The sequence below is a fragment of the Gemmatimonadaceae bacterium genome (genome assembly GCA_040882285.1).
Classification (GTDB): Bacteria; Gemmatimonadota; Gemmatimonadetes; order Gemmatimonadales; family Gemmatimonadaceae; genus JACDCY01.
In genome coordinates, this window is record JBBEBQ010000019.1 from 1 (window position 1) to 87373 (window position 87373).

At 66.8% G+C, this 87373-nt stretch carries 79 protein-coding genes and 2 pseudogenes; 57 read left to right on the plus strand and 24 right to left on the minus strand.

Annotation, left to right across the window (positions count from 1 at the left end):
* Positions 1 to 100: 100 nt before the first annotated feature.
* Together WEA80_10705 and WEA80_10710 are read left to right on the plus strand one after the other, a co-directional pair.
* On the plus strand, positions 101 to 415 hold the full coding sequence (locus WEA80_10705) for a hypothetical protein (GenBank protein ID MEX1187048.1): 315 nt from the start codon (positions 101 to 103) through the stop codon (positions 413 to 415).
* Between the two features lie 183 nt (positions 416 to 598).
* Entirely contained in the window at positions 599 to 1213 is a 615-nt protein-coding gene (locus WEA80_10710) for a hypothetical protein (GenBank protein MEX1187049.1), read from the plus strand.
* Positions 1214 to 2053: 840 nt separating this feature from the next.
* On the opposite strand, the gene WEA80_10715 is transcribed toward WEA80_10710, so the two are convergent.
* Both WEA80_10715 and WEA80_10720 read right to left on the minus strand, forming a co-directional pair.
* Positions 2054 to 4660, minus strand: coding sequence for a DEAD/DEAH box helicase family protein (locus tag WEA80_10715; protein ID MEX1187050.1), 2607 nt, complete (start codon positions 4658 to 4660; stop codon positions 2054 to 2056).
* Positions 4657 to 6783 (minus strand): DNA methyltransferase, encoded by a 2127-nt coding sequence (locus tag WEA80_10720; GenBank protein MEX1187051.1) that lies wholly within the window; start codon positions 6781 to 6783, stop codon positions 4657 to 4659. Before WEA80_10720 ends, WEA80_10715 begins: the two co-directional genes overlap by 4 nt.
* A 461-nt stretch (positions 6784 to 7244) precedes the next feature.
* Between WEA80_10720 and WEA80_10725 the strand changes: the two genes are divergently transcribed.
* The 4 genes from WEA80_10725 (at position 7245) to WEA80_10740 (ending at position 9263) form a co-directional block, all read left to right on the plus strand.
* On the plus strand, positions 7245 to 7463 hold the full coding sequence (locus WEA80_10725; GenBank protein MEX1187052.1) for an addiction module protein: 219 nt from the start codon (positions 7245 to 7247) through the stop codon (positions 7461 to 7463).
* Complete coding sequence (locus WEA80_10730) at positions 7464 to 7763, plus strand: type II toxin-antitoxin system RelE/ParE family toxin (protein ID MEX1187053.1); 300 nt, start codon at positions 7464 to 7466, stop codon at positions 7761 to 7763.
* A gap of 175 nt (positions 7764 to 7938) precedes the next feature.
* The gene (locus WEA80_10735; GenBank protein MEX1187054.1) at positions 7939 to 8067 is read left to right on the plus strand and encodes a hypothetical protein; all 129 of its coding nucleotides are present in this window, start codon (positions 7939 to 7941) and stop codon (positions 8065 to 8067) included.
* 446 nt (positions 8068 to 8513) lie between these two features.
* A complete protein-coding gene (locus WEA80_10740) occupies positions 8514 to 9263 on the plus strand; it encodes a hypothetical protein (protein MEX1187055.1) in 750 nt (249 codons plus the stop codon).
* Here the strand turns inward: WEA80_10740 and WEA80_10745 are convergent.
* The gene (locus WEA80_10745; GenBank protein MEX1187056.1) at positions 9260 to 10072 is read right to left on the minus strand and encodes a helix-turn-helix transcriptional regulator; all 813 of its coding nucleotides are present in this window, start codon (positions 10070 to 10072) and stop codon (positions 9260 to 9262) included. The genes WEA80_10740 and WEA80_10745 overlap by 4 nt on opposite strands.
* Positions 10073 to 10113: 41 nt before the next feature.
* On the opposite strand from WEA80_10745, the gene WEA80_10750 reads away from it, so the two are divergent.
* Genes WEA80_10750 through WEA80_10765 form a run of 4 tightly spaced genes read left to right on the plus strand, consistent with a single transcriptional unit; the run spans position 10114 to position 12795 of the window.
* Complete coding sequence (locus tag WEA80_10750) at positions 10114 to 10404, plus strand: HigA family addiction module antitoxin (GenBank protein ID MEX1187057.1); 291 nt, start codon at positions 10114 to 10116, stop codon at positions 10402 to 10404.
* A gap of 30 nt (positions 10405 to 10434) precedes the next feature.
* Positions 10435 to 10701, plus strand: a complete 267-nt coding sequence (locus tag WEA80_10755; GenBank protein ID MEX1187058.1) for a Rid family hydrolase — start codon at positions 10435 to 10437, stop codon at positions 10699 to 10701.
* Positions 10698 to 11906: an acetyl-CoA C-acyltransferase gene (locus tag WEA80_10760; protein MEX1187059.1), complete on the plus strand. Its 1209-nt coding sequence runs from the start codon at positions 10698 to 10700 to the stop codon at positions 11904 to 11906. Before WEA80_10755 ends, WEA80_10760 begins: the two co-directional genes overlap by 4 nt.
* A 13-nt stretch (positions 11907 to 11919) precedes the next feature.
* On the plus strand, positions 11920 to 12795 hold the full coding sequence (locus WEA80_10765; GenBank protein ID MEX1187060.1) for an amidohydrolase family protein: 876 nt from the start codon (positions 11920 to 11922) through the stop codon (positions 12793 to 12795).
* Here the strand turns inward: WEA80_10765 and WEA80_10770 are convergent.
* From WEA80_10770 to WEA80_10810, 9 genes are all read right to left on the minus strand, one after another.
* Complete coding sequence (locus tag WEA80_10770) at positions 12792 to 13220, minus strand: hypothetical protein (protein ID MEX1187061.1); 429 nt, start codon at positions 13218 to 13220, stop codon at positions 12792 to 12794. The genes WEA80_10765 and WEA80_10770 overlap by 4 nt on opposite strands.
* Positions 13220 to 13435, minus strand: a complete 216-nt coding sequence (locus WEA80_10775; protein ID MEX1187062.1) for a DUF542 domain-containing protein — start codon at positions 13433 to 13435, stop codon at positions 13220 to 13222. The genes WEA80_10770 and WEA80_10775 overlap by 1 nt, the downstream gene beginning before the upstream one ends.
* A 55-nt stretch (positions 13436 to 13490) precedes the next feature.
* A complete protein-coding gene (locus WEA80_10780; GenBank protein MEX1187063.1) occupies positions 13491 to 14891 on the minus strand; it encodes a nitronate monooxygenase in 1401 nt (466 codons plus the stop codon).
* A gap of 177 nt (positions 14892 to 15068) precedes the next feature.
* Positions 15069 to 15719 (minus strand): CBS domain-containing protein, encoded by a 651-nt coding sequence (locus tag WEA80_10785; protein MEX1187064.1) that lies wholly within the window; start codon positions 15717 to 15719, stop codon positions 15069 to 15071.
* Between the two features lie 28 nt (positions 15720 to 15747).
* Positions 15748 to 16614, minus strand: a complete 867-nt coding sequence (locus tag WEA80_10790; GenBank protein ID MEX1187065.1) for a universal stress protein — start codon at positions 16612 to 16614, stop codon at positions 15748 to 15750.
* A gap of 98 nt (positions 16615 to 16712) precedes the next feature.
* Positions 16713 to 19442 (minus strand): HAD-IC family P-type ATPase, encoded by a 2730-nt coding sequence (locus WEA80_10795; protein MEX1187066.1) that lies wholly within the window; start codon positions 19440 to 19442, stop codon positions 16713 to 16715.
* Positions 19443 to 19501: 59 nt separating this feature from the next.
* Complete coding sequence (locus WEA80_10800) at positions 19502 to 19990, minus strand: CBS domain-containing protein (GenBank protein MEX1187067.1); 489 nt, start codon at positions 19988 to 19990, stop codon at positions 19502 to 19504.
* Between the two features lie 107 nt (positions 19991 to 20097).
* Entirely contained in the window at positions 20098 to 20538 is a 441-nt protein-coding gene (locus tag WEA80_10805) for a pyridoxamine 5'-phosphate oxidase family protein (protein MEX1187068.1), read from the minus strand.
* Positions 20538 to 22436, minus strand: a complete 1899-nt coding sequence (locus tag WEA80_10810) for a heavy metal translocating P-type ATPase (GenBank protein MEX1187069.1) — start codon at positions 22434 to 22436, stop codon at positions 20538 to 20540. The genes WEA80_10805 and WEA80_10810 overlap by 1 nt, the downstream gene beginning before the upstream one ends.
* Before the next feature lie 291 nt (positions 22437 to 22727).
* Between WEA80_10810 and WEA80_10815 the strand changes: the two genes are divergently transcribed.
* The 10 genes from WEA80_10815 to WEA80_10860 all read left to right on the plus strand — a co-directional run bounded on the left by WEA80_10815 (position 22728) and on the right by WEA80_10860 (position 34008).
* Entirely contained in the window at positions 22728 to 23585 is an 858-nt protein-coding gene (locus WEA80_10815) for a universal stress protein (GenBank protein MEX1187070.1), read from the plus strand.
* Positions 23582 to 25558 (plus strand): pyridoxal-dependent decarboxylase, encoded by a 1977-nt coding sequence (locus WEA80_10820; GenBank protein MEX1187071.1) that lies wholly within the window; start codon positions 23582 to 23584, stop codon positions 25556 to 25558. Before WEA80_10815 ends, WEA80_10820 begins: the two co-directional genes overlap by 4 nt.
* A gap of 252 nt (positions 25559 to 25810) precedes the next feature.
* Entirely contained in the window at positions 25811 to 26260 is a 450-nt protein-coding gene (locus tag WEA80_10825) for a plastocyanin/azurin family copper-binding protein (protein MEX1187072.1), read from the plus strand.
* A gap of 61 nt (positions 26261 to 26321) precedes the next feature.
* Positions 26322 to 28322 carry a Sec-dependent nitrous-oxide reductase gene (gene nosZ, locus WEA80_10830; GenBank protein MEX1187073.1) on the plus strand — a complete coding sequence of 667 codons (2001 nt, stop codon included), beginning with the start codon at positions 26322 to 26324 and terminating at the stop codon, positions 28320 to 28322.
* A 2-nt stretch (positions 28323 to 28324) separates the two neighbouring features.
* Positions 28325 to 28975 carry a hypothetical protein gene (locus tag WEA80_10835; protein ID MEX1187074.1) on the plus strand — a complete coding sequence of 217 codons (651 nt, stop codon included), beginning with the start codon at positions 28325 to 28327 and terminating at the stop codon, positions 28973 to 28975.
* A 1-nt stretch (position 28976) separates the two neighbouring features.
* Positions 28977 to 30344 carry a nitrous oxide reductase family maturation protein NosD gene (locus WEA80_10840; protein MEX1187075.1) on the plus strand — a complete coding sequence of 456 codons (1368 nt, stop codon included), beginning with the start codon at positions 28977 to 28979 and terminating at the stop codon, positions 30342 to 30344.
* Positions 30341 to 31072, plus strand: a complete 732-nt coding sequence (locus WEA80_10845) for an ABC transporter ATP-binding protein (protein MEX1187076.1) — start codon at positions 30341 to 30343, stop codon at positions 31070 to 31072. Before WEA80_10840 ends, WEA80_10845 begins: the two co-directional genes overlap by 4 nt.
* Positions 31069 to 31956, plus strand: a complete 888-nt coding sequence (locus WEA80_10850) for an ABC transporter permease subunit (protein MEX1187077.1) — start codon at positions 31069 to 31071, stop codon at positions 31954 to 31956. The genes WEA80_10845 and WEA80_10850 overlap by 4 nt, the downstream gene beginning before the upstream one ends.
* 310 nt (positions 31957 to 32266) lie before the next feature.
* Positions 32267 to 33337 (plus strand): sensor histidine kinase, encoded by a 1071-nt coding sequence (locus WEA80_10855; protein ID MEX1187078.1) that lies wholly within the window; start codon positions 32267 to 32269, stop codon positions 33335 to 33337.
* The gene (locus WEA80_10860; protein ID MEX1187079.1) at positions 33337 to 34008 is read left to right on the plus strand and encodes a response regulator transcription factor; all 672 of its coding nucleotides are present in this window, start codon (positions 33337 to 33339) and stop codon (positions 34006 to 34008) included. The genes WEA80_10855 and WEA80_10860 overlap by 1 nt, the downstream gene beginning before the upstream one ends.
* Here WEA80_10860 and WEA80_10865 read toward each other — a convergent pair.
* The 3 genes from WEA80_10865 to WEA80_10875 form a co-directional block, all read right to left on the minus strand.
* Positions 33987 to 35180 carry an ATP-binding protein gene (locus WEA80_10865; protein MEX1187080.1) on the minus strand — a complete coding sequence of 398 codons (1194 nt, stop codon included), beginning with the start codon at positions 35178 to 35180 and terminating at the stop codon, positions 33987 to 33989. The genes WEA80_10860 and WEA80_10865 overlap by 22 nt on opposite strands.
* Positions 35181 to 35255: 75 nt before the next feature.
* The gene (locus WEA80_10870) at positions 35256 to 36152 is read right to left on the minus strand and encodes a hypothetical protein (protein MEX1187081.1); all 897 of its coding nucleotides are present in this window, start codon (positions 36150 to 36152) and stop codon (positions 35256 to 35258) included.
* 2 nt (positions 36153 to 36154) lie between these two features.
* Positions 36155 to 36454 carry a hypothetical protein gene (locus WEA80_10875; protein MEX1187082.1) on the minus strand — a complete coding sequence of 100 codons (300 nt, stop codon included), beginning with the start codon at positions 36452 to 36454 and terminating at the stop codon, positions 36155 to 36157.
* Positions 36455 to 36543: 89 nt separating this feature from the next.
* Between WEA80_10875 and ftsZ the strand changes: the two genes are divergently transcribed.
* Entirely contained in the window at positions 36544 to 37770 is a 1227-nt protein-coding gene (gene ftsZ / locus WEA80_10880; protein ID MEX1187083.1) for a cell division protein FtsZ, read from the plus strand.
* Positions 37767 to 38840 (plus strand): M23 family metallopeptidase, encoded by a 1074-nt coding sequence (locus WEA80_10885; protein MEX1187084.1) that lies wholly within the window; start codon positions 37767 to 37769, stop codon positions 38838 to 38840. The genes ftsZ and WEA80_10885 overlap by 4 nt, the downstream gene beginning before the upstream one ends.
* A 164-nt stretch (positions 38841 to 39004) precedes the next feature.
* Here the strand turns inward: WEA80_10885 and WEA80_10890 are convergent, their stop codons facing one another.
* Positions 39005 to 39352 carry a hypothetical protein gene (locus WEA80_10890; GenBank protein MEX1187085.1) on the minus strand — a complete coding sequence of 116 codons (348 nt, stop codon included), beginning with the start codon at positions 39350 to 39352 and terminating at the stop codon, positions 39005 to 39007.
* A 179-nt stretch (positions 39353 to 39531) separates the two neighbouring features.
* Here WEA80_10890 and WEA80_10895 point away from each other — a divergent pair, with 179 nt between their 5' ends.
* The 5 genes from WEA80_10895 to recG all read left to right on the plus strand — a co-directional run bounded on the left by WEA80_10895 (position 39532) and on the right by recG (position 48707).
* Positions 39532 to 40938 (plus strand): TolC family protein, encoded by a 1407-nt coding sequence (locus WEA80_10895; GenBank protein MEX1187086.1) that lies wholly within the window; start codon positions 39532 to 39534, stop codon positions 40936 to 40938.
* On the plus strand, positions 40938 to 42224 hold the full coding sequence (locus tag WEA80_10900; GenBank protein ID MEX1187087.1) for an efflux RND transporter periplasmic adaptor subunit: 1287 nt from the start codon (positions 40938 to 40940) through the stop codon (positions 42222 to 42224). Before WEA80_10895 ends, WEA80_10900 begins: the two co-directional genes overlap by 1 nt.
* Positions 42225 to 42236: 12 nt before the next feature.
* Positions 42237 to 45518, plus strand: coding sequence for a CusA/CzcA family heavy metal efflux RND transporter (locus WEA80_10905; protein ID MEX1187088.1), 3282 nt, complete (start codon positions 42237 to 42239; stop codon positions 45516 to 45518).
* A gap of 175 nt (positions 45519 to 45693) precedes the next feature.
* Positions 45694 to 46629, plus strand: a complete 936-nt coding sequence (ftsY, locus tag WEA80_10910; protein ID MEX1187089.1) for a signal recognition particle-docking protein FtsY — start codon at positions 45694 to 45696, stop codon at positions 46627 to 46629.
* The gene (gene recG / locus WEA80_10915; GenBank protein ID MEX1187090.1) at positions 46629 to 48707 is read left to right on the plus strand and encodes an ATP-dependent DNA helicase RecG; all 2079 of its coding nucleotides are present in this window, start codon (positions 46629 to 46631) and stop codon (positions 48705 to 48707) included. Before ftsY ends, recG begins: the two co-directional genes overlap by 1 nt.
* Here recG and WEA80_10920 read toward each other — a convergent pair.
* Together WEA80_10920 and WEA80_10925 are read right to left on the minus strand one after the other, a co-directional pair.
* Positions 48704 to 49258, minus strand: coding sequence for a hypothetical protein (locus WEA80_10920; GenBank protein MEX1187091.1), 555 nt, complete (start codon positions 49256 to 49258; stop codon positions 48704 to 48706). The two genes, recG and WEA80_10920, sit on opposite strands and share 4 nt — an antisense overlap.
* Before the next feature lie 4 nt (positions 49259 to 49262).
* A complete protein-coding gene (locus WEA80_10925) occupies positions 49263 to 50753 on the minus strand; it encodes a HAMP domain-containing sensor histidine kinase (protein MEX1187092.1) in 1491 nt (496 codons plus the stop codon).
* 61 nt (positions 50754 to 50814) lie between these two features.
* On the opposite strand from WEA80_10925, the gene asnS reads away from it, so the two are divergent.
* Positions 50815 to 52122, plus strand: coding sequence for an asparagine--tRNA ligase (gene asnS / locus WEA80_10930; GenBank protein MEX1187093.1), 1308 nt, complete (start codon positions 50815 to 50817; stop codon positions 52120 to 52122).
* Between the two features lie 22 nt (positions 52123 to 52144).
* Here the strand turns inward: asnS and mazG are convergent, their stop codons facing one another.
* Entirely contained in the window at positions 52145 to 52924 is a 780-nt protein-coding gene (gene mazG, locus WEA80_10935) for a nucleoside triphosphate pyrophosphohydrolase (protein ID MEX1187094.1), read from the minus strand.
* Positions 52925 to 53119: 195 nt separating this feature from the next.
* On the opposite strand from mazG, the gene alr reads away from it, so the two are divergent.
* The 11 genes from alr to WEA80_10990 all read left to right on the plus strand — a co-directional run bounded on the left by alr (position 53120) and on the right by WEA80_10990 (position 65842).
* Positions 53120 to 54190: an alanine racemase gene (alr, locus tag WEA80_10940; protein ID MEX1187095.1), complete on the plus strand. Its 1071-nt coding sequence runs from the start codon at positions 53120 to 53122 to the stop codon at positions 54188 to 54190.
* Positions 54180 to 55367 carry a phosphopentomutase gene (locus WEA80_10945; protein MEX1187096.1) on the plus strand — a complete coding sequence of 396 codons (1188 nt, stop codon included), beginning with the start codon at positions 54180 to 54182 and terminating at the stop codon, positions 55365 to 55367. Before alr ends, WEA80_10945 begins: the two co-directional genes overlap by 11 nt.
* Positions 55364 to 55780, plus strand: coding sequence for a cytidine deaminase (locus WEA80_10950; protein ID MEX1187097.1), 417 nt, complete (start codon positions 55364 to 55366; stop codon positions 55778 to 55780). Before WEA80_10945 ends, WEA80_10950 begins: the two co-directional genes overlap by 4 nt.
* A complete protein-coding gene (locus WEA80_10955; GenBank protein MEX1187098.1) occupies positions 55777 to 57045 on the plus strand; it encodes a hypothetical protein in 1269 nt (422 codons plus the stop codon). The genes WEA80_10950 and WEA80_10955 overlap by 4 nt, the downstream gene beginning before the upstream one ends.
* Positions 57042 to 58214 carry a hypothetical protein gene (locus WEA80_10960; GenBank protein ID MEX1187099.1) on the plus strand — a complete coding sequence of 391 codons (1173 nt, stop codon included), beginning with the start codon at positions 57042 to 57044 and terminating at the stop codon, positions 58212 to 58214. The genes WEA80_10955 and WEA80_10960 overlap by 4 nt, the downstream gene beginning before the upstream one ends.
* Before the next feature lie 4 nt (positions 58215 to 58218).
* The gene (locus WEA80_10965; GenBank protein MEX1187100.1) at positions 58219 to 59397 is read left to right on the plus strand and encodes an ATP-binding protein; all 1179 of its coding nucleotides are present in this window, start codon (positions 58219 to 58221) and stop codon (positions 59395 to 59397) included.
* Positions 59394 to 60722, plus strand: coding sequence for a tRNA (N6-isopentenyl adenosine(37)-C2)-methylthiotransferase MiaB (gene miaB, locus WEA80_10970; protein ID MEX1187101.1), 1329 nt, complete (start codon positions 59394 to 59396; stop codon positions 60720 to 60722). The genes WEA80_10965 and miaB overlap by 4 nt, the downstream gene beginning before the upstream one ends.
* A gap of 109 nt (positions 60723 to 60831) precedes the next feature.
* Positions 60832 to 62847, plus strand: coding sequence for a DNA internalization-related competence protein ComEC/Rec2 (locus tag WEA80_10975; protein MEX1187102.1), 2016 nt, complete (start codon positions 60832 to 60834; stop codon positions 62845 to 62847).
* Positions 62847 to 63224 (plus strand): DUF4157 domain-containing protein, encoded by a 378-nt coding sequence (locus WEA80_10980; protein MEX1187103.1) that lies wholly within the window; start codon positions 62847 to 62849, stop codon positions 63222 to 63224. Before WEA80_10975 ends, WEA80_10980 begins: the two co-directional genes overlap by 1 nt.
* Positions 63225 to 64256 carry a class 1 fructose-bisphosphatase gene (gene fbp / locus WEA80_10985; GenBank protein ID MEX1187104.1) on the plus strand — a complete coding sequence of 344 codons (1032 nt, stop codon included), beginning with the start codon at positions 63225 to 63227 and terminating at the stop codon, positions 64254 to 64256.
* 26 nt (positions 64257 to 64282) lie between these two features.
* A complete protein-coding gene (locus tag WEA80_10990) occupies positions 64283 to 65842 on the plus strand; it encodes a methylmalonyl-CoA mutase family protein (GenBank protein ID MEX1187105.1) in 1560 nt (519 codons plus the stop codon).
* On the opposite strand, the gene WEA80_10995 is transcribed toward WEA80_10990, so the two are convergent.
* The gene (locus WEA80_10995) at positions 65839 to 67443 is read right to left on the minus strand and encodes a mechanosensitive ion channel domain-containing protein (protein MEX1187106.1); all 1605 of its coding nucleotides are present in this window, start codon (positions 67441 to 67443) and stop codon (positions 65839 to 65841) included. The genes WEA80_10990 and WEA80_10995 overlap by 4 nt on opposite strands.
* A gap of 241 nt (positions 67444 to 67684) precedes the next feature.
* Between WEA80_10995 and WEA80_11000 the strand changes: the two genes are divergently transcribed.
* The 5 genes from WEA80_11000 (at position 67685) to WEA80_11020 (ending at position 71437) form a co-directional block, all read left to right on the plus strand.
* Positions 67685 to 68515: a mechanosensitive ion channel domain-containing protein gene (locus WEA80_11000; protein ID MEX1187107.1), complete on the plus strand. Its 831-nt coding sequence runs from the start codon at positions 67685 to 67687 to the stop codon at positions 68513 to 68515.
* Complete coding sequence (locus WEA80_11005; protein ID MEX1187108.1) at positions 68512 to 69384, plus strand: CBS domain-containing protein; 873 nt, start codon at positions 68512 to 68514, stop codon at positions 69382 to 69384. The genes WEA80_11000 and WEA80_11005 overlap by 4 nt, the downstream gene beginning before the upstream one ends.
* On the plus strand, positions 69374 to 70678 hold the full coding sequence (locus tag WEA80_11010) for a magnesium transporter (protein ID MEX1187109.1): 1305 nt from the start codon (positions 69374 to 69376) through the stop codon (positions 70676 to 70678). The genes WEA80_11005 and WEA80_11010 overlap by 11 nt, the downstream gene beginning before the upstream one ends.
* A 70-nt stretch (positions 70679 to 70748) precedes the next feature.
* The gene (locus tag WEA80_11015; GenBank protein MEX1187110.1) at positions 70749 to 71027 is read left to right on the plus strand and encodes a hypothetical protein; all 279 of its coding nucleotides are present in this window, start codon (positions 70749 to 70751) and stop codon (positions 71025 to 71027) included.
* Positions 71015 to 71437 carry a type II toxin-antitoxin system VapC family toxin gene (locus WEA80_11020; protein ID MEX1187111.1) on the plus strand — a complete coding sequence of 141 codons (423 nt, stop codon included), beginning with the start codon at positions 71015 to 71017 and terminating at the stop codon, positions 71435 to 71437. Before WEA80_11015 ends, WEA80_11020 begins: the two co-directional genes overlap by 13 nt.
* An 11-nt stretch (positions 71438 to 71448) precedes the next feature.
* Here WEA80_11020 and WEA80_11025 read toward each other — a convergent pair whose 3' ends face one another.
* The gene (locus tag WEA80_11025) at positions 71449 to 71670 is read right to left on the minus strand and encodes a hypothetical protein (GenBank protein ID MEX1187112.1); all 222 of its coding nucleotides are present in this window, start codon (positions 71668 to 71670) and stop codon (positions 71449 to 71451) included.
* Between the two features lie 422 nt (positions 71671 to 72092).
* Positions 72093 to 72977 (minus strand): alpha/beta fold hydrolase, encoded by an 885-nt coding sequence (locus WEA80_11030; protein MEX1187113.1) that lies wholly within the window; start codon positions 72975 to 72977, stop codon positions 72093 to 72095.
* Between the two features lie 148 nt (positions 72978 to 73125).
* Between WEA80_11030 and WEA80_11035 the strand changes: the two genes are divergently transcribed.
* From WEA80_11035 to WEA80_11050, 4 genes are all read left to right on the plus strand, one after another.
* Positions 73126 to 74142, plus strand: coding sequence for an IS3 family transposase (locus tag WEA80_11035; protein MEX1187114.1), 1017 nt, complete (start codon positions 73126 to 73128; stop codon positions 74140 to 74142).
* A gap of 105 nt (positions 74143 to 74247) precedes the next feature.
* Positions 74248 to 75174: a hypothetical protein gene (locus tag WEA80_11040; protein MEX1187115.1), complete on the plus strand. Its 927-nt coding sequence runs from the start codon at positions 74248 to 74250 to the stop codon at positions 75172 to 75174.
* Positions 75175 to 75507: 333 nt separating this feature from the next.
* Entirely contained in the window at positions 75508 to 76137 is a 630-nt protein-coding gene (locus WEA80_11045) for a hypothetical protein (GenBank protein ID MEX1187116.1), read from the plus strand.
* 87 nt (positions 76138 to 76224) lie between these two features.
* Positions 76225 to 76449, plus strand: coding sequence for a hypothetical protein (locus tag WEA80_11050; protein MEX1187117.1), 225 nt, complete (start codon positions 76225 to 76227; stop codon positions 76447 to 76449).
* Positions 76450 to 76606: 157 nt separating this feature from the next.
* Here WEA80_11050 and WEA80_11055 read toward each other — a convergent pair.
* Positions 76607 to 76840: pseudogene (locus tag WEA80_11055) on the minus strand (inositol monophosphatase family protein).
* A gap of 1653 nt (positions 76841 to 78493) precedes the next feature.
* Positions 78494 to 78606 (minus strand): annotated as a pseudogene (locus tag WEA80_11060) (integrase core domain-containing protein).
* Between the two features lie 294 nt (positions 78607 to 78900).
* Here WEA80_11060 and WEA80_11065 point away from each other — a divergent pair.
* From WEA80_11065 to ribH, 9 genes are read left to right on the plus strand one after another with little or no spacing between them, the layout of a single operon-like run.
* Positions 78901 to 79332 carry a zinc ribbon domain-containing protein gene (locus tag WEA80_11065; GenBank protein ID MEX1187118.1) on the plus strand — a complete coding sequence of 144 codons (432 nt, stop codon included), beginning with the start codon at positions 78901 to 78903 and terminating at the stop codon, positions 79330 to 79332.
* The gene (gene argS, locus WEA80_11070) at positions 79329 to 80954 is read left to right on the plus strand and encodes an arginine--tRNA ligase (GenBank protein ID MEX1187119.1); all 1626 of its coding nucleotides are present in this window, start codon (positions 79329 to 79331) and stop codon (positions 80952 to 80954) included. The genes WEA80_11065 and argS overlap by 4 nt, the downstream gene beginning before the upstream one ends.
* A complete protein-coding gene (locus tag WEA80_11075; GenBank protein MEX1187120.1) occupies positions 80951 to 81865 on the plus strand; it encodes a PfkB family carbohydrate kinase in 915 nt (304 codons plus the stop codon). Before argS ends, WEA80_11075 begins: the two co-directional genes overlap by 4 nt.
* Positions 81866 to 81878: 13 nt before the next feature.
* Positions 81879 to 82904 (plus strand): phosphoribosylformylglycinamidine cyclo-ligase, encoded by a 1026-nt coding sequence (gene purM / locus WEA80_11080; GenBank protein MEX1187121.1) that lies wholly within the window; start codon positions 81879 to 81881, stop codon positions 82902 to 82904.
* Positions 82905 to 82938: 34 nt separating this feature from the next.
* Complete coding sequence (locus tag WEA80_11085) at positions 82939 to 83964, plus strand: hypothetical protein (GenBank protein MEX1187122.1); 1026 nt, start codon at positions 82939 to 82941, stop codon at positions 83962 to 83964.
* A 4-nt stretch (positions 83965 to 83968) separates the two neighbouring features.
* Positions 83969 to 85063: a bifunctional diaminohydroxyphosphoribosylaminopyrimidine deaminase/5-amino-6-(5-phosphoribosylamino)uracil reductase RibD gene (gene ribD / locus WEA80_11090; GenBank protein MEX1187123.1), complete on the plus strand. Its 1095-nt coding sequence runs from the start codon at positions 83969 to 83971 to the stop codon at positions 85061 to 85063.
* The gene (locus WEA80_11095; protein ID MEX1187124.1) at positions 85063 to 85671 is read left to right on the plus strand and encodes a riboflavin synthase; all 609 of its coding nucleotides are present in this window, start codon (positions 85063 to 85065) and stop codon (positions 85669 to 85671) included. The genes ribD and WEA80_11095 overlap by 1 nt, the downstream gene beginning before the upstream one ends.
* A gap of 10 nt (positions 85672 to 85681) precedes the next feature.
* Positions 85682 to 86887, plus strand: a complete 1206-nt coding sequence (locus tag WEA80_11100; GenBank protein ID MEX1187125.1) for a bifunctional 3,4-dihydroxy-2-butanone-4-phosphate synthase/GTP cyclohydrolase II — start codon at positions 85682 to 85684, stop codon at positions 86885 to 86887.
* On the plus strand, positions 86888 to 87367 hold the full coding sequence (gene ribH / locus WEA80_11105; GenBank protein MEX1187126.1) for a 6,7-dimethyl-8-ribityllumazine synthase: 480 nt from the start codon (positions 86888 to 86890) through the stop codon (positions 87365 to 87367).
* The last annotated feature ends 6 nt before the right edge of the window (positions 87368 to 87373 follow it).

The window sequence follows — 87373 nt, forward strand, 5'->3', positions numbered from 1 at the left end:
TTTCGAGCTGGCGGCAGTAGCTTAACTCACTGTCCACTAAACCCGGCGCAGCTCACTCACGCGGGTCACTTCGCGGATTGTAGCAAGTCGCGTAGAGAACGTGTTGCGGCGGTTCGAAGCAGCAGCGCAAGGAGAAGCACAATTGTGTGCCGCGCTTCAGGCCACTGTCCGAGACGCTGCAATTGCACCACTGTGGATGGCCGCTGAGGCTGAGGTAAAAGAAGTCATTGCAACCGCGGATTATGGACGAGCACTCCAGATCTTCAGCCACAAGGGTCTCGTCGAGCTAGTCGGCAACGTCTTTGGCCTCAAGACCAGCCAATTCGTCCGTCTCGTGAAGCAGCTCCTCCTCAGCGACCAACGCGCACCAACTCTAGTCGCGCTGCGGATTAACCTGCCGACGATAGCCTTTTGACGGACACCTCGTGTGCCGCTGTCTAACCGAGCGTTGGTGCCGATGGCGCTATCCGGGAAGCGACCGCGGGCGGCCGGAATGAGCGCACCGATCTGACTGGCGCGCCCGCCCGCGGACGCCTCTATTCGAAGCGCCGCAGCACAACGCCGTTCGTTAGGCACTTCAACAACTATGACTGCTCTGATGGAATTCAACGAACGGCTACAGCTCTTCAACTCCAAAGTCGAGTTGTTGTCACAGCGATCGTTCTTCGGCCATCTGACGTCTCAGCCGACGAATGTTCGCCTTAAGTGGGACCGGGATACAGGGTGGGAGTCGTCGTTTGCGGGCCCGGCGGACGAGTCAATTGAAGCTTCCGTTCTTACCATCCGGCAGTTCATGCAAGACAACGACCCGATCTCGATCAGGAACGTGGCGAACTCATACGTAACGAGTGGAGTTGACCAATCCACCATTGACGAGTACCAGAAAGTGAGGGGGTGGCTCAACGACTATCTGGATCGCGAATCGAACCTTGGCGTGGCCGAAGGGAAACAGCTGACGAACCGCGAGATCCTTTTCACCTTTGTCTACGGCGGCCTAGCTCATTCATCTGAGCCCTACCATTCGAGATATCGCGGCTTAATGGGAAGTCCATTCGCGAGTCTCTTGAAAGTCTTGTTCGTTGAGGTGCTGGGCAAGTTCATGTCTACCTTGAGGATGCTCGCCACGGTGAACCGTCGTGTGATCAATCCCGAGGGAACCGGTGCTCATTCACCACCGGCGGACGATGCGAGCGCTATCGCGCCGAGTGCCTGACACCGCGTTGCTGCTGCCGGCACGTGCCTTTGGAAGCAGCTGGCTCACTTCGCTCGCCTGCGGCATCTTTCGCGATGCGCCCCGGCAGAACGCGGATGGATAGGCGGGTGTACCGATGTGTAACCTGAGCCCACAATGGCGGTCGACCGGCAGTACGGACTCATAGAGCGGCTGGACAGGCACCTTGACGAGACGCTTACGCGCTTCGACGAAGCACGTACGCCCATCTGGGAAAGCCAAGCTGACGTTGGGAGGACTTTAGTAACCCTTGCTTCAGGGTCACTCGTAATAAGTATCACGTGGGTGCAGTTTTTGGTTACCAAGGTGCCACACCCCGAATGGCGACTGCTTCTGATCACATCATGGAGTCTGTTCGCATTAACAGTCATTCTCGCAGCAGCTCGCCAAGGTTGGTCTGGACGCGCGCGATCATATCGTCTTGGGTTTGAGCGCCGTCGCGGGGACCTGCGTGCAGTGATAGCGCGCATTGACGCAGCCGGTGGAGGCAGCGACGAAATAGATGCCGCTATCGCGACAGTCGTGGAGGAGGCCAATAGGTATCCGGCAAGCGCAGTGCGCGTTTACAACGGTATCTCGCACGTGATGTTTTGGTCCTTCGCGATTGGGTTGATCTCGCTGTTAGGGTTTGCCTTGAGGAATCTGCCTTTTTGACTGCGCTACGCACGCTCAAGTTCCAACCCACCGCTCGCATGTCATCCAGCCGCGTGAGCCGCAGGTGGCGAGAACCCACCGCCCTGATGGCGTGTAGAGTGGCACGCATGCCGCAATGCGCGGCGTCGGGCTTTACCGCGATGGTAGAGATGCAGTTCTGACGGTGAGCTACAGCGTTCCGGAAGGGGTCTCGTCCGGGTAGTTCTTGGCCAAGGCCCCTTCGTAGAGAGCGCGCGCTTCGAGCGCTTCCTCGATCGCCTTCCGAACATCCACACGCGTCAGGTCGAGCACCCGCAGTTTCCCCTTGACCTCGGCGACCGCCTCAACTCGCCTGAATGCATCGGGGTGCGTCGCGGCGTAACGGGCTAATCCCTGCAGCTTGGCCAATGCATCAGCCCAAGCGACGCTATGCGGATCCACGATGTCCACCACGATCCTGCCCTTCGAGTCCTCGGCGAAGAACAGGAAGTCGGGCCGAAGAGTCTTCGTGTCGTCACCATCCATGTAGGCCACGCCCAGTGAATCCTGCGTGGGCCGACCGGGATTCCGGTACCAGAACCGGAAGCCGTCGCGCTTCATCTCAGCACGGAGCACGGCCCGCTCCCACTCGTTCAGCTCGGCCGGATAGGCTCCCTGGCCGTCGCAGAGCACATGGTTCTCGTATGCCTGCAGCTTCGTTTCGCTACCATCCTTCTCGCGCGCGGCGGTCAACTCCCATCGCGACACGGGTCGCGCGAGATCAACGTCCTGCGGCTCGCGGCTGAGCGCTCTGATCTCGCGGTAAGCCTCCTGCCGGTCGTCGGGCAGCTCCTTGATTTGCTCCCGGTACTTCCTCAGCCATTCCTCCGCGAGCTTCGTGGCCTCGGCGTCGATGTACACGTCCAGGTTCTGCATCAGTCCCAGCGCGCCGATGTCCTCGCGCGCCTCGATCAACGCATCATCGAAGTCGTACTCTTTCTCGGGTTTCTGCCGCGCGCGGTGCTCCGTGTAGGTGCGGGCGATATCCGGGCTGATGATGCGCGCGGTGCGGCGGTACGCATCGTTGATGACGACTGCATCCGCCTCCGTCTGGAATGACCGGAACTCCGTTACCTGCGCCTTGACGTGGAGAACAATCGTTCGGCCCTCGACAGTCTTCACCGATTCTCGTTTGGACTTGAACTCGTAGGGATTCTTTGCGATGAATGCATCGAGCGCCTTGTGCATCGCCGCGTGCGCTTTCTGCCCCGCCTTCGGCAACAAGGCATCCATCGCCAGCTCGTGCGCGAGCGCGGTCAGGCGCTTCGGCGGCCTCGCGCCGTGCTGAGGGCGCGTCTGTGACGGTAGGGAAGTGAACACGTCCCAGATCACGGCGGTCACCGCCGGGTTGGGCTTCATTTCGACCGGATTGATAAGGATGCGGCCAAGCGGTGGTACGTCTCCGCCTCCCTGCATCAACGCATCCACGACGTCCTTGACTGCCTTCTCGTCGAAGAACGGAAGCAGGCAGTCCACGGAGTTGAGACGGTCGTTGCCGGGAATGCGGCGGGCGAGCGGCGTGCGTACCATGCGCCCAAGTAACTGGGTGATGTGTGTGGGGTCCTTTGCGGGCCGGAACGAGACCATCACCTCGGCGCGCGGGCAGTCCCAGCCCGTGCTGATGGCGTCCTTGGCGAGGAGCACGCGCACCCAGGTGGCGTCCTGCACGCGCTCGGGGGAGATGTAGGGGACGGTGTGCCTGCCGAAAGTCTGCGTGGTGTGCTCACCGAACACGTGCGCAATGCAATCCTCGGGAAGGTCGGACCACCGCTGAAAGATCGTGTCGAGCCACTGCCCGACCTCATTGGGGTTCGGCGTATTCGGCACCTGGAGGACCATTAGCGGCACGACACTCTCGCCGCTTTCCTGCTCTTTGCCGTACTTCGCCCACTCGGTGGCGGATTCCCGGAGCTTGTCCGTGGCGAGCCGCACCAGAACGGTATCGAACTGGCCTTCCTCGTCGGGGATGTCCACAACGATGGTGTCCTTCAGCAGCCCCGAGTCCTGGACCCGGGCGGCGTCCACCTGCACTCCCGGAAGCGTCGTGCGCCCCATTGCGCCTTCCATCGCGCGGTTGAACCGCTCGACCGTAGCGGAAATGCCGAGCACGACGGGGACCCCCGGCACGCCCTTCTCGCCGTTGATGAGCCGCTTCACGAGGGTGGATTTCTCGATTTCCGCGGCCCGACTGGGCTTGCCCATACCGCGGTGCGCCTCGTCCAGCACGAGGTAGAGCGTGAGCGACGGGTCCTCGATGGTGTTGCGGATGGTGTCCCAGATCGTGTGCGCGCGCATATCGGCGCGCATCTGGGGGAAGCCATGCTGGTCCTCCTCACTCTGATCGAAGCCGCGAACGAGCCGACTGTTCTTGCCGAGCTTCTGCGTGTTGAGGAAGTAGATCTTCCCGGGCTCGAATCGTTGGCGATGAAAGCTGTTGTCAACCACCACCATATCCGTGCTGCGGAGCCGGTCGGCGGACGCCATCAGGCGAAAGCGCGTCTGTTCGTTCAGGGATGGGTCGTCGCTGAACCAGATCACGACAGCACCGGGGTCGGCGTCGAAGTCATAGTCATCGTCGCCGTGGAACAGCGCCTCGAATACCGCCGCCGCCATGACCGTCTTGCCCGCGCCGGTGGGCGCGGTGAGCGAGAAGGCATGTCGTTCGCTTTCCTCGCGCCAGCGCTTCCGCGCCTTACGAACGCTGGCGAGGATCTCGCGGACCGCATCGTCCTGATAGTCCTTGAGGGTGACCTTCATCCTTCGCTCCCGTTAGCGAAGGCGAAATTCGTCAGGTAGGACTCGTACAGGCGAACCGATTCCACACCCTCTGGCAGTCGTCGCGCGAGCGCCTGGAAGCGGCGCTCGTCGTCAGTGACGATGTAGGCGATGCGCAGATCCTTGCTCTTGCGGACCGCCTTAAGAAACGGCGTCGCCTCGTCGAGCTCCGTAAGCAGCCCGTACGTGTCCACCACTTTCCAGCCGGCGGTAGGAATCTTCTCGATGCGCCGCCCTCGGCTGCCCGCGCGCATCCAGAGCAGTGGTGCGATGCGGGCGAAGGCCACGTGGTGGCTGACCGCAACCGGCGTCTCGTAGGTGAGTGTGAAGAACTCAGCGTTCTCCTCGAAGCCATCGGACATCGGGAATTCATCCATGAATTTGTAGGCGCCATCGAGGAGTTCGCCTTCTGGGGTCGTTCCACTAATGGCAGCGGCGATCCGCGGCTTCGTGATATGGTCGCAGATGCCCATCCGCTCCCAATCTGGATCGCCCGGGCGAAGCCCCTTGTTTCGCAAGCCGTCGTGCTCAACGGCGGCAACTTCGTTGTTCGTTACGGAGATGCACTGACGCCGACCACCATCCTGCTGGTTCAATCGCAGGATCGCATGAGCGGTGGTGCCGGACCCGGCAAAGAAGTCGAGTGCTACTGCGTTTTGCCTTTCGCCGACAAAGAAGCGAAGCGTGTCTTCGACTGCATAAAGAGACTTGGGGAATGGGAATGATCGCTTCGGGAGGAGGTCAGCAAGCACCAGAGTGCCGCCCGTCTCCGCGTTGTGTGACGGTCTGACCCAGGTGGAGGTTGGGGTCTTGAGCTTGTCCGCCACATATTCTGCGATCACGCTATTGTCGGGTGCTCGGCCGACGACTGCCGCTCGACCCGACTCAATGTCCTCAATCTTCCCGGAGGTCATGTACGAGATCTCCCACTCTTGTGGCTTGGTGGGCGTGTGACGACCAACGCGCACGAAGCCTTTCGCATGGATGACGCGCAATGCGGGCGCAGTCAGCCCCCAGTTCATCTCGACTCCATTCTCGCGAATAGGGAAAACCGCGGTGCAGCCTTTTCGAGTCGGAGCGTCTGATCGGGGAACATGGTGAGGCAACGCATCGCCGACGTGTACGATGTGGCCCTCTCGGCTGACATAAATCGGATAGAACTGCGCAGTCCCCCCCTTGGGCTTGCCCCGCGCTGACGCGGCATCGCTGCGTCGCAATGTTCTCCAAGGAACGCGAGTGCCGCCGCCAAAATCGGGGTCGACCTCCTTGCCCACGGTCGCAGTCCCGAGCATAACTATGAACAGGTACTCATCCGACCGAGCGAATCGTCCCGGTCGATGTCGCCCGCGTGGGTTTACAACGGTCGTTACCATCTCGATCACGCTTCCCAGGAACACCTGTTCGAGCAATAGGCCAAGTCTCAAGTACTCCTTTTCGTCGATTGTAACGATGAGTACTGAGTTTGACGGACTCAGTAATTCGCGAGCGAGAAGCAGTCGCCGTTCCATGAAGGCCAACCACTTACTGTGGCGATACAGATCGTCTTCCTCGACGTAATCATTGTTGTATTTCCAATCCCTAGCTCCACTGTTGTAAGGCGGATCGATGTAGATCGCGTCCACCGTGCCGCGGTGCGACCACGTCAGTGCCTTGAGCGCGTGATAGTTCTCCGCATTGATCACTGTGTGATACGGCTTGTCGCCGCCGCGCTCCACCTTTCCCGTGCTCACCAGACCGGGATAGATGGTGTCCTTGAACTCGGCGACGACGACGAGGTCTTCGACGGGCACTGACTGCGTTTCCGGCGTCGCCGCGTCGAGTAGCACCAGGTCGGCGATTTTTCGTTTGCTGGCGGTGGCGATCTTCACTACGTGCCACAGACGCTGGTCACCCTTCTTCGTTGACCCGCGCTCGGGCAACACTCTGACCTTGTCGCCCTTCCGGATAGGACGCAGCGGCAGCTCGACCGCCTCCGGCCGATGGCGCTCGAAATTCAACCCGAACGGCAGGCGCGACGACAGCGCCTTGAACTCCCGTTCGAGGTCCGCGCCCACCTGCGGGTCCTTGGCTTTTGCCTGGGCAATCAGGTCAGTCAGTCGAGACACGTTCGCTCATTTGCTCCGGGAAGACGGACGCCGGCGATGCCGAGCACTGCCCGTCGCCAAAGAAACTAGTCGTTCTCGAAGAGCGCCACCGTCTCCGGCGCGGCAGGGAGGTTGACCGCAGGCTGCCACGCGGCAACTTCACACCGCCTGTCGGGTATTGATGTTGCGATTCCGGAAGCGATCGTAAGGTTCCAGCAGGGAGGCGCAATGACGGAACACTGGACTCCGACCCTGTCAGAAGAGGGGTCAAAAGAAGTCTTTGCAGAGCAGCAGTCGCGTGAGGCGGAGACGCCGCAGCGGCGGGATATGCTCGAGCGCGTGCGAGCGGCATTTCGCGCGCTTGGTCGCCAGGATACTGAAAGGCGGGTCAGCACGGTCCGCTGATCCGATTTCCACTCAAGTGCGTTATGGCGACAGGGCCAGCGGTTGCATATTCCGAGAACCTCCTCCAGTATCCAGTCATGATTTCGCGCGCCATCGCCGTCGATGAACTGACTGCCGAAGAGCGACTCGAGCTCATCGGGCGGCTCTGGGATAGCCTGGACCCTGCTGCCGCCGCGCCCGTGACCGACGCGCTTGCCGCCGAGCTTGATCGCCGCGAGGCCGATGCCGACGCGACCCCCGACGAAGGGGATGAGTGGCCTGAGGTGAAGGCCGCACTGAGCAAGAAGCTCTGGTAAGTGCGGACGTTGCGCGTCCGTCGCGTCGCGCGGCGCGAAATCGAGGCGGCGTTCGAATGGTACCTTGCACGGTCTCCGACGGCCGCGCGGCGATTCCTGGACGAAGTTGACCACGCGATCACGACGCTCCACGCCAACCCTGAACGCCACGCCGTTGTTCGCGGCCGACTCCGCCGCGTGTTGCTGCGGCAATTTCCGTACGCCGTGTATTACAAGGTCTACCCCGCGACGATCAGCGTTGTCGGCGTGATTCACGGGCATCGCCACCCAGAGACCTGGCTGAAGCGTGCTGCGCCATAACCAGCAATTGCAGCAGACGGCGCTTTCTGTCGGTAGCGGCTGGCGGTCTTCGCCCGCCAGCCGCATCATATGTGATGCGCCGCAGCTGAATTGCGGTCGTTATGCCGAGCCAGCCTTCGACCAACATCTCAGACACGCGGAGAATCCGATAAAGACGCTTGCCTCTGTTATGGCAATGTTCGCGTGCCTCGTCCGCATAACCGAGCTCGACCAGCGGAGTCAGGTGCTCACGCTGGACGGCGGCTTCCGCGTGTATCGGCGAAACCGCAGGCAGTCGGTTCCAACGATCATGCCCGGCCGCTAGCTGCGATGCGACCGCTTCCCGTACCGCGTTGTCTAGTTGCTGTTCTCGGTGTGACCATGTTCGCGGCGTGCGAAAGGGCACCGGACGATCGCGCCGACAGCCCCTCTTCTCGGCTCTCCCTTGGCTTCGCGGTGGATACATCCGCTGCGGCCATTTCTCTTTGGGCGGTAGATCCAGCGCGTGCCGCGCTTCCAGCAGTGGTGCGAGCATGGGACGCGTATCTCACTGTCCGCGGGGACTCGACAAAGCGGCTCTCGTTCTGGTCCACCGCGGATCGCCAGCGTACACCCGACCCGGATCTCGTCCTGTACTCCGAGGGCTACGTATCACAAAGCAATGCGATACTCGTTGAAGCACTCCCTCTCGTAGCTGGGGATTCCTCGAAATGGGTATTGCGCACGGTCTACGTTGGCGGGGGCACAGCGGCGCGTCCGGGACTTCTGGCCATGGAACGCATCCATGTCGTGCAGGAGGAAGGACGGTGGGTGTTGGCGCATCCGAGCTCAGCGGAAACCGAGGGCTGGCGCCGTGAGCGAGTGGGGTTGATCGAGTATGTCGTCCACCCCGTGCTCCGCTTTGACGCGACACGGGCACTGGAAACCGCGCAATGGGTCGAAGATACGGCGCAGCGGTTCGGCGTCTCCGATGTCCGCCCGATCACGTATTATCTCGTGCCCGACCTGCCTGCCGCGTTTCGCGTCATGGGCCTGGACTGGGGCCTCACCAGCGATCGAGTGGGAGGGAAAGCCAACGCACGTGCTCGGGTGGTTTTCGCCGCGGATCCGCGATTTGGCGAAGCCTATCTACACGAACTGGCGCATGTGCTCTTGCACCCGATCACGGGAGGCGCGTCAGCGTTCGTACAAGAGGGAATTGCGCAATGGCTGGGTGGTGCGCGGGGCAAGGCATTGCCGGGCGTGTTGCACGATCTGGCCGGCTACCTCGATCGGCGGCCAACCATCGGGTTACGCGCGATCCTCACCGACGACGGCTCAAGCGCGGCAGCCAGTGCTCGTTTCCCGGCAGCGGCGGCCGTATTCGAGCTCGTCCACCGACGCGGAGGCGACACCGCAATACGAAACTTCCTCACAGCCATGGGTAAGGATGAGCCAACGCTCGACAGCCTTGCGCGCGCTCTCGGGATGGTGCCGGCGGAACTCGAATCGGAATGGCGGGCGCTCGTGCGCTCCTATTAGGCGGCAGCGCGACGCAAGGTGCGGCCGATGTCTCCGGGGCTGGCGCCGAGCGCGAACAACCCCTTCAGTAGCAGATCAACCGATACGGATCGGTCCGCGGCTTCCATCTTCGCCACTCGCGATCGGCTCGAGTTGAGGCGGCGCGCGAGCTGCTGTTGGGTAAGCCCTAACGCTGCGCGCTTCCGACGCAGCGCCTGGCTGAGTGCGACCTTGGTTTCTACGAGCGCGGCCTCTTCATGGCTGATGCCGAGGAATTCCGCCGCGGTGCCGGCCCGCCAGCCTGCCGCCTCCAGTCGAGTTCTTTTTGCTTGCTTCATTCGATCTTCCCGGTCGAGTCTAATATGCCGAAGCAGGGATTGCTCCTCGATGCGTGCTTCCTTCCAATTGAGTTCCCGCCCTTGCTTGGGCCATCGCCGGGGGCGTAGACTCCATCTGTCCTCCACTGTCCCTCTGCGGGAGTTCACATGGCCGCGCCTGCCAAACAACTGCTGCGAGAAGCCGTCGACCACGTGCCGGAAGATGCGTCCATCGAGGACGTGATGGAACGCCTGTACTTCCTGGCAAAGGTCGCGCGCGGCCTCGATGCAGCTGATCGGGGCGACACCATCTCGCATGAAGACGTAGCGCGCGAGTTTCTCGCGGACGAGTGAATCGCGTCGTTTGGACGCTAATGACGATTCGCCGACCGGTTGCACGCGCAAATGGGCGATCGTAAGGGTCAGTACTCGATAGCGATCAATGATCAGTGGCGTGTGTGCTTCAGGTTCGTTGATGGCGGCGCATATGACGTCCAGATCTGCGATTACCATTGATGCCGAGGCGAGATATGAGCATACCCAACACCCGACGGATGAGGCGCCGGCCGACCCACCCGGGTGAGATGCTGCAGGAGGACTTCATCCCGGACTACGGACTTACTGTTGCCGGTCTCGCCGAGGCCGCGGGCGTTTCGCGCCAGTCGATCAATGAACTGCTGCGCGGACGGCGCGCCCTCAGTCCGGAGATGGCGCTACGTCTCGCGCACCTTTTCGGCAACTCCCCGGAGTTCTGGCTGAACGCCCAGCGAGCGGTGGACCTATGGGACGCGGCACAGGCCATCAAGGATGACATGGCGCGTATCAAGCCTCTACGTGTCGCATGAGGCCTACTGCTCTCTAACGCAGATACTGCGGTGAAAGCCGTTGTCGTCGGTGGCGGGCCGGCCGGCCTGTACACGGCCCTGCTCCTCAAACAGGCCGACCCCCCGGACGGCTGGCCGCGCCCGTCCGGGTACAGCGGCGGCGTGACGGTCTCCGGCAGGCTCGTGGTTCTCGCCGGACAGGTCGGCTGGAACCCGCTCACTGCCGAGTTCGAGACGGACCAGCTCACCGCGCAGGTACGGCAGGCGCTGATGAACATCGTCACGCTGCTCGCGGAAGCCGCAGTAGTGCCGGAGTGACCGCGCGCGAAGCGGTCATCGTGGACGCGGTCCGCACGCCGGTTGGGCGGCACCGCGGGGCTCTCGCCCGCGTTCGGCCCGACGATCTCGCCGCGATCGCGATCGCGGGGCTGATCGCCCGCACCCGAATAGATCCTGCCGGCATCGACGATGTGATCCTGGGCTGCACGAACCAGGCGGGCGAAGACAGCCGCAACGTGGCGCGCATGGCGCTGCTGCTCGCCGGGCTGCCGGTCGAGGTGCCGGGGCAGACGGTGAACCGCCTGTGCGGCTCCGGACTGCAAGCGGTGGCGAGCGCGGCGCAGGCGATCCGCGCGGACGAGGGCGATTGCTTCATCGCGGGCGGCGTCGAGAGCATGACCCGCGCGCCGTGGGTGATGCTCAAGCCCGACGAGCCGTTCGCGCGCGGCGTGCCGAGGACCGCGGATTCGACGATCGGGTGGCGGTTCGTCAACCCGGCGATGCCGCGGGAGTGGACGATCTCGATGGGTGAGACCGCCGAGCGCGTGGCCGAGCGGTATGGAATCACGCGCGAGGAGCAGGACGCGTTCGCGCTGGAGAGCCAGCAGCGGACGGCGCTGGCGGTGAGCGGCAATCTTTTCGCGGACGAGATCGTGTCCGTAAAGACGCTGGATTCACAGGGCAATCCCGTTGTGGTCGCGCGCGACGAGCATCCGCGTCCCGAAACCACGGCGGCGGCGCTCGCCGCGCTGCGACCGGCGTTCATGCGGGACGGCGGTACGGTGACGGCCGGCTCCGCCAGCGGGATCAACGACGGCGCGAGCGCGGCGCTGGTGATGGAGCGCGGCGCCGCGGAGCGCGCGAAGCTGCGGCCGATCGCGCGCATCGTGGCCAGCGCGGTGGCCGGCGTTTCTCCGGAAGTAATGGGAGTCGGCCCGGTTCCCGCCACGCGCAAGGCACTGGAGCGCGCGGGACTGTCGGTGTCCGACCTCGACGTCGTGGAGCTCAACGAGGCGTTCGCGGCGCAGGCGATCGCGTGCATGCGCGATCTCGACCTCGATCCCGGGAAGGTGAACGTCAACGGCGGTGCGATCGCGCTCGGCCACCCGCTCGGCTCCAGCGGCGCGCGCATCCTGACCGCGCTCGTGCACGAGCTGCGGCGCCGCAAGGCGAGATACGGCCTCGCGACGATGTGCATCGGAGTGGGCCAGGGTATCGCGACTATCGTGGAGCGCGTCGAGTGAGGACGGAGAACTGATGGCGGTTGCCGGTATCCGCGTTACCGACTGTCACGTCCACGTGCACCCGTGGCGCGACATGCCCGACGACATCGTCGAAGTGCTCAAGCGCGGCCAGCAGGACATCGAGCTGCTTCTGGAAGCCATGTACGATCCCGCGCTGCTGCTCCGCATGATGGACGAGGACGGCATCGACCGCGTCGGGCTCGTTAACTATCCGTCGCCGGACGTGATGCGCACCGATTGGCGGATCAACGAGCACGCCGCGCGGTATTGCGCGGCCGATCCCGCGCGGCTGCTTCCGATCGGCGGCGTGCATCCGCGTGTCACGACCGATCCGGCTGGAGACGTGGACGCGCTGATCGAGATGGGCATGCACATGCTCAAGCTGCACCCGAATCACCAGCAAATGACGGCCAATGCGTACACCGACGGTCTCGAGGCGCTGGGCAAGATCTACAGCCGGTGTGAAGCGCGCGGCCTGCCCGTGCTGATCCATACCGGCACCAGCATCTTCCCGCGCGCGCGCAACAGGTTCGGCAACCCGCTGGAGGTGGACGACGTCGCGGTCGACTTTCCCGACCTGCAGATCGTGCTGGCGCACGGCGGCCGGCCGTTCTACATGGGCGAGGCCTTCTTCGTGCTGCGCAGGCACAAGAACGTGTGGTTCGATCTTTCCGGCATTCCGCCGAAAGCGCTGCTCGAGTATTTCCCCAAGCTCGCCGAGCTCGAGCACAAGCTGCTGTGGGGCAGCGACTGGCCGAGCCCCGGCGTGACGCGGATGCGGCGGAACGTGGATCAGTTCATGGAGCTGCCGCTATCGGACTCGCTCAAGCGCGCCGCGCTGGAGACGAATCCCGAGCGCTTGCTGCCGCGCGGTGGACGGACGGTCTAGCCGGCGGTCGGAAGAGTGCGGCGGACCGGCGGCGAGCCTTCGAGCGTCCGCCAGATGTTGTAGATGAAGCAATAGGCGGCGACCGCCCCCATCACCCCGCCGAGCGCCAGGAGATAGATGGACGCACGCTCGCCATGCGCCCGCGCGGCGAATCCGGCGGCGAGCAGAGCCAGGCCGACGTTCGCCAGCCAGAGCTGCGCGACCGCGATCTTCACGTTGTGGATCGCGTTGCCGGTGAAGCGCGGCATCACGTGATAGGCCACGCCGTAGATCATCATGCTCACGAAGCCAAGCAGGTTCATGTGCAGGTGAGCGGTCCGGTACACCGCCGTCTCCGGATGCACGGCCATGATGACGCCGAGCGTCACGCCGAGGCCGAGCCACACAAGCCCCGCCTTGACGAAGGCCTTCGTGAACCAGTCCATCAGGATGTGCTGGCGAGGCTCACTTGCTCGAGTGCATGCACCAGCGCCGCGGCGTCGAGTCCGGCGACCTTCGCGGCCTCGGTGAGCGTGCGCGTGCCGCCGCAGCAGGTGTCGATGCCGTACGACCGGAGAGCCGCGGCGGTCTCAGGGCGAAAGTGGACCAGCTCGTGCACGGTCCAGGCAGGATCGATTTTAACGCTGTCGTCGATTTGCATCGGTAACTCCGAAAAAATGAATTGAGGCGGTTCGAGGCGCGCGGCGCGCCCGGGATCAGCCGACCGGCGCCAGCTGTCGAGGCGCGGAGATCCAGCTGAGCAGGTAGTCGATGACGTCACCGGCCGAGTAGCTGCTCCGCCCGTCGAGGAACGCGGCGATCGTCTTGAGGTCGTCGCCGCTGGTGACGAGCGGCGGCTCCTCCTCGCCCGAGACGCGGATCTGCGCCTGGCCGACGTTGGCGGTGAGCGCGTTGCACAGACATTGGCGGCCGACCGTGTCCTCGATCGCTCCGCCTTTGCGCACGTAATCCTCCACGGGCTCCGCCGCGCAGCGGAATCCGATCCGGCCGTCGTCGCGCTTGTACGCCACGCGCAGATAGCCTAGGTCGCACAGCCGCTGCCGCTCGGGCTTGCCGCTGTCCTTGCCCCAGCGGGCGACCTTGAACGGGTAGCCCGTGGGCGACGCGCGCGGATCCGTGAAGACGTCCACGTCGCCCCGCGCGGCGTGGTCGAGGATCTCCTGCTTGAGGCCTGGCTCGAGCCCGGACTCCTCGCAGAAGGCGAACAGCGTCCCCACCTGCACGCCCGCCGCGCCGACCTTGAGCGCGTCGACGAGGTGCTTGGGCGAGCCGGCGCCGCCGGCGAGCCAGAAGGGAAGCCCGAGCTCCCGCATCTTCTCCATGTTGACGTCGTCGCGCTCGCCGTACAGCGGCTCGCCGCGCTCGTTGAACCGCGGCTCCCCGCGGGGCGGCGCGTTGTGCCCGCCGGCGGTCGGCCCTTCCACGACGAATCCCTCGACGGTTCCGTTCGCCTTGCGGGCGAGAGTCGTCGCCAGCGAGTTGGCCGACACGATCGGCAGGAATGCCGGCCGTTCGACGGACACGCCCGGGTCGACACCGCATTCCCGCGGATCGAGGGTCATCGACATCGATTCGCCGGCGGCAAGACCCTCAACCTCGAGCTTCATCGCGGCGGGCCGATGCTCCGCCAGCGCGTCGAGCACGCCGGGAACCTCGCGCGGAATGCCGGCCCCCATGAGCACGTAATCCACCTTCGCGAGCATCGCGCCGTACAGCGAGGCGAGATTGGGGAGCTGCACTTTCGTGAGAAGATTGATGCCGACCTTGCCGGAGTGGCCTTCCTTGGCGAGGTACACTTCGACGAAGTTTGCCAGCATGGTGAGCTGCTGCCGCGCGATGCTCACCGGCAGCCTGTACATCTGGAGCAGCTTGTACCGCTCCCCCGCCGCTCGTCCAGCGGGGCGGAAATAGCGGTGCAGCGCGGCGTCGGCCACTCCCGGTATCGGAAAGCTCTTCATTGCGCGCCGCAGGTGACCCCCGATATCGCCGTCCTGCAGCCGCCGGACGAACACCGTGTCGAGCACGGTCCCGGACACGACGCCGAGCTGTCCGCGGATCGAAACGGCACGAGCGAGCTTCCAATTGGAAATGGCCACGCCCATCCCGCCCTGGATTATTTGTGGAAGTGCTGACGCTTCGGGCATTTATGAGAGACGAGGGTTGGAAACACCAAGGCGCAAGTTATTCCCACCCTTGAATACCCCGCTGTCGGGCAATGCGCGAGCCCTTTGTGGTGGATACCCCGACGACCGGAGCCGCGCGGCTCGGTCAGCTCATTCGGCGTCGTCGTAGGGCACGAGCGGCTCGTGCGTCCAGCCGGCGTCGAAGTTCACGCTGCCGTCGGCTGGCGGGGCGATCTCCGGCAGCCGCCGCTCCGCGACCGCCCGGTTGAGGTCCGTGGTCGAGACGATGCCCGCGAGGCGGTCGTGGTCCATCACCAGCAGCCGGTGCACTTTGGCCTCCTGCATCATCCGCGCGGCCGCGATCGCGGGCTCGTCGGCTCCGATCGTCTTCACCTTCGTCGTCATCGCGTCCGCGACGGTGTATTCGTCGAGCACGTCCATGTTGGAATCCGACATCCCGGCGAACCTCATGTCCACCTCGGTGTCGGCATCGTTCAGGAAATCCGTGAAGAACGCGCCGTCGCTGAGCGCGTCGCCGGCCAGCTCGATGCCGGCCTCGTCGTCCATGTCCGGCAGATCGTCGAACTCCGCCTCGGCGTCCGGTCCGCGCGCGGCTTCGGGCGACGCGGCGGCGAACGCCAGCAAGTCGCTCGCCGAGATCACTCCCACGAGCTTGCCGCCGCTGGAGACGGGCGCTCCGCTGATGTGCTCGCGCGTGAAGAGCTCCATGGCGTCGCGTAACGAGGTTCCGGGCGTGACGGTGATGGGCTCGCGGGTCATTATGTCGCGTACCTTCAACATGGTCGTGTCCTCCACAGCTGATTGATGCTCACCCGGGAGCGCTCGCCGGCGTCACGAGCACCGGCCCCGAGCCCTGGCGCAGGACGAATTCCGCGGTGCTTCCGAGGAAGCGTCCCCGCCGCGGATCATGCGAGCCGAGGATGATGAGATCGGCGGCGTGCCGGCTCGCCGCGCGCAGCAGCTCGAAGCACACGTCGCCAACGGCGACGTCGAGGTCCGCGCGAATGCCCGCCTCCTCGATCCGTCCCCGGAGCCACGCTTCGGCGTGCTGCCGCAGCTGGCGCTCCGCGGTCGTGATCTCCGACTCGCTGGCGGCGACTTTCACGAACCCCGCCAGCATGGGAGAGCAAACGTGAACTACCACAACGCACGCGCCGTCGTGTCGCGTCAGAAGCGGGATCCACTCGAGCATCGCCGGACTGAATCCGGAATCGTCCACCGCCACCAGCACGATACGCACGCCGTTCTCCGGCAGATTCCGCGCGAGCAGCAACGGTTGTCGCGCATGCCTGGCGATCCGCTCGGCCGTGCTCCCGAGCAGCTTCCACACGCCGGACCTCCGGCCGTGCGATCCGACGACCAGCAGGCGCGCGTCCATTTCCTCGGCCATTGCCGGCAGCCGGTCCTCGGGCCGCCCCACGGTGACAGCGGCTTCCGCCGGGCGCTCCAGCGTCGCGGAAAGCTCCTGCAGGCGCTCCTCCGCGCCGCGGGTCGCGTCCTCGATCAGCGTAGCGGTCGAAGGATAGAATCCGCTCAGAAAACGCGGTGGCTCCGGCAGCCAGACCGAGTGCGCGAGCACGAGCTTGCCGCCGAGCAGATGCCGCGCCGTCCACCGGGCCGCCGCCAGCGACGGCTCCGCAAAATCAACCCCTACGACTATCGGCTGGATGTCCATCGCTGCGGCTCCACGGGTTCAACGAGGAAGATGCATCCGGCGCCGCAGCGCGGCAGTCGGGGAAGTCTGGACCGCGTGTAAGGGACTGCCGCAGCGGGTCAGTACAACGGCTGCCGGCGGATGCGGTTGAAGGCCTTGTCGAGCTCGCCGCCGAAGACCACGGCGGTACCGACGACCAGGATGACGAGCCACTGCTCGCCGGTCGGAGGCACGGTGTGAAAGATCTTCTGGAGAGGGGAGAGATACAGCGCGGCGGCGTGGGCGAACGCGGCGGCCACCAGGCTGAGGAACAGCGGCTTGTTGGAGAGCGGCGGAAGCATGAAGACCGAGCGCTCGAGCGAGCGGCAGTTGAAGACGTGAAAGAACTGGAACACCACCATCTGCGTCATGGCCACCGAGCGGGCGGCAGCGAGGTCGTTGGTGGACGTCAGGACCCACCAGAATACCGCGAGCGTTCCCGCGGCCAGCACCGCTCCGATCAGGGCGAGCCGGCCGAGCAGACGACGGTCGAGGACACCTTCCGCCGGCGAGCGGGGTGGCCTGCGGAGCAGTCCGGGCTCGCCGGGCTCGAACGCGAGCGCGACGTCCTGGAGGCCGTTGGTGACGAGATTGATCCAGAGGATCTGCGCCGCCGCGAAGGGCAGCGGCCAGCCCGCGATGAGCGCGAACAGCAGCGTGAGGACCTCTCCGGCCGCGGTGGACAGCAGGAAGAACGTGACCTTGCGGATGTTCGAGAAGACGACGCGTCCTTCCTCCATCGCCGCGGTTATCGACGCGAAGTTGTCGTCGGCGAGGATCATCGACGCCGCTTCGCGCGCGACGTCCGTACCGCTCGAGCCCATGGCTATGCCGAGATGCGCCGCGCGCAGCGCCGGCGCGTCGTTGACGCCGTCGCCGGTAACGGCGACGATCTCGCCGGACCGTTTCAGGCTCTCGACGATCCGCAGCTTCTGCTCGGGAGCGACGCGGGCGAAGACGTTGCGCGTCTGCAGCGCCGCGTCCAGCTCGGACGCGGACATCGCCGCCAGCTCGCGGCCGCTTACGGCTCGCTCGTCGCCCATCAGCGCGAGCTGCCGGCCGATCGATTCGGCGGTGTTGACGTGGTCGCCGGTGATCATCAGCACGCGGATTCCCGCCGCGTGCGCGACGTTCACGGCGCCGGCCGATTCCTCACGCAGCGGATCCTCGAGCGCGACGAGGCCGGCGAACGTGAGATCGCGGATCGACCTGTCGTGCACCGCGTCATCGGTGAAATCACGCGAGGCGAGCGCCAGGACCCGGAGCCCGCGCGACGCGAGCGCCGCGGCTTTGTCCGCGATGGCGTCCGCGGCGAGATCCACGCGGGCGGTGATCCCTTCCGCGCCGATCAGCATGTGGGCGCACCGCGCGAGCACGGCCTCCGGCGCCCCTTTTACCATGAGCGTCCTGGTTCCTGCGTGGCGATTGACCGTCGCCATCAGCTGCCGCTCCGGCTCGAACGGAAGGATGTCCGACTGCGGATACTGCGTCCGCGTCGCGATCGGATTCAGGCCGCCCTTGGCGGCCACGACGTGCAGCGCCAGGTCCGTCGGGTCGCCGACGCGCTCCAGAACGCCGTCCAACACCGGCGGCTCGGCCTCGTTCGCGAGCGTCGCGATCAGCAGAGCCTGACGGAGCAGGGCATCGCCCTCGCGCGCGATCCTGCCCGCGAACAGTATGCGCCCGCGCGGCGAGTAGCCGATTCCCTCCACCTCGTACTCGCCGCTCGCCGTCCATATGGCCCGCACGGTCATCTCGTTCTTCGTCAGCGTGCCGGTCTTGTCGGCCCCGATGACGGTGGTGCTGCCGAGTGTCTCCACGGCCGGCAGAGACCGGATGATCGCGTGCCTGTTCGCCATCCTCCGGACTCCGATCGCGAGCGTGACCGTGAGCACGACGGGAAGTCCCTCGGGCACCGAGCCGATCACCATCGCCACGGCCACCACGAAGATCTCCGACACGGACAGCCCTCGCATGACGCCGAGAACGGCCACCACGATCGCCAGAACGATAGTGAGCACGCCGACCTGCTTCCCGAACCGCTGGATCTTCCGCTGGAGCGGAGTGACGGTCTTGCCGGTCTCGCGCATGGACTGGGCGATTTTCCCGAGCTGCGTGGCGACGCCCGTTTGCACCACGATTCCGCGGCCGCGCCCGCGCGTGACGGTCGTGCCGGCGAATGCCATGTTGGCCTGGTCGCCGACGATGGTCGCTTCGTCGGCAATCGGCGTCGTAGTCTTGCCGACCGACGCGGACTCGCCGGTGAGCGTGGATTCGTCGAGCTCGAGGTCGTGCACCCAGGCGAGGCGGAGGTCGGCGGGAATGCGCGCGCCCGAGGAGAGCAGCACCACGTCACCGGGCACCAGCTCCCAGCTGTCGATGGTCCTGCGCTCTCCGTCGCGCACGACTTCGGCCTTCGACGTGCTCATCCGCGCCAGCGCGCGCATGGCCGTGCGCGCGCGGAACTCCTGCGTGAACCCGATCATCGCGTTGATGATCACCACCGCGGTGATCACCGCGGTGTCGGTCACTTCGCCGACCGCCAGCGTCACCACCGCGGCCACCAGCAGGATGTAGATGAGCGGGTCGCGGAACTGGCGGAGCAGCAGCGACCACCACGGTGTCTCCCGCTCCGCGCCGATATCGTTCGGGCCGTGTCTTGCCAGGCGGTTTCTGGCGTCCGCCCAGTTCAGGCCCCTGTCGGTGACGTGGAGCTCGCGCTCCACCTCGGCCACGGACAGCGAATGCCACGGCGAACGAAATGCCTCCGCGGCGGTCGAAATCCCGGTCGGCCGGAGCGCCGTGCCCATGGGAGTAGGCGAAGAGCCGTCCGGCGGCCCGCGGCCGCCCGACAGCTCAGTCGAGTCGGCTACAGCCAGGGAATCGCGTGGTTGCCGGTCGCAGTCGCGTCGTCGGGCACCGGGATCATCGCCGCTCGCGATATCCGCTCCACCAGGTGCTCTACGCCGGCCGGGTCGCCGGGGCCGAGCTTGGTCGCGATGTCCGCCTGCGCGATGATTCCCACCAGGCGTTTACCCTCCACGACGGGGACCCGGCGGATCTTCGCGTGCTCCATCCGCTCCATTAAGTCCGCCGGGTCTTCGTCCGGTTGAGCGGTCACGAGGTCGGACCACGACATGTGGTCGCTGATCGTGCAGCTGCCGTCGTGCCTGCGGGCGACGCACCGCACCGCGAGATCGCGATCGGTGATCACGCCGACCAGCCGCATCGACGAACGGTCGTCCACTACGGGGATGATCCCCACATCCTTGTCACGCATGAGCGCCGCGGCCACGGATACAGGGTCGTCCCGCGTCGCGACGTACAGCTGCGTGCTCATCAGGTCACGTGCTTTCACTGTTCCTCCGTGCTGTGGTCGTAACTGTTGAGATTAGGGAGCCCGGACGCGATCCGGCGTCGGCAGAGACCGGAATTGCTGTACGGGTTTGCCGGAAGTGTGGCGGGTCAGGTGGACTCCGCGGCCCTTCCGGTGACATCGTCGGCGAACACCCGGAAGAACACGTCGCGAGAGCCAACCGGATCGTCGGGGGACATGGTCTCCGGTACGATGCGCCGCAGCAGCCGGACCGCGCGGCGTCTCGCGCCCGGGTCGGGCGGCGGACGGTCGGGGTCGAGCAGGTACAGGCCGCCGTGCACCACGACGCTGCGCCAGTCGAACACGCCGTCTATCTCGTCCACCTCGAACGCCACCCACTGGTTGTGCCTGAGCGCCAGCAGCTTGGGCCCCACCGATGTCCGCCCGTACAGCCAGCCGCCCGAATACACGTAGTGGAGCGGCACGACGTCCACGCGGTTCCGATACGCGAAAGCCATGCGGCCGACGTTGTTTCTCCGCAGCAGCGCGAGGGATTCCCTGTCGGAGAGCTTGCGAAAATGAACCGGCATCAGCGACTCACCCGCAGGGCGTTCACGATCACGGCCACGTCGATGAATTCCTGCAGCACCGCCCCGATCACCGGCGGTATGTAGCCGAAGGCCGCGAAGCCCATGGCCACTCCGCTCAGGCCGAGCCCGGTCCAGATGCTCTGCTTGGCGATGCGGATCGTGCGATGGCTGATTTGCACGGCTTCGCTCACGCGGCCCAGATCGTCGACGAGAATCACCACGTCGGCCGCTTCGGCGGAGATGCCGCCGCCGTGCGCGGCCATGGCTATCCCCACCGTCGCGGTGGAGAGGGCCGGAGCGTCGTTGGTTCCGTCGCCGACCATCAGCACTTGGTCGCCGTCGCCGATCATCTGCTCGATCGCCCGGACCTTGCCTTCGGGCTTCAGCTCACCCACGGCGTTGGCGATGCCGGCGGAATCGGCGATGCGACGCGTGTGGCGCTCGTCGTCGCCGGAGAGGAGCAGCGTGCGGCGGATTCCCTGGGCGGCAAGGTCCGCGAGAACCTGCCGCACGCCGGGGCGCACGCGGTCGTCGTACTCGACCCGGCCGACTCCGAGGCCGTCCACCGCGACGTAGGCCCGCAGGGCCGAGCTCTGCTCGTCGAGATCAGCGTAGCCGTCGCTGGCGCCGGGATGGAGCTCGAGGACGTAGGACCGCGAGCCGACCGTGACGACGCGTCCGTCCACGGTGCCGGTCACTCCCCGACCGGCGGTCTCCGTGACGTGCGAGGCCGGCGGAAGCAGCACGCCCTTGGCGAGCGCCGCTTTCACCAGCGAGCGGGCGAGCAGGTGACCCGACCGCTCCTCGAGAGCGCCGGCGAGCCGCAGCAGGTCGCCCTCGTCCCATCCGCACGACGTCACGACCGCCGAGACCTCGGGCACTCCGGGCGTCAGCGTGCCGGTCTTGTCGAATACCGCGACGTTCACGCGTGCCAGCCGCTCGAGGGCGCCGCCGTCGCGGACCACGATCTGGCGCTTTGCCGCGGTGTTGATCCCGCCGATGATCGCCACCGGCGTCGCGAGAATGAGCGGGCAGGGCGTAGCCACGACGAGTATGGCGAGGACGATGACGGGGTCGCGGGTCGCGACGTACGCCGCCAGGCAGACCGCCAGCGTCAGGGGCGTGAACCAGATCGCGTACCGGTCCGCGAGCCGCTGCAGCGGCGCCTTGGTCGCCTGCGCGTGCCGCACCAGCTCGACGATCCGGCCGTACTGGCTCTCGCCCACCGGCGCGATCACTCGCGCGGTGAGCGCGCCTTCGTGGTTCACGCTGCCGCTGGCGAGAGTGGTGCCTGTAACCGCGCTGACCGGCATCGGTTCCCCGGTCAGCCGCGAGGCGTCCACGTGCGAGCGGCCGCTGACGACGATGGCGTCGAGCGGCACCAGCTCTCCCGGGCGGATCACCACGACGTCGCCGACGCGAGCCTCGCCCACAGGCACGTCGCTCAGGCCGCCGGCGTGCAGCAGGTGCGCGATTCTCGGCGCGTCTTCCTCGAGCTTCCGCAGCGCGTCCGAAGCGCGCCCCCGCGCGATTTTCTCCAGCGCTTCGCCGCCGGTCTGCATCAGCACGACGATCAGGCCCGGAAGCGGCTGTCCGATCGCGACCGCCGCGACGATCGCGAGCGTCGCGGTGATGTCGGTGGAGAACTGCCGTCGCAGCGCGCTGCGCAGTGTGCGCCAGACGACCGGCGCGCCGGTGATGACCAGGCCGGCTGTCCAGACGTCGTTCGCGAGCAGGCGCGCTGGGAGCCACACCCACGCCGCGATTCCCCCGACCAGAAAAACCACGGACGCGACCGGGAGAAAGTGTCCGCGGAAAACTCCTTCCGGACCCCACACGCGGGCCGGCGTCTGCTCCGCGATCGGAGGCGGCAGCGGGACGGTGTGAGGAAGGGACATGAGGAAAAAAGCTAGGCCGCGCGGGACCGTCGTATGTCGGGCGGTCGGTGCCAAAACGGTCGGGGATTCACCTACTCAAGGTGCGATTGAGGATTCCGAAGTCGCAAGTCGTGCGAGTATGCCCTACAAGGAATCCTCTCCCTCCTGACAGAGTTTTTCCCGCTTTTGGGTGACCTTCGATGCACGTCCGGCAAACCCAAACTCGGAGTAGCCATGCAAACCCAGACCCCCCACGCGCCTGCGGCTACCGCGCCCGCCGCGAAACTCAGCGCGGTCGCCCGAGAGTGGAGCGTGAAGCATCCATTCGTCGTCGGAGTGGACGACACGAAGGAAGCCTATCCCGCGCTGAAGTACGCCGCCGAGCTCTCGCTCGTCACGGGCTCGCGCGTGCATCTCGTGAGCGCCCTCAAGCCGTTCCACGGCATCGGAGCGGGCTCGGCGAGCGAGGAGCGCACGGCCGAGCTGAGACTCGAGCTCCGCGAGGTGTTTCTGGAAGATCTTCTTCCGACCGTCGTGACGCCGCCCGTGTGGACGCGGATCGCCAAGATCGGCGATGCCGCCGAGATACTGGCGAACGAGGCGGTCGACATCCGCGCCGGAATGATCCTGATCGGTGCCGGGCGGCACGGAACGGTCGAGCGGATTCTGAGCCGGCCGACCGCGCTGCGCGTGATTCAGAAGACGGACCTGCCGATCGTGGTCGTGCCGCGCGGCGCCAAGCCGCCCAGCACGGTGGTCGTCGGCGTCGACTTCAGTCCTGCCAGCATGTTCGCGTGCCGCGTGGCGACCGACATGCTCGGCGGAACGGGGACGCTGCACCTGGTGCACGTCCAGCCGCTGCTGCCGCTTCCGGGCGAGGTGTGGTCGGTGGACCTCGGCAAGTGGGAGATCGAAGGCACGATGGACCGGCTCGAAGAGTACGTGCCCGATCACACGCTGTATCCCGACATTCGCGTGGAGCGCATGTCGCTTTCGGGCGACATCGCGTCGACGCTCGAGAAGTACGCCATGTCCGTCGGTGCGGACCTCGTAGCGGTCGGATCGCACGGCTACAACCTCGCCCAGCGGGCGATGCTCGGAAGCGTGTCGGCCGCGCTCCTCGCGCGACCGATGCAGGCGGTGGTCGTAGTGAGGGCCACGGAGACGTGAGCTCGCGGGACGCGCAAGGATCGCCGCTCTCGGCGTGGTTTCTCGGCCCGCACGCCGAGAACGGCGAGGTGCTGGAGAGACTCGCGCTGGGCGTGCTGCGGGATTACACGGCTTGGAGAGCCGATTTCCACCCCGCCGACCCGCAGGCGATCACCTGGGACGACAAGCAGACCCGCGAGTACGCCGACGGCATCGCGCGTCTCGAGGCGGGGCTCGCAACGCTCATGGCCGAGCTGAAGGACGCCGTCCCGGCGTTCAGCCAGCGCTACAAGGGCCACATGCTCGGCGAGCAGACGCTTGCCGGGCAGCTCGGGTACTTCGCGGGGATGCTGCATAACCCGAACAACATCTCGAGCGAGGTCTCGCAGTCCACGACCAAGCTCGAGCAGCAGGTCATGCACGATCTGGCGCGGATGATCGGATACGGGACCGATTCGTCGTGGGGGCATCTGACATCCGGCGGGACGATCGCGAACTTCGAGGCGCTTTGGATGGCGCGCGCGACCATGGACTTCCCGGTCGCCGTCGCGTGCGCGGCCAACGAGCTTGGCGTCGCGCTGCACGTCCAGCTGCCCGACCGGAGCCACGCTCCGCTCGCCAATCTCGCGCTGTACGACCTGCTCAACATCCGCACGGGCGCGGCGCTCGATCTCATGCACGCGCTGCACGAGAGCGCGGCGGGGCCGGATCTCGCCGAGGCGCTGGAGAAGCATTCGCTCGCGTCCGCCGGATATCAGGTCCAAGCGGAGCAGGTTGGGCGGCACTTCGGTCACCGCGCGCAGCCGGCGGTGCTGCTGGTTCCGGCGACAGCCCATTACTCGTGGGAGAAGATCATCCGCGCACTCGGCGTCGGCGCGCGCCAGCTGGTGTTCGTGCCCGTGGACCAACATTGTCGAATGGATCCCGACGGGCTGTGGAAGACGGTGCGGGATCTGGCGGCGAAGCGGGTTCCGATCATCGCGTGCGTCAGCGTCTGCGGCTCGACGGAGGAAAGCGCCATAGACCGGCTCGATCTGTTGTGCGAGGTGCGGGCGCGCGCGGAGCGGGAGCTCGGCGTCACGTTCCACATGCATTCCGACGCGTGCTACGGCGGGTACGCCGCCGCGATAACCTGGGACGCAAACGGCCGCCGAAAGACCGCGGAGCAGATCCGCGCATCCGCGGGCATCGACTGGCCCACCGACGAATGGCAGAAGTCGATGGTCGCGCTGTCGCGGGCGGATTCGGTGAGCATCGACCCGCACAAGCTCGGGTACGTGCCGTACCCGGCCGGCGCCCTGATGATCAGGGACCGCAGAGCCCGGGATCTCGTGGCGACCGATCCGCCGTATCTCCTCCCGACGACGCTGTCGCGAACCAAGGAAGACCTGATTGCGGGCCGGTTCTCATTCGAGGGCACGCGGCCGGGCGCAGCCGCCGCCGGGGTGTGGCTGAGCCATCGCGTGCTGCCGCTGGACGAGCGCGGCTACGGCCACCTGATCGAGCGAACCGTCGTCGGCGCCCGCCGGCTGTACGCGGCGCTGCGGCAGGCCGACGTCGCGCCGCACGTGGTCGTGACGCTGCCGGAGCCCGATCTCAACATCGTCTGCTTCTTCCTGTACCACCCGCGAATGAAGTCGCTGGCGGAAATCAACGAGCTGAACGAGCTGCTGTATCGCGAGATGAGCCTGCACGGTCCCGCGGACGCCCCGCCGTACATCGTCAGCCGGACGAGGCTGCGCTCGCCCATGTATCATGGCGCGGCGACCCCGCTGCTGGAGACCATCAGCGATGATCTCACGGAGCAGTGGCAGGCCGGAGAGGCCGGCGGTCTCGTCGTGCTTCGCTCGACCGTGATGGATCCGTTCCTCGCGAAGAAGGAGCTGGCCGACGTGCACATCACGGGCTTGATCGACGCGCTCGCGGCCGCGACCAAGCGCGTCGCGAGAGCGGGGGACGTCGTCCGGGAACGGCGGAGCAAGGTAGCGGGCTGAGCCCGCAGCAGCATCATTCATATGGAAGTAGAAGCAGCCGCTGGAACCAGCAGCGTCCGGACGCGGACGGACGTCGACGCGTGCAAGGTTAACTGCGTCGTGGGGCGGTTAATGCCGCCGCAAGATACGGGAATCCCCTACGTCCTTTCCACCATCTCCCCGCTGAGGCCGGTACCCGACTCCCCTAACCTGTCTCCATCACGTTGACCGCCGCGTTTCTGGCGGGCGCGCAACAACACGTATGGGAGACATATGCTGAGCACGAAGATCTTATGGGGACTTTCGCTTGCCCTCGTCGCCGCTGCCTGCAGCACGGAGAAGCGGGACGCTCCGGAAGCGGAAGGGGACGACGACGCGCGCGCGCCGACCGCGGCAACGGGGAAGATCATCGAAGTGAAGATGATCACCGACGACAAGGGGAATTACTACGAGCCGGCCGCCATCCACGCGGAAACCGGCGACGTGCTCCGGTTCACGGTCGTGACGGGAGTTCACAACGTGAATTTCCTGCCCGACTCCAACGCCGGAAAGCAGGGACTGCCGCCGGCGAGCGACCTGCTGCAGCTGCCCGGACAGACGCTCGACATCCCCGTCACGTTCGCCGAGGGCAGCTACTACTTCCAGTGCGATCCGCACGCTCTGCTCGGCATGATCGGACGGCTGCACGTGGAAGACGACGATGATGACGACGACAATGACTGACAAGCTTGTTGGCCCGATCAACCCACGCCGCCCTCAGCGGCCCAATACAGGAGACCGTTCGATGAATTCGTTTTCTCTTCGCTGGAGTGTCGCCGCGCTGGCGGCGGTCTCGCTGCTCGCCGCGTGCGGCGAGCGCACTCCCGACGTCCCCGGCCAGCGCACCATGGCCACCGGCGACGTGCAGAAGGCAGCGTTGGCCACCTACGTCAAGCCCGGTGATCTGGACGAGTATTATCTGTTCTATTCCGGCGGGCACTCCGGCCAGGTGTCGGTGGCGGGCGTGCCGTCGATGCGCCACATCGTCACAATTCCGGTCTTCGCTCCGTATCCCGGCACTGGCTACGGGTTTGATGAGGAGAGCCGCCGCATGCTGGGCGCCTTCACCTGGGGCGACGTACACCATCCGGCCGCCTCCAAGACCGACGGCGACTACGACGGGAGATGGCTGTTCGTCAACGACAACGCCAACAACCGCATCGCGCGCATCGACCTGCGCGACATGAAGACCAGGCAGATCCTCGGCCCGATCCCCAACACGATGGGGAATCACGGTTCGTCGATGGTCACGAACAACACCGAGTACATCCTGGTCGCGACCCGGTTCTCCACTCCGCTGGCCGGACGGTACGAGCCGCTCGAGCAGTACGCCACGCTGTACAAGGGCGCGGTGAGCGGCATCAAGGTTGACTCCGCGACGGGCACCATGTCGGTCGGCTGGCAGATCATGACGCCGCCGTTCAACTGGGACCTCGGCGCCACCGGCAAGGGCCCGTCCAACGACTGGGCGTTCTGGACGTCGTACAACAGCGAGCGCGCCACCGGCAAGCTCGAGGTGACCAGCGCGCAGAGAGATCGCGATTACATCGCGGTCGTCAACTGGAAGAACGCGGAGCGTGCCGCGACGGGGAACGCCACCACTGTGTCCGCCGGCGTGCGCGTGATCGACCCGGCGCGAGCGCCCGGCGTGATGTATCTGCTACCCTGCGGCAAGAGCCCGCACGGCGTGGACGTGGATCCGAGCGGAGAGTACGTGGTCTGCTCCGGCAAGCTCCAGCCGACGGCCACCGTGTACTCGTTCGCGAAGATCAAGGAAGCGATCGACAAGCGCGACTTCGAGCCGGAGATGGAAGACGGAATCCCGGTCATCAAGTACAACTCGGCGGTCGTGATGGAAGTGCCGGTCGGACTCGGGCCGCTGCACACGCAGTTCGACGGCAAGGGCTTCGCGTACACCTCGCTGTACGTCGAGAGCGCGATTGCCAAGTGGAAGCTTCCGCCGTACGCGGCGAACGTGGATCCGAAATCGCTGGTGGTGGACAAGATTGCGGTCCAGTTCAACATCGGCCACCTGGTGACGAGTCATGGCGACACCAGGCGCCCGCGCGGCGACTACATGATCGCGATGAACAAGATGTCGAAGGGACGCCACCTGAACGTCGGGCCGTCGCAGCCGGAGAGCTCGCAGCTCATCACGATCGGCGGTGCCAAGATGGAGATGATCTACGAGGCCTTCACGGATCCGGAGCCGCACTTCGCACAGCTCATCCACCGGGACATCATCAAGCCGATCGAGTTCTATCCAAGGTCCGAGAGCAGGGACAGGAACGCGATCTGGGCGCCCGACGGAGCCCGCGTCACGCGGAACGCCGCGCGCAGGACCGTGGAAGGAAACGTGTACGCCATCCGGAGCTACTTCGAGCCCGGTCGCATCCAGGTGCAGCAGGGTGACACCGTGATACTGCACATCACCAACGCCGAGCAGCAGCGGGACGAGATTCACGGCTTCGGCGTGGTGGGCTACAACAAGAACATCGTCATGGATCCGGGCGAGACCAAGACGCTGCGCTTCGTGGCGGACCGCGCCGGAGTCTTCCCGTACTACTGCACCAATTTCTGCTCGGCGCTGCACCAGGAGATGCAGGGTTATCTCGAGGTGATGCCCACGGGCAGGCGGTTGACGATGTACGACGCGAGCGGGGTGATGCGAATCGACGGACGGGCGGCAGCCCGTGGTGTCGCCGCCGCGAACGCGCGCCGGACTCCCGCCGGGAGCCTGGACTGACGATGAAGCTGCTTCCGGCCCCTCCGATGCTGCGGCGGCCCGTGGTCCAGCGAGCGCTGCTGCTCGCCGCCGCGGGCCTGCTCGTGGCCGCCGTTTTCCTGCCCCTGTGGGGAATGACGCTCGTGAGCGTGCAGTATCCGGAGGGGCTCCGGATGATCGTGTACCCGACGTTCATCACGGGCGACATCACCGAGATCAACCTGCTCAACAAGGCTATCGGGATGAAGCCTATCTTCAATGATTTCTTCCTGGAGCTCAAGGTGCTTCCGGTCGCGTTCGCCGCGCTAGCGCTGCTGTGTGTGGTGGGCGCGTTCATCCGGCGGGCGTGGTGGTCGCTGCTGTCGTTGCTCGCTATGGCGGGGGTCGGCGGCTACGGCCTCTGGAGCATGCGGCATCGGCTCTGGCAGTTCGGCAACGAGCTGAGCCCGACTGCGGCCATGACGATCGATCCGTTCACCCCGCCGATGATCGGATCCAATCAGATAGCGCAGTTCGCGACGTATTCGTATTTCAGCTGGGGCACGACGCTGCCGCTCATCGCCGGCGGGCTTGTGCTGGCGGTGCTGTGGGCCCAGCTCGGCACCGGCCGCCGGCCGAACAGGCAGCGAGCGCGCGCCAAGTCCGTGTCGGAGCTGCAGCCCGCGCGGTCGTAGGATGCTCACTACGCTGGGCTTCTCGCTGCTGCAGGCGCTCGCTCCCGCGGGCGGAGCGCGGACGCTCATGGTGGCGCCCGGCGGCCCGTACACGCATCCCGTGGAAGCGATCGCCGCCGCGCGTCCCGGTGATACGGTACGCGTGGCGGCCGGCACGTACGCCGGACCGGTCGTGATCGATCGCCGGCTGGCGCTGGTGGGCGCTCCGGGCGCGGTGCTCGACGGCCGCGGCCGCGGCACCGTCGTCACCGTGGATGCGGACTCGGTCGCGATCAGCGGATTCACCATCGTACGCAGCGGGCTGTCGCTCAACAAGGACGAAGCCGCCGTCAAGCTGCTGCGCTGCTACGGCTGCGTCGTCTCCGGCAACACGATCGGCTCCTCGCTGCACGGCGTCTACCTGCTCTCGTCGCACGACGTGCTGATCGAGAACAACCGGATCACCGGTGACGCGAAGCTGCAGGAGGCCTGGCGGGGAAACGGGATCCATCTGTACAACTCGACGTACGTGGAGATGCGGCGCAACACCGTGCGGACCACGCGCGACGGCCTGTACTTCTCCTTCGCCAGCCATTCCACCGCGGTGGGCAACGACGTGTCGAACGTGCGGTACGGGCTGCACTACATGTACTCCGACGACAACACTTTCACGGACAATCGCTTCACGCGGAACGCCGCCGGCGCCGCGATCATGTTCTCCAAGCGCATCACCTTCCGGCGAAACACGTTCTCCAGGCACGTAGGCTACCGCGCATACGGCATCCTGCTGCAGACGGCGGAAAACGTGACTGCCGAGCGGAATGTCATCGAGGGCAACCTCACGGGAATGTTTCTGGACGGATCCGTCCGGAACATCTTCCGCGCGAACACCATCAGCGGCAACGGCGTCGGCATCGACATGATGGCGAGCTCGGAAGGGAACACGTTCGTGGACAACGTCATCACCGGCAACCGGACGTCGGCCCGCACGATACTCGGCGTGGGCGACAACGCGTGGTCCGCTGAAGGCCGCGGAAATTTCTGGGGCGGCCGCGCCACGTTCGATCTCGACGGAGATGGAGTGGGCGACCGCCCGCATCGCGCTGGCGATCCGTTCGCGTCGCTGGCCGGAATGAGGCCGGTGCTCGAGCTGTGGGCGGGAACGCCCGCCGCGCGCGCGCTCGCCTGGGCGGAATCCGCGTTTCCCGTCTTCGACTTCGCGGCGATCACCGACGAGCGGCCGCTCGCCGTCCGTCCGGAGCACGCGCCGGTCGGCGCGACCGCGACGTTCGACCGGTCGCGATCGATGCTCGCCTTCGCCGGCATCAGCCTGCTCGGGCTCGCCATGTATCAGACCCGCCGTTCGACCTTTCCCCGGGCACGCCGATGATCGCTTACCACGGATTCACCAAACGCTATGCCGACGTGCTCGCGATCGAGCCGCTGTCGCTGACGGTGGAGGAAGGCGAGACGCTCGCGCTCGTCGGCCCGAACGGCTCCGGCAAGACGACGCTGCTGAAAGGTGCCGCCGGACTGGTGCGCGCGACCGCGGGCCGGATCGCTGTCGCCGGGCACGACGTCGCGCGGCATGGGCGCGAGGCACGCCGCGCCGTCGGCTACATGCCGCAGCGGCTCGGCTTTCCCGAAGGAGCGACGCCGCGCGAGGTGCTGCGGCTGATCGCGCGCCTGCGGGACACGGATCTTCCGCGGCCCGAGGCGCTGCTCGAGCGCGTGGGACTCGAGAACGTGCTCGACCGGCAGATCGAGACGCTGTCGGGTGGAATGCGCCAGCGCTTCGGTCTCGCGATCGCGCTGCTCGGGGATCCCCGCGTTCTGCTGCTGGACGAGCCGAGCGCGGCGCTGGACCCGACCGGAGCGCTGCTGATGCGGGACCTGCTGTGCGAGCTCGGCAACGAAGGGAAGACCATCCTCATCTCGTCCCACGATCTCATGGAAGTCGAAGCGGTCGCCGACCGGCTGGCGGTTTTCGTCGCCGGAAGACTCGTGGCCGCGGGCGAGCCAGCCGCGCTCGCGTCGTCGCTGGATCTGAAGCACGGCGCCGGAGTCGAGGAGATCTATCGGCGCCTCACGGGACTCGAGCTCCGGGTGGCCGCATGACGCACATCCAGCTCGCGAGCCCGCCTTTGGCGGGCGGGGCTCGACCGCTGACGGCGGCGGCGCTGCCGCGCGTCCTCGCGCTCGCGGCCTTCGAGCTGCGCTCCACCATGCGCGGCAAGATGGTTCCGACCTTCGCGGCGGTCTTCGCCGTCGTGGCCGCGGGTCTCGCGCTCGCCGGTCTCGGCGGCAGCGGCCAGCTGCTGGTTCAGGGCTTCACGCGCACGGCCGTGTCGCTGATGACGCTCGGCTACTACATCATGCCGCTGCTCGGATTGTTGCTCGGGGCCATGGCCTTCGCCGCCAACTCCGCCGCGATGGAAGCGATCGCCGCGCAGCCGGTCGGAGTCGCGGAGCTGGTGCTGGGCCGCGCGCTCGGACTGCTCGCCGCGATCGTGTTGGTCGTGGTCGCGGGATTTGGCGGCGCGATGGTGTTCATCGCCGCCAGCGCCGGTACCGCGGGGATCGGCGGGTTTCTTCTCGTAGCGCTCGGCTCCGTCCTGGCCGGGGCAGCCGGGCTGGCGGTGGGAATACTGCTGGGGGTCGTGTCGCGCAGCCGCCTCGGGGCGATGGGTGGAGCTATCGCCGCGTGGCTCTTCGCCGCGGTGGTGTTCGACCTAATCGCTATCGGAGTGCTCCAGCTCGTGGGCGACGGACAGCCGGGCCGGTGGCTGCTCGCGCTACTCGGCTTGAATCCCATCGACGGGCTGCGCGCCGTGTCGCTGGTGGAGCTGGGAGCCGACGTGCTGCTCGGCCCCGCCGGAGCCGCCCTGGAGCGCATGCTCGGCGGCGCGGCAGGGCTGTCGTTCGTCGCGGTGTCGCTCACGCTGTGGATCGCCGTCCCGCTCGCGGCAGCGGTCACGCTCAGCTCGCGCCGCGACCGGTAGCGCCGTGCGGCGCCGGGGAGTCGGTCGGGGAAACCCTGTCAGCGGGTGGGGAACAACCGCAGGGAAGTTCCGCGAAGACGATTACAGAGGATTGGGCCCGCGCCGTCTAGGTTGCGGGACCGTCACGACACCGAACTGGAGCCGCATGAGATGACCGGTAAGTCCGCCGCCGAGATGTCCGAAACGATTCCCACCTGCCACATTCTTCCCCATGCCGAATCCTAGCACGGGATGTTCGGCATGGTGACGGCGCTGGTCGTTGGCTAGCATGGCCAGAGGACTCCGTCCCATGGCCAGAGGACTCCGTCCCATGGCCAGAGGACTCCGTCCCATGGATGCGGTCGCGCTCGGCACGGCGGGACCGGGACCGGTGTCTGTCTCCCAGATGCTCCTGCTGTGGCGCGCGCGGATTCTCGGCGTGCCGCTGCTGTGGAAGCTGTTCGGGGCCAACGCGATCATCGTCCTGGGGACCGCGGCCACCGCGATAGCCACGCACGTGGGACAGCCCGGGATGTGGATCGCGCTGAGCGCCGCGCTGCTGGTGACGTTCGTCGTGAACGGCGCGTTGGTGTATCTGGCGCTGCGCCCGCTGGCCGCGCTGGAGGAAGCGGCGGGCAGGGTGTCGCGCGGCGAGCGGAACGTGCGCGTGGCGCGGTCGCCGCTGGCCGACCGGGACATGACGCGCGTCGGCGAGACGATCAACCGGCTGGTCGACCGGCTCACGGCCGACCGCTACCACATGCGCAAGCTGGCGTCCCAGGTGATAACCGCGGGCGAAGAGGAGCGCGCGCGCATCGCGCGGCGGTTGCAGGACTCCGCGGCGCAGACGCTGGCCGCGCTGTCGCTCCAGGCCTCGTCGGCGCTGCGCGATTGCACCGACGCGGACCTGAGGAAGCGCCTCGAGCTGATACACGACCTTACGGTCGACGCGCTCGAGGAGATCAGAGCGCTGGCACAGGCCGTGTATCCCAGAGTGCTGGACGACCTCGGGCTGCCCGCCGCCCTCCAGTGGCTGGCGCGTCGCGCGCGGACGGACCAGGTGGAGGTTTCCGCACAGCTGGGCGATCCAATCAAACTTTCCCGGGAGGTTGAAGCCGTGCTTTACCAGGTTGCTAGCGAAGGGCTGTCGAACGCGCTTCGCCACGGCAAGCCGACGCGCGTCACACTCTCTCTGACTCCCAATGGTGACCGGGTTACGTTACGGGTCATGGACAACGGTGACGGATTCGATACGGGCGGCATCGCGCACGGGGTGGACGGCTTCGGCCTGTTCACCATGGAGGAGCGCGTATCGCTGGTGGATGGGAGCTTCACCGTGGAGAGCGCGCCCGGCAAGGGCACGCGCCTGACGGTGACCGTGCCAATGGCCGGGGACGCATGATGGACGTCATTCGCGTAGTTCTCGCCGACGATCACATGGTCGTCCGGGCCGGTCTCAAAGCGGTGCTGTCCGGCGCGCGGGACATCGACGTGGTGGGTGAAGCGTCGAACGGCAAGGAGGCCCTCGCGCTCGCCGACCGGCTGCACCCGCACGTCGTGGTGATGGACCTCTCGATGGCCGAGATGGACGGACTGACGGCGACGCGCGAGCTGGTGACGCGGTCCGACCCGCCGAAAGTGCTCGTTCTCACGATGCACGGCGAAGAGGAGTATCTGGTCCAGGTGCTCGAGGCCGGAGCCTCGGGCTATCTCGTGAAGAACGCGGCGGACCGCGAGCTGGTGGACGCGATTCGCGCCGTTGCGCGCGGCGACATGTACGTGCAGCCGTCCGCGGGGCGTATTCTCGCGCGCGGGATCAAGAAGGACGAGAAGACGCTCGACGATCGCGCGCGCTTCGAGAAGCTCACCGAGCGCGAGCGGGACGTGCTACAGCTCGTGGCGCACGGGTACACCGCGCCGGAGATCGGGGAGAAGCTGTTCATCAGCCCGAAGACCGTGGACACGTACAAGCAGCGCATTGGCGAGAAACTCGGGCTGACGCACCGGTCGGACTACGTGCAGTTCGCGCTCAAGCTCGGGCTGCTGAAGTTTCAGGCCGGCGCGACCTCGTAGATCGGCAGACTGAAGCGAAACACGCTGCCGCCCTCCGGGCCCGACGCCGCCCACAGCCGTCCGCCGTGAGCCTCCACGATGCCTTTCGCGATGACGAGCCCGAGCCCGGAGCCGCCGCTGGTCTGACGCTTCGCCTGCCAGCGCCTGTCGGCGAGGCTGTCCATCTGCTCGCGCGGTAGCCCCGGCCCCGTGTCGCTCACGGCCACCACGAGCTCCGCGGGCTCCCGCTCGACCGAGATCGTGACGGTGCCGCCCGGCGGCGTGAACTTGATCGCGTTGCCGGCGATGTTCGAGATCACCTGATGAATCCGGCTCGCGTCCACGCTCACAAGCGGCAGCTCGGGGCTGGGCTCGCGGCGTAGCGCTACGGACTTCTCTTCGGCGATCGGCGACAGGACCTCGGTGGCCGCGTCGATGATCTCTTCCAGGTCCTCCGGGGCCGCGTGAATGCGGAGCGACCCGGCTTCGATGTGCGACACGTCCAGCAGATCCTGAATCAGCCGGTCGGCCTGCTCGGCCGCGCGCCGGATTATCTCCGCCGAATCGTACACCTGGTCGCCACCGTCTCGCTCCGCATCGTTGCGCGCAGATCGCACGAGCGCGGCGGCGAGCATCTTGATCGCGTTCACCGGATTTCTGAGATCGTGCGACACGACGGCGATCGTCTGGTCGCGCGCGAGGACGGCCTGCTTCGCCTCGTCGTACAGCGCCTGCAGCAGGTCCGCGGCGCGCCGCTGCTCCGATACGTCCCGCAGCACGACGTTGTACACGACGGAGCCGGCGATGGTGTGCTTGGAGATCGACGCTTCAGCGGGGAACTCCTCGCCATTCTTTCGCAGTCCCGAGATGGAGCGCCGATGCGCCATACGCCGCGCGCGATCGTGTCCGGCGCCGAAATCCCGCACTTGGCCGCGATGGTCGGCGCGATACCGCTCCGGCAGCAGCACGTCCAGTGGCCGGCCGATAGCTTCCGCGGCGGCGTAGCCGAAGATCTGCTCGGCCCCTTCGTTGAACAGGATGATCGTCTGCGTTTCGTCGACGGAGATGATCGCGTCGGCCGCGATGCCGACGATCCCCTCGAAGCGCGCCTCCGCGGCGCGGAGCTCCTGCTCGAGCCTCTCGACCGATGGCGCGGCGCGCCCGCGGGCGGCGCTCCTGTACGTGTCTGTCACTTCAGAAAGCTGGACACGGGGCGGCGCCGGCGCGAGGTGTCGGCGCCGATTCGCGCTCGGCCCGGATCCTTCAGCCTATTTCCAATCGGCAACGAGGTCCGCCGCCGGATGGTTCGTGATGTTCACGCGGCCTCCTCCGTCGCTCGCGCGCATGGTGAAGATGTCGCCGTTGCCGCCCTCGCTCATCGTGAGCGCGATGCGCTGGCCATCCGGAGACCAGACGGGCTTGGAAGGAAAGCGTTCATAACCCACCAAAAAAACGGGATTGGCGCCCGGCGTCGGCACGCTGACCGATCGGTAAATGCCGCCGTACGGCCACTCACCGTACTCGTATACGAGGTTCTTGCTGTCCGGCGCCCACGAGTAGCTGTGAATGCCGCCGACGGACTGGGTGGGAACGCGGATGCGATCGCTGCCGTCGGGTGCCACGGTGAAGATCCACGACCAGCCGAGCGGGCTGCCGAGGAAGGCGATTCGCTGGCCGTCCGGGGACCAGCGCGGGAGCGAGTCGGCCCACTCGTTGTCGGTGAGCTGCACGACGTTCGACCCGTCGGCGTTCATCACGAAGATCTTGCTGCGCGTGCCCGTGGTGGCGTACGCGATTCTGCTTCCGTCGGGCGACCAGCTCGGCGAGCTCTCCAGGACGTCGTTCGTCGTCAGGCGCTTCACGCCCGACCCGTCGGAGTTCATCATGAAGATCTCGTACGTCGGCGACCCGTTCACACCCGGGGATCGGTTGCTGATGAACATGATCCTCCGCCCGTCCGGCGACCATTGCGGCGCGAAGTCGACCGCGCCGTTGCGCGTGAGCCGGATCGGATCACCGCCGTTGGCGTGCATCGTGTAGATCTCGACGTTGCCGTCCCGATCGCTGGTGAACAGCACGGCCTGACCGCGCTGGACCGGCGCGGTGGGCTCGCTGACACATGCCGCGACGACGGCAAGTGTGAAGACTGCCGCGAGAATGCGCACGCTCAGCTCGCCGGCGTCTGACTACCGATCGCGATCAGGTGCCCGCTGTGAAGCAGGGAATCACGAACACGGTGTGGGGTCATGGCGCGCGGGCTGAAGAGTGAGCGGAGCACGATCGTCGCATTGCATACACTATCTGCCCCCGGCGGGAAGGTGACAATGAGAAATGTCGCCGGGTGGCGGCGGCCTTTTTGGGGGCTAAAGGCGCCGTCCATCAATAACGTGACGCGGCGGGGGAAAATGTGGAAAACTCCGCCCTTTAGTAAAAGGTGAACAAAACGGCCGATCCCTTGAAATTTCATATGGTTGAATCGCGTCGAGCAGCATATATTCGGCTCCAGTTTTCCCCAAACCTCTGGCGTTATACACCAGCGGAGAGAGAGTCTTGACCATGGTATTCGAGTTCGACGAGAGCGAGTCGCAGGCCGCGCGCATGAAAGTGGTCGGCGTCGGGGGTGGCGGAGGGAACGCCGTCAACCGGATGATCGACGAGCATCTCCAGGGCGTGGAATTCATATCGGTGAACACCGACGCGCAGGCGCTCCTGAACTCGAAGTCCGACGTCAAGATCCAGATCGGGAAGAAGCTGACGCGCGGACTCGGCGCCGGCGCCCGTCCCGAGATCGGACGCCAGGCAGTCGAGGAGAGCAGGGACGACGTCTCCCGCTCGCTGCAGAACGCCGATCTCGTGTTCGTCACCTGCGGCATGGGCGGCGGCACCGGGACCGGTGCCGCGCCGATCGTGTGCGAGCTCGCCCGCGAGGCGGGATCGCTCACGGTGGGAATCGTGACGCGCCCGTTCCTCTTCGAGGGACGCAAGCGCATGCGGCAGGCCGAGCTCGGCATCGCCGAGATGCGAAAGTACGTGGACACGATGGTCGTCGTCCCGAACGAGCGGCTGCTCGCGGTGGTCGGCAAGGGGATCCCGTTCCAGGACGCGCTCAAGAAGGCCGACGAGGTCCTGCTGCACGCCACGCAGGGCATCTCCTCGCTCATCAGCGTCACCGGTCTGGTGAACGTCGACTTCGCCGACGTGCGCACGGTCATGCAGGAGGGCGGCTCCGCTCTGATGGGCACCGGGATCGGTCGGGGGGACAACCGCGCGACCGAGGCCGCCCAGCAGGCCATCGCCAGTCCGCTGCTCGACAACGTCTCCATCGCCGGCGCCACGGGAGTTCTGCTCAACATCACCGGCGGTCCGGACATGACGCTGGGCGAGGTCTATCAGATCAGCGAGATCATCCACGACGCGGCCGGGTCGGACGCCGAGATCATCTTCGGAGCGGTCCACGAGCCGGCCATGGGCGGGGAAATTCGCGTAACGGTCATTGCGACCGGCTTCGACAGCGCTAATAATAGTGCCGTCCCGGGACGGGTCATTTCCCACGGACAGGGGAAGGGCTCGCCCGTCATTCCGTTCCCCGCGCAGCGTCAGGCCGGCATTGCGCGCGTCACCCGGGGCATTCAACAGGTTGGTACGGGGACAGACGGGTTGCGCCGAGTGACCCAGGCGCCCTCAGCGTCGTCCTTGACGGACAAGCAGCACAAGCAGGAAGTGCAGGATCAGGATCTCGCCGACATGGAGATCCCGACCTTCATTCGGAGACAAATGGATTGAGGTTGTCATGGGCGCGCTCCATCGCCTACACGGTGGTCGGAGCGCTGGCGATCGGAGCTTTGAGACTTACACCGCCGGTACCTGCTGCAAGGGCCGGCGAACTGCTCTCTGCGCGCGAGATCGACCCGATTCGCGTGCTGGACAAGAAGCGCACGACGGTTCCGGTCGCGCCATACGTGTACGACCCCATCGTGAGTCCGGTCCTTGTCGTGGCGTCGAGCGCGGTGATAGTCGACACGATAGCCGTGACCGGCACCATCAGGTCCAGCCTGTACTCCGCGCTGGACCAGTTCTCCGACGCTCTTCTCCCGAAGGGCCAGCGGCTGCGGCTGGCGTGGCTCCTCGCCGACATCTACGAGTACCGCGTGGACATGAGCCGGGACCTGCAGGTGGGCGACAAGTTCGGCGTCGTGGTGGAACGCGTGCAGGAGCCGACCGGTGGCGTGCACGTGAACAAGATCCTCGGCGCGACGATGCAGCTCTCCGGCAAGGAGATCCAGGCGATCCACTTCCGCAGCAACGTCGCCGGCGGCGAGTGGTTCGACGCCGAAGGCAAGTCGCTGCGCGCCGCGTTCCTCCGCGCGCCGCTCAATTTCCGGCGGATCTCGAGCGTGTTCGGCATGCGCAAGCATCCGGTGCTCGGCCGGTGGCGCGCGCACAAAGGCACCGATTACGCCGCGGCGTCGGGTACGCCGGTCCGCGCGATCGGCGACGGCGTCGTGATCTTTGCCGGCCGCAAGGGCGGGTACGGCAACGTGATCGACATCCGCCATCGCAACGGTTACGTGAGCCGCTATGCCCATCTCCGCGGATTTGCAAACGGCGTGGGCCGCGGGAAGCGCGTCGGGATCGGGAACACGATCGGCTACGTTGGGATGACCGGCCTCGCGAGCGGGCCGCACCTGCACTTCGAGGTGCTCGTGAGCGGCGTGCAAAAGAACCCCCGCGTCGCGCTGCAGATGCGCGGCGGGGATCCGATCGGGTCGTCGGAGCGCGGGACGTTTCTGCAGCAGCGGAACAGGGCGCTGGCGTTCCTGAGAGACTTTTCCTCCGCCAGCACAGGAGAGTAGATCCCGGATTGAACGGCGGGGCGCGGTGTGCGTTTCCCGTTCTTCCGTCTTGGGTAAGGCCGTGAACGGCGGCTGGAACACCGGTTCGATCCCACCGCAGTCTACCTCCTAACGGACGCACGCATTAACGGTTCACGCACTACGCGCTCCGTTTTTTCCTTCCGTCAGCGTTTCCCCGACAACAGCCCGCCCCAATCTCTGACAGCGGACATCCCGCCGTGGGGGTACTTTTCGCCCATGGATTCCATCCGCCGGTTGGGTGCGCTTGTCATGAGTGTGCTGGTGCTCCAGCTCTCGCTGGCGGCCGGGCTATCCGCGTGTGACGAGCCCACCGCCATCGCTGAGACGGCGCACGCCGGGATGTCGATGCCGGCGGAATCGGAATCCTGCTCCGGCGAGGCCCCCGGAACCGACTGCGCTCCATCCGACCACGGCGCCTGCCAGGCGGTGATGTCGTGCATGGTCGCCGTGTTCCAGCCGGCGATGCAGTCGCAGCTGACGGTCGCAGTCACACGCGACGTCGCTCCCACTGATCCGGCTGCGCTGTTTCAGACCCGCAGCACCGTCCCGGAACTTCCCCCTCCTCGCGCCTAGGCTCACTCGCATCTAGCAGTGAGCGGCGCCGCGGAATTTCCGCGCGCAGCTGACCCGACATCACGCTGGTCAACACAGGATCCGGAAGGGAGAGGGTTTGTCCATCACATTCAGCAGGAAAGAACGCGTACGCCGCCCGTGCGCCGCACGGCCGTCGATCGGACGGTGGCTGCTGGCCGCCGGCATGCTCGCGCTCATTGCCATGCCCGCGCGCGCGGCCGCCCAGGAGCACATGCGCCTCGGCGAGCTGTACGAAGCAGCCAGGCGGTCCAACCCGGGCGTGGCCGCGGCGCGCGCGCGCGCGGACGCGGCCCGATCGCGCGTGTCGAGCGCACGGCTCCCCGCGGATCCGGAGCTGGAGCTGGCGTTCATGAACCGTGAGCTGCCGGGGCTCGCGCCGATGCCGGGCGTCGGCATGACCCAGCTCAGCGTCATGCAAATGCTCCCGGTCGCGGGCCAGCTCGGCCTCAAGGGGCGTATCGCACGGTCCCAGGCGACCGCAGCCGCGGAGCTCGCGGGCGAAGCGGAGTGGGAGGTGCGAGCCGCGGTCGCGATGGCGTTCTACGACCTGTACGCGGCCGACCGGCAGATCGCGGTGACCCGCGAGTCGCTCCGGCTCCTGGAAGACATTAGGAAGACCGCCGAATCGATGTACCGCGTTGGCGAGGGCAGGCAGGCCGACGTGCTGCGCGCGCAGGTTCAGATCGCGCGCGAGGCGGAAGACACGCTTCGCATGGTCGCGATGCGCGATGCCATGGCCGCGAGGATCGAAGCGCTGCTGGGCGAGCCCGGCGCGGAAGGCGCGGACGGCGGGGACGATCGCGGTCCGCTCCGCATCCGCTCGCCGATCTTGCCGCTGTTCCCGCGGTCCATTCCGCCGCTCGACTCGCTGCAGCAGCGCGCGCTCGCGGGCCGCAGGATGCTAAAGGCGGGAGAGGCCGAGGTTGCCGCGGGCGCGGCGTCGCTGCGGCTCGCGAAGCGCGAGATCTGGCCCGACCTGCGGATCGGCGTGGCGTACGCGCAAGGCCCGGCACTCGCCGCGATGGACGAGCCCTCGCGCAGCCAACGCATGGGGAGCCTGATGCTCGGCGCGAGCGTGCCGATCTTCGCCCGCGGCCGCCAGCTCGCGATGCGTGAGGAGGCCGCGGCGATGGAGCGGATGGCGCTGCTCGACCTGGCCGACATGCGCGCGGACACGCGCGCGCGCGTCGCCGCGGCGCACGCGGATCTCCAGCGCGCCCGCAGTCTCCAGCGACTGTACCGCGGGACCATTCTCCCCCAGGCGAGCGCAACCGTGCAATCCTCGCTCGCCGCGTACCGCGTGGGCAGCGTGGATTTCATGACGCTGCTCGACGCCCAGATGCTGGTCACCAACTACCGCCGCGATCTCGTCATGCTCGAAGCCGAAGAAGGGAAGGCATGGGCCGAGCTGGAGATGCTGCTGAGCGGCGAGCTTCTCGATCCTGATTCGACTGCTCCTACGCAGTCACGCGGAGGCGTGTGATGTCCGTCAAGTCCAATTCACCCGAGTCGCCGTTCGGGCCGTCGCTCGACCGCCGTCGCCGGATCGTCCGGGGCTCGGTGATCGCCGGGCTCATCATCGTCGCTCTCGGCGCTACCGTGCTCATCACGCGCGGCGACGAGAAGCAGCCGGTGCAAGCCGACGAGCACGCGGGGCACGGCGGCGTGCCCGCGGGCAGCGACAGCGGTAGGGCGGTGCTGCTGAGCGCGAGCGAGGCTGAGCGCATCGGCGTGACGTACGCGACCGTCGAAGCCGGCTTCGTCGCGAGCACGATACGAACGGTGGGCCAGGTCACCTTCGACGAAGCGCGCGTCAAGACCATCTCGCCGAAGATCGACGGCTGGATCGAGCAGCTGTACGTCAACTCCACGGGACAGTACGTGGGTCGCGGGCAGGCGCTGTTCACGATTTACTCGCCGATGCTCGTCGCCACGCAGGACGAGCTACTGCTGGCGAGGCGCCTCGCCGCCGACGTGAGTGCCGGCTCGGACGAGGCGAAGCGCTACGCGGACGGGCTGGTGGCCGCCGCGCGCCGGCGGCTGCTGTACTGGGACGTGAGCCCGGCGGAGATCGCCCAGATCGAGCGAACCGGAGTCGCGAAGCGGAGCCTGACCCTGCGCTCGCCCGTGAGCGGCTACGTGATCGAGAAGGCGGTGTTCGGTGGACAGCGCGTCATGGCGGGCGACGCGATGTACAAGGTCGCCGACTTGAGCGTCGTGTGGGTCGAGGGTGAGGTGTTCGAGCGCGACCTGCACGCGATCAGCCTCGGGCAGCAGGCGAGCGCGCAATTCGAGGCGCTGCCGGGAGAGGAGCGCAGCGGCCGGATCACGTACATCTATCCCACGCTGAATCCGGAGACGCGCACGGTGCGCGTGCGCGTGGCGCTGTCGAACGCGAACGGACACCTCAAGCCCGGCATGTACGCCACGCTCTCGGTCCCCGCGTCGGGCAGGGCGCGGCCATCGCTCTCGGTGCCGCGGGGCGCCGTGCTGTCCACGGGAGAGCGGAACATCGTGTTCGTCAAGCGTCCGGACGGGAAGCTCGAGCCCCGGTTCGTCACGCTCGGCGCCGCCGGTGAAGACAAGATCGAGATACTCAGCGGGCTCGCGGTCGGCGAGCAGGTGGTCGCCTCCGCGACGTTCCTCGTGGACGCGGAGTCGAACCTCGGCACTTTGATGGGCGGCATGGGGAACATGCCGGGAATGGAGATGACCGCTCCGTCCGCCGGTCCCGCGCCGGCGCCCGCTCCCCCAACCCGTCCGGAATAGGAGGAGCGAGCGATGCTTGCGCGCGTGATTCAGTGGTCGATCGCCAACCGGCTCATCGTCCTACTCGCGACGGCGGCGGCTGTCGCCGGCGGCCTCTGGGCCATCCGGGAGACGCCGCTCGAGGCGCTGCCGGACCTGTCGGACGTGCAGGTCATCGTGCAGACCGATTACGGCGAGCAGGCGCCGCGCATAGTCGAGGACCAGGTCACCTACCCGATCGCGGCGGAGATGCTGAAGGTCCCGGGCGCGCGTACCGTGCGCGGCTACTCGTTCTTCGGCGTGTCGTTCGTGTACATCATCTTCGACGACGACACCGATCTGTACTGGGCGCGCACCCGGGTGGTGGAGTACCTGGACGGACTCAAGGGCCGGCTGCCCGCGACCGTCGCGCCCCAGCTCGGTCCGGACGCGACCGGCCTCGGCTGGGTGTACCAGTACGCGATCGAGGACACGACGGGCCGGCTGAACCTGTCGGAGCTGCGCGGGCTGCAGGACTGGTATCTGCGCTACGCGCTGACGTCGGTGCCCGGCGTCGCCGAGGTCGCGTCGGTCGGCGGCTTCGAGAAGCAATACCAGGTCGATCTCGATCCGGCCAAGTTGCTGGCGTACCGCATCCCGGTGACCACGGTGATGGCCGCACTGCAGAACGCCAACGCCGACGTCGGGGCGATGGTCATGGAGCTGTCCGAGCGCGAGTACATGGTGCGCGGGCTCGGCTATCTCCGCTCGATGAGCGACATCGAGAACGTCGTCGTGGCCGCGACCGCGGACGGCACGCCCGTGCGCGTAGCCGAGCTGGGCCGCGTGTCCACGGGGCCCGCCGTGCGGCGCGGAATCGCCGATCTCGACGGGCGCGGAGACGCGGTGGGCGGAATCGTGATTATGCGGTTCGGCGAGAACGCGCTCACCACGATCGAGCGGGTGAAGGCGAAGCTCGCGGAAGCGCAGAAAGGACTGCCTCCGGGCGTGAAGATCATTCCGGTGTACGACCGGAGCGAACTGATCCTGGAATCCATCTCGACGCTGCGGCACAAGCTGCTCGAGGAATCGTTGATCGTCGCGCTCGTGTGCATCGTGTTCCTGCTGCATCTGCGCAGCGCGCTGGTCGCGATCGTGACGATCCCCGTCGGCATCCTGCTCGCGTTCGTGGGCATGCGATTCGTCGGCGTGGGCGCCGACATCATGTCGCTCGGCGGAATCGCGATCGCGATCGGGGCGATGATAGACGCGGCGATCGTGATGATCGAGAACATGCACAAGCATCTCGAGCGCGCCGTCGAGGTGAAGATCGGCCCGGACGCGGCGCAGCTCGCCAGGCTCGACACGGGGGTATTGTCGCTGCGCGAGCGGTGGACGGTGGCGAACGTCGCGGCGCGCGAGGTGGGGCCGGCCCTCTTCTTCTCGCTGCTGGTCGTGACCGTGTCGTTCCTGCCGGTGTTCACGCTCGAGGGGCAGGAGGGCCGGCTGTTCACGCCGCTCGCCTTCACCAAGACATTCGCGATGGCGGCCGCAAGCCTGCTCTCAGTGACGCTCGTGCCCGTGGCCATGGGGCTGTTCGTGCGCGGCAAGATCTGGCGCGAGCGGGCCAATCCCGTGAACCGCGCGCTGATCCGCGCGTACGACCCGGTGATCCGCTTCGTATTGCGGAACCGGTGGGAGGTGATCGCCGGCGCGGTGATCGTGGTGATCGTCTCGGCGATTCCATGGTCGCGCGTCGGCTCCGAGTTCATGCCGCCGATGGAAGAGGGGACGATCCTGTACATGCCGACGACGATGCCGGGGATCAGCATCGCGCGGGCGAAGGAGGCGCTGCGAATCCAGGACTCGATCCTGGCGACGTTCCCCGAAGTCGAGCGCGTGTTCGGCAAGGCCGGGCGCGCGGAGACCGCCACCGATCCCGCGGGGCTCGACATGTTCGAGACCACGATCACGCTGAAGAGCCGCGACAAGTGGCGTCCGGGAATGACGTACGACGGGCTGATCGCGCAGATGGATTCCGCGGTGCGGATGGCGGGAATCACCAATTCCTGGACGATGCCGATCCGCGGCCGGATCGACATGCTCGCCACGGGCATCCGCACGCCCGTCGGGATCAAGGTGTTCGGGCCGGACCTCGCGACGCTGGAGACAATCGGCAAGGAGATCGAGCAGGCCGTGCAAATGGTGCCGGGCACGCGGAGCGCGTTCGCCGAGCGCGCAATGTCGGGCTATTACCTGGACATCGACATCGACCGGGCGGCCGCCGCGCGGCACGGCCTGAACGTGGGGGACGTCCAGTCAGTGATCGCGAGCGCGATCGGCGGGATGGTGGTGACGCAGACGGTCGAGGGACGGGAGCGGTACGGCGTGCGCGTGCGGTACATGCAGGATTTCCGCGACACGCCCGAGCAGCTTGCAACGGTGCTGGTGCCGGTGAGCCACACCGGCGGCGCCGCGGCGTCCGGGATGGCCGGGATGGGCGGGGCGATGCCCGCGGCCCCGGCCCAGGCGGGCGTGGCGCAGGTCCCGCTCGGCGAGCTGGCGACCATCCGGAAAGTCGCGGGGCCGATGGTGGTCCGCACCGAGGACGCGCAGCCCACGGCCTGGGTGTTCGTGGACGTGACCGGCCGGGACATCGGCGGGTACGTGGCCGACGCGCAGAAGATGGTGGAGGACATGGTCGCGCTGCCCACGGGCTACACCATCGCGTGGAGCGGGCAGTACGAGTACATGCTGCGGGTGCGGGAGAAGATGAAGATCGTGGTGCCGGCTACGCTGGCGGTGATCTTCCTGCTGCTGTACTTCAATTTCCGGAGCGTGGGCGAGTCGCTCATCGTGATGCTGTCGCTGCCGTTCGCGCTCGTCGGCGGCGTCTGGTTCATGTGGCTGCTCGGCTACAACTGGTCGGTGGCGGTGGCGATCGGGTTCATCGCGCTCGCGGGAGTGGCCGCCGAGACTGGGGTGGTGATGCTCATCTACCTGGACCACGCCTGGCGCGCGCGCCAGGAGACCGTGCGGCGGCCGACGACGCGGGACCTGTACGACGCGGTGCTCGAGGGCGCGGTGGAGCGGGTGCGGCCGAAGATGATGACGGTGACGGCGATCACGGCCGGACTGTTGCCGATCATGTGGGGCGGAGGGGCGGGGGCGAGCGTGATGCAGCGGATCGCGGCTCCCATGGTCGGCGGAATGGTCTCGAGCACGGTGCTCACGTTGGTCGTGATTCCTGCCGTGTATGCTCTTTGGAAGGAATGGGAGATGGCGAGGGCGGAAGAGCGGGGGATCGCGGCAGTTCCGGAGACGGTGCCGGCGTAGGAAGAGCGGAGAGCGTTGTGCGTTGACCGTTGAACCGTGGACCGTTAGGACGTTTACGGCGGTGGGCACAACCATTCGGTTCCCACCGCAGTCACGTCCCAACGCGAAACAGAACAACGGTCAACGCACAACGCTCTCCGCTCTTCCCCCGGTCGGTCTTTACCTTTTACTCCCTATGCCGCGTCTCATCCGCCGCCCCGGCGACGTTCCCGCGCGTTCCCTATGGCAGCGCGTGCGCGACGTCGCGCTCATGGACGTCGCCGTGCTGGCGAAAGGCGGCGTCAGTGCGGGCTCGCTCGAGCGCGTCGAGGGGATCCTGCTCGAGGCCGACCTCGGCGTCGCGACCACCATGCAGCTCGTGGCGGAGCTCGAGCGGCTCGCCAAGCTCGGGAAGATCCGTACCGAGCCCGAGTTCCGCGAAGCGCTCCGCTCGGGGATCGAAGCCTCGCTGCGAGCGGGGAACAGCGATCCCGCGCTGCGGCTTGCGCCGTCGGCGCCCACGGTCATTCTGGTGATCGGCGTGAACGGAGCCGGGAAGACGACATTTGTCGGCAAGCTCGCGTCGCGTCTGCGTCAGCAGGGCATGAACAAGATCGTCATCGGCGCGGCCGACACGTTCCGCGCGGGCGCGGTGGATCAGCTCCGGCAGTGGTCCGATCGCGCCGGCGCGGAGTTCGTCGGCGCGCGCGCCGGAACCGACCCCGCGTCCGTCGCGTTCGAGAGCGTGGACGCGGCCGTCGTCCGCGGAGCCGACGTCGCGATCATCGACACCGCCGGCCGGCTGCACACGAGCGACGCGCTGCTCGAGGAGATGCGGAAGATCCACCGCGTCGTGGGGAAGCGGCTGCCCGGCGCGCCGCACGAGACGTTGCTCGTGCTCGACGGAACGATCGGCCAGAATGCCATCGCCCAGGCCACCACTTTCTCCTCCGCCGTTCCCATCACCGGTATCGTGATGAACAAGTTGGACGGCTCCGCGCGCGGCGGGATAGTCGTCGCGGTGCACCAGGCGCTCGACGTTCCGGTCAAGTTTCTCGGCGTGGGTGAGAAGCTGGATGATCTCGTCCCGTTCGATCCCGCCGAGTTTGCCCGCGAAGTGATCGGCGACTGATGTCGCCGGCGGGGCGGGTCGCACTGGACACGCCGGTCGGGTATCTCAAGGGCGTCGGCCCAATCCGCGCCGAGGCATTTCGCAAGCTCGGGATCACGAAGGCGGGCGATCTGCTCTTTCACATCCCGCACCGGTACGAGGACGCGAGCACCATCTCCACGATCGCGTCCGTCGACGTCGGCATGGACGCGACGATCGTCGGCAAGGTGATCTCCAAGGGGGTTCTGCCGACTCGCAAAGGGCTGCGGATCTTTCAGGCCGTGATCCAGGATCGGAGCGGCATGCTCGAGGCCGCCTGGCCGGGGCAGCCGTTCCTCGACCGCTCGATCGACAAGGGCGACCTGCTGCTGCTGAGCGGACCGGTCCGGTTCTATCACGGGCGGCAGCTCGCGCCTCGCGAGTACGTGAACTTCGGGCCCGACGACCCGGGCGCGGCTCCGGGCCGCGTGTTCGCGGTGTATCCGGCGACGGAAGGGCTGACGTTCCGGACGATCCGCTCGATCATCGACGCGCATCTCGACCAGCTCCTGGCGCGCACCACTGACCATGTCCCGCGCGCGGTGCTGAAGGAGCTCTCCCTGCCCGCGCTGCCGGACGCGCTCCGCATGGTGCACCGGCCCACGTCGATCCGCGAAGCGGAGCAGGGGCGCGACCGGCTCGCGTTCGACGAGCTGATGTTTCTGCAGCTGCTCCACCGCCGGGCGCACGCGCTCGCGCGCACCGCGCGCCGTGGCATCCGGTTCGTGAACAAGAGGGAATTGACGACGAAGCTCAAGTCGGAGCTGCCGTTCGAGCTGACCGGCGCGCAGGTGCGCGTGCTGCGCGAGATCTTCGCGGACATGTGCGGCGACCGACGCATGCACCGGCTGCTCCAGGGGGACGTCGGCAGCGGGAAGACGATCGTCGCGCTGTTCGCCGCGCTGCTCGCGTACGAGAACGGCTATCAGGCGGCGATCATGGCGCCCACGGAGCTGCTCGCCGAGCAGCATCACCGGACGCTGCACCGGCTGCTCGCGCCGCTCGCGATCGAGCCGCTGCTGCTGACCGGGAGCGTGAAGACCAGGACGCGCGCGCCGCTGGAGGCACGGCTGAAGACCGAGGAGCCGGTGATCGCGGTCGGGACTCACGCCCTCGTGCAGACGACCACTGCCTTCGGCAAGCTGGGCTTCGTCGCGATAGACGAGCAGCATCGGTTCGGCGTGGAGCAGCGCGCGGCGCTGGCGAAGAAAGGACAGGCGCCCGACGTGCTGCTGCTGAGCGCCACGCCGATTCCGCGGTCGCTCGCGCTCACCGTGTATGGCGATCTCGACGTGAGCACTCTTGACGAGCGGCCACCCGGGCGCCGTCCGGTGACCACGGTCCTGCGGCGGGAGAGCGGGCGCGAAAAGGTGCTCGCATTCGTCCGCTCGCAGGTGGAGGAAGGGCGGCAGGCGTACGTGGTGTACCCCGTGATCGAGGAATCGGAGAAGACCGACCTGAAAGCGGCGACGACGATGTTCGAGCAGCTCTCGGCGGGCGCGTTCGCCGGGCTGCGCGTCGCGCTGCTGCACGGGCGGATTCCTTCCGATCAGCGCGAGAGCATCATGCGGCAGTTCCGCGACGGCGAAATCGACATCCTCGTCGCGACCACGGTAATCGAAGTCGGAATTGATGTCGCCAACGCCACGGTCATGCTGATCGAGCACCCGGAGCGGTTCGGCCTGTCGCAGCTCCACCAGCTCCGCGGCAGGGTCGGCCGCGGGGCGGAAAGCTCCTACTGCATTCTGCTCGGCGAGGCCGGCCAGGAATCGATGGAGCGGCTCGAGTTGTTCGCGTCCACCGACGACGGCTTCGAGATCGCGCGCGCGGATCTCCGGATTCGCGGGATGGGCGACCTGTTCGGCCAGCAGCAGAGCGGGGAAGCGATGCTCCGGATCGCGGACCTCGTGCGCGACGAGAAGCTGAACGTGCTCGCGCGCGAGGCCGCCGAGAAAACGCTGGCGGACGACCCCGGGCTGGAGAAGCCGCAGAACTCCGGATTGAAGCGCGCGCTCAGCGCGCGATTCCCCCGGGCGCTGGAGCTGTTCCGGGTAGGCTAGGGCGTCGGCGTCGCGAGCCGGCGCTTGATGCGCTCCAGCTCGGCATTGAGCCGCGCGATCTCGGCGTGCTGCGTCCGGATCACGCGGTCCCGCGCGGCGATCCCGGCCGGCGACGTGTCGCTGATGACGATCGTAGTGTCGCCCGAAACCTGGGCGGCTGCCTGCTCGGCGAGGACGATCTCGCGCGCGAGATGTCGCAAAACGTTCGCCTGACCGCGGTACCACGCCGTCTTCTCCGACGTGAGGTACGAATCCAGCAACGCCCGTCCCTCCGCCCTGGCCGCCGCCGGGCTCCTGGGATCGAGCTTGTAAAGCGCGCGCCAGAACAGCACCTCTTCCGCCGCGCGGGTGCCCGGGTGGCGGCTCGCGAACGCGAGCAGCGTGCTGTCCGCGGCGCCGTGGCGGCCGGCGTTGGCGAGATCGTCGGTCGTGTTGAGCAGCGCCCCCCAGGCCTCAGGGCTCGGAGAGTCCGGGCCGGAGCGGGAGAAAGTCGCGCACGCGCTCAGCGTCGATACGGCCAGGAAGGCCGTGATGATTCTTGCGGTTCTCATGTCTTCAGGCCGGGTCGGAAGCACGGTGGCGGCCAGAGATCCGGGAGACAACCGCGTGGGCCGGCAACGTCAGATGGAACGTCGTGCCGGATCCCTGCTTGCTGTCCACCGTGATCGTACCATGGTGCGCCTCCACTATCTGCTTTGCAATAGCAAGTCCCAAGCCCGTCCCCTTGAGGGCCGCGGACGCCTGGTTGTCCGCCTGGTAGAACTTCTCGAAGATGTGCCGCAGCTGGTCGGCGGGGATCCCCGCCCCCGTATCGCTGATGGTGATCCGGACCTCGGACTCATCACCGTCCAGACCGAGTGTCACCTGCCCGTCACGCGGCGTGAACTTGAACGCGTTCGAGAGCAGGTTGCCGAGCACCTCGTTCATCCGGTCCTCGTCCCACGTCACCTCCGTGGGCAGCGTCGGCGAGTGCTGCACGCTGAACGCGATCGTTCGCTGCACGGCCAATCCCTGGAACGCCGCTTCCAGGTGCTGGAGAAACCGCGCCAGATCGACCTTGCGGGGCTCGACCCTGCCGCCGCCCGCCTCGAACCGGCTGACGTCGAGCAGCTGCCGGGCCAGGCGCGTGAGGGTCTGGGCCTGCTTCTCCATGGTCGCCGCGACTTCGGTCTGCTTGGGCGACAACGGCCCGTAGATCCCCTCCTGCAGAAGCTCCAGATAACCGATGATGACGTTGATCGGCGTCTTGAGCTCGTGCGAGGCGATGGAGATGAACTCCGCCTTGAGCTTGTCCAGCTCCGCGAGCTGCCGGGTCATGGACTGGTAGCTACCCGCGAGCCTGCCGAACTCGTCGCGGCGGGTCCCGGTGTACGGTAGCCGGTAAGAGAAGTCGCCGTCGGCTACCGCCTTCATGCCCTTTTCGAGCAGGCGCACCGGGGTGCTGATGGAGCGCAGCAGCCAGAGGGCTATGAGCAGCGCCAGGAGCAGGGCGATTGCGAGCGCAGCGGCGGCGGTGCGCTGCGCCTCGATGGTCACCGTGGCGGCCTCGTCCACGCGCTCGGCGGTGCGTCCGCGCAGGTCGGACTCGGTCTGCCGCACCGTGGTGTTGATCCGGGCGATCTCCGGGAGGAGCCTGCCGGCGGAGATTCTCTCGGCCTCGGGCGCGCGGCCGGCGCTCGCGGCCTCGTACTCCGCTGCCGCCGCCTCGGATATGCTGGCAAGCGCCGAGCGGACCTGCGCGCTCTCCCGCTCGAGGTAATATGCGCGGAGCGCGCCCGCCAGGCTGTCCGCGTGCGCGATGCCCGCGGTCATGCGCCGTCTGCTGCTGTCGTCGTGCACGAACAGCAGAGCGTTCTCGGCGGCCCGGATGTCGTCGGTCGCCGTGCGCAGCCTGCCGATGGCGATCGACGCCGCGAAATCGGTGTCGCGCAGCACGCGATTGGTGTCCTCCAGCCGCTCCAGCGAGTTCAACGCCAGGAGCAGCGGAATGAGCAGCACCAACGCCATGCCGATGAGACCGAGGCTCAGCCGCGCGCGCAGCGTCATATTTCGTTGACACTCACCAAATGGCGGCCTAGCTTGCCGCGTTTTCTCTGCCGCTCAGCGAATGTCAAAGAATCCCCCATCGATACGGATCGCCGACCTCGGCGCGCATGCCGGGCAATCCGTGGAAGTGCAAGGGTGGGTAACGCACGTCAGGTCGTCCGGGAAAATTGCGTTTGTTGTCATACGTGACGGTAGTGGCACGGCCCAGGCGGTGCTCGTCAAGAAAGAGGTGGAGCCCGACGTCTGGGACCGATTTGGTAGTCTGACCCAGGAAAGTTGCATCCGGTTGACAGCCGTCGTGCGCGAAGACCGCCGGTCGCCGGGTGGATTCGAGCTCGGAGCCAGCGATCTCGAGATCCTCGGACCGAGCCCGCAGGACTACCCCATCCAGCCCAAGGAGCACGGGGTGGACTTCCTGCTCGATCACCGCCACCTCTGGCTCCGGAGCTCCCGGCAGCGCGCGATCGCGCGGGTGCGGCACGAGATCGAGCAGGCGATCCGCGACTTTTTCTATGAGCGCGACTTCACGCTCGTCGACACACCGATCCTGACGGCTGCCATCGGTGAGCGCAGCGGTCTGTTCGCGACTGAGTACTTCGACGAAGGGACCGCCTACCTCGCGCAGACCGGCCAGCTGTACGGCGAGGCCGCGGCGGCGGCGCTCGGCCGCATCTACTGCTTCGGCCCCACGTTTCGCGCGGAGAAGTCGAAGACGCGCCGGCACCTGAGCGAGTTCTGGATGATCGAGCCCGAAGTCGCGTTCAACGACTCCGAGGACAACATGCGGCTGCAGGAGGACTTCGTCTCGTACATCGTCGCGCGGGCCGTCGATCGCCGCCGGGCGGAGCTGGAGGAGCTGGAGCGGGACGTCACCAGGTTGGAGCGGGTGAAAGCGCCGTTTCCGCGAATCGACTACGGCGAGGCAGTCAAGACTCTTCAGGCCAAGGGCAGCAACATCACCTGGGGCGACGACCTCGGCGCCGAGGACGAGACGCTGCTGGTCGCGGACTACGACACGCCGATCTTCGTGTGCAACTACCCGAAGGAAGCGAAGGCGTTCTACATGAAGGAGAACCCGGCCGATCCACGCACCGTATTGTGCAACGACTGCCTGGCGCCGGAAGGCTACGGCGAGATCATCGGCGGGTCACAGCGCGAGGACGACTACGACAAGCTGCTGGGCAGGATCCAGGAGGAGAAGCTTCCGGTCGAGGCGTACGGCTGGTACCTGGATCTCAGAAAGTACGGGACGTTCGTGCACTCCGGGTTCGGGCTCGGGCTGGAGCGGACAGTCGCGTGGATCTGCGGGCTGCCGCATGTGCGCGAGACGATCGCGTTTCCGAGGATGATGAATCGGTTGAGACCCTGAACTGCGCAGCACGCAGCGCAGTTCATCGCCGTTTGACTTCGTCCCAGATCCGGTCGAGCGCCTCCAAACCAGCGGAACCGACGTCCAACCCCCGCTCGGCCGCAGTCTTCTCTACCTCCTCGAACCGCCGTTGGAATTTTGCGTTCGCCTTGTCCAGCGCGAGCGACGAATGCACCCCCAGCTTCCGACACAGGTTAACGCACGCGAACAGCAGGTCCCCCAGCTCCCCCTCCAGCTCCGCGTGCGCCTCGTCGTGCACGGGCGCGCCGTGCTCACTGAAGCGGACTTTCTTCTCCTGCATCAGGTCGCGCACCTCGGCCAGCTCTTCGGCGACCTTGTCCGCCGGCCCCTCGGCGTCGGGCCAGTCGAAGCCGACTCCCGCGGCGCGGTCCTGGAGCCGGTGGGCGCGATGCAGCGAAGGCAGCATGGACGGGAGCCCGTCGGCGAGCGATGCGCGCTTCTTCGACTTCATCCGCTCCCACGACTCGCGCTCGCCGTCGGCGTAGAGATGCGGATGGCGCGCTTTCATCTTGGCGATCAGCGCGCCCGCGACGTCGTGCAAATCGAACGCGCCCCGCTCCTCGGCCACCACAGAGTGGAACAGGACCTGGAGCAACACGTCGCCCAGTTCCTCCCGCACGAGCGCGTCGTCGCCCAGGCGCAGCGCGTCGTCCAGCTCGAGCGATTCTTCGATGAGGTAAGGCCGCAGCGAGTCGTGCGTCTGCGCCGCGTCCCAGTCGCAGCGCTGCCGCAGGTCGCGCATGAGGGCGAGGGTGTCGTCGAGGGAGGGGGGATGTGGCATGATGGTGACTAGTGACTTGTGACTATGGAGGTGACTAGGGACTGGTGACTATGAAGGTGACTAGTGACTAGTGACTGGTGACTAGTGACTAGTAACAGCGGCACTGCCGGAACAGAAGGAAACGGAGGCGGTTGACTAGTCACCAGTCACTAGTCACTAGTCACGTCCTCCATGGCCCAACGATAACTTCCCGCCATGCCAGCCCGCATCGAAATAGACCTCGCCGCCGTCGTGCGCAACGCGCGCGCGCTGGCCCACAGGGCCGGGACGCGGCTGATTCCCATGGTGAAGGCCGATGCGTATGGGACGGGCGTGCGCGCGGTGGTGAAGGCGCTCGAGAAGGTCGATCCGTGGGGATTCGGCGTGGCTACGGTCACCGAGGGCGAGGAGTTGCGGGCGCTCGGCGTCGAGCTTCCGGTGCTCATTTTCACGCCGCTTCTGCAGAGCGAGCTCGCGGCGGCCGGCGCGGCGCGCCTCACGCCGGCACTGGGATCGGCGGCGACGATCAAAGCATGGCAATCGCGCGGGGGTCCGTGGCACCTCGCCATCGATACCGGAATGGCCCGGGCCGGAGCTTCGTGGCGCGACGTCGCCGCGCTTCGGGAAGTCGTCTCGGCGTTTCCTCCGGAAGGCGCGTTCACGCATTTTCATTCGGCGGAGCTCGACGACGGCAGCATGCGGGAGCAGGATCGCCGGTTCGAGGACGCGCTGACCGCGCTGGGTCTCACCGCCGTCTTCACCCACACCGACAACAGCGCCGCGGTGCTGCGTCGCGGGCGCTCCAGCCGCGACGCGGTCCGGCCCGGGATCTTTCTCTACGGCGGCGCGACCGTTCCCGGTGCCGCGATCGAGCCCGATCCGGTCGCGCATCTGCGCGCCCCGATAGTCGATCTGCGCGGGTGCGCGCCCGGCGACACGATCAGCTACGGCGCGACGTTCAAGGCGACGCATCGCAGGCGGATCGCGACGCTCGCCTGCGGCTACGCCGACGGCTATCCGCGAAACGTCGGGGAGCAAGGTCGCCCGGGCGCCACGGTCGTTCTCCGCGGGCGCCGCGTTCCGATCGTCGGCAGGGTGACGATGGACATGATCATGATCGACGTCACCGGGGTCGACTGCGCAGCGGGCGATACAGTGACGCTCATCGGCCGCGAGGGTGACGAGCTCGTCACCGTAGCCGAAGTGGGGGCGTCGGCGGGGATCACTCCATACGAAGTGCTCGTGGGAATGAACAGCCGCTCGCCGCGGTCGCACAGTGAAGACTGAGCGCAGAGCGGCGATCATCGTGCTCGACGGCGTCGGGTGCGGTGGTGCGCGCGACGTCGACTCGTACGGCGATGCGGGCAGCGACACGCTGGGCAATCTGTCCCGCGCGGTCGCGGGCTTCGCGCTGCCGAACCTACGCGAGTACGGACTCGGCAACCTGGCGAGCCTCGCCGGTGTCCCACCTGCTGAAGAACCTCTCGGCGCATGGGGTGTGATGGAGCCGCGGTCCGCGGGGAAAGACAGCACTACAGGCCACTGGGAGATAGCCGGCGTGCACCTCGCGCGTGCGTTCAGGACGTACCCTCACGGATTTCCCGCGGAGGTGCTCGCGGAATTCGAGCGCCGCACCGGCCGGGCGGTGATCGGGAACGTCGTCGCGAGCGGCACGGTCGTGATCGAGCGCTTCGCCGAGGAGCACCGGCGCACGGGCGCGTGGATCGTGTACACGTCCGCCGATTCCGTCTTTCAGGTAGCCGCGCACGAGGACGTGGTTCCGCTGGACGAGCTGTACGCCGCGTGCGCCGCCGCGCTGGAGATCAAGCCGCGGGATCCCGATGGCGCGAGCCCGCTCGTCTCGCGCGTGATCGCCCGGCCGTTCGAGGGCGGGCCCGGCACCTACAGGCGCACGGCCAACCGCCGGGATTTCTCCGTCGAGCCGCCCTCCGAGACGCTGCTCGATGCTGTTCGTGCCGCCGGCATCGGTACGGCCGGAGTCGGAAAAGTCGACGATCTCTTCGCCGGCCGGTCGATAAGCGCGCGGCACACCTCCTCCAACGCGGAGGGATTGGACGAGATCCGCCGGTGGATAGCCGGCGATCGGAGTGGGTTACTGCTGGCCAATCTTGTAGATTTCGACCAACTGTACGGGCACCGGAACGATGTTGCGGGGTTTTACCAAGCGCTGCTCGAATTCGACGAAGCGCTGCCCGGTCTCGTGCGCTCCCTGAAAAAGGACGACCTTCTGTTCATTACCGCCGACCACGGCAACGATCCAACGACTCCGTCGACGGACCACTCGCGAGAGTGCGTCCCGCTCCTGGCCGCGGGCTCCCGCGTCCGGCCGGCGGGCATCGGGCGGCGCGAGACCTTCTCGGATCTCGGCGCCACAGTCGCCGAATGGTTGGGCGTCGATTTTCACGGTCGCGGCACCTCCTTTCTGCCCCAGATCATCCAGTGACACGCCAAGCTGACCACAAGCTCCGCGACGCTGCATTCGCGGCGCTGGAGCGCTCGCATGCTCCATATTCCGGTTTTCCCGTCGGCGCCGCGCTGCGAGCCGGCAACGGCGCGGTGTTTCAAGGTTGCAACGTCGAGAACGCGTCCTACGGACTCGGGATCTGCGCCGAGCGCGTAGCCGTGTTCTCCGCGGTCATCACCGGGGCGGGCGCGTTCGACTGCATCGCGATCGCGACCGAAGCGGACGAGCCGGCTCCGCCGTGCGGCGCCTGTCTGCAGGTGCTGGCGGAGTTCGCCGCGCCGGACTTGAAGGTGCACAGCTATTGCCGGAACGGTGCCGAAGCCAGCTGGAGTCTCGGCTCGCTGTTGCCGCATCCATTCTCGGCCAACCTCCTCGCCACGGGCACCACGTGATGCGGCGCAGGGGGATCGCGCTGCTGGCGCTCGGCCTCGTTGCTGTCGTGGCTGCCGCATGCAGCGAGAAGCTGGAGAGCGCGGTCGGCTGCCCGGAGCTGTGCCCGAACCAGGGCATCGAGGTGATCAACGTCACGATCGATCCCGTGGTATTCGATACGACGGTCCGCGCCGAGGGACCGTTCGGGGCCGAGCCTTTCATGCTGCTGGCGTCGCGCGGGGACACGCTCGATTCCCGCGTCATCATCCGGTACGACAGCTTGCCGCAGCGGGTCCGGAAGACGCCCGGCGACAGCACGACGAGCCCGATAACGACCGTCGACAGCGCGTACATCGAGCTCCGGCTCGATCTTTCCGAGAAGCAGATGGGCACGTCGCTGACGGTCAGCGCGTACGACGTGGACACCGACGCGAACGACACGTCGGTCGCGGCGCTCGCGCCGCTGTTCACCGCCGACAGGCTGATCGGATCGCAGCAGTTCGCGTCGGCGGACCTCAAGGACTCGGTGCGCGTTCCGCTGTCGAACGCGGCGGTGCTGGCCAAGGTGCAGGCGAACGCGCCATTGCGCATCGGACTCCGCATTACGGATGGAACGGGCCAGTTCCACGTACGGTCCATGGAGGCGGGCACGCCGCCGACGCTCTACTTTCGCGCCGTACCAGACACTCTCGTTCCGCGAATCACGCTGCTCCCGCTGTCGCGCACGCCCGAGGATTCGCTCGACCAGCAGGTTACGCTCTCGGATTTCCAGCTCGTGCTACGGACTCCGCCGCCCGGATCTCCGCAGGAGCTGCTGGTCGGCGGCCTCCCGTCGCTTCGCACTTACATACGCTTCCTGATCCCGAGCTCGATCCTCGATTCGTCGAGCGTCATACGCGCGACACTGCTGCTCGACCAGATACCGAATACGGCGTTGGGTCCGCTGGACACGGTGTTCGTGGTGACGCACGTGGCCATCGGCGGCAAAGTCATAACCGACCCGGAGCAGGCCGCGCGGCTCATCGCCGCGTCCGAGCTCACCCAGATCGACACTTTGCGCGTCGCGGCGAACGCGTCCGGCATTCGCGAGATCGACATCGCGCCGGTGCTGCGGGTCTGGCGGGCGCAGGGCGACACGCTCGGTCCGCGCGCGCTGGTGCTGCGCAGCGCCCGCGAGGGAGTGTCCGCCGCCCAGGCGTGGTTCACCAGCGCCGAGGGAATTCCGGACACGCGTCCGCGCCTCAGAATCAGCTATACGCCGGCCAACCCCTTCGGACTACCATGACTCGCTCCTTTGTGGCCGGTGCCCTGATTTTCGCGCTTGCCGCTTCCGGCGCCGGCGCCCAGGGAAACCTCAGCACGCAGGGCTTCGGCTATCCGCCGGGGCAGCTGAGCACGACCGCCATGTCGCTCGGCGGCGGCCCCGCGGAAATCGACCCGAACTCGGCGGTCAATCCCGCCGCGGCGGCGCTATGGGGCGCGACCGTGATGTTCATGCAGTACGAGCCCGAGGTGCGCACGGTGAAGAGGCTGGAGGCGAGCTCGCGGACCACGACGGCGCGCTTTCCGATGGTGGGAATGTCGCTGACGCTGGGACGCCGCCTCACCGCCCAGGTCACCGCTTCGACGTTTCTGGATCGCACCTGGAGCAGCGTCACCGAGACGCAGCAGGACATCGGGGGCACCGTCGTGGACGCGACGGAGTTTTTCTCGAGCAACGGCGGGATCACCGATTTCCGGCTGGCTCTGGCGTACAGTGCGTCGCCCCGCTTCCAGATCGGCTTGGGGGGCCATGTGCTCTCCGGTGAGAACCGGATAGCGGTCGAGCAGCGCTTTCCGGATACGGTCACGTTTTCCGGGACGAGCCAGACGTCGGACATCAGCTACTCGGCGTTCGGCGCGTCCGCCGGAGTCGTGTGGCGTCCGGTCGCGAGTCTCGGGCTCGGTGCGTCGGTGCGCGTCGGCGGGGACATGGAGACGCAGACCGGCGACAGCGTGCTGACCAGCGGAAAGCTGCCGTTGAGGTACGGCTTCGGAGCGAGCTATTCGGGAATCTCCGGAGTCGCTCTGTCCGCGCGCGCGAGCTTCGACGAGTGGTCCGCGATGCAGCCGCTCAGGCGTGCGGGCAGCAACATGCTCGCGTTCGACTCGTGGGATTACGGGGTCGGAGCGGATGTGGCCGGGCCGACCATCGGCCGGCGCAACGTCGCCCTGCGGCTCGGCGCGAGATACCGCGGGCTGCCGTTCGGCGCCGGCGGAGCGCTCGGCGGTGAGCAGTCGAAGGTGAACGAGCTCACGTTCTCCGGCGGTTTCGGGATTCCGCTGGGAATCGGCAGGTCGCGGCTGGATGTCGGTGTGGCGCGCGCGATCCGGGACCTGGACGCCAAGGTCTCGGTGAACCCAGCCACCGAGACCGCGTACATCTTCAGCTTCGGTGTCCGCGTAAGGCCGTGACCGGATGACCGCGAGCGAGGCCGGGCGCAAGCCGCTGATCCTCGTCGCCGACGACGTGCAGGCGAACGTCGAGCTGCTGGTGGACCAGCTCAACACCCTCGACTACCGGATCATCTCCGCGAACGACGGGCCGTCCGCCGTCGCGCTGTGCTTCGACGAGCGTCCCGACCTGTGCATCCTCGACGTGTCGATGCCCGCGGGCGACCTGGGCGTGGACGACCGCTCGGCGGGCTTCGAGGTTTGCCGCCGGATCAAGCGCGATCCGCGCACCGCGCGCATCCCCGTCATCTTCGTCACGGCGCTCAACGACACGAGTGACCGGGTGAAGGCGATCGAGGCCGGCGGCGACGACTTCCTGACGAAGCCGCACAACCGGCTCGTGCTCGGCGCGCGTGTGCGGAGCCTGCTCAAGCTCAAGGCGGTCACCGACGAGCTGGAGGACAGCTACCGCAAGCTGCGCGAGCTGGAGAAGGTGCGCGAGGACCTGATGAAAATGATCGTGCACGATCTCAAGACGCCGCTGACGTCGGTGCTCGCGAGCCTGGAGATGGTGACCGACGGCGACTTCGGCATCCTGACCACGGTGCAGAAGCGCGTGCTCGCCGACGCCGAGTACAAGGCCGAGGAGCTGCTGTCGCTGATCAACGACCTGCTCGAAGTGGCGCGGATCGAGGACGCCAACCTCCCGCTCAACATCGAGCCGCTGGCGCCCGGCGCGTTCGTCGCCGATCTCGTCGCGGAGTGGGAGGTCCGGCTCGCGCAGGAAGCCGCGATCGTCGCGGTGGACGTGGCCGACGACGCACCGGTGTTCGAGGGCGACAGGACGATTCTGAAGCGCCTGTTCTCGAACCTCATGCAGAACGCGCTGGTCCATTCCGGCGGGGTGGGGGTCGCGATCGAGCTGCGCGCGCGCGCGGAGGGTGACGGCATCCTCTTCGCGGTGAGCGACAACGGGCCGGGTATTCCGGAGGAGTACCACGAGGTCATCTTTCAGAAGTTCCGGCAGGTCAAGACGCCGCGGATGCCGAACGTCCGGAGCTCGGGGCTCGGGCTGGCGTTCTGCAAGCTCGCCGCGGAAGCACACGGCGGCCGGATGTGGGTAAAGAGCAAGGAAGGCGCGGGAAGCACGTTCTTCGTGCTGCTCCCGACGAGGGCGACCACACCAGCGGAACGCGACGGATGAGCGGTACGGTTTACGTCGAGACTTACGGCTGCCAGATGAACGTCAGCGACTCCGAGTTGATCCTCGGGAAGCTGGCGGACGTCGGCTACTCGCAGGTCGAGTCGCCGGACGGCGCCGACGTGATCCTGGTCAACACGTGCGCGATCCGCGACCACGCCGAGCAGCGCGTGCTGGGAAGGCTCGGCGAGCTGAAGCGGCACATGAAGGAAGGCGCGGTGGTCGGCGTCGCGGGTTGCATGGCGCAGCGGCTGGGGCCGCGGCTGTTCGACCGGGCCAAGCACGTCAGTCTCGTCATCGGCCCGGACGGCTACCGCGCGCTCCCGGATCTGATCGAGCGGGCGCGCGACGGCGAGCGCGCGACCGCGGTCGAGTTCGACCTCGAGGAGCACTACCAGGGGTTCAGCGCGCGCCGGTTCGAGGGAGTGAAGGCGTGGATCCCGGTGCAGCGGGGCTGCGATTATCGGTGCACGTACTGCATCGTGCCGACGACGCGCGGGCCCGAGCGGAGCAGGCCCTTGCTGGACGCGGTGCGCGAGGCGGAGCAGGTGGCGGAGCAGGGAATCACCGAAGTGGTGCTGCTCGGGCAGACGGTGAACTCGTACAACGACGGCTCGCACGACTTCGCCGACCTGCTGCGCGCCGTGGCGCGCGTGGACGGGATCCGGCGCGTGCGGTTCACCAGCCCGCACCCGAACGACTTCAGCGAGCGGGTGATCGCGGCGATCGCGGAGACGCCGGAGGTGTGCGAGCACGTGCACCTGCCGATGCAGTCGGGGTCGTCGAGGGTGCTCAAGCGGATGCTGCGGAGGTACACGCGCGAGCAGTACTTCGATTGCGCCGAGCGCCTGCGCGCCGCCGTCCCGGGATTGGGGCTCACGACGGACATCATCGTCGGATTCCCGGGAGAGACCGAGGAAGATTTCGCGGAGACGTTGAGCGCGGTGCGCGAGATAGGCTTCAACGACGCGTACACGTTCAAGTTCTCCGCGCGGGAAGGAACGGCGGCGACGCGGTTCCCGTCGGCGGACGACGTTCCGGACGAGGTGGCGAGCGAGCGGCTGGAGCGGCTGATCGCGACGATGCGAGCCGGCGCGCGCCGGGCGAACATGGCGGCGCTCGGGGAGAGGCACGAGGTGCTGGTGGAGAAGGAAGCGAGGCGGGGAGGGTTGCTGCAGGCGCGAACCCGGGATTTCAAGACAGTCATCATTCCGGGAGAGCCGTCGCTGATCGGCAGCTATTTGACCGTTGAGCTTACAGGGACGACGGGCTCGACATTTACAGGAACAGTGGCGTCGGAGCGGGGCGAGCTACCTCTCGCGGGATAGAAAGCCCTGGGATTCCCCCAGCCTTCGCCAGGAGCCGCGCCGCGCGACTTTGGTTGTGATTGCAAGACGCCGCTGTCGTTAAGAGCCGCCCGATCGATGAGCATGCTTGATGCCGTTGATCGCCGCCGCCTGCGTCGCCTACGCCGCGGGGCTGCTGGCCGGCTTCGCGACGGATCGCAGAATCACTGTAATCGTCGCGGGTCTGGCGGCTGCCGCGGTGCTGTACGGGCTGCTGCGACGCAGCGGTTACGTGTTTGCCGTTGCCGCGCTGCTCGCCAGCGGGATCGCCGTCGCGCTGACCGAGCCACCCAAGCCGATTCATCGGTTCACACGCGCGGTCGCAAGTCCTGACGCGGCTCCCGCGCTCGAGCGCGTCCGCGCGGGCGCCGCGAAGCGGATCGAGCGAATGTTCGGCAGCGACGCGCCGATGGCGAAGGCGCTGCTGATCGCCGAGCAGCAGGACCTTGGCCCCGAGGTCCGCCAGCGGTACGCCGACGCCGGGCTGGTGCACATGCTGTCCATCTCCGGGCTGCACGTCGCGATTGTCGCCGGCGCGGTCGAGCTGCTGCTCTCGGCGATGGCGCTCGGCCGCGCGCGCGCGGCGATCCTCTCGCTCGTCATCGTCTGGCTGTACGTTGCGGTGATCGGCGCGCCCGCGCCCGCGCTGCGCTCGGCGGTGATGCTCACCGTCATGGCGTCGAGCAGGATCGCGCAGCGGCCGACGTCGCCCTGGGCGTCGCTCGCGCTCGGCGCGGCGGTTCCGCTGTACGAGCCGCGCAACGTGCTCGGGCTCGGGTATCAGCTGAGCGTCGTCGGAATGGCGGGACTCACCGCGAGCGGGAGCATCACGCGGCGGTGGATCGCGCCGAAGGTCGAGGGTTGGCGGCTCGCCGTGTCGAATCAGCTATTGCCGTCCATCATCGCCACGATCGTCACCGCTCCGCTGATCGCATGGTACTTCGGGCGGCTGAGCCTGATCGGGCCCGTGTCGAACGTGCTCGCGTCGCCGGTGATCACGATACTCCAGCCAATGCTGTTCCTGGCGATGCTGTTCCCGATTGACGGCGCGGCGCAGTTCGTCGCGGACGGCTGCCTGCCGCTGCTGCACGTTTTCGACGGGATCGCGGCACGCACGGCTGCCCTGCCGTACGCATCGATCCAGGTGACCCCGTCGCTGCTCACGACGCTGTTGTGCTGCGTGGCGATCGCCGCGCTGGTAGCCGCCGCGTCCGCGCGGTTCACCGCGCGGCCCGCGCTGCTCGCCGCGCTCGCGCTCGGCGGCGCGCTCTGGTATCCGCTCATGCCGCCGCCCGCGCGGCGCGAGATCGAGCTGCACATGCTGGACGTAGGCCAGGGCGACGCGCTCGCGCTCCGCACGACACGCGGCAACTGGATCCTGTTCGACGCGGGTCGCGCGTGGCGCACCGGCGACGCCGGGCGGGCGGTGATCATCCCGTACCTGGCGCGGCGCGGGGGAAAGCTCGCCGCGTTCGTGCTGTCGCACCCGCACAACGATCACGTCGGCGGCGCTTCCACGATCCTGCGGGCGCTGAAGCCGCGAACCTTCCACGACCCGGGTTTCGTCGCGCCGACGGGCTCGTACGCCGCCGCCCTGGCGAGCGCCGTGACGGCGGGGACGCGCTGGAGCCGGGTACGGCCGGGCGATTCCCTGGTGGTGGACGGGGTCGTGGTCAACTTCCTGGCGCCGGACTCGGCGTGGGCCAGTGCGCTGACAGACCCGAACGAGGCGAGCACGATCGCGCGCGTCCGGTTCGGCGCGGTTCGATTCCTGCTTGTGGGAGACGCGGAGAAGGAGCTGGAGCAATGGCTGGTCGCCAATGACAGCCTCGACCTTCGCGCGGACGTTCTCAAAGTGGCACATCACGGCAGCTCGACGAGCACCACGGAAAGATTTCTCTCCGCTACGAAACCGCGGGTCGCATTGATCTCGGTGGGGAAGGACAACAGCTACCGCCATCCCAGCCCGGCCGTGGTGGAGAGGCTCGAGCGCTCGGGGGCCGCCGTGTACCGCACCGATCAGCTCGGCACGGTCGTGGTGTCCACCGACGGCAGGCGGGTGCGGGTTCGCGCTCGCGAAGGTGAGTGGGAGCTGCGGCCCCGATGATGCGGGCCCTGCTCGGAACACCGATCTCGTTGCGGCAGGACATGCTCATCCGGTATCCGGAGCTGCGTGCCGCGCGCTTCCGGGCGGGGGGACTGCCAGTACGGGTAGGCGGGTGGCTGCTTGGCCGCAGCCGGGTGGACGCCGTGACGCTGGGACGCACCATCTTCGTCGCGCGCGAGATCGAGCCGTCGGCGGAATTGCTCTTGCACGAGCTTCGGCACGTCGAGCAATTTTGCGAGAGCAGGGCATTCCCATTTCGCTACATTTGGGAAACGCTGCGACGCGGTTATTCCGAGAATCTTTTCGAGCGGGACGCCCGGGAGTTTGCCACCAGGAGGGTGCGCGGTTCCGAGGCCCCCTTTACGAAGGACGTCTAAGTGGTAAAGCACAGCGCAACCTCGGTCGTCACGATCGACCGGTACATCATCGAGGAAGAGCGGCTCCATCCCCAGGCGACGGGCGAGCTGTCCGGCATCCTGTACGACCTCGCGCTCGCCGCGAAGATGATCGCCAACAAGGTTCGCAACGCCGGACTCGCCGACGTTCTCGGCGCCACCGAGAACAGCAACGTCCAGGGGGAGATCCAGCAGAAGCTGGACGTGCTCGCCAACGACATCATCATCAAGGCGATGGACCACGGCGGGCGTCTGTGCGCGATGGCGTCGGAGGAGATGCCCGGTCTCATCCCGATTCCGGAGCAATTCCGCTGCGGTAAGTACGTGCTGCTGTTCGATCCACTCGACGGCTCTTCCAACATCGACGTCAACGTACCGGTGGGCACCATATTCTCGGTGCTGCTGAAGGTCACTCCCGGGAACAAGGGCGAGATGGGAGACCTGTTGCAGCCCGGTCGCCAGCAGGTGGCCGCGGGGTACGTGATCTACGGCTCGAGCACGATGATGGTGTATACCACGGGGCAGGGCGTGCACGGATTCACGCTCGACCCGGCGATCGGCGAGTTTCTGCTGTCGCACCCGCACATTCGCACGCCCGATCCGGGCAGGTACCTCTCGGTGAACGATTCGTACGAGCCCCTCTGGAACGACACCGTCAGGGAGCTCATGCGGCGATATCGCAAGGGCGACGGCAAGAAGCGGAACGGCACGAGCTCGCGCTACGTCGGCTCGCTCGTCGCCGATTTCCACCGCAACCTGCTCGGTGGCGGGATCTTCGCGTACCCGGCGCAGAGCAAGAGTCCCAAGGGCAAGCTGCGTTTGCTGTACGAGGCCAATCCGCTCGCGTTCATCGCGGAGCAGGCTGGCGGCGCCGCGTCCGACGGCAAGCGGCGCATCATGGGTATCGAGCCGACGGAGCTGCACCAGCGCACGCCGCTGTTCATCGGCAGCAAGTCCAGCGTCGAGCTGGCTGAGTCCATGCTCGGCGGCGCGCTCACGGGCGTCGGGGCCTGAGCGCGGAGCGTAATTCGCCTTCGGGGATTCCGGTCGCGCCGGTTTACCGGCCGGAAGACGCCGACCTCGAGTACAAGCGTGATTTAGGCGAGCCGGGCGAGTGGCCGTACACTCGCGGCGTCCAGCCGACGATGTACCGCGGCCGCCTCTGGACGATGCGGCAGTACGCCGGGTTCGGCACCGCCGCCGAGACCAACGCGCGCTTCCGGCATCTGCTCGCTGCGGGGCAAACCGGGTTGTCGGTCGCGTTCGACCTCCCGACGCAGATGGGGATCGACTCGGATTCGCCGCGCGCGCTGGGCGAAGTCGGCCGCGCCGGCGTCGCGATCGACACCGTCGAAGACATGCACGAGCTGTTCGCGGAGATACCGCTCGATCGTGTTTCTACCTCGATGACGATCAACGCGACGGCCTCGACGCTGCTCGCGATGTACATCGTGGTCGCCGAGGAGCGCGGGATCTCGCGCGACAAGCTGAGCGGCACGGTGCAGAACGACATCCTCAAGGAGTACATCGCGCGCGGGACGTACGTGTACCCGCCGGAGCCGAGCCTGCGGCTGATCGCGGACATGTTCCGTTTCTGCACGGCGGAAGTGCCGGGCTGGAATCCGATTTCCATTTCCGGCTACCATATAAGAGAGGCGGGCGCAACGGCCGTGCAGGAGCTGGCGTTCACGCTGGCGAACGGGGTGGAGTACGTGCGGCACGGCGTCGCCGCCGGGCTCGACGTGAACGCGTTCGCCAGGCGACTGTCCTTCTTCTTCGCCGCGCACAACGACCTGTTCGAGGAGGTCGCGAAGTTCCGCGCCGCGCGGCGGCTGTGGGCGAGGATCATGCGCGAGCGGTTCGGCGCGGACGACGAAGGGTGCAGGCTGCGGTTTCACACGCAGACCGGCGGCGTGACGCTCACCGCGCAGCAGCCGCTGAACAACGTGGTGCGTGTTGCGATGCAGGCGCTGTCGGCCACGCTCGGTGGGACGCAGTCGCTGCACACCAACGGGTACGACGAGGCGCTATCGCTGCCGACGGCGGAGGCCGCGACGCTCGCGCTCCGCACGCAGCAGATCATCGCGCACGAGTCGGGGATCGCGAATACGGTGGATCCGCTCGCCGGCAGCTATTACGTCGAGAGTCTCACCAACGAGCTGGAGGCGCGCGCGGTCGCGCTGATGCAGCGGGTGGAGGATCTGGGCGGGTCGGCGAAGGCGATCGAGCAGGGGTTCTTCCAGGACGAGATCGCGCGCAGCGCGTACGAGTTTCAGCAGCGCGTGGAGGGCGGGGAGACCGTGATCGTCGGGGTCAATCAGTTCACCGACGACAGTGAGGGGCTGAGCATTCCGTCGCCGGATTATGCAGGGATGGAGCGAGGGCAGGTCAGCCGGCTGGCGAGGGCGCGCAGCGCGCGTGACTCGGCGGCGCAGACAGCGGCGCTAACAGCGCTCGGTGACGCCGCCGGAAGGGTCAAGGAAGGGAAGGCGCGGGTCACGTTAATGCCGCTCGTGATCGATGCGGTGCGCGCGCGCGCGTCGGTCGGCGAGATCTCCGATACCCTGGCTGGCGCGTGGGGCAAGTATGTGCCGGGCTAGCCCTCATCGCTGCGCGTGGCGGGCGGAGCGAACCACTGCTCGGGCCGCACGATCTTGGGTGTATCCGGGTCTTCCTCGTAGTGCGGCGACATGATCTGCACGCCAAACTCGTTGAACGCGTCCTGAATGTTCATGTGCAGCTTCGACAGGACGTCAATCCTGGTCTCGGGCCGGTCCAGGTACACGTTGAGCTGGTACTCGGGATAGTGATCCGACAGCGCGAGCTGCCGGACGAACGGGCGCGGCTCGGAGCGAACTCCGGTCGTTCGCGACGCCGCCAGCTCGAGCAGCGCGTGCACTTGCCGCCACGGCGTGTCGTACCCGATAGTCACCGTCGTGTACAGAATGACGCCCTGCTCGGCGGCCAGCCGCGTGTAATTCTTGGTTGTCTGCGAGACAAGGAGCGCGTTCGGGATCGTCACCTCCTCCAGCTTGTTCGTGCGGACCTTGGTGGACAGCATCCCGACTTCGGTGACGGTTCCCTCGACGCCGCCGATGTGGACATAGTCGCCGGCGCGCATCGCCCGTGAGTACATGAGAACCAGCCCGCTCATCGCCTGATTTACGATGCCGGACGACCCGAGCGAGAGCACCAGACCGGCGAACACCGACACTCCCTTGAACACGTTGCTGTCACTGCCGGGGAGGTACGGGTATGCGACCACCAGGGCGAACACCCAGAGCAGCGCTACGATCAGCCGCCGGGTCGGCTTGGCAGTGTCCGGGTGCGCCCATGGCACCGACACCTGTCCGGCTTCGATCGCTCCAAAAAGCGCTTTCACGAGCCGGGCGAGGAAGCGCGTGCCGAAGAAGATCAGGAGAACGGTGAACAGTCCCGGAATCGCGGTCACGACGCCGAGCGTCAGCTCGGCCACCGTGTTGACCAGGTAGCTGCCCAGCGCTTCGCCCCACGGCCGGCTGAACGGGAACCGCGTCAGGATGAACGTCAGCGCCAGGTACGCAGCGAACAGGCCGATCGCCCAGATCGCAAGGTCGAACGTGCGACGCCCGGTGGTCAGGATCTGGCGCCGGTCCAGCAGCGTGTATCCTCCTACGCGCAGCTCCTGAATCCGCGCCCAGGCGCGCCTTTCCGCGCGTGCTCCCAGCCGCCGGCGACCGAGCACCAGCGCGCGCATGAACAACGCGAACAGCGCGATTGCGAACGCGGCCTGCAAAACTGCGCGCGCGTTGTAGGCCAGGCTGCGCTGGTCGCGCTCGAGCCGTATCGCGTCCTGCACTCGACGCGCTGACTGGACGGCGACTTGGTCGAGGGTCTCGCCGGCCAGGCCGTCCGCGTCCGCGTGTGTGACTGCGAAAAGCGGGCGGAGTCTCGAGTAGATGACCACGCCTTCTGGCACGCGCCTGATTGTCACGTCGCCGGGGCCGTCCGCCCTGGCTGCCGCACGGATCCGCTCGCTGGCCGCAGCGGCTCGCTCCTGCGGATCTCTCGCGCCTAGGGGCCCGCGAAAGACGATGATCGTGCGGTTCTGTACGATCAGCGCCGCCGTGTCGGCTGGCACCGCCGTGGTTTGTCCGCCGGCGGGAGAGAATGCTCCGCTCAAGGCGAACGCCACCGCGCAGAGGAACGCCATCGGAGCCATGGCGCGACGATAACGTGCTGCGTCGGTGCGGGCAACCGGCACCCGGCCTGAAGCGGGGGGTCGGCTGACCATGTTGTTGCGACTTCGCAATCTCGGGTTACCGTCGCGAGACTGACCCCCTGCGCGGTCTGGAGGTGGCGTGACTGGGAGTGCAGGGCACATTATGGGCTGGAACTCGCACTGCGCTGGCCGCCTGTCTCCATTCTGCCCCGATCGCGATCGCCGGATCAAGGAGTAAATGATGCAGACCGAACTCACCACGGACGTTCAGCGATCCATTTCCGGGATCGGCGACTGGTTCGCGACCAATCAGCCCCGGCTGATCACCGCCCTCGTGCTGCTGGGCGTCGGCGTCGCGCTGGCGTTCCTCCTCCGCATGGTTGCCGTGCGGATCATGGCCGCCATCGAGCGCGCGGTGCCTGTGCGCGCGTTCCGCATCTCGCTGGGCGGCGTCGCCCGCGAGCGCCGGGCCTCGGATGTCGTCGGCACGGTCGTGTTCTGGGTCGTGCTCCTCTTCTTCGTCGCGACCGCTGCGGACGCGCTGGGAATCGCGCTGCTCAGCTCCGTCGTGAACAGCCTGTCGCTGTTCATCCCGCGCGTGTTCGCGGCGGTGCTGATCCTCGTGGCAGGCATCGTGATGGGGAACCTGGCCCGCGGAGCGGTCGCCGCCACAGCGGCGGGCGCCGGCACGTCGTTCGGCTCCGGTCTCGCGCAGATGGTGCGCGTCGCGGTCGTGACCGCAGCGGTGGTCATCGCCATCGCCGAGCTCGGCGTGGACATCGCGCTGCTCACCGCGATCTTCTCCGTCGCGCTCGCGGCGCTGCTTGGCGGGTTCGCGCTGGCCTTCGGGCTCGGAGCCCGTACCGCGATCAGCAACATCATCGGTTCGCACTATCTCCGGCAGGCGTTCGAGGTCGGGCAGACAGTGCGGATCGGCGGCGTAGAGGGGAAGATCGCGGAGCTCACGGCGACGACGGTCATTCTCGACGTGCCGGAAGGCCGAATGATCGTCCCCGCCAAGCAGTTCGCGGAGATGACATCCACTCTGCTGGCGAAGAGGGACCCGCAGTGATCGCTGAGGACCGTCTCGGTCGTGCGTTCCTGGAGTCGCACCCGGCGCGCGCGGCGATGACGCTCGAGCAGACGCCGGCTCCCGCCGCCGCCGCGGTGCTGCACGCGGTTCCCGCGGACGCGGCCGCGAGAGTGGTGCGCGACATGACGGTGCCGTACGCAGCCGACTGTCTCGGGCGGCTCGCGCCCGGGGACGCGGCTGCGATAGTCACGGAGCTGACGCCCGACGACGTGACCGGCGTAGTCCGCGCGATGGAACCAGGGTCGCGCGAGGCGCTGCTCGCCGCGCTCCCCGCCGATGTGCGCGACCAGATCGTCCGCGTGCTGTCGTACCCGGAGGGGACGGCCGGCGCCGTCATGGACCCCTCCGTCTTTTATCTCCCGGACGACGTGCTCGTCGCGGACGCCCGTGCGCGCCTGGCCCGCTCCGCGCGCGAGCTGTTGTACTACCTTTATGTCGTCGATCGCGAGCACCGCTTGGTGGGCGTGCTCGATATCCCGGAGCTGATGCTCGCGCGGGCGCGCCATCCCGTAAGCGCCGCGATGCATCGCGACGTGAATCGCCTGAGCGTGTGGCTGCCGGTGGCGCAGGTGCGGGACCACCCCGGCTGGCAGAGCTTTCACGCGTTGCCCGTTGTGGACGAGCAGGAGCGGCTGCTTGGCGCCGTGCGCTACCAGACTCTGCGCAGGCTCGAGCGCGAGGCGTCGGGTCGCAGGCCGGATCCCGCGCACGTCACGGCAGGCGCGCTGGCGGAGCTGTTCCAGCTCGGCACCACCGGTTTCGTGGCGGGGATCGTCGCCACCGCGTCGGCGGGGGAGGACCCCGGCCGTCCACTGGCGACCGGCCGCGAGGTGCCCGATGAGCGCTGACGCCGCCGCGGGATTCGCCAGGCTGGCGCGGACGTTCGTGCGCGAGTTCCCCGACGAAGCGTCGCGGGACCTCGAGAAGCTTCCCGCCGCGGAGATCGCTCGCCTGGTGCGCACCCAGCCGGCCCGGCATGCGGCTCAACTTTTGGAGCACCTCTCCGCTGACGTCGCCGCCGAGGTGCTGGACGAAATCCCGAGCGAGGCGCGGCGCGACGTACTGACGAAGATAGATCCGGTGCGCGCCGTCGCGATCCTCGGCTGGATTGACGACGAGCCGCGAGCCGAGCTGGTGCAGCTCCTCGATCCGCCGCTCGCGCGCGAACTGCGGATGATGTCGGAATATCCGCCGGAGACTGCGGGGCGGCTCATGGACCCGCGCGCCGTCGGATTCAAACCCGGCACCACGGTTCAACAGGCGCTCGCGCGCGTGCGCGCGGGGCGGACACAACGGGTAGCCGATGTGTTCGTCACGGATGAGGAAGGGAGTCTCGTCGGGACCGCCCCGCTGCAGCTCCTGGCGGTCGCAGCTCCTGACGTTCTGGTCGAAACGCTCGTGCGTCCGGCCATCGCGGTCCAGGCGATCGATCCCCAGGAAGAGGTCGTCGAGCACTTCAACAAGGGACGACTCTCGAGCGTCCCGGTGGTGGACTTCGAGGGGCGGCTGATCGGCGTGATTCGCTACGACACGCTGGCGATCACGGCGCAGGAGGACGTGGCCGGCGACATTCAGGCGATGGTGGGCGTGAGCCGGCAGGAGCGCGCGCTCTCGCCGGTGTTTTTTGCCGTAAAGAAGCGGCTGCCCTGGCTGGAGATCAATCTCGCGACCGCGTTTCTCGCCGCGGCGGTAGTCGGACTGTTCGAGGGGACGATCGCGCGATTCACCGCGCTGGCCGTGCTGCTCCCGGTGGTGGCCGGTCAGTCCGGGAACACCGGCGCGCAGGCGCTGGCCGTCACCATGCGCGGGCTCGCCATGCACGAGATTCGTATCGGCCAGTGGCCGCGCGTCGTGCGCAAGGAGGCGAGCGTCGCGCTGATCAATGGAATCGCCGTCTCGCTCACGACCGCGGCGGGCGTGTTCGTGTGGAGCAGGTCGGTGGGGCTCGCGCTGGTGATCGGCACGTCCATGGTACTGTCCATGGTAGCGGCGGGGATCGCCGGCGTACTGGTGCCCTCCACGCTGACCATGATGGGGCAGGATCCGGCCCAGTCGTCGTCCATCATCCTCACCACGGTTACCGATATCGTCGGCTTCGCGAGCTTCCTCGGGATTGCCACCTTATTGGCGGGGACGTTGTAGCGGCCTGCCGTATAATGCGCTTGCCTGGGTACATAAAATCATATATTATGATTTTATGTAAGGAGAACCTATGCCCAGAAAGCTCTTCGTAAGCGAAGCGGTTCGCAACTTCGCGGAGTACATCAATCGCGTGGCATATCGTGGCGAGAGCTTCACGCTCGTCCGCGGAAATAAGCCCGTCGCCGAGCTCTCCCCTGTCGTAGCCGGCCGCCGCCTCGGCGATCTGCCGTATCTGCTCGCTGCGCTTCCATCGCTGGGTGATGCGGAGGCAAAGGATTTCTCGGCGGACATCTCCGCCGCGCGCTCGGAACTGGCGGGCGCTCCGATCCGGGACACATGGGAGTCCTGATTGACGCATCCGTACTGATCGCGTTCGAACGCAGCCGGAGCGAAATCGAGCAAGGACTAGTGGGCCGGGAGGATGAGGAATTCTTTCTGTCGGTCGTTACGGCGAGCGAGCTGCTCCACGGAGTGCATCGCGCGAAGTCCGCCGACATCCGGGCCCGGCGCTCGGCGTTCGTCGAAGCGGTGCTGTCGCGTTTCCCGCTGCTTGCGGTGGATCTGCCGACCGCGCGGGCACACGCTCAGCTTTGGGCCGAGCTCGCGTCTACGGGGAAGATGATCGGTCCGCACGATCTCTGGCTCGCGGCGGCGTGCATCGCGCACGGGCTGCTGCTCGTCACCGCCAACGCGCGGGAGTTCCGGCGCGTGCCGGGACTCGCGATCGAATCATGGGTGATGGACACGCGCCAACGATAAGAATCGGCGCGTCAGTTTGTGTTCAGCGTGTGCTCGCGAAAGAACTCCCACATCTCGCTCGTCGCGTCCACGCCGTCGCTGGTGCGCCCCAAAAACCACCGGGGTTGCCGCCCTCCGCCGGGCCAGCTGTGGCCTCCTCCCAGGATGGTGTACAGCACCACGGCGGCGAGCACTCCCTTCCTGTCCCGCATGGGTGCCGCGACGGCCGTCACGGTCACCGGTGCCGGTTCCACGCGAGCGCCAGAGGCGCCGCGGACAATCGCGGCAACGGAAGGGTAGCCCCATGCCGATGGTCGTCGTCCAAACCCAACGTCGGGTCGGCTCAACCCACTCGCCTAACACGCGAGCCTGCATGAACCCAACCCCAGCTCCCATCCCGACCCCGACCATGAACTGGGCCCCGCCGCCGAATTGGTCCCAGGCAATCGCCAACACGACGACCAAGACCAAGCCGATAAGCCAGCCGAGCGTCGTGGCCTTGACCCAGCGATTGAAGGTAGGCGGCACACCAGGCATCCCTTCAGTGCTCATGGATACCTCACCGAAGACACCGCGGTCTAACGTACTGCGATTGAGCCGCGGCGGAACGAAGCTCGGATGCTGCCCCGATGGCCGAACGCCGACGGCTCCAATCGCTGGTTAGGCCGCGCGAGGTTCATTGGCCGCTCCGTAGGAACCGATCCACGACTGCGAAGAATGCATCGGGCTCTTCGATCATCGGAAAGTGGCCGCTACGTTCCCAGACCAGGAACTGTGATCCAGGGATGGCCTGGTGAATCCGCCACGCTGTGCGGGGCGCGACGTTTGCATCGAAGCGGCCCGTTGTTACCAAGACTGGCATACTGAGACGTTTCAGATCCTCTGCCGTCAAACCGTGGGCTTCCACGTCCTTCCACAACAGTACATCCTGTCGGGCGTTGTAAACGGTCACCCCGAGCTCGGCGAGAACGCGGTCGCGAACCTCGGATGAGTAAAAGGACATGGCGAGTTGCCCGCGTATATACATCTGCACGTCGCCCGGATTGTCGGCGCTCAGGCCCTCCTGGGCGGCAATACGCTCCGGGAACAGCGCGCCAAATAGGAATTCAGTTGTGGCGATTTTCGGCGACGAGACCGAGCCGACGAGGAGAACGCGATCAACGTGATCGGGATAGCGACGGGCGTACGCCAGTGCAACGTAGCCGCCCCATGAGTGACCAAGCACGGCGATCCGCGGCACGCCAAGGGCCTGGCGAATCGCCTCGATGCTCCGAAGGATGTCCCCGACGACGAGGCTGTCGTTCGGCCCCACGGCCCACGACTGTCCTGTGCCGGGCTGATCGAAGAACACGACCCGTCGGGCCCCCGCGATTCGCTCCCAGACGCTGTTGCCGAAATGGAGGAAGCCGTGGGCGTACCCCGGACCGCCATTTATCAGGAGCAGCGGCGTGGCCGTGCCGTGACCCAACACGTGGTACGCCACTGGCTTTTCTCCCACGTTCGCCAGTTGCATCGGCTCGGTCTGGGCGTACAGTATGGCCGGCCAGACGAGCATGCCCATGACGAATCGCCTGAGAACTCTAGCTGTCAACGCCACCCCTCATATGCCCGTTGTACTTGGAATCGCGGCCTAACGTCCTAGAAATGAGAAAAAAGATGACCGCCCTGTGGGAGGTCGAGGGCGTCGACACGGTGGCGGAGACCGAGGGATGATCCTCGCGGCGTTGGCGGAGGCCCAACGGACCGGCGCCCGTCTTCGCCCGGCGTGCGCCGTGATCGGCATCTCGCCGCGTACGATTGAGCGGTGGCGGCAACACCCGACGCGGACGGATCAGCGACGCGGACCTCGTCATCGACCCGGCAACGCGCTCACGAAGGTCGAGGAGGGCCGCGTCCTGGCTGTGATGACGAGCGCTGAGCATGGGCAGCTTTCGCCCAAGCAGCTGGTCCCGCGCCTGGCGGATGAGGGGATCTATCTCGCGTCCGAATCGACGATGTACCGACTGCAGCGCCGCTGGCAGCTCCGGCGCCAGCGACGCCAAAGGGCATCCACGCACGTCACGCGCGCGTCGAGTGTTCACCGAGCGACCGGCGCTAATCAGGTGTGGACGTGGGACATTACGTACCTGCCAACGACGGTGCGCGGACGCTTTCTCTACCTGTACCTCGTCGTCGATGTCTGGAGCCGCCAGATTGTCGGGGCCACAATCCATGCGCGAGAAGGCGCCACCGAAGCCGCGGCACTCATCCGGCAGATCTGCGAGGAGACTGGCGTCGATACGCGAGGGCTGGTGCTGCACGCGGACAATGGGAAGCCGATGCGAGGGAACACGATGATCGCCACACTCCAGTGGTTAGGCATCGTGCCCTCCTTCAGCCGGCCGCACGTGTGCAACGACAATCCGTATTCCGAAGCGCTCTTCCGAACCCTCAAGCAGGCGCCGAGCTATCCCCGTGCGCCGTTTGTCGATCGTACCGCGGCAAGCCAGTGGGTGACCCGCTTCGTCGAGTGGTACAACACGGAGCATCGGCACAGTGCCATCCGATTCGTCACGCCGACGCAGCGTCACACCGGGCACGATGTCGCACTCCTCGCGGCACGTCACACGCTGTACCAACAAGCACGGCAGCGGCGACCGGAACGCTGGACGCGCCACACGCGCAACTGGACGCCAATCAACACAGTACTTCTGAATCCACCATCCACGGCAGAACCCTGCCAGTGATGACCACCGGCGCCAACTATCTTGACACTCACCACACTAGCCGCCAAACTCACCTTCAAAGACCCCCGGAGAAACCAGATGAGACACCTGTGTTCCGCAGTACTCGTGGCCCTGCTCGTGACCGCCTGCGCGGAAACGCCGCAGACCCTCGTTGCACCCGATGACCTGGCGTTGCAGATGATCCGGTCGAACACATCACCATGGACGGAGGCTACAGATGCGCCTTTCGTTGGCCTCAATACGCCTGCCACCGAGGGCTGTCCCTTCGTCACCCGCTCCGAGCATGTCCTGGTGTTCGCCTCCAACCGAGCCGGCGGAGAGGGCGGCCTGGATCTCTACATCTCGTACTGGGATGCGGCAGCCAAGCAGTGGGGCACACCGGTCAACCTGGGGTCAAAGATCAACACGGCGGCCAATGAACAGTGCCCCCTCCTGTCGCAGGACGGCAAAGAGCTGATCTTGGTCAGCAACCGCCCCGGTGGGGTCGGGGGTCTCGACCTCTGGGTGGCACACCGCCACGACAACCGGAGCGACCTCGAATGGGAACCGGCGGTGAACCTTTCGACGGTGAACTCCTCCGCCGACGAGTTCGGCCCCGGCTGGTACGAGGAGAACGGCAGGACGGTGCTGTACTTCAATTCGATTCGCACCGGCGGTGCCGGCGGGCACGATCTGTATGTCAGCGGTCAAACCCGTGACGGCACCTTCGCTGCTCCGGTACCCGCTGCGGGGCTCAACACCCCGTCCCAGGAGCAGTTCGCTTCGCTGTCCAAGGATGGACTGGAAATCTTCTTTTCCTCCGACCGTCTGGGAACGCTCGGGCTCCTCGACCTCTGGCATGCCACGCGTGAGCGCACCTCGGACCCCTGGCGCACGCCCGTGAACCTGGGCCCTGCGGTGAACAGCTCGGTTGCGGAAGGACGTTCGGCGATCTCGTGGGATGGGATGACACTGTACTTCAACTCCAACCGCAACGGCAGTGTCGACCTGTTCCAGACCACCCGCACCCCGTCGAGTGGCAGGAGGAACTGACCGGAAACGAAGCGCATCGGCGCCGGCACAGGCCCGCACGAGGAACTCGCCCCGCCGGGTCTCGGGCTGATCGATCGCCTCGAGGAACAGAGCCTTGACGCGTGACCAACTCCGGGCGGCTGCCACGGCCTCATCACCTGGAGGAGTGGCTTCACCCGGCGCGGGGAGAGGCTCGCGGCACCTGCATGGTCGAACGTACGCCCCGCGTTGGGGGAGAACAAGACCGGGTGGCCCCGTTGGCGTCGGGATTCCGCGTCTACCAGTGAGCAGCCCCTACCGATGGTTGTGGGGCATCACGAGCGGTCGTTGCCGCTCACACCGGGAGGTTGGATCATGTCAGGCACTCTGTATCATCGCACACTGGGACTGGGCCTCTTGGCCGCGGCGGTGCTGGCCGGCTGTTCAGACACCTCGCCGGCGGGGCCGTCCCAGGAGGGTTTCGGTCCCTCTTTGAGGCGCGCCGAACCGACGTTCAGCTTCACCAGCATCGCCGTACCCGGTGCCACGGCCACCTCGGCCCAGGGTATCAACGCCGCGGGACAGGTCGTCGGCTGGTACGTCACCGCCGATGGTCGCCGGCACGGGTTCCTCATGAACGGTAGCACCACGTTCACCACCATCGACTACCCCGGGGCGTACCACACCGACCTGCGCGGCATCGGACCGAATGGGGAACTGGTGGGCAACTTCGCCGCCGCGGGCGAACCCGGGGTCGCGTTTCACGGGTTCCGCAGGGATGCGCAGGGCGAGTTCACGGCCGTGCACTATGTCGGGCACGACTACGAGATCCTGCAGCGCATCCTGCCCGATGGCACCATCCTGGGCTGTCGTCACGATGAGAACACGACGAGCACCATGAGAGGCATCGTGATCAACGCCCAGGGCGGCAGCGGTGAAATCAACGCGTACGCCTCCATGCACAACGGCGCCACGCCCGACCTGAGCCGCATCGTCGGGCTCTAAACCAACACTGGCGTCTCGCCGGCTCGCACCGAGGGTCACATCATTGACAATGGGGTCTTCACGCCATTGCTGGTGCCGGGTGCCACCATGACCGCGGCCTGGGACGTGAACCCGCGTGGTGACATCGTGGGCGTCTTTCGAGACGGGGCCGGCTTCCACGGCTTCATCTGGAACGAGGCCGGCCCCACCACGATCGATTTTCCGGGCGCCGCCGCCACGCGGGCGTTCGGCGTAAACGCCCGTGGAGACGTGGTCGGCACGTACGTGATGGGCGGTGTCACCCGGGGGTTCCTGGCTGCGCGCGTCGGGTAGGGCATCCGGCCTGGACGGAGTCTCACGGCTGCACGGCGTGGGTACGAGTGCCTCCCGCTCCTCCCGATCAAGACGTCGCGAATCCTCCCGACATTCCCTGAACAGGTCGCGGTCGGAGCGTAGGCCACCGCCATAAGGGGCGCACCAAGGGGCGCCCCTACATGGTGTCCTTCACCACCTCCAGCAACCATGCATGCATTGCCGGGTTGCCGGCCACGACGGCGCCGTGCCGCGGGGTCCTCTCCTCTCCCTCCCCGTCGGTGACGACTCCCCCCGCTTCCCGGATCAGCAGCAGACCGGCCGCCATGTCCCAGGGCGCCAGGTGCAGCTCCCAGAATCCGTCGAAGCGCCCCGCCGCCACGTCCGCCAGGTCCAGCGCCGCCGAACCGGCCCGGCGGGATCTTGTTTTCCAATGCTTGGCGAATTGCCTTCACAGACACCTCCGTTTCCTCACCCGGCGACTTAATCTCGATCGGAAGGGACTGTGCTCTGTCGACAATCATTGCATCAGCACGATTGTAATTCTGTCCGCCGCGCGATACCTGGCAGTCCAAGCCAAGCAGACGCAGAACGTCCCCGACGAGTGGGTAGAATTGGTCTCGATTGTATGACCCCACCTCTACGTGGATACGAGAGGCCGCCGCATCACTGCCCCCTAGTGTGGCAGTCAACTGTGTCAGCTCTGCGGCAAAGACTGACGCCGGTGCCGGGCCGGTTCGCTGGGTGAGTTGCGGGGTCAGATCGTGGTACTCCGCGACCCTGCGCGCTGTGGATGAGACTAAGGGAGCAATGGAAGGCGAGGTAGGCGTACGGGCCACCGGTGCCTCAGCAAGCAACTCAGGGACGTATCTTGAGAGCGTTTCGAATGAAAGTTGTTGAAATGGGGAGAAATATGCATTCCTTACGCTTCGCGGCGTTGCGGCGGCAAGCTCTTGCGAGTCGAGGCTCATCTGTTCGCGACGATTTGAGACATCGAGTCCCGCCCGATCGAGCATCAAATGGTACGTCCACCGCAGGAAGGGAGCCTTCACATCTGGAGGGAGTTCCTCGAAGTCGGAAAGTCGCCAGTCCGCCGTGGAAGCGATTGACTCGGCGGCCAGTTTGTCGGACTCTGTAATCACAAGTTGGCCTCGAGACTTCACACACCAGCCCGACCGACCGAGAACACCAATGGGGAAGCGTGTGTAGTTCTCCATTGTGGGACGGCGCGAGATTCCTCTCCGTTTCGCAATGGCGGCAAGCCATTTATCCAAACGGTCGGCGTGCTTCCTGCAGTCGCGAAGCCGAGCAACCATCGATTCAAACGCGTCGGAATCAGAATCGTCATCAATGCTGAGCGGGCCCGCCATCATCTCGTCGCGCGTAAGAGTGCGCAGCGCGTTCATCGTGCGGAGAATGCACGCGAACGGTCGAATGGATTGTGAACTCTGAACCGCAATTGCCTCCGAAGGAAAGGACATCCCAAGTAGGCACTCGCGTACGAGACTGCGCTGAGTCGCCTCTTGAGTGACTCGGGCCCCAAGCGATGTGAACCGGAAACGAAGGCTCGAGGTTGTCGAGTGCAGCCAACCGAGCGAGCGAAACAGCTCGGCGTACATTTTTGACTGATTGTAGAGTGGATCACGACTGCGGTCGGCGCGCGTTGAGCGCCGTAATGCCTCCGCTCCCATCGCACCCTGCGATGTGACGTTTCCACGGCTGATCATCGCGGACGAAATGTCGTCCAGCCCAAAGTCCGTCGTGCCACTCAGCGATGAATGCAGTTGAACGAAAACGCGTACGAATACTTCGGGATCTGAAACTGGGTTTGGTATGCGGAGCATGTTGTCAGGCTAACTATTGATTATCTGGACTACATATCCTGCGGAGAAACACGAATCCTTGCAAGCGTTCTGCAGCATCACGGAGTTCCTGCAGAGATAGCGCCTACTTCAAACCCCGCTTCGACAAGACCTTATGGGTCTCGACCCAGCCGCGCGAGCGCAGAATCCTTGCGAAAACCTCGCAGGCTATTTTCCGTGAGGAGCGCATGGAGGACGATAGGCCAGCTCTCGACGGTGCGGCGGGCATCGGCGAGCGTGAGAAACCAGTGCTGGTTCAGTCACTCGCCCGCAGCCGGCCGTTGAAGCTCTCGGTGAAGGCATGGCGAGTCGTTCGAGTACGGCGAGCCAAGACTGAAGAGCTTGGAGCCGAACTTTGGGCGAAACTCCAAAGCGAAGGGGACTTCGATCGGGCCGCATGACCTGTGGCTCGCTGCGACATGCGTGGCCCACGGCCTCAGGATAGTCACGGCGAACCTGCGAGAGTTTGGACGAGTACCTGGCTTGAGGGTGGAGTCCTGGCTGGCGCCCAAATGAGCAACGCATCCATACGCAGTCGGCTCCGTCGCCTTGAACGGCTCCGCGAGCTTGGATAACTTCCCTCAGCTCGTCCCTCCCAAGTCCTGCAACGATGCCCACTTACGAATTCCGCTGCGAAGCGGGACATACCTTCGATCGCTTCCTTAAAATGAGCGAGGCTCCGCTCGAGCTCGCGTGCGCTCAGTGCGGCAAGCCTGCTACGCGGCAGATGTCCGGCGGCGCGGGCTTGGTGTTCAAAGGATCGGGATTCTATCTCACGGACTACGGCCGCGCGGGCCAGAAACCTTCCTCGGGCGAGGGTGAAGGCGCGGTGGCGACGGCCGGCGAGTCCAAATCCGGCGATTCCAAATCGGGCGAGTCAAAAAGCGGCGATTCCAAATCGGGTGAGTCCAGAGTCAGCGACTCGAAAGGCGGCGACTCCAAATCATCCAAAGAATCCGCGGCCTCGGCGTCGGCGACCACGGCTTCGACCGCCAAGTCCGACAAGAGCAGCTCCACCAAGTCCCCGAAAACCAGCGAATGAAACCCGCCGACGCGATTCGCGCCGAGCTCGGCCGGATCGCGCGGGAGCTCGGCGCGCCGGAAGGGACGGACGTGATCCTCGAGCGGCCGCGTGACGCCGCGCACGGCGACTGGGCGAGCAACGTCGCGATGATCCTCGCGCGCCCGCTCAAGCAGAAACCGCGCGACATCGCGGAGAAGATCCGCGAGCGGTTCCGCGCCGGGGGCGCCGGTGTCGCATCCATCGATGTCGCGGGGCCGGGCTTTCTCAACTTCCGGCTCCGTCCCGATGTCATCGCGTCGGTCGCGGGCGAAATCATCGAAGCGGGCGGGAGCTACGGCCGCGCGGACGTCGGCAAGGGCGAACGGGTGAACGTCGAGTTCGTCTCCGCGAATCCGACTGGTCCATTGCACGTCGGCCACGGCCGCCAGGCCGCGCTCGGCGACGCGATCGCGACGCTGCTCGAGCACACTGGCTGGGACGTATCGCGGGAGTACTACTACAATGACGCCGGAGTGCAGATCGAGAACCTCGCGGCCAGCGTGCGCGCGCGGCTGCTCGAATCGAAGGGCGCGCATGCGCAGATCCCCGAAGGCGGCTACCACGGCGAGTACATTCGCGAGATCGCGGCCTCCTACAGCGGCGAGGCGGACGACCTCGAGTCGCTCCGCGCGCACTCGGTCACCGAGCTTCGGCGTGAGCAGGATCTCGATCTCGCGGCTTTCGGCGTCGAGTTCGACACGTACTACCTCGAATCGTCGCTGTACGACAGCGGCAAGGTGGACAGGACCGTCGAAGCGCTGACCAGCTCCGGCAAGACTTACGACCATGAAGGCGCGCTCTGGCTCCGCACGACCGACTACGGAGACGACAAGGATCGCGTTATGCGGAAGAGCGACGGCACATACACGTACTTCGTCCCCGACGTCGCGTACCACGTCACCAAGTGGGAGCGCGGGTTCCACCGCGCCATCGACGTGCAGGGCGCCGATCACCACAGCACGGCGACGCGGGTGCGCGCCGGGCTGCAGGCGCTCGGAATCGGAATTCCCGCTGGCTACCCGGAGTACGTGCTGCACCAGATGGTGACGGTGACGCGTGGCGGCGAGGAGGTGAAGATCTCCAAGCGCGCCGGCAGCTACGTCACGGTGCGCGATCTCATCGACGAAGTCGGGCGCGATGCCGTCCGCTACTTCTTCCTCATGCGGAAGGGCGACTCACCGCTGATCTTCGACGTCGATCTCGCGCGCTCGCAGTCGGAGGAAAACCCCGTGTACTACATCCAGATGGCGCACGCGCGGATGTGCGGGATCTTCCGCGTCGGCGCCGAGCAGGGGATTGCCACGGAAACGGCCAACGCCGACCTCTCGCTGCTCACGGAGGCGGAGGAGCAGCAGCTCATCAAGGCGCTCGAGGACTACCCCGCCGAGCTCGCCGGCTCGGCGGCCGCGCTCGAACCGCAGCGCCTGGCCGGTTACCTTCTGGAGACGGCGCGGCTCGCGCACCTGTGGTATCACAAGCACCACGTGCTCGGCCAGGAGCCGCCCCTGATGCGCGCGCGGCTCGTGCTCGCGCGCGCCGCGCAGATCGTCCTGGCAAATGGATTGTCCGCGCTCGGAATAACCGCACCGGAGAGAATGTGACCGTACTCGTAGTCGGATCCGTGGCGCTGGATTCCGTGGAGACGCCGTTCGGAAGGGCCGACGACGTGCTCGGCGGATCGGGGACGTTCTTCTCCGCGGCCGCGAGCCTGTTGACTCCGGTGCAGCTCGTCGGCGTAGTGGGCGACGACTACCCCGTCGACAAGCTCGCGGCGCTCACCGCGCGCGGGGTGGATCTCAGCGGTCTCGAGCAGGCCGAAGGAGCATCGTTCCGCTGGAGAGGGCGCTACCGGCACGATCTCAATGCGGCGGAGACGCTCGAGACGCACCTCGGAGTGTTCTCGCGCTTCAGCCCCAAGATCCCCGAGGCCTTCAGGTCGGCGCCGTTCGTGTTTCTCGCGAACATCGACCCGCGCCTCCAGCTGGACGTGCTCCAGCAGGTGAACAAGCCGAAGCTTGTCGCCTGCGACACCATGAACTTCTGGATCGAGAGCCGGCGCCCGGAGCTGATGGAGCTGCTGAAGCACGTGGACCTGATCACCGTGAACGACGGCGAGGCGCGGCAGCTCTCGGAGAAGGCGAACCTGGTGCAGGCCGCGCGCTGGATCATGGCGCAGGGCCCCAGGCACGTCATCATCAAGAAGGGAGAGCACGGCGCGTTCATGTTCACCGAGGACACGATCTTCTTCGCCCCGGCGTACCCGCTGGAGAGCGTCTTCGACCCGACCGGCGCGGGCGATTCCTTCGCCGGCGGATTCATCGGCTACCTCGCGAAGACCGGCGACCTCTCCGAAGGCAACATGCGGCGCGCGGTGATCTACGGCTCGGCGATGGGCTCGTTCGCCGTGGAGAAGTTCTCGATCGACCGGCTGCTCGAGGTGACGCGCGACGATCTCGCGTGCCGCATTCAAGACTTCCGCAAGCTGGTCGCGTTCGAGGAAGAGCTGGAATGACGGCCGCTCCGACGTGACACGCGCTCTCGACTATCGCGCGGCGGGCGTCGATCTCGAGGTCGCCGACGACGCGAAGCACCGGCTCAAGTCGCTCGTCGAGTCCACCCGCACCGACGGCGTGCTCGGCGCGTTCGGCGGCTTCGGCGGGATGTTCCGCATGCCTTCCGGAATGCGCTCGCCGATTCTGGTGTCGAGCGCCGACGGCGTGGGCACGAAGATCAAGGTCGCGATCGAAGCGGGACGGCACGACACGATCGGACACGATCTCGTCAATCACTGCGTGAACGACATTCTCGTGCAGGGCGCGACGCCGCTCTTCTTTCTCGACTACGTTGCGTTCGGCAAGCTCGACGCGGCCGTCGCCGAGGCGGTCGTAGCCGGCGTCGCGGCGGGCTGCCGCGAGAACGGCTGCGCGCTGGTCGGGGGCGAGACAGCGGAGATGCCGGGACTGTACACGCCGCCGGACTACGATCTAGCGGGCTTCATCGTGGGCGCCGTGGAAGAGGACGCGGTGCTCGGCGCCGCCAGAGTGCGGGAGGGTGATGCCGTGATCGCGCTCGCGAGCTCGGGCTTTCACACGAACGGCTACTCGCTGGTCCGAAGCGTGCTGTTCGACCGGCTCGGCCTTGCGGTGACCGACAAGTATCCGGGGTCGGAAGAATCGGTCGCGGACGTGCTGCTGCGGGTGCACCGGTCGTATCTGCGGACGCTGGCGCCGGTGCTGACGCGGGTGCACGCGCTGGCGCACATCACCGGCGGCGGAATTCCGGGCAATCTCGAGCGCGCGCTACCGCCGGGGCTGGACGCAGTGGTGGAAACGAAGAGCTGGGAGGTGCCTGATGTATTCGAGACTCTCTCGCGCGCGGCGGTGTCAGACCGTCGGGAGATGTTTCGAACTTTTAACATGGGCGTCGGTATGATGGTCCTGGCGAGTCCGTCGGATGTCGACGCCGTGCTGGCGGCGGTTGCCGCCGAGGGTGTGAACGCGTGGGTCGCGGGAGAGATCCGCGCGGGGTCGGGACAGGTGCTCCTGTCCTGACAAAAAAACAATCAATTAGAGAATAGAGGAATCCATGAGAAAGTTCGTGTCAGTCGTACTTGCTTCCGCAGTGCTGGCCGCGCCCGTCGCGGCGCAGCAGGCCAATCCGGACGCGCAGTGTCCGCCGGGATCAACCGACTCGTTCGGCATTCCCGACCAGCAGCGTGCCACGCAGGACGCGTGTCAGAAGGCCATCGATCTCTTCCGCTACATGGCGCCGCAGCTCGGCACCGCGGTCGCGGGCGGCGCGCCGACGCTGGGGCAGGGCGGCCCGACCGGCGGCCTCGGCCACTTCAGCATCGGAGTTCGGGTGAACGCGGTGATGGGCAAGTTGCCGCAGATCCAGGACGTTCCGCTGTCGGTGCAGGGCGCGGTGCGCAGCACGTACCCGCTGGAGAGCCAGATCATCCCCATGCCCACGGCCGACCTGGCGCTGGGACTGTTCGGCGGTCTCCCGCTCGGGATCACCAGCATCGGCGGGCTCGACCTGCTGGTGAGCGCGTCGTACCTGCCGGAGTTCGAGGCCGACAACATCAAGGTCGAAGTGGACGGCAGCTCGATCAAGTTCGGCTTCGGCGCGCGCCTCGGGCTGCTGCAGGAATCGCTGCTGGTTCCCGGCGTGTCCGTCAGCTATCTGCGGCGCGACCTTCCCAAGATCCACATGACCGCGCGCGCTCAGAGCGACAGCCTGCAGGTGCGCGACCTCGACATTCAGACCACGTCGTGGCGCGTCATGGCGAGCAAGAGCTTCTTCATGTTCGGCGCGGCCGCGGGCTTCGGCAAAGACCGGTACGAGTCGAGCACGACGATCTCGGCGCGCGTCGCGTCGCGCACCGTTCCACCGACTCCGGCGGTCACGGCCGGACCGATCGACATCGAACAGAAGCTGTCGAGGACGACGATGTTTCTCGATCTGTCGATGAACCTCCCGTTCTTCAAGCTCGTGGGCGAGATCGGACAGGTGTCGGGGGGCGACGTGGAGACGTACAACCAGTTCGACGGCAGCAAGGCCGACGATTCCCGAACCTACGGCTCGATTGGAATCAGATTCGGCTTCTGAGCGTATGAGCGAGGCGTCCGGCCATGAAGCGCGCGACAGCGCCTTCATGCGCCGGGCGCTCGAGCTGGCCGGAAAAGGCTGGGGCAACACGGCGCCGAACCCGATGGTCGGCGCCGTTGTCGTCAGCGGTGACGCCGTCGTCGGCGAAGGCTGGCACGCGGCGTACGGCGAGGCGCACGCCGAGACCGTAGCGCTCGAGGCCGCTGGCGAGAAGGCGCGGGGCGCGACGCTGTACGTCACGCTCGAGCCGTGCGCGCATCGCGGGCAGACTCCGCCGTGCACGGACGCGATCATCCGGGCGGGGATCGCGCGCGTCGTCGCCGCGGTGCGCGATCCCACTCCCCCGGCGCGCGGCGGGGCCGAGCTGCTCCGGGCCCAGGGGATCGACGTCCGGTTCGGCGTGGAGGCGGACGGCGCGATCGAGCTGAACGCGCCGTTCTTCAACGCCGTGCGGTCGAGCCGGCCGTGGGTAGTGCTGAAGCTCGCGGTCAGCATCGACGGCGCGATCGGCACGCGCGCTCGCGAGCAGCACTGGCTCACCGGCGAGGAATCGCGCCGCGAGGTGCACCATCTGCGCGCGGGCTTCGACGCGATAGCGGTGGGCGCGGGCACGGTGCTGTCCGACGATCCGGAGCTGACGGTCCGCTTCGCGGAGGCGCCGCGCCGCGCGCCGCTGCGCGTGATCTTCGACCGCGAGCTGCGCACTCCCGCCACGGCCAAGGTCGTCCGCACCGCGCGGCAGGTCCCGACTCTCATCATGGCGAGCGTCGTGGGCGCGCAGCTCGAGCCGCTCAAGTCGCAGGGCGTAGAGATCATTCCGTCCAAGTCCCACGCCGACGCGCTCGAGAAGCTGCGTGCGCGCAACGTGCACTCACTGCTGGTCGAAGGCGGGGCGGGCCTCGCGGGTCAATTGCTCGAGCAGAAGCTGGTGGACCGGCTGGTGATCTTTCAGGCGCCGCTGCTGCTCGGCGACGGCGCGCTCGCCGGCTTCGGCGGGCTCACGGCCGCCCGCGCGCGGGAGCTCGGCAACATGCGCATCGTCTCGCGGCGCACCATCGGCGACGACGTCATGACCGTGTACGACACGGCGCGGCGCTGATGTTCACGGGCCTGGTGGACGCGACCGGCACCATCGTCTCGGTGCGCACCACGGATGCCGGACGGGAGGTCACGATCGAATCGCCGTACGGCGATCTCGCGCCCGGAGAGAGCGTCGCGGTCAACGGCGCGTGCCTCACCGTTCGGGAAGCCGGCGGTGGCAAATTCACCGTGGCCGCGGTGTCGTCCACGCTGCCCCGCACGACCATCGGCGAGTGGCCGGCCGGCCGGCGCGTGAATCTCGAGCGCGCCATGCGCGCCGACAGCCGGCTCGGCGGGCACATCGTGCAGGGTCACGTGGACGCCGTCGGCGAGATCACCGCCCGCGAGGAATCGGGCGACGCGCTGCTGCTCGACGTCGCGCTCCCGCCCGCGGTCGCGGAGCTGGTGGTGCCGCTGGGCTCGATCACGATCGACGGCGTGAGTCTGACCGTCAACGACCTGCCGGCGCCGGGTACCGCGCAGCTCTCGATCGTGGAATTCACCCGGTCCCACACCACCCTCGGCGACCTCCGCCCGGGCGACCGCGTGCACGTCGAGGCGGACGTTATAGCCAAATACGTGCAGAGAATGGTGGCGCCGTACCGTTCCGGGGCCGATATCCCGTAGATTACGGGCCATGAGCTTCGGCACGGTCGAGCAGGCAATCGAGGAAATCAGCAAGGGCAGGATGATCGTGGTCGCGGACGACGAGGATCGCGAGAACGAAGGCGACCTCATCTGCGCGGCCCAGCTGGTCACGGCCGAGACCGTGAACTTCATGATCAAGCGCGCCGGCGGGCTGATCTGCCTGGCGATCACGGGCGACCGCGCCGACCAGCTCGCGCTGCCGCAGGTGAGCCGCGAGAACACCGACGAGCACCGGACCGCGTTCACCGTCAGCATCGACGCGTCGCCTCGGTTCGGCGTGACGACGGGGATCAGCGCGTACGACCGCGCCAAGACGATCCAGGTCGCGGTGGATCCCGCCACGATGCCGACCGAGCTGCGCCGTCCGGGGCACGTCTTCCCGCTGCGCGCCCGCGACGGCGGCGTGCTCCAGCGCGTCGGACACACCGAAGCTGCCGTGGATCTCGCGCGACTCGCGGGGCTGTATCCCGCCGGCGTGATCTGCGAGATACTCACGGAGGACGGCTCCTCGATGCGCCGCGACGAGCTGCTGAAGTTCTCTACTGAGCACGGGCTGACGTTCATCACCGTGGCGCAGCTGGTGGCGTACCGGCTGCAGAAGGAGCGGCTGGTGCACCGCGTGGCCGAGGCGCGGCTGCCGACCGAGATGGGGCTCTGGCGGATCGTCGGCTACCGCAACGACGTGGATCAGCACGAGCACGTCGCGCTGGTGCACGGCGACGTGCAGGACGGCGAGGGAGTGCTGGTGCGCATGCATTCGCGCTGTCTCACGGGCGACGTGTTCCACTCGCTCCGCTGCGACTGCGGCTGGCAGCTGCACACGGCGATGAAGATGATCGAGGACGCGGGCCGCGGCGTGGTGGTGTATCTCGATCAGGAAGGGCGCGGGATCGGCCTGCTCAACAAGCTCCAGGCGTACGAGCTGCAGGACGCCGGCGCCGATACCGTCGAAGCCAACGAGCGGCTCGGCTTCAAGCCGGACCTCCGCAACTACGGAATCGGCGCGCAGATCCTGCTCGACCTCGGCCTCAAGTCGATCCGCCCCCTTACGAACAACCCGCGCAAGCTCGTCGGGCTCGAGGGATACGGCTTGCACGTGAAGGACCGGGTCGCGATCGTCCCGGCGACGACCGAGGAAAACTCCGGCTATCTGGAAGCGAAGCGCTCCAAGCTCGGACATCTTCTAGCTTCCTGAATGGCTGAATTTGCGGGTACGCCGCGCGGCGACAACCGCCGCGTAGCGGTCGTAGCCAGCCGGTTCAACACGGAAGTTACGCGCAAGCTGGCTGACGGAGCCATGAGCGCGCTCGTCGAGCACGGCGTGGCCGCGGCCGACATCGATCTCGTCTGGGTTCCCGGCGCGTGGGAGCTGCCGACCGCGCTGCGCGCCGCCATGGGCGCGGATACCTACGACGCCGTGGTCGTAGTCGGCGCGCTGATCCGCGGCGAGACTCCCAATTTCGACCACCTGTGCGCGGCCGTCGCTCAGTCGCTCGCGCAGCTGACGGCTGACTCGGACATACCGGTGGGATACGCTCTGCTCACCTGCGACACGGACGAGCAGGCCGAAGCCCGCGCGGGTTCCGGCGACGCCAACAAGGGGCGCGAGGCCGCGCTCGCGGCGCTCGAGATGGCGGACCTGCTCGATCGCCTGCATCCGCTCGATGCGGATTGAGACCCG

Excerpts from the sequence above, each read along its gene's own strand:
- asnS (MEX1187093.1), top strand. The coding sequence starts at position 50,815 with ATGTCAAAGAATCCCCCATCGATACGGATCGCCGACCTCGGCGCGCAT.
- WEA80_11095 (MEX1187124.1), top strand. The coding sequence starts at position 85,063 with ATGTTCACGGGCCTGGTGGACGCGACCGGCACCATCGTCTCGGTGCGC.
- WEA80_11030 (MEX1187113.1), bottom strand. The coding sequence starts at position 72,977 with ATGGGCATGCTCGTCTGGCCGGCCATACTGTACGCCCAGACCGAGCCG.
- WEA80_10735 (MEX1187054.1), top strand. The coding sequence starts at position 7,939 with ATGTTCGCGTGCCTCGTCCGCATAACCGAGCTCGACCAGCGGAGTCAG.
- ribD (MEX1187123.1), top strand. The coding sequence starts at position 83,969 with ATGAGCGAGGCGTCCGGCCATGAAGCGCGCGACAGCGCCTTCATGCGC.
- WEA80_10745 (MEX1187056.1), bottom strand. The coding sequence starts at position 10,072 with ATGGTAATCGCAGATCTGGACGTCATATGCGCCGCCATCAACGAACCT.
- WEA80_11100 (MEX1187125.1), top strand. The coding sequence starts at position 85,682 with ATGAGCTTCGGCACGGTCGAGCAGGCAATCGAGGAAATCAGCAAGGGC.
- WEA80_10785 (MEX1187064.1), bottom strand. The coding sequence starts at position 15,719 with ATGTTGAAGGTACGCGACATAATGACCCGCGAGCCCATCACCGTCACG.
- WEA80_10925 (MEX1187092.1), bottom strand. The coding sequence starts at position 50,753 with ATGACGCTGCGCGCGCGGCTGAGCCTCGGTCTCATCGGCATGGCGTTG.
- WEA80_11015 (MEX1187110.1), top strand. The coding sequence starts at position 70,749 with ATGCCCAGAAAGCTCTTCGTAAGCGAAGCGGTTCGCAACTTCGCGGAG.
- alr (MEX1187095.1), top strand. The coding sequence starts at position 53,120 with ATGCCAGCCCGCATCGAAATAGACCTCGCCGCCGTCGTGCGCAACGCG.
- WEA80_10845 (MEX1187076.1), top strand. The coding sequence starts at position 30,341 with ATGATCGCTTACCACGGATTCACCAAACGCTATGCCGACGTGCTCGCG.
- WEA80_10770 (MEX1187061.1), bottom strand. The coding sequence starts at position 13,220 with ATGGACTGGTTCACGAAGGCCTTCGTCAAGGCGGGGCTTGTGTGGCTC.
- miaB (MEX1187101.1), top strand. The coding sequence starts at position 59,394 with ATGAGCGGTACGGTTTACGTCGAGACTTACGGCTGCCAGATGAACGTC.
- WEA80_10975 (MEX1187102.1), top strand. The coding sequence starts at position 60,832 with ATGCCGTTGATCGCCGCCGCCTGCGTCGCCTACGCCGCGGGGCTGCTG.
- WEA80_10840 (MEX1187075.1), top strand. The coding sequence starts at position 28,977 with ATGCTCACTACGCTGGGCTTCTCGCTGCTGCAGGCGCTCGCTCCCGCG.
- argS (MEX1187119.1), top strand. The coding sequence starts at position 79,329 with ATGAAACCCGCCGACGCGATTCGCGCCGAGCTCGGCCGGATCGCGCGG.
- ftsY (MEX1187089.1), top strand. The coding sequence starts at position 45,694 with ATGCCGCGTCTCATCCGCCGCCCCGGCGACGTTCCCGCGCGTTCCCTA.
- WEA80_11085 (MEX1187122.1), top strand. The coding sequence starts at position 82,939 with ATGAGAAAGTTCGTGTCAGTCGTACTTGCTTCCGCAGTGCTGGCCGCG.
- WEA80_10905 (MEX1187088.1), top strand. The coding sequence starts at position 42,237 with ATGCTTGCGCGCGTGATTCAGTGGTCGATCGCCAACCGGCTCATCGTC.
- WEA80_10855 (MEX1187078.1), top strand. The coding sequence starts at position 32,267 with ATGGCCAGAGGACTCCGTCCCATGGATGCGGTCGCGCTCGGCACGGCG.
- WEA80_10790 (MEX1187065.1), bottom strand. The coding sequence starts at position 16,614 with ATGGACATCCAGCCGATAGTCGTAGGGGTTGATTTTGCGGAGCCGTCG.
- WEA80_10995 (MEX1187106.1), bottom strand. The coding sequence starts at position 67,443 with ATGGCTCCGATGGCGTTCCTCTGCGCGGTGGCGTTCGCCTTGAGCGGA.
- WEA80_10765 (MEX1187060.1), top strand. The coding sequence starts at position 11,920 with ATGGCGGTTGCCGGTATCCGCGTTACCGACTGTCACGTCCACGTGCAC.
- WEA80_11020 (MEX1187111.1), top strand. The coding sequence starts at position 71,015 with ATGGGAGTCCTGATTGACGCATCCGTACTGATCGCGTTCGAACGCAGC.
- WEA80_10740 (MEX1187055.1), top strand. The coding sequence starts at position 8,514 with ATGGAACGCATCCATGTCGTGCAGGAGGAAGGACGGTGGGTGTTGGCG.
- WEA80_10805 (MEX1187068.1), bottom strand. The coding sequence starts at position 20,538 with ATGCCGGTTCATTTTCGCAAGCTCTCCGACAGGGAATCCCTCGCGCTG.
- ribH (MEX1187126.1), top strand. The coding sequence starts at position 86,888 with ATGGCTGAATTTGCGGGTACGCCGCGCGGCGACAACCGCCGCGTAGCG.
- WEA80_10965 (MEX1187100.1), top strand. The coding sequence starts at position 58,219 with ATGACCGCGAGCGAGGCCGGGCGCAAGCCGCTGATCCTCGTCGCCGAC.
- mazG (MEX1187094.1), bottom strand. The coding sequence starts at position 52,924 with ATGCCACATCCCCCCTCCCTCGACGACACCCTCGCCCTCATGCGCGAC.
- WEA80_10750 (MEX1187057.1), top strand. The coding sequence starts at position 10,114 with ATGAGGCGCCGGCCGACCCACCCGGGTGAGATGCTGCAGGAGGACTTC.
- WEA80_10710 (MEX1187049.1), top strand. The coding sequence starts at position 599 with ATGGAATTCAACGAACGGCTACAGCTCTTCAACTCCAAAGTCGAGTTG.
- WEA80_10980 (MEX1187103.1), top strand. The coding sequence starts at position 62,847 with ATGCGGGCCCTGCTCGGAACACCGATCTCGTTGCGGCAGGACATGCTC.
- WEA80_11010 (MEX1187109.1), top strand. The coding sequence starts at position 69,374 with ATGAGCGCTGACGCCGCCGCGGGATTCGCCAGGCTGGCGCGGACGTTC.
- WEA80_10775 (MEX1187062.1), bottom strand. The coding sequence starts at position 13,435 with ATGCAAATCGACGACAGCGTTAAAATCGATCCTGCCTGGACCGTGCAC.
- WEA80_11050 (MEX1187117.1), top strand. The coding sequence starts at position 76,225 with ATGACCGCGGCCTGGGACGTGAACCCGCGTGGTGACATCGTGGGCGTC.
- WEA80_10825 (MEX1187072.1), top strand. The coding sequence starts at position 25,811 with ATGCTGAGCACGAAGATCTTATGGGGACTTTCGCTTGCCCTCGTCGCC.
- WEA80_10715 (MEX1187050.1), bottom strand. The coding sequence starts at position 4,660 with ATGAAGGTCACCCTCAAGGACTATCAGGACGATGCGGTCCGCGAGATC.
- WEA80_11035 (MEX1187114.1), top strand. The coding sequence starts at position 73,126 with ATGATCCTCGCGGCGTTGGCGGAGGCCCAACGGACCGGCGCCCGTCTT.
- WEA80_10810 (MEX1187069.1), bottom strand. The coding sequence starts at position 22,436 with ATGTCCCTTCCTCACACCGTCCCGCTGCCGCCTCCGATCGCGGAGCAG.
- WEA80_11065 (MEX1187118.1), top strand. The coding sequence starts at position 78,901 with ATGCCCACTTACGAATTCCGCTGCGAAGCGGGACATACCTTCGATCGC.
- WEA80_10920 (MEX1187091.1), bottom strand. The coding sequence starts at position 49,258 with ATGAGAACCGCAAGAATCATCACGGCCTTCCTGGCCGTATCGACGCTG.
- recG (MEX1187090.1), top strand. The coding sequence starts at position 46,629 with ATGTCGCCGGCGGGGCGGGTCGCACTGGACACGCCGGTCGGGTATCTC.
- WEA80_10900 (MEX1187087.1), top strand. The coding sequence starts at position 40,938 with ATGTCCGTCAAGTCCAATTCACCCGAGTCGCCGTTCGGGCCGTCGCTC.
- WEA80_10960 (MEX1187099.1), top strand. The coding sequence starts at position 57,042 with ATGACTCGCTCCTTTGTGGCCGGTGCCCTGATTTTCGCGCTTGCCGCT.
- WEA80_10795 (MEX1187066.1), bottom strand. The coding sequence starts at position 19,442 with ATGGGCACGGCGCTCCGGCCGACCGGGATTTCGACCGCCGCGGAGGCA.
- WEA80_10860 (MEX1187079.1), top strand. The coding sequence starts at position 33,337 with ATGGACGTCATTCGCGTAGTTCTCGCCGACGATCACATGGTCGTCCGG.
- ftsZ (MEX1187083.1), top strand. The coding sequence starts at position 36,544 with ATGGTATTCGAGTTCGACGAGAGCGAGTCGCAGGCCGCGCGCATGAAA.
- WEA80_10875 (MEX1187082.1), bottom strand. The coding sequence starts at position 36,454 with ATGAAATTTCAAGGGATCGGCCGTTTTGTTCACCTTTTACTAAAGGGC.
- WEA80_10725 (MEX1187052.1), top strand. The coding sequence starts at position 7,245 with ATGATTTCGCGCGCCATCGCCGTCGATGAACTGACTGCCGAAGAGCGA.
- WEA80_10850 (MEX1187077.1), top strand. The coding sequence starts at position 31,069 with ATGACGCACATCCAGCTCGCGAGCCCGCCTTTGGCGGGCGGGGCTCGA.
- WEA80_10835 (MEX1187074.1), top strand. The coding sequence starts at position 28,325 with ATGAAGCTGCTTCCGGCCCCTCCGATGCTGCGGCGGCCCGTGGTCCAG.
- WEA80_11045 (MEX1187116.1), top strand. The coding sequence starts at position 75,508 with ATGTCAGGCACTCTGTATCATCGCACACTGGGACTGGGCCTCTTGGCC.
- WEA80_11000 (MEX1187107.1), top strand. The coding sequence starts at position 67,685 with ATGCAGACCGAACTCACCACGGACGTTCAGCGATCCATTTCCGGGATC.
- nosZ (MEX1187073.1), top strand. The coding sequence starts at position 26,322 with ATGAATTCGTTTTCTCTTCGCTGGAGTGTCGCCGCGCTGGCGGCGGTC.